A 115,343-nucleotide genomic window follows, 5' to 3' on the forward strand; every position below is an offset into this window, starting at 1 on the left:
GTCGTTATCGGTATCGAGGACAATAAGCCACAGGCTATAAAGCTTATGCGTGAAAAGTCGGCTGATGATGAAAGTATCGAAGTAAAGGTGCTGAAGTCATGCTATCCTCAGGGTGCAGAAAAGGTGATAATATTCAATGCCACGGGACGTGTAGTTGGCGAGGGTCAGCTTCCGTCAGATCAGGGCGTTATCGTAATGAACGTTACCACAGCAGGCTTTATCGGCGAGTATTCCAAAACAGGTATGCCACTCATATCAAAGCGTATAACTGTTGACGGTGACGTGGTATCTACTCCATGCAATGTGAAAGTACCTATAGGAACTTCTGCGGAGGATATACTGAAATTCGGTGACTGCGATAAAGAAAAGGTTAGAAAAGCCCTTTTTGGCGGTCCTATGATGGGAATGTGCCTTTATGAGCTTGACACCCCTGTGACAAAGACCACAAACGCCATTCTTGCATTTGGTGAAAAGGCTGATAAGAAAAAGGGCATCGAGGACAGGTGCGCACAGACAAACTGCATAAAGTGCGGAAGATGTATCTCTGCTTGTCCTCTCAATCTTATGCCTACAGAGCTTGAAAAGGCTTATGACAGGCGTGATAAGGAAGCTCTTATGAAGCTCAAGGTGGGTCTTTGCATGAACTGCGGTTCGTGTTCATACGTCTGTCCTGCAAAGAGAGATCTTGCAGAGAAAAATCAGCTTGCAAAAGCTTTCATAAGAACATAAGGAGGTAAGAAAATATGGAAAAAATGCTTGTCAGCCCTTCGCCTCAGATAAGGGATAATATTTCTACCTCTAAGGTGATGACCCATGTGCTTGTGGCGCTTTGCCCTGCACTTGCAATGTCTGCCTATGTTTTCGGCGGACGTGCACTTATGCTCACAGGCTTCTGCATGATAACGGCACTCATATGGGAAAGGCTTTGCAATCTTATAATGAAAAGGCCTGATTCCACAAAGGACGTTTCGGCACTTGTGACCGGTATGCTTTTGGCGTTCAATCTCCCTGTGACAATGCCTTATTGGCAGGCTGCTATCGGCACATTCGTTGCTATCGTTATAGTAAAGCAGCTTTTCGGCGGTCTGGGACAGAATTTTGCCAACCCTGCTATCGTGGGAAGAATAGTTCTTATGCTTGCTTTCACAGGCAACATGACCCATTGGGTAGTGCCTTTCTATGACCCTGACAATATCGTAACAGGTGCAACACCTCTTGCGGCGGCACATTCCGCCCCTGCCGATTATCTCGATCTTTTCCTTGGAAAAGTAGGCGGCTGTCTTGGCGAGGTGTCTGCGGCGGCTTTGCTCATTGGCGGCATATACCTTATAATGATGAAGATAATCTCAGTACATACACCTCTTGCATTTATCGGCACAGTTTTCGTGTTCTCATATCTTTGCGGCGAGGACGGCATCTATCAGATACTTGCAGGCGGCGTAATGCTCGGTGCATTCTTCATGGCAACTGACTATGTTACAACTCCTGTTACAAAAACAGGCAAGGTGATATTCGGTATCGGCTGTGGTATCATCACTTGTGTGATTCGTTTCTTCGGCTCTTATCCTGAGGGCGTTTCATTCTCCATACTGCTTATGAATATACTTACACCATATATCCACATGATAACAAAAACAAAGCCTTTAGGGGCTATATCAAAGAAGAAGGAGGCGAAGTCTGAATGAAAGATAAAATAATGCCTCCATTGGTGCTGACTATAATATGTATAGTTGTCAGCGGACTTTTGGTGCTTGCCTATAATGCCACATATGTTGACAATACAGGTGTTCTTACAGACGATATGAAAAAGGGCTGTGAGGAGATATTCGGCAAGGGCGATTATGAGATAATGCTTGACGGCGAGGGTGACAGCAAGACGCCTGTTACGTTCGACACAGAGGGCGTGAACTCCATTATCACAGACAAGGATAACGGCAGATGCGTTATCGAGATAACTGAGGACGGCTATTCAAAGGGTGGACTTCATCTGCTTATTGGTATAAACAGCGAGGGAACTGTCGAGGGGATAGAATTTCTCTCTATAGGCGAAACTCCGGGTCTTGGCACAAAGGTGCAGGACGATAGTTTTCTTTTAAAGCTAAAGGGCTTTGGTGTTGACACTGATGAAAATTCTATCGACAATGTTACCGCTGCCACCTATTCTTCAAAGGGAATGAAATCTGCGTGCAAAAAGGCTGTGAAGCTTTTTGACGAGCATAAGGAGGAGATACTCAATGGCTGAGAAAAATTCTAATCTGTATGAATTTACAAAGGGTATCATAAAGCAAAACCCGACTCTTGTTACGCTTCTTGGTATGTGTCCGACGCTTGCGGTCACAACAATGGCGAAAAACGGTATCGGCATGGGACTTGCCACAACGTTCGTGCTTGTCTGCTCAAACTTTGTTATATCCCTTTTGAAAAACGTTATCCCAAAGGCTGTAAGACTGCCTTGTTTTATCGTAATAATCGCAGGCTTCGTTACTCTTATCGAGTTTCTTATGAAAGGCTATATACCTGAGCTTTACAGTGCATTAGGCGTATTCCTGTCCCTTATCACGGTAAACTGTATTATCCTTGGCAGAGCGGAGGCTTTTGCCAGCAAGAACAAGATATTCCCGTCCATACTTGACGGACTTGGAATGGGTCTTGGCTTTACTCTCTCACTTTTCACAATGGGATCTATAAGAGAGATACTTGGAACAGGCTCATGGTTCGGCTTCAAGATACCTTTCCTGTGCGACGATCCTATGACAGTGTTCATCATGCCGGCAGGCGGATTTTTCGTGCTTGGCTGTCTTATCGCACTTGTGAACAAGATAGCGAACAAGAAGCCGCCAAAGGAGATTTCCTGCTCAGGCTGCCCAAATGCGGCTTTGTGCAAGGGTCAGTGCAGAACAGAGAGTGAGGAGGCATAAAAATGAGCTACATACTTATACTTATCGGCTGTGTGTTCGTAAATAACGTTGTGCTTTCTCAGTTCATGGGAATATGTCCTTTCCTTGGCGTATCAAAGCAGATGAAATCATCTGTGGGAATGGGTGCAGCGGTAATATTCGTTATGATTTGTGCAACAGCTATCACGTATCCTGTATACAGACTGCTTGAGCATTTCGGTATAGAGTATCTAAAAACAGTGGCATTCATACTTGTTATAGCAATGTTCGTTCAGCTTGTTGAGATAGTCATGAAAAAGATGATGCCGCCTCTCTATAAGGCACTGGGCGTTTATCTGCCTCTTATCACAACCAACTGTGCGGTGCTGGGTGTTACTATCGGAAACATAGACAACGGCTATAATTTTCTTCAGTCCCTTACAAACGCACTTGGAACAGGACTTGCGTTTACTCTTGCCCTCTTGCTTTTCAGCGGAGTAAGAGCAAGGATAGAAAACTGCGATTTTCCTGAAACTTTCAAGGGCGTGCCTGCAACGCTCATTGCGGCGTCTATCGTTTCGCTAAGCTTTATGGGCTTTTCGGGAATAATCTGATAATAATTTATCGATATGAAACGATCAAGGGTTGAATTTACAAAGCCGATGAAAAAGACCCACACTATATTGATACCATCAATGCTTGACTTCCACTTTCCGCTGCTTAAATATGCATTTCTTAGCGGCGGATATAAGTGCGACGTTATCGGGGTGAACGAATACAGTCGGTCACAAATGATAAACGCAGGCTGGGAATATTCAAATAATGATGTCTGCTTTCCCTGCAACCTCATAATAGGACAGTTCATATGTGCATTGAAAAGCGGCAAATATGACACCGCAAAAACAGCCTTGCTGCTGCCTCAAACAGGAGGAGGGTGCAGAGCGTGCAATTACATTATGCTGCTGCGAAAAGCTCTTTTGAAAGCCGGTCTGCAAAATGTTCCTGTGGTGTCACTTAATGTCAGCGGTGTTGAGAAACACAGCGGATTTTCCATAACGCCTAAAATGGTGCTGACGGCTTGTGCAGCGATCTATTACAGTGACTTGCTTTTGTATCTTTATAATGAGCTTTCACCATATGAACTAAAAAAGGGTGAAACGCTTGATAAAGTCCGCCTATGGAACAGCAGGCTGTCACGGCTCTTTGAACATGGCAAAGCAGCCGATCCGATCTCAATGTGCGTCATATTCCGCAAGATATGCGAAAGCTTTGCTACAATAAATTGTGATAAAAGCAGATTGGTCAAAAAGGTCGCCGTAACAGGGGAGCTTTACATAAAATTCTGTGCTCTCGGCAACGGCGAAACGGAGAAATACCTCCGTGATCTCGGTTGTCAGATATATATGAGCGGTTTTGTTCCATACATAATGTACCTTGCCGATTCCTGTACAAATGATGATAACATTTACGGAAGAAAAACCTTGGCAGGTGTGGGAGCAAAAGTCCTTATTGCCTATATGAAAACGCTTTGGTGCAAAATGAATTCTGCACTTGTACAAAACGGTTTCGAGCCTATGGAAGACTATAGATCCTTGAAAAGCTACGGTGAAAACTTTGGCTGCCTTGGCGAAACAATGGGGGACGGCTGGCTTATCGGTGCAGAAATGTGTTCAGCGTTGAAGAACGGCTGCAAAGGTGTTGTGATGCTGTTGCCGTTTGGCTGCCTTGTGAGCCACACCTGTGCAAGAGGCATAATAAAGCGTATAAAAAAGCTCTACCCAGACAGCATCATAACGGCGGTCGATCACGATTCGGGAACAGCGGACGTTAATATCAAAAACCGCATTAAGATGACCCTTGATTTTATGGATAATAATATAATGAAACACAACAAAAACTGAAATTCTGAAAGAGGAGAATGATATGGAATATTTGATCCCTTTGGCTATATTTGCCGCTTTGGGCATATTGGCAGGCGTCCTGCTGACGGTGGCTTCAAAAGTTTTTGCCGTTGAGGTGGATGAGCGTGTTGATGCTATCGCAGAAGCTCTTCCGCAGGCAAACTGTGGTGCTTGTGGCTTTTCAGGCTGTGCAGACTATGCCGACGCTATCGTGAACAAGGGTGCGGAATGTAACCTTTGCCGTCCTGGAGGCGAGGCTGCTGCAAAGAAGATAGCCGAGATAATGGGCGTTGAAGTGACTGCAGCGGAGCCACAGGTGGCTTTCGTGCGCTGTTCGGGAGATTGCTCTCATACACCGCATAAATACGATTTTGACGGCATTCAGAGCTGTGCGGCGTGCAACAGATTTTATGACGGAAGCAAGCTTTGCACAAGCGGCTGTTTAGGCTACGGCGATTGTATCAAGGTCTGCTCTCAGGGGGCAATATCTATCGTTGACGGCATTGCCGTTATCGACAAAGCAAAGTGCATGGGCTGTGGGCTTTGCGCAAAAGCCTGTCCAAATGGTCTTATCGCAGTGAGAAGGATCTCTCAGGCTGTGGATATCTGCTGCTCATCAAGAGATGTGGGCAGAGTGACAAGGTCTGTTTGTCCTAACGGCTGTATAGGCTGTAAGCTGTGCGAGAAAAACTGTCCGTCAGGTGCCGTTACAGTGCAGAACAACCACGCTGTTATCGACTATGACAAGTGTACAAACTGCGGAAAGTGTGCAGAGGTGTGCCGTGTTCACGCTATCAGGTCTATCATGGGCGAAAAAGTGGAAGTGCAGTAAAATATTTTGCTTTAAAGGCTCTCTTGACGTTTATACGTCAGGGGAGCTTTTTTTGTGCCAAAAATACACAGCCAAATTTGTGCAGTGTTCACGAAAAGTTTAGCATTTGTTGACATATACTTATAAATGATTTATAATACTATTTGTACGAATAATTGTCAGCGGCAAGAAAAATATAGCCGAACTTTAAGGAGAACACAGCAGAATGAACATTAAAGGCAACAGAATTATCAGTGAAAAAAACGTTTTCAGACGGATAGCGGCACTTTTGACAACGCTCTTGCTCGTTATCACAGCGATTCCCGAGGGCTTCTCTACGGCTATAACATCGGTGGCAGAAGCGGCAGATACGGCTGTGACAGGTGCGTATTTTGATACAGACGGCATGGAAATCGTCACTTATAACGTGGTTAATGACTTCGGTGCAGACAACACAGGAAACGCTATGACCGAAAAGCAGATACAGCAGGCACTTGACGCTGCACAGGAAAATTCAGGACAGGGCATTTTCACAAAGGTCGTGATACCAAAGGGAACGTATCTTATTTCTTCTGCACTTGTGGTATACAGCGGTACTTGGATATACTGTGAAGAGGGCGTTGAGATAAAAAGGTGCATTTCCTATGGACCTATGCTCAGGTGCGATAATAATGGTGTCGGCGGCTATGACGGCGTTAAAAATGTTATCGTTGAGGGCGGGCTTTGGAACGGAAACACAGACCAGTGGCCAAATACCGCAGATTTTTCAAATATCAGATTTGCACATTGCAGAAATATTCTTCTGAAAGATATGCACGTCAAAAATAACGAGAATGGTCATCATATGGAGATAGGCGGTGCGGCTGACGTCACCATAGAGGGCTGTACTTTTACAGGATATACAGGCTACAGGAAAAAAGAAGCCATTCAGCTTGATTGCATGAACAACAGCAGAGTTTTTGCAGGCTATGCGCCTTTTGATGATACATCATGCGAAAATGTGGTCATAAAGAATAATCTTTTCTCAGGCGTTTGCAGAGGTCTTGGTTCTCATTCCGCCACTCTGGGTATCTATTATACAGATATCCTTATTGAGGGCAACGTTTTTGAGAACCTCGACGATGTGGCAATGATAATGTACAATTATAAGAATTGTACCATAACGAATAACACTATCACAAACTGCGCAAGCGGTATAGAGTTCAAGGCAATGTCCAGCCTGCCTAACAACAATTTCAATCCCCCTGTGGTAAAGTCTATGGAGGAAGCAGTTGACGGCTTTGAGGACGACGCAAACTCTGTTATTTCATCTAACACTATCTCTGTAAGCGGTGATGACAAATATGGCATTACAAGCGGCATACGCCTGACAGGGTATGAGGTCAAGGACAATGGTGTTATCCCTGACTATAATTTCAGAGTGGCAGGAGTAAAGATCCTTGAAAATCGAATCGAGAGCAACGGAACCACTATCGCACTTAATGACGCTGAGAATTGCAGTATCGAATCAAATATTCTCGTTACAAAGCAGGACGGTGTTAATTACAAGGATAAAAATGGTCTTACTCTCAACGAGTGCGACAATATAAAGATAACAGATAACTATATTTCAGGCTCAGCCAGAAACGGTGCTTCCGTTACTGACAGCTCAGGGAATACCCTTGAGAACAATACCATAGAGAACGTTGGAATGAACGGAATAAATATCTACAACGGCTCTGAGAACAATATTGCAAGCTCAAACAGCGTAAATTCAGCGAAAAAGCATGGTATAGCAGTGGCTGCAAATTCTTCCGCTGTGATAAAGTCCAACAGCATTTCAAAGGCGGGGGACACGGGCATTCTTATTTATAACGGATCAAAGGGCGAGTGCTCAGGCAACAAAGTTAAAAATGCCGTGGGGCATGGTATCGTGTTCAGCAAGAACGCTTCTGGCAAGGCGGCTTCAAACACTGTTTCTGGCGCAGGCAAGCATGGCGTGCTTGTTACAGATCACTGCGGCAGTGTGGCTCTAAGCTCAAATAAGATATCAAACAGCAAGCAGAACGGCATTTGCGTGTCAAATTACAGCAGTTCTGTGAGTGTAAATTCAAACAGCATAAGTGGCTCAGGAAAAAGCGGCATAAGCGTAAGCTCTCACAGCAAGGCTTCGCTGAAAGACAACGCTGTGAACGGCTCAAAGTCTGCGGCAGTGTCAAAGAGCGCTGATTCTTCTATCATCCTGCCGAAAGTATCAGGATTGTCTGTTAATTCTGTGAATAATACGGATATACAGATCAGCTTTTCTGGCAGATCAACTAACAAATGCGGTTATGAGATATACAGGAAAACAGGCGCAAAGGGAAAATATTCTGCCGTGGGGACGACTGCAAAAGGAAAGTTTGCAGATGGATTTTTCAAGGCGAACACAGATTATTATTACAAAGTACGCTGTTATGAAACTGTGTCAGGCAAGAGGGTATACGGTGGATATTCCGCCGAGATAAAGGTAAGATCAGCAACGAAAAGATCTGTCGGGAAGGCGTCTGTCAAGGTGTCAGATCAGGTGTGGACAGGTAAGGCGCTGAAGCCTGCTGTCACTGTAAAGGACGGAAATGTCACCCTCAAAAAGGACATGGACTATACTGTAAGTTACTCCGCAAACAAGGGCATAGGCACTGCTAAGGTGACTGTCACAGGGAAGGGAAGCTACACAGGTAAGATAACAAAGACTTTCAAGATAAACCCACAGGGACAGAGCATTTCTGCCAAGGGCGACAAGAGCGGAAAGAAGATAGCGGTAACTCTTGCAAAGCACAGCTCAAATTCAGGCTATCAAGTGTCATATGCCGACAACAGCGGCTTTAAGAACAGCAAGTCCTTGTGGCTCAGCGGAAACTCAAAGAACAAAGGCACAATAAAAGGTCTTAAAAGCAAAAAGACATATTACGTCAAGGCAAGAGATTATAAGACAATTGGCAAGACCAAAGTGTACGGCAAGTGGTCGGCTGTGAAGAAGGTAAGTATTTAGGGCAAAAAATTTTCCAAGCCGATTGACAAGGCTCTTATAATGTGGTATAATTCAAGATATGACAAGGAAGGTGAATATAATGACCAATGTTGTAAAGGGCGATCAGGTAAAGGATTCATACGGCAAGATCTATGATGTTATCGAAGTTCATGAGCATAATGTTATGGTGCTTGAGCCGGGTAAACCATACTGGGAGCGTATCTGCATGGGACGTTTTGATTTCGACTCATATTTCAGAAGAGCAGATGAGCCTATGACAGATGATATGCCTCGTCCAATGGGCATCGATGAAGAAGATTTCGATGAGGACGAAGAGGAAGAAGAATAAGATTTATTGCGGTTGGCTTTTGTCAGCCGCATTTTTATTGCACAAAAACGCCACGGAGATATTCTCTCCGTGGCGTTTTTCTTTGGGCGGAATAGCCCCTTTTATGCTGTTTCTTCTGCGAAGTTTCCTGTGTAGAGCTGATAATACTTGCCCTTTTTGGCAATAAGCTCGTCATGTGTGCCACGCTCGATTATCCTGCCCTGCTCAAGTACCATTATGCAGTCTGAGTTTCTGACAGTTGAAAGTCTGTGGGCGATAACGAATGTTGTTCTGCCCTGCATGAGAGCGTCCATGCCTGCCTGAACAAGACTCTCTGTTCTTGTGTCGATAGAGGAGGTAGCCTCGTCAAGGATAAGAACAGGAGGATCGCCGACTGCCGCTCTTGCAATGGCTATGAGCTGACGCTGACCCTGTGAAAGGTTAGAGCCGTCACCTGTGAGAACAGTGTTGTAGCCGTCAGGAAGTCTTTCTATAAAGCCGTTTGCGTTTGCAAGCCTTGCGGCTGCCATACATTCCTCGTCGGTGGCGTCAAGGTTGCCGTAGCGGATATTTTCCATTACTGTGCCTGTGAAAAGGTGTGTGTCCTGCAAAACTATGCCGAGAGTTTTTCTCAGAGCAGGCTTCTTTATCTTTGTAATGTTTATTCCGTCATAGCGTATCTTGCCGTCCTGAATGTCATAAAAGCGGTTGATAAGATTTGTGATAGTTGTCTTTCCTGCGCCTGTTGAGCCAACAAAAGCTATCTTCTGACCAGGCTTTGCAAAAAGCTTTACGTCATGAAGAACGATCTTGCTGTCGTCATATCCGAAGTCAACACCGTCAAATACGACCTCGCCCTCCATTTTCTTGTAGTCAACAGTGCCGTCAGCCTGATGACGATGCTTCCAAGCCCATATGCCTGTACGCTCTTTGCATTCTTCAAGCTCACCATTCTGGTTGTATTTTGCATTAACGAACTCAACATAGCCCTCGTCTGTTTCAGGCTTCTGGTCGAGGAGGTCAAACACTCTGCCTGCGCCTGCGGTAGCCTGAACAACGAATGCCATTTGCTGGCTTATCTGTGTGATAGGCTGTGTGAAGTTCTTGTTAAGGGATACAAATGTTACGATAGTGCCGAGGGTAAGACCTGCATAGCCGTTTATGGCAAGGATAGCTCCCACAATGGCACAAAGCACATAGCTGAGGTTTCCGATATTTGCGTTTATCGGCATCATGATATTAGCGTACTTGTTAGCTTCGTTTGCACTGACTCTCAGCTTGTCATTTATCTTTACAAAGTCTTCTATTGCCTTATCCTCGTGACAGAACACCTTTACTACTTTCTGTCCGTCAAGCATTTCTTCGATAAAGCCGTCAACTGCGCCAAGGTCACGCTGCTGAGCCGCAAAGTGCGCTCCTGACTTTGAAGCGAGATCGTTGGTCACCTTTACCATTACAAATGCCATTGCGATAGAGAGTATGGTAAGAGGAATGTTGAGGATTATCATGGAAACGAGGGTGGATATAAGTGTTGCAAGAGAGTTTATAAGCTGAGGTATGCTCTGGCTGATAAACTGTCTGAGAGTATCAACGTCATTTGTGTATACTGACATGATGTCGCCATGCGGGTGTGTGTCAAAATACTTGATAGGAAGTGTTTCCATGTTGAGAAACAGATCATCTCTTATGTTTCTCAGCGTACCCTGACCGATGTTTACCATTATCCTGTTGTATGCGTATGAAGCCGCAATGCCCACAACGTATACTACTGCAAGACCGCCGAGAGCCTTTGCAAGAGGTGAAAAATCATGGCTGGAGGTCTTTAGCATCGGTGTGATGTAGTCATCAACAAGTGACTGCATGAACATCATTCCCGCAAGTGTGGTGACAGCCTGAATAAGTATGCACGCCACAACTATTATAAATGAGAATTTATAGTTTTTGAGCATATATTTCATTACTCTGCCGAGGACTTTCATCTGGTCGCCTGACATTTTAGGCTTGCCGCCCATTTCTTTATTCATTGGCTTAGGCATTTAAGCTTCCTCCTTTCCTGCTGACTGAACGTCGAAATCTCCGCCGCCCTTTACCTGAGATTCATATATCTCACGGTATATCTCGTTTGTTTCAACAAGCTTTTCGTGTGTGTCAAAGCCGTTTACTCTGCCACCGTCAAGAACTATTATCCTGTCGGCGTCCTGGACGCTTGAGATCCTCTGTGCGATAATGAACTTTGTTGTGCCTGGGATAGACTTTGCGAATGCCGCTCTTATCTTTGCGTCTGTTGCAGTGTCTACTGCGCTTGTGGAGTCGTCAAGGATAAGAACCTTTGGCTTTTTCAGAAGCGCTCTTGCAATACAAAGTCGCTGCTTCTGTCCGCCTGATACGTTTGTGCCGCCCTGTTCGATATAAGTTTCATACTTTTCAGGAAAGCGTTCAATGAACTCGTCAGCGCAGGCAGCCTCACAGGCTTCGATACACTCGGCGTCTGTGGCGTTTTCGCTGCCCCAGCGTAGGTTGTCAAGGATAGTGCCTGAGAAAAGCACGTTTTTCTGCAATACTACAGAAACCTGATTTCTCAGATATTCCATATCGTAATCTCTTACGTCCTTGCCGCCAACGCACACAGAACCGTCGTCAACGTCATAAAGACGGCTGATAAGATTTACAAGGCTTGTTTTTCCGCAGCCTGTTGAGCCTATGATGCCGATAGTTTCGCCGGACTTGATGTGCAGGTCGATATTGTTAAGCACCATTTTTCCGCTTCCATGCTTGTATGAGAAGCTTACATTGTTGAAGTCAACAGAGCCGTCTTTCATATCCTTTGCTGGGTTCTCACCGTTGTGAAGATCAGGTGTTTCCTTGAGTATCTCTGAGATACGTCTGATACTTGCTGTACTCATTGATATCATAACGAATATCGTAGAGAGCATCATAAGTGACATCATGGCGGAGATAACATATGTAAAAACAGATGAAAGCTCGCCTGTTTTCATAGTGCCTGCAACAACATTCTTTGCGCCAAGCCAGCTTATGAGCATTATGCAGGAGTAGATAACGAACATCATAACAGGGCTGTTCAGTGCGATAAGGCTCTCAGCCTTTACGAACATCTTATAGAGATTGCCTGAGGCTTTCTTGAATTTCTTCTGCTCGAAGTCCTCTCTTACATATGCCTTTACAACTCTGATAGCCGATACGTTTTCCTGTATGCTTGCGTTAAGGTCGTCATACTTTTTGAAAGCCTCTGTGAAAACTTTCATCGTCTTTTTAACGATGATTCCAAGAACTATGCCAAGAAGAACGATAGCTGCAAGGAATATGGTGCTCATTGAGCCGCTTACTGCAAAGCACATTGCCATTGAGCAGATGAGCATCAGCGGCGCTCTCACTGCGATACGGATTATCATTTGGTATGCGTTCTGAACGTTTGTAACGTCAGTTGTCATTCTTGTTACAAGACCTGCGGTGCTGAATTTGTCGATGTTTGAGAACGAATAGGTCTGCACCTTGCGGTAGATAGCTTCACGAAGATTGCAGGCAAAGCCTGATGAAGCCGAAGCCGCATATTTTCCTGCAAGAAAGCCCGAAAGCAGGCTGACCATTGCCGCCACTACCATTACGCCACCGAAAATATAAACGTTTGTCATGTTGCCTTTTTCAATGCCGTCGTCGATTATCTTCGCCATTATAAAAGGCAGAAGCATTTCCATAAAGACCTCAAGTGCGGTAAAGACAGGGGTCAGAATGGAGTCCTTCTTGTACTGTTTGATCTGTGCTAGTATTTCTTTCAAGCCAGATCCCTCCTCTCGCTTATTTTTATATTGTATTGTCTATCATTTTTTTCTGGAGCCGTTCCATTTCGTCAAGCTCCTGATCTGTAAAATTACGGAAAGCCATTGTTTCTATCTTTTTAAGACAGTCGCAAATGTCCTGCTGGAGGGTATAGGCTTTCTCGGTTGCTATTATCTTCTTGTGACGCTCGTCATCATCACTGCCCTCATAGGAGAGATATCCTCCTGCACGGAGCTTTTTTATAAGCCCTGATACCGTCGCACGGGAAATATTCAGATCGTGGTGTATCGCCGTTGAGAAAACAGGCTCGCCATTATGTTCCATTATGTACATAAGCACATGGCTCTGAGCGGCGGTTATACCCTTGCCTGCGAGCATGGTGTTTATCTCGCATTCTATTTTCAGATGAATGTATTTGGAATACCGCAGAATGTTCTTTTTTCTGTTATCCGCCAAATTGTTCGCCTCCTTACATTTTTGCGCCTAACATTTTGCTTTAATTAATAATATCACACTTTTACTTGAAAGTGAAATACAAATATGTTATAATTAATAAAAGAATTTTATAGATTGCTATCAAATTTAATTTTTATTAAGAATTGTTTACCAAACGAAACAATTTGCGGAAATAAACAAACATAAAGGGGCGGTTTTTGTGAATACTGTACAATTGGAGTGCTTTTTGGCTGTGGCGCAGTATCTTAACTTTTCCAAGGCGGCGGAATCTGTGAGCATCACTCAGCCTGCGGTGAGCCACCAGATAGGTTCTTTGGAGGACGAGCTAGGGGTGAAGCTTTTCGTGCGAACGAGCAAGAGCGTTTCGCTCACAAGAGAGGGTATAATGTTTATTTCAGACGCAGAGCAGATACTTAAAATAGCAGGCTCAGCAAAATTCAGGCTGTCAGAAAAGCTTGAGGACGAACCTGTAAGGATAAGCATAGGCTGTCACAATCAGGCGGAGCTGAACGTTTTGACTCCTGCCCTAAGAGAAATGTCCAGGCTTTATGATGATCTTTTGCCGTATATAGATCTTACTCCGTTCAAGTCTATAGACAATCAGCTCAAAGATCAGAAAATACAGCTTTTGCTGTCTTTTAAAAGTCCTCATAAACAGCCTTTTGACTATGTGGAGCTTTGCCGCTGTCAGTTTATGTGCCTTTGCCAGAAAGATCACCCTCTTGCAAAGGCGGATAGCCTTGATGTGGACGATATCTCAGGCAGACCTATTTTTATAGAGCGCCACACCTGTCCTGACGAGATATTTGCCTTGCAGCACAGGATACTTGCGAACGGCAAGGTGGATAAGATAATATTCTGTGGAGATTATGAAAGCGCAGTTGCAATGGCGGAAGCGGGGCTGGGGTTTATGATTTTCCCCGCCATAGGGGACGCTTACAAAGGTCCGCTAAAAGCGATACCAATAAAAGGTGTGAAAGATATATCTTTCGGTGTTTATTATCTCAGGTCGCAGCTTGAACAGCAGGCAAAGGATATGCTTAGGATACTCAAAAATCAGTTTGCAAAATAAAAGCACTGTATCGGTGGGTGATACAGTGCTGTGAATGTTGCAAAGAAAATAATTAGTGGGCGACCTCAGGTCGCCCATACATAAAATCGCATATCAATAAGTGGTAGGGGCGAACAGCGTTCGCCCGCAGTATTACATATCAAACAATGGGTACATAATTTCATTTTTATGACACATTCTGTAAATATTCTTCAAGGCAGAGGTCATTTTCATACATTTCCTTTGCCGCCTTTTCGCCAACATATCTGTAGTGCCATTCTTCTGGAATAATGCCGGTAATATCCTGCTTTTCGGCTGTGTAACGCTCTATAAAGCCATATTTGTAGCTGTTTTTGGCGAGCCAATCCCATACTTCCTGATTTGTAACTCTACTGTCACCGCTTGCGATATCGACACACAGACCAAGCTCGTGTTCGCTTGTGCCGGGCATCGCCACCCATTCTTCCGCATAGGCTTTCGCCTTTTTGTCGCTGTAGCCTATTTTCTGATAGTGTTCATATTTGCTCTTAAGTATGTCCTGCTGATCCTCTGCGGTGCGGAACGATGATGTGATAGTTGGATATATCCCCTGCGAGCGTGCGTCATCAAACATTTTCTGAAGCTGTGGGTAAATGCGGCAGTCCACTGCCTGACCATTGTCAAGGGCGGTGAGTATCACTGAGCAATTCTCGCATATAGGCGTGTCATTGTTCACCAATGTGAGCTGCCAGTCCTGCCGGGCATTATACTCCGCAAGCTGAGATGAGGTCACGCTGTCGTCATAGGTGTATTCCACTGCGGCAGGGGTGAACTGCTTCTTGGACTTCATATCAGGAATGTAATATCTGTATATAAGTAATGCCACAACCAAAATAATAATTGTGGTGGCAATTACGATATGCTTTTTGTTTTTATTTGTCATAATGACCGCTCCTTTGCTTTTGCTGTATCAATGATACCATATTAAAGAAGCTTTCGCACGAGTATTATCTTAACTGTTTCATAAGATTTTCTTAATGTGTCGGACTAGCGTTAAGCTATTGTCGGTGATAACAAATTTTGCATGACGATTTGTGCATATCGACGATTTTATAGAAAAGGTCTTGACTTGGAGCTAACTCCAGGTGGTAAAATGTAATCAATAAATAAAACTCCAGGAGGTAATTACCATGGCAGTAAAACAGACAGCAGGCAGAAATAGTCTTGGCGACCTTGCACCTAAATTCGCAGAGCTTAATGATGACGTTCTTTTCGGCGAGGTATGGTCAAGAGAGGACAAGCTCTCACTGAGAGACCGTTGTATCGTTACGGTAACAGCTCTTATGGCAAAGGGCATTACAGACAATTCTATCAAATATCATATAGAGAACGCTAAAAATCACGGAGTAACAAAGACAGAAATGGTGGAGATCATCACTCACGCCGCATTTTATGTTGGCTGGCCTAACGCTTGGGCTGTCTTTCCAATGGTAAGGGAAGCGTATGCTGAGGAAAAGGACGGCTGTTCAGACTCGCTTTTTGGTCTTGGCGAGCCAAATGTGAACTTTGCTCAGTATTTTATAGGTAACAGCTATCTTAAACCGCTGAATGTCAAGGGCGTAGGCGTTTTTAACGTTACCTTTGAGCCAAAGTGCAGAAATAACTGGCATATCCACCACAAGGGCGGACAGATAATTCTTTGTACAGATGGCGAGGGCTGGTATCAGGAATGGGGTCAGCCTGCAAGAAAGCTACACCCTGGTGATGTTGTTTACATTGCTCCGGAGATAAAGCATTGGCACGGTGCAACAAAGGACGAGTGGTTCACGCACGTTGCTCTTGAGATACCTGCCGAGGGTGCATCGAACGAGTGGTGCGAGCCTGTTTCAGACGAGCAGTATAATGCACTTTAATAGAGAGGTAAAGCTATGACTATTTCTGAAGTTAGTGAGAAATACGGGCTTACACCCGATACACTGAGATACTATGAGCGTATAGGACTTATTCCGCCTGTGCCAAGAACGAAAAGCGGTCTTAGGGACTATGATGAAAGCTCATGCAATTGGATAGAGTTCATAAAGTGCATGAGAGGCGCAGGTCTGCAAATAGAAGCCCTTATCGAGTATGTTGCTTTGTATCAGCAGGGCGACAGCACTATCGAGGCAAGAAAAAATCTGCTTATCGAGCAGAGAAAAGATCTCCTTGAAAAGCAGACTGAGATAGCTGCGACTATCGACAGACTCAACTATAAGATAGACAATTACGAAAAGATATGCGCTAAGGTCATAAAGTGACGGATAAGGTCTTGTTACAAAGGACGGCAGTAAAATGCCGTCCTTTTTTTGCAAAACTTGCTCTTTTCTGCTTTGATTTTTAACAATTTTATGCTATAATAAAACATAAATAATATGATTCTCTAGGAATCGTGGAAACATTCACTTAACATTATAATAGAATAAAAACGAAGGATATGGAAAATGCTGATGTGGAAAATAATAGCAGTGACAAAGAAACAGAGAAACAGGAGGAATGTATATGACTTATAAAAAGAATGTTTCAAAAATGGTGATTGCCATCGTTTGTGTCATTTTGTTTGCTATGACTGCGTTTTATTGTGTGCCGAGATTCTCTTTGCTTTCGTCGAATGCAGTGTCAGCAACGGTTGTGGATGCGGACAAGCATGGGACTGGCGGTTATGCAGTATTAAAGGTAGATGGAGCCAGAGAGGATGGAGGAACGATATTTTTCCATTATTATTATCCAGGAAACAAGTCTCATCTAAAACCAGATGAAAGTGTGTTGGTAAGTGGTAACATCATGTTTATGGATGAATCGACAAAACAGGGTGTGAACGCAGACTTGGTTATCGGAACAAGGATGCCAGTACTTATATGTTTGATTTTATCCTTGCTGGGGGTGGTTGGTGCAATTTGCCTGTTACCATCTGCAATTCGCAATTTCCATAATAAACCGTGGAGTAGTGATGAGGAGATAGCCACTAGGAACAAATTGGTGAATGCACTTTATACGGCTGAGATCTTAGCACTTGTAGTTGCTTTGATTTTCTTTGTGGCTGGTATGACGCAAGTGGTTGGATATGCCTGTGAGAAAAATCATACAACAGGAAATGTAACATATCAAAATTCTCGACAGAGCTCCCAGCATGTCAAGGTACATAGCGGAAACGGTGTCAGAAATTACAAATCACATTATGGGAAAGGCATTCGGTCAACCTATACGGTGTTGCAGATCAAGGCGAATTCGCCGGTAAATGGCACCGATGTGTTCTGGTACGAGGGAAATTGCATTATTCTGGGTAGCAAGAACGTTTATATAGGTTATAATGATAATTCTATGTCAGTCTTATCACAGTTTGAATTAGTAATGACGATCATAAGCGGTATGTTTTTATTAGTTCATGCAGTTTCTGCAATGTTGATCAGCAAGAAAAATCCATATGGAGGAAAAATCTTCTGGTTCTTTAAATTTTGATAAGCTCTTTCAGGAGTTGTTTTATATAATTTCACTTAAAATATTTGAGAGAAATGTATAAAGCTATATTGACAATAGCATTTCTCGTTATGACCTATGAAATATCCATAGTATTTATTGCGATCGTTAAGGCTCCAACTTATTTTTGATAAAATGCCTCTTTTCAAATTACTATTAAGTGTGCTATAATCGATCTTAGTGCAATACGCTCCTTCTTTCATTTTTTATTTGCCTTTTGTTGCTTAAATGCGCTATTTTTTCAACATTTTATTGTTGATTTTGGGGAAAGTTAAGCCCCGCCTGCGTTGACAAACAGCGGTTTTAATGGTATAATGGAATAGCTTACAGATTTGTGGGGATAATTTTGACAGAATGAAAAAAGGACGGTGCGCTATGGTAGTGAAAAATGTGGAGTTGCCTGAATACAGCGTGCTTATGTCTGTTTATGCAGGAGAGAAGCCTGAACATCTCAGGACAAGTATCGAGAGTATGCTGTCACAGACCTATGTGACGAACGATTTTGTGCTTGTGTGCGATGGAAAGCTCACAAAGGAGCTTGACGAGGTAGTAGACTACTATGAGGAGAATTACGAGTGCTTTCACCCCATAAGGCTCAAGGAGAATGTTGGCACAGGAAGATGCGCTAACAGGGGTATAGACGCCTGCAAAAATGAGTATATAGTCAAAATGGACTCTGACGATATCGCTAAGCCTGACCGCTGTGAAAGGTCGCTTTATGCTATGGCGAAGCACCCTGAGATAGATATGCTTGGGGCTTATATAGACGAGTTCGACAGTCAGACGGGCGAAGTGATAGCCACAAAGAAAACACCACTGACCAATAAAGAGATACACAAATATGCAAGGCGGAGAAATCCGTTCAATAATCAGACCCTTGTTTATAAGAAATCCCGTGCTTTGAGCGTGGGAGGTTACAGCAATATAAAACGCTGTGAGGACTATGAGTTCGTGGTGAAAATGCTTGCGGACGGCGCAAGGGGAATAAATCTTGACAAAACGCTTGTGATGTACAGAGTTACGGCGAACAATTATGAGAGAAGAAGAAACTGGGCGAACACAAAGTCCTTTGTGAATGTCAGGTGGAAGATATTCCGTATGGGATATTCAAACCTGTGGGACTTTATTGTTCCATGCACTTTTCAGTTTTTCATTTTCATAATGCCGAAATCGCTGACAGGCAAGATATATAAGAGGTTTCTTAGGGGATAATGGAGAGCCGCAAACGTATAATAAGACAGCACATAAAATCAGCACTGCAAAAAACGCTTTTGCCGCTGTGCTACAAGCTGTCAAAGAAAAAGGATATAGACAAAAAGCTCGTTATCCTTGCAGACCTTAACAGCGTTTCTACTCCTGAGAGCATGGAACTTATAAAAGCGGAGCTTCAAAGCCGTGGCTATAAGGTCAGGGAGATGTACTGTGACCTTTCAAGCTGTGGAATGGTCTCGGGGCTTAAATATATGATGAGCTTTATGAAAGCTTACGCAAATGCAAGGGCTGTGTTCATATGCAACTATTTTGTGCCTGTGACTTCTTGCAAAAAGCGTGAGGAAACCACAGTGGTTCAGCTTTGGCATTCCTGCGGAGCATTGAAAAAGTTCGGCTATGACAGCGAGGAGGATATATCTTCCCATTTCAAAGGCTCTGTTACAAGAAATTTTGACCTTATCACTGTGAGCAGTAAAGAGTGCGTAAAGGCTTTTGTGTCTGCGTTCAGGCTGAAAGAAGATATCGTAAAGCCCCTTGGCGTCAGTCGTACGGACGTGTTCTTTGATGAAAGCTACAACGAGCAGTGCAGACGTGAGTTCTTTGAGAGATATCCCGACTATAAGGGCAAGAAGATAGTGCTTTATGCGCCGACGTTCAGGGGGAATGCTTTGGATTGTCATTGCGTGGGCGAGGAGTATGCCGCAGAGCTTGAAAAAAAGCTTGGGGAGGCTTGGAAAGTCATTATAAAAATGCACCCCAGACTTCACAGCGGGCTGACTAACTGCGATATTGCTACAAACAGGCTCATGCCTGTGGCAGACGTGCTTGTGACGGACTATTCGTCGCTTGTGTTCGAGTATGCACTGTATAAAAAGCCGTGGGTGATATTTGCCCCTGATATTGAGAGCTACAGCAAGGGCAGGAGCTTTTATCTTGATTATAAAGCAGATATGCCTGCACCTTTGGTGACGGAGGGAGAGAAGCTTGCACAGGCTGTGCTTGACAGTGAAAAGAGCTTTGACCATGAGGGCGTGGAGCGTTTCACGGAAAAATATATGTCTGCCTGCGACGGCAGGTCAACGGAAAGAATAATCGACAGCGCTTTGGAAAAAGAGCGTTTTTGACGGAGATGATAAAAATAGAAGGAAAAAAGTTTGATTGGTTCGGGCTTACCCAGATATTGAAGGAGCATAAGGGAAAGCTCAGACAGATAAGAATGTTGTCGGTGAACGAGCTGAAAAAGAAGTATAAGGGCGCAGCGCTTGGCCCATTGTGGGCGCTTATAAAGCCGACCTTTACGCTTTTTATACTGTGGTTTGCCTTTGAGATAGGTCTAAAAAGAAACGGTGGAGTGCATTTCATTAACGGAAAGTATACTCAGTTCGTTTTCATGCTCACTGGCTATGTGCCGTGGTTTTATATTTCAGAATGTATCGTTGGAGGATCGAGGTCAATAAGAAGCAACAAGCAGTTTGTAACAAAGCTGTCCTTCCCTGTTTCAAATATCATGACCTTTACCTCACTTTCGGGACTTTATATCCACATTTTGCTGTGTGCTATAATGTATGTGGTGTTGCTGTGTCTGGGCTTTGGACCGAGTATTTACAATCTTCAGTTTATCTATTATGCGCTGATGATGTATTTTTTCTTCCTTGTGCTTTCGTGGATGACTGCTCCTCTCAGTGCGTTCAGCAAGGATTTTGAAAATCTTATAAACTCTGTTATAACAGGACTTTTTTGGCTTTCAGGTATATTCTGGAACACATATGATATCTCACCTTTGTGGCTGAGAAAACTCATGTATTTCAACCCTATAAACTATTTTGTAAACGGCTATAGAAAGAGCTTCCTTACAGACACGTTTATTTTTGATTCTAACTATACCACCGAAACGATAGTGTTCTATGCGGAGTTTATCTTTATGATATTCCTCGGAGCGCACACCTATAAGAAGTTCAGGAAGATACTTCCTGACGTTCTGTAACAAAGGCTGAAAGGAACTGACTTTTAAATGGAAAATCAAGCGACTGAGCCAATTATTGAATTTTTGGACGTAAAAAAAGAATACTTTTTATATAAAAACGAAAAGGCACGCTTTAAGGCTATTTTCACAAAAAACAGGGGAGTAAAGAAGCACCCTGCCCTTAAAGGTGTGAGCTTCAAGATATACCCAGGCGAGTCTGTGGGAATTATCGGAAAGAACGGTGCAGGAAAATCGACCATTCTGAAAATGATAACAGGCGTAAGCTTTCCAAACAGCGGCACTATCACTGTAAGAGGAAAGGTTGCCGCATTGCTTGAGCTTACAGCAGGCTTTTCACTGGATATGACGGGTATGGAAAATATCTATCTAAAGGGCTATCTACTCGGTCTTAATGACGATCAGATAAAGGAGATAGAGCAGGATATAATTGATTTTGCAGATCTTGGAGAGTATATCGACCAACCTGTAAGAACATATTCAAGCGGAATGAAAATGCGTCTTGGCTTTGCTATCAATATAAATATCAAGCCTGATATCCTCGTTGTTGACGAGGCACTGAGCGTTGGCGATGCAGACTTTCAGAAGAAGTGCCGTGACAAGATAAATGATGTTATCGCCACTGGTGTAACGGTACTGTTCGTTTCCCACTCACGCAAGGCTATCGAGGAAACTTGCACAAGGGCGATATTCCTAAAAGACGGCAAGGTGCAGGTGGACGGCACTGTTGAGGAAGCCTTTGACGCTTACGATAAGAAAAAATGATCATGAAAGCTTTTCGTTTTTTGACGGGAAGCTTTTTGTTTACACTTGTTATAGTTGATGTTTGATAAGTATATACAATTATCAATATTTAATTTTGTATAATAAATCATAGTCAAAAAGCTTTACAAAATCGCAAAAATGTGTTATAATAAGATATTATCGAAAGGAATTGATATTATGAACTGGGTTGAAATGGATATATATACCACAACAGAAGGCATCGAAGCCGTAACGGGAAGTCTGCTTGGAATGGGTATAAACGGCTTTGTTATCAAGGACGCAAAGGATTTTCAGGACTTTCTTGATGATAAGGACGGCAACTGGGATTATATAGATGATGACCTTATGGGTCTAAAAAACTGTGAAACTACGGTGACAGTTTATCTCCCTGAGAACGCTCAGGGTCTTGAAAATCTTGAAGCTATGAAGCTGGAGCTTAAAGCACTCAAAATGCGTGACGTGAACAATGAGTTCGGCAGACTTGAATATGAGCTTAAAAACGTCAAGGAAGAGGACTGGGCAAACAACTGGAAGCAGTATTTCAAGCCCCTTTGCGTTGGCGAAAAGCTTCTTATAAAGCCGTCATGGGAAAAGGTCGCTGAGGGTGAAAAGAGAAAGATACTGGAAATAGACCCTGCCTCATCTTTCGGCACAGGTCAGCATAACACAACCCAGCTTTGTCTGGAGCTTGTGGAGAAAAATCTCCATGAGGGCGACAGGATACTTGACCTTGGGTGCGGAAGCGGAATACTTTCTATCGGCGCATTGCTCCTTGGTGCTGAAAGTGCAACAGCGGTGGACGTTGACGAAAATTCTGTTAAGATAGCAAAGGAAAATGCAGAGAAAAACCATATAAGCGCAGAAAAGTATACAGCTTACTGCGGAAATATCATAGACGATAAGGCTCTGGTGGAGCAGATAGGCACAGGCTATGACCTGCTTTGTGCAAATATCGTGGCAGATGTTCTTATAGGCATGAGCGGGATTTTCGGCGGATTTATCAAAGACGGCGGAACGCTCATAGTTTCAGGTATAATCGACCAGAGAAAAGATGAGGTGCTTGACAGGCTTAAAGCAGAGGGCTTTGAGCTTATTGAGATAAGAGAAAAAGAAGACTGGGTGGCTGCGTCATTCAGGAAATAAGAGATGAAAGGACGGATCAAAATGCAGTTATTGTTTTTGGTTATCAAGAGAATCGAGTTAGTAGACGAAATCATGCGTTCGCTAGCACAGGCAGGCATAAGAGGAGGAACGGTCATTGACAGCGTGGGAATGGCGAAATCTATTTCTACAATGGATAATCTGCCTATGATCGGCGTTCTGAGATCTATTCTCAGCGGCGAGGACGCTGCACAAAAGGGCAAGACAATTTTCGTTGCCGTTGCAGACGATCAGGTAGATGTTGCAAGAAAGGCGATAACTGATGTTACAGGCGACCTTTCACAGCCTAACGCAGGCGTGCTTTTCGGTGTGCCGATCAGCTTTGCAGAGGGTGTAAATTAACACTTTATACAAGATAAAAAGCGTTGCACTTTTCACAGTGTAACGCTTTTTTGGTGGATCAGTTTATTTTCATTTATGAAACTCTTAGAGAATAAAACAGATAAGTCCCGAACAGCCCTCGTTTATCATGCGCTCGATAGTTTCCTTTATCTTCATGCGTGCGTCCTCTGGAAGCTTTGAAAGCTTTGTGTGCAGACCCTCGCTCACAAGCTCGTGGAGTGACTTGCCGAAAATGTTTGACTCCCATATCTTTTCAGGTGATTCCTCAAAGTCGTTGAGCATATAAAGCACAAGCTCCTCAGATTGCCTTTCTGAGCCGACGATAGGTGCGACCTCAGTGTTGATAGTGGTTTTCAGCAGGTGAATAGCTGGTGCGGCGGCTTTGAGCCTTACGCCGTATTTTCCACCCTGCTTTATTATCTCAGGCTCATCAAGGGTCAGCTCGTTCATTTCAGGCATAACTATTCCGTAGCCTGTTTTTTCCATTTCATCAAGGGCAGAGCTGAATTTCGAGAAACGCTCTTTTATCTTCACAAGCTCCAAAATTCTCGGCATAAGGTCGTTTTCGTCCTTTATCTCAAGCCCTGTGGCTTCGCCTATTATCCTGAAAAACAGCGCAGGGTCAAGCTCCACCTTTATGACAGCCGAGCCTTTTCCAAGGTCTATCTCAGCCACCGAACCAGATGATACCTGCTCACAGCAGCATATCTTTTCGGCACAGTCTGAAATGTCACGAAGATTTGTCACAGCCGAAGCCGCTTCCTTGATATGTCCGAAAACCGCTTCTTTCAGCCAGTGACCCTTGTCAAGAGAGTTTATCCATGAGGGCATTGAAATGTTTATCTCTTTCACAGGGAAAGAGTATAGCAGAAGCGTAAGTATCTCTTTTATCTCTTTTTCCGAAAGCTCTAAACAGTTTATAGGCATAACTGTAGTGCCGTATTTGTCGGAAAGCTGTTCGCAAAGGTCTTTTGTCTGCTGAGAGTAAGGCTCGGTGGTGTTCATAAGCACCACAAACGGCTTGCCTATCTGCTTCAGCTCGTCGATTATACGCTCCTCACATTCCTCGTATTCTTCACGGGGCAGGTCGGTGATACTGCCGTCTGTTGTCACCACAAGACCTATGGTAGAATGTTCTGTTATGACCTTTTGCGTTCCCACCTCAGCCGCCATGTTGAAAGGTACTTCCGTGTCAAACCACGGTGTGACCACCATTCTCGGGGCTTCATTCTCTATGTAGCCTATGGCGCTTGGGATTATGTAGCCCACACAGTCTATCATTCGCACGTTGAAGCTTGCTCCACCCTCCAGGGTGATGTTCACAGCTTCCTCAGGAATGAACTTAGGCTCGGTGGTCATGATAGTCTTGCCTGCGGAGGACTGGGGCAGCTCGTCAATGGCACGTTCCTTGCGGTAGTCGCTTTCAATGTTCGGTATAACGAACTGCTCCATGAATTGCTTTATAAAGGTGGATTTTCCAGTGCGGACAGGGCCTACCACGCCTATATAGATATCGCCCCCCGTCCGTGTGGCAATGTCGGTGTAAATATCGTTTTTCATGTGTCTGTCCTCCTAGTTCATTAATGGGATAAGCAACATTCCCTGTTTTGATATTTTATCGTCGGTAAGCTCGTTTTCTTCAAGTATGGCTGTTATGGAAGTTGAATACTTTTTCGCTATCTCCCAGATATCGTCGCTCTCATTGCAGTAGCATATTTTCAGAGCGTATTTGTCATTTTTCTCTTTCGGCTTATCTGTGAGTACCCTAAGCTCTGATATCATAGTCCCTGTCTGTTGAATAGTCATTTCGCCGTCTATCTTGATATCGGCTTTAAGCTCCGCTGTTGTTTCGTCTGCAAGATAGTATGTGCAGTTTTCTATGCACAGGTCAGGGGATATGGATATCTCACCATTGACATTCTCCGGAATGGGTATCTCATGCTCAAAAGGCGAATCGTTTTCAAGATAAAGGGGAGTGCCGTCCTCGTTTCTGCCGATAATACAGAACGTCACGCTTCCTGAAATGATAAAGGCTTTCTTTTCCTCGTCAAGCCTTGATGTCACATTGGAAAGGGTCGCCCAACTGTCGTGAACACAGCGTATCTCACCCTCCTGGCAGGAAAGCTTTGCAGTAACACTGTGGCTGTCAGATAACTTTATGCTTTCGCTGTCAAGCTTGCTTTCACACCTTTCAGCCTCGCACTCAAAGCAGGTGGAGTATGCGTCTGTGACGATCTCACAGGTGGAAAGCTTTTTGGCAACGCAGTTCACAAGAAGCACAAGCTCACATTCAAGTGTGCCAGAATCGTCAGACTTTGGTATGATATCACACCCCGCAGGGGTTATCCTCACGTCAGCGGTGAAAGTATCGTCAATGCCGTCTATGTCGATTATCTGTGAGAACGGCAGAGTAAACCGCATTGTTTCAGCGGTTTCTTCTCCATCGGTAGTTACGCAGGAGTAAAGCATCATTATCTCAGCGTCGCCCTTTGTCACAAGCTTGCCTGCTATCATTTTGTGTTCCTGTGGGATAATGCGGCAATCTGTCCGCAGGATAGTGCCAACAGGGGCTTTTGCCGCAGAAAGCTGCAATTCCTCTATTAGTGTGATACGCTTTGCAGCGGTAAGACGTTTTGCAGGGTATGTAACAGCAACTTTTTTAAGCTGAATGCCGCAGCCGAATGCGTCTGTGACTATAGGCACAGTTACTTCGCCCGTCACATTTGCGTGGATAGTCACAGCACCCCTGATATCAAGTCTGCGCTGATTTACCACACGGCAGTTGACATAATCGCATTTTGGCGTGAGCCATATCATAGGATCGCCGCAATCCCCTTGCAGGTCGAAAGACTTTGTGTAGTTCATTTTCTGCTCGATGCAGTTTATCCGCTTGTCGTTCTGGCTGATGTAAAGCACTCTTATGAGCACTGCCATGTCAAAGCTGAGCTTTCCGCCGTTTATGGAATGGCTCTGTACTGTTGGTGTGATAACGCATTTTAGTACCCTGAAAATATCAGGATAATAGTCGGGCAGCAGAAAATCCTTTTCCACAGCCTGCTCGCAGGAGGCGTCAAGGATAGTCCGTGTCATTGACAGCATCTCTCTGTTAAGCTTAAGATCCATAGTGTTCATCTTGTCTGTTTCCTCCTAAAAATAAACTGATCATACGATCGTAAAGGGCTTGTAATGCCCTGCTGAGAACATTATATTCACTTGGGACGGGTCATATTCTGAAAATCTCAGACAAATTTAATGTATTTTGTCGTCAGAGGCTTTTTCACACAGCGTAAAGGCTTTTCATAGACTAAGATATGTCATTGTATCTGACATAATACTGTCTGAAAGGAAACATAATAGTATGAATGGTCTACTTTGGGCTGCGGCAGGCACGGGCTTTACATTCTCTATGACGACATTAGGTGCGGCTGTGGTCTTTTTCATGAGAAAAGAGGGGCAGAGCGAAAAGGTGCAGAAAGCCTTTTTAGGCTTTGCCGCAGGCGTTATGATAGCCGCAAGCGTGTGGAGCTTGCTTATCCCTGCCATAAACGAGGCGGAAGCTCTCGGCAGGATAGGCTGGATACCTGCCGCAGGCGGCTTTGCGCTAGGCGTGCTGTTTCTTATGGGGCTTGACAAGGCAATGCCTTATTTTTTACCTGAGCCTGAAAGGGAAGAGGGCGTCCGCAGGGGGCTAAAGCGTTCGGGAATGCTTATTTTCGCTATCACACTGCACAATATCCCGGAGGGCATGGCAGTGGGTCTTGCCTTTGCACTGGCGGCACATAATGACAGCTCGGTACTGCTGGCTTCTGCTATCGCACTTGCCATAGGCATGGGAATACAGAACTTTCCGGAGGGTGCGGCTATCGCACTGCCACTGAGGCAATCGGGCATGAGCAGGGCGAAAGCATTCGGCCTTGGCACTCTTTCAGGAATTGTTGAGCCTGTTTTCGGACTTCTCACCGTTCTTGCCGCAGGTGCTATCCAACCACTTCTTCCGTGGCTTCTTGCCTTTGCCGCAGGAGCAATGCTCTATGTGGTGGTGGAGGAGCTTATCCCCGAAGCACATCTTGGGGAAGGTCACATGGGAACAGTTGGCGTAATGCTAGGCTTCTTGCTTATGATGATACTTGATGTGGCATTAGGATAAAAAGGCATATTTGTTAAAAACTGTGGTGGAATTTTTCACCGCAGTTTTTTTTGTTGTGATAACGCACAAGTATCATGTGTTGACTTTGTGAGTTATTGCTTTGGTCTTTTTGACGTTTTTCGGTTGACAAACGGGGCATGATTTGGTATAATTGAATATGTGTAAAATATGTTCTGCTAAAAAGATAAAAAGAACAAAAAGAGAGCAGCGATAACCCTAAGACAACGAAAGGACAGATGAGAATTGACAAAGATCACTCGCACCTTTATTGCCTTTGCAACGGCGTGTTTACTCGCCATTATGCTTATGACAGTAAGGTGCTTTGCTTATGATTATTCCACTATCACCGGCACAAAAGCCAGTGGAGCGGAAATAAGCGGATATTCGGGAGCGCTTGAAGTGAATGTTGTTGACTTCGGCGCAGACAAAAAGGGAAAGAAAGACTCCTCAAAGGCGATACAGAAAGCCCTTGACTATGCCATTGACAACGGCTCCAACTCTGTGCAGATAAAGGTCGTTGTGCCGAAAGGAAAATACAGGATAGACAAGCTTTTGGAGATATATTCAAACACTTGGCTGTATCTTGAGGACGGAGCGACTATCGTTAGAAATTTTGACAAGGGCTGTATGATAAAGAACGCTCAGGCAAATGGTGCGGGCGGATATGGCAGCGAGAGAAATATCGTTATCGAAGGAGGCTGTTGGGACGGCAACCCTTCGCCTACTTCAAGACCATTTTCTAATATGAGATTTGGTCACATGAAAAACCTTTGGATAAAGAACGTTGAGATAAAAAACAATTACAATGGTCATCATGTTGAGATAGGCGGTGTAAAGGGCATCACTATCGAGGATTGCGATTTTCATGGTTATACGGGAACATTTCAGAAAGAGGCTATACAGCTGGATACCATAAGTAACAGTGATGTTTTCCCGGCGTATGAGCCTTTTGATGATACCCCTTGCGACAATGCTGTAATAAAGAACAACAAATTCCATGACCTTATAAGAGGTCTTGGCTCACATTCAGCTTGTCTTGGTGTATATTATACTAATACACTTATATCAGGCAACTCATTTTATAATATGAGCGGAACAGCTATCGTACTTATTAATCATAAAAAATGTATAATCGAAAACAATACTATGAAAAACGTTGGCTGTGCCATAGATTTCAAGTACATGACCGATTATGAAAATGCAAATTTCCATGTGCCTAATTCAGGATATGCAGGCATAAAGGATCGTCTTGACGATAATGCCAACACCATAATAAGAAACAACGACATAACTGTAGTGGGTACATATTATTATCCCCAGCCGTATGCTATCCAGATATTCGGCAAGGAGCTTGAAAAGTCAAATTCACACCCAGATTACAATTACACTGTAAAGGGCGTGAAGATAGTAGACAACACTATAAAAACAGTTGGTTCGGCAGTAAGGCTCACGGACGTTTCGGGAATTTTCATAGGTTCTAACGATATAAGCTATGACTATGACAGATATAATTATTCCATGGATCTTATATGGCTCAGTGAATCGTCACAGGTGACTGTGACCAAAAATAAGCTTACAGGCACAAAGCAGAACAGCGTTTATATAAGCGGTGGTTCAGGCAATGAGGTAAGCTCAAATACCATTAAAAAGCCAGGCGTGTCGGGAGTTTATATTTCAGGCGGTTCTGATAAAAATACCATATCAGGCAATACTATAACCTCCGCAGGCTCCAACGGCATAAAGATAACCAAAGAAGCTAAGGCAGATGTGAGAAAAAACACGGTTAAGAAGTCTAAAAATCACGGACTTATATTCACTGGCGGAAGCGGTAAGGCTTCTGACAATATCCTTGAAGAAAACGGTCTTAGCGGTTTTATGGCTGATAACAGCGCTTCTGTGGAGTTTTTCAACAACACCTGCAATAAAAATAAAGGCTACGGAATAAAAGCTAATAAGAAATCTCAGGTTAAAATAAGCGGAAACAGCTTTGCTGACAACAGCAAGGGCGATGTTTACGTCACAGGCGGTGCGGCAGTGCTTCTGAACGCACCTGATAACGTAAAGTCGCAGGATATCTGCTCTGATAAGCTAACTTTAACATGGGACGAGGTGTCGCAGGCTGACGGCTATTATGTTTACAGAAAGACCGACGCTGAGGACGCAGAGTTTGAGCAGATAGCAACTGTAACCGACGGCACTTCATTTACAGACTATGGACTTGTTCCAAAAACAAGATATGTTTATAAAGTGAAAGCTTTTCTTGACACTGTTGACAGTGTCCAAGAGGGAAGCGACAGTGCGGATATGAGCATAAAAACAAAGCTCACTGTTGTGGGCTGTACCACAAATATGCGTGGCTCTATGTCATACACTGGCAAGGAGAGAACACAGATATTTGACGTTTTTGTAGGCGGAGAAACGCTTATTCCTGACGTTGATTACAGAACAGTTTACTCTGACAACGTGAACATTGGAACTGCAAAGGTGACGGTTATAGGCATTGGTCAGTATTGCGACTCGGCTGATTTTCAGTTTGACATAACACTAAAGTCTGACAATGTGATGGTCATAAAGCCGCAGGAGCTTAACAGCAAGTCTATCGTTACGGGCAAGCCTACAATGAAAGCACAGGGCTATGAGGTAGCAGAAGCTGTCAAGGATAAGCTTGACCACACATCACACAGCGAGCCTGCCATAGTGGTGAACTACAATTCACCTTCACAGGTCATTGCAAAGGCGAGAGCAGATATGTTGGATCTTAGAGTGCGCTCATATCGTGAGCTTACAGGGGAAACTATTTACGGCGCTTGGCTGTAAAATATAAAAATTGGCATAATAAAACACGGCTGATACTTTTTTCAGCCGTGTTTTTTTGTATGTCTTTATTCTTTCCTTACTGTGGTGTCTGCTGAACGTCCTGCATTTGCGGAGCAAAATTTGCAAGGGAATAGAGCCTGTTCATGAAATCACCGTCAACAAAGAGGTTTTTCACAAGCACCTTTGTGTCAGGATTTTTGTTCTTAGGGTTGATCGTCTGCTGATAAACTGTTAGATAATTCTCATTGCCTGACTTGCTCACATAGCAATCTATCACCATATATGTAGGCAGGAATTGAGTAACAGCCGTCTGATAATCAAAAAGCGTGTAAGGGCTTTGCTCCATTGAAACCTTAAATGACTTTATGTCCTCAGGCACCATGAATTTGTATGCATCCTTGAGGTTTTTGTATTCTGCCCAATCGTCCTCAGACTCGATAAAAGGCTCTTTTGACTTGATTCTCACACCGCCCACAAGGAAAGCCAGCAGAAGGATAAATTCACTGCCCCATACTATCCACAGGATCGTGCCGTTCACAAGCGAGCCGTTATCTCTTGATGAATGTGATGACTTGTAAGACCAGCGACCCTCCTTGTTGATAGACTTTATATCATTCCAAAGGTCGGAAGGGTGTGCGATTATGTCAAAAAGTCCTGTTTTATCATAATCTCTGTAATCATAAGTGTAGTCGTATGCGTTCATGGTGTATGACTTTTCAAGGCTTTTCTGTGCGGATTTTTTATCCTTGCCAAGGAGTTTGTCAAGCTCGAAAAACTGCCATACAGACTTTTTCTGCATCGTGGCAATGTCCTCGTCTGAGAAATCGCCTGTTGAATCGTTGCTGAAAAGATCATATGCCTTGGTCTGGTGATAAAAGTCATAATAATCACCGAAGCCGTCTGTGTTTTCATCGAAAAGCATATTCAGCTCGTCATAATAATCATAGGCTGTGTATTCTTCCATAAGCTCATAGCCATATTTTTTCAGATCGTTGTAATCATACAGCGCCCATTTAAAATATGAGGCAAATAAAAAGCCTACTACTGCACAGGCAACTGCCACAACTGTGTTTCGCATTTTGAATGCTCTGACTATCTTTCCTCCCACAAAGCCAAGTGCGCATGACACCGCTATCGCAGCGATAACATTGAGATAGATGATAGTGCACCAGCCCTCAAAAAGCAGATAGAGCCAGAAAAGCAATCCGCCGCATACTGCCGTTGCAAGCACCATGAGCACTGCTCCAACTGGGCTGAATTTGCCCGACTCTTTGTAATGTTTGTGTTCTCCCATTTAAAATACCCCCTTATATACTTCAGGCATAAGCCATGAAGAAATTATATCACAAATTTAAAGATTTTTCAATAGTTTTGCTGAATTTATGCAGGCATAAAGAGAAATTTTTGTGGAAAACTATTTGCAATTATGAAAGGAGCGAACTTAGATGATAGAAAAGGATACAATAAAGCTTCTCAGGGAGTGCGATGCAGGAATAAAAATGGGCGTGCAGTCTATTGAGGATTCGCTGAAATACACTTCAAACGGAGAGCTAAAGCGAACGTTAGAGAAAAATCTTGCAGGGCATGTGGAGATACAGGAGAAGCTTCAGGGACTTTTAAATTCATATCATGACAGCGGAAAAGAACCGCCTGCTATGGCAAAGGGCATGGCATGGCTTAAAACCAACTTCAAGCTTGCGGCAGAGAGCAGTGACGACGCTGTGGCAGATTTTATAACAGACGGCTGTAATATGGGCGTGAAGTCCCTGTCTGGATATCTCAACAATTATAAGGCGGCAGACGAGAAGTCCAAGAACATTGCCAAGGAGCTTATATGTCTTGAGGAACGCCTTTCTGTAGACATGAGAGGATATCTCTCTGCAAAATAGGCATGAAAATGGCAGCCGTGGAGTTTTTCCTACACGGCTGCCTTGATTTTATTTAGATACAACGCAGTTTTTGCCCTGATTTTTGCCCTTGTATAGCAACTTATCCACTTTTGAGATACCCTCGTCATAGTTTTCGTTCGGAGTCACTGAGTAAACTCCAAAAGTCATGGATATATTGAAACTTCGAGAATTTTCCTTAAATGTACACTCATGTATTTTCTGGCAAATGCTCTTTGCTATCTTCTCACAGCTTTCTGTGTCTGTATTTGGCACAACGAATAGTATTTCCTCACCGCCCCAACGGCACACATAGCCCTCGCTAGGCACGTTTCCAGCTATAACATCTGATACCGCTCTAAGTACCTTGTCACCGACTTCGTGACCATATGTATCATTAACGTGCTTGAAATCATCGATATCGCCCAAACACATAGAATATACGCTGTTTGTCCTGCGGCTGTTGCTTTCTATCTTTTTGATAAAATCCATCATGGCACGGCGGTTGAAAAGCTGAGTGAGTGGGTCGATAGTAGCGAGCTTTTGAAGCTTTTCGTTCTGTGCTTTTGCTTCACGCTTGTTATGCTCATTTGTGAAAATGTATATGGAAGATACATAGATAATTATAATAAAGCTGCATAGAGTATTGTAAATGTATAAGATATTCTCTCTGTTGGTATCAAAGCTGTAAGGTGCGACCCTGTTTGTGACTATGATACGCATGACTATGAACACAACAACATCAAAGGACGAAAGTATATATGGTATCGCTTTCCTGTTTTGTACAATGAAAAATGGAATAGGTATTATACACAGCATTATCTGCGTAAATCCTGCTGACCAGCCTATGTAATAAGCACCCATGCAGGCGTGTACTATTATCTCGCCAAGCACAAGGTAAGTAAATGACATTTTGCCTATCTTCTTAAAATGAAGCAGGAAATACATCGCTGCATAGAATGCTACGCTGAAATAGTTGTAATATACCATTTGGTATACTCCGAACCGATAAAACAGCACAAGATATATTATATGACCTAACAGCAGTATGATATCACCATAGCGATATATTTCCTCTGCGGTGAACATTCCTGCAAAGAGGTTTATTTCTTTTTTTATTTTCATACATTTGTTTCTTTCTTTGATATTTGGTTTAATGTTATAAACAAAAACACTTTACTTTAACAGATATATTATATACTATTTTAAACGTTTTTGCAAGACTAAATTTGTACAAATTATCATGATGAATTTTGTAGGTGCTAGCCTAAAAAGTGCGAAAAATGGCGCTTTTTTGTTGCTTTTCATAGAGCACATAAATCATATTATATTGATATGAACAATATGAAAAAATATAGTGAAAAAAATATTGCCGGCAAGCCATGGTGTAGGTTTGTCAATCATATTGGACACTATTATTAAGAAATTCGATAGGCGAAAACCATTTGAGGGGACGCATAGGACGGTTGTTTGTTCGACTTAAACGTGCAGCTAGCTGCACGTTTAAGTCGTCGCAGGAATAAAACCTATGGCACGAATAGAATTTGTTGTGATCTTCTCGGTGACTGCGCTCTACTTTGCCATTGTGCCTAGGCGTATATGGACGAATGAGTTTGTGTTCAATGCCAAGTTGTGAGAGCGTATTCTCAAACAGCGTTTTCTTGTCTCTTTTGCTTGGCGAAAAGCGGTTAGTAAATTCAAATCCATTGTCGGTCTGAATACATTTCACCGTTATTCCTCTGCGTTTGTACCATTTCACCAGCCTTTTTACAAAGTCTGCTGAAGAATAGGTGCTTTGCTCCTCATATCCGTATAAAAATCTTATCCTGGTATACTCATCGATCGCCGTGTATTGGTACAGCTTCATCTCTGGGTCAGCTATACACTTTCTCGGAACTACCTTTACGTCCACTTGAACACGTTCTCCGGGGTATGTCATCTGCTCGTATGGCTTTGGTTTATACGTCGCTTTCTTCGGCTTTTTCGGAAGCATTCCTAATTTTTTCATAACCCTGTAAAGACTTTCAAGACAGCGTGTATACCCTTGTTTCCTGAGACGATGCCATAGTTCGGGAAGCTCAAGCGTTGGGTTTCGTTTGTGATACCTTTTGATAAGATCTATTTCTTCCTTGGTATGCTCGTTGGGATGATGATGCGGTCGGCGTGATTTAACTGCAAGGGACTCCACACTTCCGTCCCAGCGTTTCAGCCAGAAATATATATATGAACGTGATTTATTGTATTTTCTGCTCGCTCGGCTCACTCCATATTTCTTTGCGTAATTCATTAAGGATTGACGAAACTTCATATCTTGTGTTATACTATTCATGAGAGATAGGCTTCCTTTCTGATTTGTATTTGGTGTGGTAACTTTATTTTATCAGATTTTTGCCTATCTCTCTTTTCTTTTTTCTTAATTTTGTCCAATATCTATTGTAGCACTACATTAAACTCCGCTCCTATTAAAAAACTTCCCCTTGATTATTCCCCCAAAAAGTGCTATACTATTGATAAGTAAAATTGCATGAAATCCTAACCCTAAGGAGGTAAATTTCTATGAATTGTACCCATTTCAAAAGCTACTATCCGTCCTCTGACGGACTTCATAAGATCGCGTATTACGTTCGTTTCCCTATCGGCACAGTAAGAGGTGTCGTTCAGATATCCCATGGTATGTGCGAATATTTCAGACGCTATGACGACCTCGCTGAGTTCCTCACAGGATTGGGCTTTGCTGTCTGCGGAAACGACCACCTCGGTCATGGCGACAGTGTGAACGATAGCTCCGAGCTTGGCTACTTCTCCCCTGAACATGGCTGGGAAAACGCTGTCGAGGATATGTATACTCTCACAAAAATGATGAAACACAACTACCCTGACAAGCCGTATTTTCTTCTCGGTCACAGCATGGGAAGCTTCCTTGCAAGAGCTTTTGTCACCAAGCATGGCAGAAACCTCACAGCGGCTATCTTCTGTGGAACAAGCGGCGGCATGGCGGGTATCCCTGCTTTGCTCACCCTTGTTGACAGCCTCAAAATACTCCATGGTGATAAATATAGGAGCAACGCTGTAAATAAGCTTGCTTTCGGTGCTTATACAAGAAAAATAACCGATAAGGTCAGCGAATATGATTGGATATCCCGTGACCCTGAAATAGTTTCCACCTACGAAAAAGACCCTAAATGCAACTTTATTTTCACCCTAAACGGCTTTGAAAATCTTGCAAAGCTTTTGTGGTATGTTTCAAATGAAAAGTGGTTCTCCACCTATCCGAAAACTTTGCCTACCTATCTTATAGCAGGCAGTGCCGACCCTGTGGGAAACTACGGAAAAGGCGTACTAAACGTGTTCAACAGGCTGTCCCTCAACGGCTGTGACGTTGAGATGAAGATATACGAAAATGCACGTCACGAGCTTGTGAACGAAACCAACCGCCGCGAAGTGTATAATGATATTGCAGATTTTCTGCTCGATATCATAAGCTCTGAAATGTGTTCAGATTAAGCTGTAAGGGAGAGAAGTCAACGTGTTTGCTGTAATAAACAGTGTAGGTCTGCTGGGGCTTAATGCCTTTGCGGTCAAGGTGGAGATAGAAGCTTCAAAGGGTCTGCCCTCTTTCGATATCGTGGGGCTTGCAGACGCATCTGTAAAAGAAAGCCGTGAACGTGTGCGTTCTGCACTGCGTTCAAGCGAGATAACATTGCCTCTGAGAAAAATAATCATAAATCTTGCACCTGCCGATGTGAGAAAAACAGGCTCGGTCTATGACTTAGCCGTGGCAGTTGCACTCTTGCGAATGGCTGACCTTGTTGATGACAGTATGCTTTCCACCTCCGCTTTTATCGGTGAGCTTTCTCTCAGCGGAGAAGTAAGACCTGTTCAGGGCGTTTTGCCTATGACCATAATGGCGCAGAAAATGGGACTTTCTGAGATATATGTTCCTACCGACAATGTTCGTGAAGCTTCCGTTGTGGAGGGTATAAAAGCCTATGGCGTAAGGTCTTTACGTGAGCTTGTTTTTCACTTTGAGAAAAAGGCGGCAATAGTTCCTGCGGCACATTATAAGCCCACCGCTGAAAGCTATTTCGGAAGTCTTGATTTTGCCGACGTAAAAGGACAATCAGCGGCAAAAAAAGCATTAGAGGTCGCAGCGGCAGGCGGTCACAACGTTCTTATGATAGGTTCGCCTGGCTCAGGAAAATCAATGCTTGCAAAACGTATGCCGTCGATACTTCCTGCCATGACCTTTGAGGAGTCCATAGAAACCACAAATATCCATTCTGTGGCAGGACTTTTGGACAGCAACAGTCCTCTTATCACCGCCAGACCTTTCCGTTCACCGCATCATACAGTTTCACCAGCAGGACTTTCAGGCGGAGGCTCTGTGCCAAAGCCCGGCGAGATATCCCTTGCACATAACGGCTTGCTTTTTCTTGACGAGCTTGCAGAGTTTTCACGCCCTGCCCTTGAGATCTTACGTCAGCCTTTGGAGGACAGGCAGGTGACCATATCCAGAGTGTCAGGGTCGATAACATACCCATGTTCGTTCATGCTTATTGCTGCAATGAATCCATGTCCATGCGGATATTTTGGTCACCCCACAAGAAAGTGCATATGCTCTCCGAAACAAGTTTCAAGCTATCTTTCCAAAGTCAGCGGACCACTTCTCGACCGTTTCGACATTCATTTGGAGGTCGCACCTGTTGAGTTTGCAGATCTTTCTTCCACTGCCAAAGAGGAGTCATCAGCGTCCATAAGAGAGCGTGTTCAAAAAGCCCGTGACATACAAAACGAGCGTTTCAAAGGCACTAGCATAACCTGCAACGCACGAATAACTTCTGATATTCTTCACGAGGTCTGCCCTGTGACAGATGAGGCTTCGAAGCTTTTGGAGAACGTTTTTGACAGGCTGGGTCTTTCAGCAAGAGCCTATGACCGCATACTTAAAGTCGCACGAACTGTTGCGGATATGGACGGTGCAGAGGTCATAGACAAAAAGCATATCGCAATGGCTGTTCAGTATCGAAGCCTTGACAGAAAATACTGGAATGGGTGATATGTGCGTCACATAAAAGCTGACAGGAAACGGGCGAACACTGTTCGCCCCTACTATGGCGTATTCAATACATATGATAATTGCAGACGGTTTTTATTCCGTCTGTTTTTTTGTGCAAAAAAGTACGGGAACGCCCGAAACATTCCCGTACTGTCCTTATCACAATTCTATAATTATCCCTTAAAAATTCTATTCCAAAAAAATCAATCTGCCACTGCGTTCTTTGCGATAACGTCTGCAACAAGATTTGCAGGAAGCGGCTCGTAACGTGCTTTTTCAAATGTGAACACGCCCTGACCCTGTGTCATTTGTCTCAGAAGCAACGTGAAGTCTGCCATTTCAGCCATTGGAACTTCCGCAACTATTTCTGTCATGCCCTTCTTTTCCGCAGGATTCATGCCCAGAACTCTGCCTCTTCTCTTATTAAGCTCGCCCATCATGTCGCCAGTGTTATCGTCAGGTACGAAAACGCTCAAGGAGCCGATCGGTTCGAGGAGAACAGGCTCTGCCTGACGCATACCCTCTTTGTATGCGATAGAAGCTGCCATTTTAAATGCCATTTCTGAGCTGTCAACGGGGTGATATGAGCCGTCCACAAGGATAGCTTTCAGACCTACTACAGGGAAACCTGCGAGAACGCCTTTCTTTACGCTTTCCTGCAAGCCCTTTTCTACGGCTGGGAAGAAGTTCTTTGGAACTGCTCCGCCAAACACCTTTTCTTCAAATACAAGGTCGTCAGATACGCATGGCTCAAATTCTATCCAAACGTCGCCATACTGACCGTGACCGCCTGACTGCTTCTTATGTCTGCCCTGCACCTTGACTTTCTTTCTGATTGTTTCACGATAGGAGATCTTAGGCACAGAAGTTTCTACTTCAACGCCGAATGTTCCCGCAAGTCTGCCCACAACAGAATCAAGGTGAAGTCCGCCCAAGGTGCTGAGTATCATTTCGTTTGTTGACGGGTCGAGCTTGTAATCTATAGTAAGGTCTTCTTCCATAAGTCTTGTCATTGCGGCGGATATCTTGCTTTCATCGCCCTGCTTTTTAGCTCTTACTGCCATTTTGTAGCACGGCTTAGGGAAGGTCATAGGTGCAAACTTAACAACTCTCGTGGAGTCACAGATAGTATCGTTGGTGTTCACGTTCATCTTCATTGCAACAACGATATCTCCACAGCCTGCTTCGGCAACGTCTATCTGCTTTTTGCCCTGAAGCGTAACAAGCTTTCCGACCTTTTCGGTGCTTCCTGTGGTAGCGTTCACAACCTCCTTGTTAGGTGTAAGCTTTCCTGAAAATACCTTTATATATGACATCTTGCCAACAAATGGGTCAGCAACTGTCTTGAATACAAATGCGCTCATAGGGTCGCTTTCAACGCAAGCGACCTCAACAGCTTCGCCGTCTGCTGTTTCGCCTATCATAGCGTCCTTTTCTGACGGAGGAGGGAGCAGTAGGTCTATCTCCTTAAGGAGCATATCAACACCTGAGAGATCTGTGGAAGAAACGCAGGTAACAGGAGTTATAATGCCTGAGTTCATGCCGCTATGTATTCCGTCGGTAAGCTCTTTCTGTGTGAATGCTTCGCCTGAGAAGAACTTTTCAAAAAGCGCCTCGTCAGTTTCTGCAACGGCTTCGGACACGGCTTCGATAAGTCCGTCGATACGATAGCCCATTTTCTCTGATACCTCAGCTGTAGGCATATCAGTTTCAACTGCCTTGCCGTCTTCATACTTATATGCTTTCATCTCAATGAGATTTACATAAGAAACTATCTTTCTGTCTGCGATAACAGGCACAACAACAGGGCAAACTGTAGGTCCGAACTCTGCTTTGAGCTGAGTAAGAACGTTATTGAAGTTTGCGTTATCGTCATCAAGCTTTGTTACAACGAACATTGTAGGCTTGCCCATTTTCTTTGCAAGGTCATAAGCCTTGTGAGTACCTACACGAACGCCTGATTTACCTGATACAGTGATGAGTACGCAACCGCTTGCGGCAATGCCCTCAACAGCTTCGCCCTCATAATCGAACATACCGGGAGTATCAAGAAGATTTACCTTGAACTCGCCAGTTTCCAAAGAAGAAAGAGATGTGTAAACAGAACATTTTCTCTTTATCTCATCAGGGGTATAATCAGAAACAGTGTTTCCGTCAGTTATCTTGCCGAGCCTGTCAGTAGCTCCGCTTTTATATAGCAGTGCCTCAGTCAGAGAGGTCTTTCCAGAACCTGCCTGACCTGCAATAGCAATATTTTTTATTTTTGTGCTGTCGTATTTTTTCAAGTTGATCGCTCCAATCTATGCCGTTGGACGGCTTAATGTGATATGCAGTATAATTATATGTATCATTTACACAAAATATATCAACCGCATAAGATAATTATATACTATTTTCACATAAATAGCAAGAGCGGAAAGAAAAATTTCTTTCGTGAATGTGAACAAAGTTTAGACTTGTTATAAAGCAGATTGCACAAGGGCGAAAGAAGTGAGGAGTGAGGAATGAGGAATTAGGAATTAGAAATTAGGAATGAGCAAAGCTGCCCTCAAGCGCCGAGCGAAGCGATTTTGCGGCGGCAGGACTTGCCCGAATATCTGTAGGGGTGCGGTTATCAGAGATGTGTGAATGCAAAAAAAGCCCTCCGAGCGTATCGGAGAGCTTTTGATTATTTTACCCTTATGATAGGCTGAAGCTGTATCCCATCAAGAGCCGACTGAATAGTTTCGGGTATGAGTTCAAACTCAGCCACTATGGAGTTTGGCTTCTTTTCGCAGTTGTCTTGCGCATATGGTACGAAATAGTAGTTTCTCAGATTTTGCAGATAACCTATGTTTTTAGCACACCCTGCCAGTGCGTCATTTGTCGATATGGCGATGACCACGGGACGAGCATTTCTCAGGTGACTTTTTACCGCCATGGTGGCTGGAGTGTCCGTCAAGCCAAGAGCAAGCTTTGCTGCCGTGTTTGAGGTGCAGGGTGCTACTACCATGATATCACACATCTTTTTCGGTCCGATCGGCTCGGCTTCTTCTATGGTGCATATGACCTTGCGGCCTGCTATGGTTTCAAGGCGTTTGATGTTTTCTTCCGCTGTGCCAAAACGTGTAGATATAGATGCGGCGTTGAAAGACATTATTGGCACAAGCTTTGCGCCCTGCTGCACAAGCCGTTCTGCGGCGGCAAATGCCTTTTCAAAGGTGCAGAAGGAGCCGGTCATGCAAAAGCCTATTCGTATGCCGTCAAGTGACATTCTTTGTTCCCCTTTCATTCAAAATGTCCGTGACTGTTCGGGCGATTATCTCTCCTGCAGTCATAGGTGCGGCTTTGGCTGGAAGTCCCAATGCCCATACCACACGCCTGTTCAGCTTTGCGGCAGTTTCATGATCTACTCCGCCAGGTCGGGAGGCAAGGTCTATGATAAGAGAGTTTTTATCCATTACGCCCAAAAGCTTTTCATCAAGTATCATGGCAGGGACGGTGTTTATTATTATAGTATACCCCGAAATGTTTTCCGCAAGAGCTGTGATAAGTTCTGCTTTATAGCCTGCGCCCTCAGCTTCTGCAAGCGCAGAAAGCTTTCTTGCGGATATAGTCACATCTGCGCCGACAGCCCGAAAAAGCTTAGCGCAGGCTTTTGCTACTCTGCCATAGCCAATAACCAGGACGGTCGAACCGTTCACGGTAACAGCAAGCTCCTGCATGGCTATTTGCAAAGCGCCCTCCGCCGTGGGGATACAATTTCTTATAACAAGCTCCTCTCGCTTATAGTAATCCTTAACATCGAAGCCGAGAGAGGAGAAATATTCTATTTGATCACGGCGGAGCAGACCGCCTGCCACGAGTGCATTTTTCTTTAAATGCGTTGAAACGTCACTGCATGATACCTTTACATTACGGCTAGAAGAGATATCCAGCCCGTCAGCTTTCATGAGAGGAAGTACGAGAACGTCCGCCTTTTCGGTGAGCTGATCGAGATGAGCGAGGGGGATAGTGTCCTCGCCTTTATCGTCCATGCCGTAAGTATAGACCCTGCCGATTTTAGTGAGAGTCTGAGCTGTATATGTTTGTCTTGCGTCACCGCCGACGCAGAGGAAAACTGTTTTTTTCATATGGATACCTCCTATGGGACTATGCCTGATAGAGTTATATATAATTATATGTATCGGTGGGCTAAATGTTACCGGCAAAACAAAACGCCCTATCCCTGCAAAGCAAGAATTGCGGCGCTTTGATATGATATCATATTTCTATCTTGATAAACTTCGGCTCGTGCTTTTTGAAATAGGTCAGATACTTAAAGCCTGCCGCCTGCGCCATTTCTACGCCTGCGGAAATATCCCTGCCGATATCTGCGGTGCAGTGGGCGTCTGAGCCTATGGTCAATATCTCGCCACCGAGGGCTTTGTAGAGCTTCACATAGCCAAGGTCCGGGAGGGGCTTGCCGTATTTTTGCCTTAATCCCGACACATTTATCTCTATGCCCTTGCCTTTTTGAATAAGTGTACAAAAAATTTCTCTTATTATCTCATCATAAGGGGCGAGGTCTATTTGAATACCGCAATCTCCTTGGATATATCGCAGAGGATATGTGAGGTGTCCTAAAACGTCTAACTTGCCCCATTTGCACATTTCAAGCATTTCTTTGAAATAGTCGTCAAGGAGAGCATAGATTTGCGACAAGTCCATATTTTTGTACTCTATCCAATAGAAATCGTCCTTGCCTTTATTCTGATGATGTGAGCCGATGATAAAATCAAGTCGTTTGTCGGAGGCTATCTCTTCGGCAAATTCTATATCCTGCAAAGGCTGGCCAAGCTCTATTCCGCAGAGAAAATTTAAACCCTCCAGATGCTGTGAAGCTTCATACTGGGCGACTATGCTTGCGGGGGCATACTCCCCCGAGCCGTACATCATGCCGTCTTTCAGGGCTTCAGGATCACCGTAATGGTCGGCTTTATAGCGGAAATTGCAATCGCAATGGTCAGTTATGGCAAATGCCGCCAAGCCAAGCTCTTTGGCTTTTGCTAAAGACTGTTCTACAGTTCCCTCACCATCTGGGGAAAAGCCTGTGTGGGTGTGCATATCTATAAGAGTTTTCATAGGTTCTCCTATCTGTACAGAAATTTGTACTTATATAGAATTGTAAAGCTTTTCAAGCTGTTTTGCCGCTTCTGCCGCACGTCTTACAAAGCTGTCAGGTGCAGCATTTCGGTACATGGTGGACTTTGACATATAAAGCTCTAATGACAATGGTGGCTGGTGGTCGAGGTTTTTGAGCTTTCTGAGAAATTTCTCAAAGTTCAGGTTGCCGTCAAACGGTATCATGTGGCCGTCGGTGTTGCCGTCGTTATCGTGGATATGCAGGCAGGCAAGCTTGCTTCCAAACTTCGTCAGGCAATCGGTATTCTTTGAGAAGCAATTCTCATGACCTGTGTCATAGCAAAATTTCACGTTATCGAGGCTGCCGAACTGATCAAACAGCACGTCAAGAAACTGCGGGAGCTGGATATTCTCAAAGACGATATCGACGCCGTTTTCTTCTCCGCACTGTATTATCTTGGCGAAATTCTCTATACCGAAACGAGATACTTCGGGCGGAACAAGCCCGTCAGTGGGGTGGCATATCATGGTTTTTATGCCGTTTTCACCGCACACTCTGACACATTCAAGTGTTCGTTGGAGGATATATTCGCTCTCTGGGCATATTGTCCAAAGGGCGTTCATGCGATCGAACTGTGAATGGACGTTTTCTATTTCCAGTCCAAAATTTCGTACAATATCATACTGTGTGTATTTTAGTCCGTCAGAAAAGCCAAGCATTACACCGTCAAAGCCGTTCTCTTTTATAAGTCTTATACGCTCCTCAAAGGGTATTTTAAAGGTGAAGTCTGCAAACATACAGCGTTTCAATCTGTTTTCCTCCTTACCAAAAACAGCGGCAGAATTGCTCTGCCGCCGTGAAAATTTAGTTTTTGAGAGAATGGAGTGGTGCAGGGATCTGTCCGCCACGATTGATGAACTTGGAAGGTGACTCTTTTTTGAGCGGCATAACAGGTCCGCAGCCAAAAAGTCCGCCCCAATCAAGTTCTTCGCCAACGCCCTTGCCAATAGCAGGGATAACTCTTACGGCGGTGGTCTTGTTGTTTACCATACCGATAGCAGCTTCGTCTGCAATGATAGCAGAAATAGTATCGGCTGGGGTATCGCCAGGAATACATATCATATCAAGACCAACTGAGCATACAGCAGTCATAGCTTCAAGTTTTTCAATGCAGAGCGCACCGCTCTTTGCGGCATCGATCATGCCTGCGTCCTCAGAAACAGGGATAAATGCACCTGAAAGTCCGCCTATTCTTGAGCAAGCCATTACGCCGCCCTTTTTAACTGCGTCATTGAGCAGGGCGAGGGCTGCTGTTGTGCCATGTGTACCGCACTTTTCAAGACCTATTTCCTCGAGAATATGGGCAACAGAGTCGCCTACGGCCGGAGTTGGTGCGAGTGAAAGGTCAACGATACCGAATGGAACGCCAAGACGCTTGGAAGCGATAGTTCCAACGAGCTGACCTACTCTTGTTATCTTATATGAAATCTCCTTGATAACGTCGGATATCTTTGTGATATCAGCGTCAGGATATTTTCTCAAAGCGGCTCTTACAACGCCAGGACCTGATACGCCCACGTTTATCATGCAATCAGGTTCGCCAACGCCATGGAAAGCACCTGCCATGAACGGGTTATCTTCAACTGCGTTACAGAAAACAACGAGTTTTGCTGCGCCAAAGCAGGCAGAGTCAACTGTTCTTTCTGCACACTCTCTTACAACGCCACCCATCATTTTGCAGGCGTCCAGATTGATACCTGTTTTTGTTGAACCGATATTTACAGAGGAACATACTCTCTCAGTAGTAGCGAGTGCCTCTGGGATAGACTTGATAAGCTCGATATCGCCTGCGGAGAAGCCCTTTGGAACGAGGGCTGTATATCCACCGATAAGGTTTACGCCAACGTCCTTTGCGGCTCTGTCCATAGCGTGTGCGAATGGAACAGGTGAACACTTGCAGGCAGCAGACACGATAGCGATAGGGGTAACGGAAATTCTCTTATTTATGATCGGGATTCCAAGCTCCTTTTCTATCTGCTCGCCCACCTCAACAAGCCTTGCGGCTTTTGCGGTTATCTTCTTATAGACATTCTCGCAGGCAACGTTTATATCGCTGTCGATACAATCAAGCAGAGAAATGCCCATTGTGATAGTACGAATATCAAGACAATCGTCCTGTATCATTCGTATCGTTTCCAACACGTCATATGTATTAATCATTTTACAGAAATCTCCTCTTTAGATATGGTGCATACAGTTAAAAATATCCTCGTGCATGGTATGGATCTTTACACCCATTGTCTGACCAAGCTCTGTAAGTCCGTCTGCCATGGTAGCAAAATCGGAGTTGAGCTTTGTGATGTCAACAAGCATTATCATAGCAAAGAGGTCCTGCAAAACTGACTGAGTGACCTCGATAACATTCGCATTATATTCTGCACACTTTGTGCTTACCTTTGCAAGGATACCTACAGCGTCCTTACCTATAACCGTAACAACAGCTCTCATTAATAAGACCAGCCTTTCCAAATTCATTTATATATCTTCTATTATACCACACAGCGGAGATTTTGCCAAGAGTTTTAATTATAAATATTTTATTAACGTTGGGAATGCGTTTTATGGGGCGACAATCAAGGTAGTCGGGCGAATGATGCTCGCCCCTACCCATATTTGTACGAATTACAAAAAAATTCGTAAAAAAAATCAAAAACGTTGAAGTGCAAAAAAAGTGGTGTGTCAGATTTCTGCAAAAAAAGTTTGATGAGCAGGACGTCGAGGGCGCCGTCCCCTACAAAAAACGCCCCCATTTAGGGGACGTTCTTGTATTATTTTTCTGTTCTGAATGGTGCGAGTGGTATGCCTGTTTCGTTGAAGATAGTTACCTCGCAATAGTTGAACCAGTTATATCTTGCATAGAGAGGTTTTTCAACGGCGTCTGATTTTATGAATATTTTACTGCCATTTATGGTGATATCGGCTTTTACGAACTCTTCGTCCTTGCCTGCTATCTCAAAGCCCTGTGCTTCGCCTTTTACTACAAAGCCATTTTCGGCATGGTCAAAGCTAAGCTCTATACCACCGTTTTTATACTCCAGCGACTTATAGATAGGTCCGAATGCTTTTACGTCCATGCCGTAGAAAAGCTTTTCTGCCTGCAAACAAAGTCTTTCGCCAACGGGTACTTTATTCTTTGGGTGGATCTCGTTGAACTCGCCGCAATCTGAGATAACAGCTATTCCTGTATTTTTCACTGTCTTATATGCTCTCATTTGTGCTTCTCTTATTTTACACCAATGCTTATAATCAGGGTCGGCGGCATATTTGAACATTGGGAGCTGGACGATTATGAACGGAAGCTCATCGTCGCCCCACTTCTCTCTCCAAAGCCTGATAAGAGATGTGAGGAGGGTGTAATAGCTGTCCGGCTTATGGTCGTCAGACTCGCCCTGATAATAGAGGAAGCCTTTTATTGTATAAGGACAAACTCTTGACACCATGGTCTCAAAAAGTCCTGTTGGGCGGAATGGGTTTACGCAGTTTATTGGACCCGGCCAATTCTTATCGCCAAGGATCTCGTTGGCTTTCTCCCAGCTCATTGTTGGGTCTTTTTGCAGAAGCTCGCCGTATTTTTTATCCCACACACGCTCAAATTTCTGATAATCTCTGTATTCTTTTATCTGCTCCTCGACAGTTTTGCCCTCAATACGTTTTTCATACTCGTCTATGTAGCTTCTTATTTCAGCGTTGTTTTCAAGGGTCGGTCTGTCTACCCATGCGGAGGCTGATGTTCCGCCCCAGTTACAGCCGATAAGTCCTACTGTTACGCCAAGGTCTTTGGCAAGCTTTCTTCCAAAGAAGAAGCCGACTGCACTCCATGCCCTTGAATTATCCTTTGAAGCCTGCGACCATGCGGTATTGTTTTCGTCCTCATAGAACATTTCGTCAAGAGTGCCACGCTTTTGAGTGTAATAAAATCTTACGTTGCAATCAGGGGTGAGGTTTTCGAGGACTTCTTTGCCGCCCTTTGCGTTTTGAAGTTCAAGCTCCATATTTGACTGGCCACCGCAGAACCACACTTCGCCTATCATGATACGGCAGAATTTTTTTTCTGTACAGCCGTCTGAAACTGTCATTTCATACTCTCCGCCTGCACTCATTGGAGGGAGAACGGCTGTCCACCTGCCGTCGCAGACCTGCGTCTGGACTGACACGCCGTTAAGAGTAACTGTGACAGTTCTTTCCTCGTCTCCAAGTCCCCAGACTGTTATGTTCTTACCACGCTGGAGAACCATATCGTTTGAAAATATATTTGCTACTTTTAACATACTTCTTTCTCCTTTCAATATCTATAAAAATTCAAAAAATATCATCGCCGCAGGCGATACCTTAATTCCTCACTCCTAACTAATCAAAGAGTGTGGTAGAACAGAATGATATCCTCAAAGACGCCCTCTTTGTTTTCAAAGCCCTTCGGTACAGTGCCGAGGCGGACAAAGCCCAATGCCTCGTAAAGCTTTATTGCCTTGACATTTGACGCAACAACGGCATTGAACTGGAGCACCTTAAAGCCTTTCTGCTTTGCTATGAAAAGACAATGCTCGACTATGACCTTTCCTGCTCCTTTTCCACGGCAGGTGCTTTTTACGGCATAGCTTGCGTTTGCGATATGTCCGCATCTGCCAACGTTATTAGGGTGGAGGATATACATTCCTACAGTTTCGCCCTCATACTCTGCAACGCCGCAGAATGTTTGTGATGCAAAAAACTTTTTCGCACCCTCATAGTCGAGGGTCTCTTTCTGTGGGAAGGCATTGCCCTCTTTTACAACTTCGTTCCATATCTCTGCCATTTCAGGAACGTCATCAATATTGTAACCTCTTACGGTCACGTTTTTCATTTTTGCCATTTTGGATACTTCTCCATAATAAAATTACTCTATAAATGACTTCATGCCACGCTCACGTCGCCAATCAAGGAACTCCTCATAAGTTCCCTGTCTGTCGATACAGCCGTCGGGGGTTATCTCAATTATTCTGTTTGCAACTGTCTGAACTATTTCATGGTCATGAGATGCGAAAATTACGACGCCTTTGAAATCTCTAAGTCCGTTATTTACGGCTGTGATAGACTCAAGATCGAGGTGGTTGGTAGGTCTGTCGAGCATTATAACGTTTGAGCCGAAGAGCATCATACGGCTGAACATACATCTTACCTTTTCACCGCCTGAGAGAACTTTTACAGGCTTATATATCTCGTCCCCTGAGAAGAGCATTTTGCCAAGGAAACCTCTGAGGTAGGTGTCTGTTACCTCAGAAGTGGAATATTTTCTTATCCAATCCACGATGCTTTCGTCATTGTCGTTAAAGTAGGCTGAGTTGTCGATAGGGAAATAGGAGCGTGATGTGGAAACGCCCCATTTTATCGTACCCTCGTCAGGCTCTTCTTCCTCTGCAAGTATCTTGAAAAGCATTGTGATAGCCTGCTCGGACTCGCCGATGAAAGCGACCTTATCGGTACGACTGAGGGTAAAGGAAACATTATTGAGGAGCTTTACTCCGTCAACTGTTTTGGATATGCCGTTGACTTTGAGGACGTCTTTTCCAAGCTCTCTATCCATATTAAAGCCTATGAAAGGATATTTTCTTGATGAGGCAGGCATTTCTTCGACTGTGAGCTTATCAAGAAGCTTTCTTCTTGCGGTAGCCTGCTTGGACTTTGATTTGTTTGCTGAGAAGCGGTTGATGAACTCCTGGAGTTCCTTGATCTTTTCCTCGGCTTTCTTGTTCTGGTTCTTTATCATTCTCTGCATAAGCTGTGAGGACTCATACCAGAACTCGTAGTTACCAACATACATTTTTATCTTTGTATAGTCGATATCCACGATATGGGTACAAACATTATTAAGGAAGTGTCTGTCATGGGATACGACGAGGACTGTTCCGAAATAGTCTGCGAGGAAGTCCTCAAGCCAGCTTATAGCGTCGATATCAAGGTGGTTTGTAGGCTCGTCCAGCATGATAATATCAGGATTGCCGAAAAGTGCCTGTGCAAGAAGCACCTTGACTTTTTCGTTACCTGAGAGGGTGGACATCTGTGAATAGAGGATATCCTCGGAAAGACCAAGACCCTGAATGAGCTTTGAAGCGTCAGACTCGGCTTCCCAGCCGTTTAATTCTGCGAACTCGCTTTCAAGCTGACCTGCTCTGTCGCCGTCCTCCTCGGTGAAGTCCTCCTTGGCATAAAGCTCGTCCTTTTCTTTCATTATCTCATAAAGTCGCTTATTGCCCATTATTACAGTTTCGAGAACTGTATACTCGTCAAATGCAAAGTGATCCTGACGAAGCACTGAAAGTCTGTCCTCTTTTGAGATCACTACCTCGCCTGTGGTAGGCTCTATCTCACCGCAGAGGATCTTCAGAAATGTTGACTTTCCTGCACCGTTTGCACCGATTATGCCATAGCAGTTGCCGTTTGTAAATTTAAGGTCAACGTCCTTGAAAAGAAGCTGACCACCGAATGAAAGGCTTACGTTTGATACTGTTATCATTTTAACTCTCCTATATCTGATAATTATACTTTGACACTTTATTATACCACACAAAGCGGCTTATGTCTACTTTTAATTATTAATTTTTCATCACTGCGCTTTTATGGTGCAAACGAGGTTTTGCTCTTGACGTTTTCAACAAAAAGTGTTATAATTGTTATGTTCACATTGGCAATAGCGATAATTATTGCCCTGAAAATTCAAGAAATTAAGTTGGAAAGGATAACTTGAATATGAAAAAAGTTTTGTTTGCTTCTTCGGAGTGTGTTCCGTTTATCAAGACAGGCGGTCTGGCTGACGTTGTTGGCTCTCTGCCTAAGTGCTTTGACAAGAGGTATTATGATGTCAGAGTAATTCTTCCTAAATATTCCTGCATGAAACAGCAGTGGAAAGACATGATGCAGTACAAAACGCATTTCTACATGGACTTTGCAGGTCAGAGCCAATATGTGGGCGTGCTTGAATGCGTTTATGATGGCGTTACGTTCTATTTTATCGACAACGAACATTATTTCACCGGTGACAAGCCTTACACTGAGCATCACTGGGATATAGAAAAGTTCATGTACTTTGACAGAGCTGTGCTTTCTGCTCTGCCGCTTCTTGATTTCCGTCCTGACGTTATACACTGTCACGACTGGCAGACGGGTCTTATACCTGTATATCTTCATGACAGCTTTGCAGGTGGCGATTTCTTCCGCGGCATAAAGACCGTTATGACTATACACAATCTGAAATTCCAGGGAAATGACGGCGTTGAGCAGTTCAAGAGGATATCCGGTCTGTCTGACTACTACTTCACTATCGACAAGCTGAGAACGGGCGTTGACGGAAATATGCTCAAGGGCGGTCTTGTTTATGCTGACGCTATCACAACTGTCAGCAACACATACGCAGAGGAGATAAAGACGCAGTTCTACGGCGAGGGTCTTGACGGACTTATGAGGGCAAGGGCTAACGATCTTCGTGGTATCATAAATGGTATCGACTACGTTGATTACAACCCTGACACTGACAAGAACATTGTTGTAAGATACAATTATGACAACGTGCTTGAGAAGAAGATACACAACAAGAGAGCAATTCAGGCTGAGCTTGGTCTTGCGCAGGACGACAATCGCTTTATGATAGGCATTGTTAGCCGTTTGACAGATCAGAAGGGCTTTGACCTTATTGCATACATGATGGAGAGAATGTGCGAACAGGGCATACAGTTCGTTGTGCTTGGCACGGGCGAGCAGAAATATGAGGATATGTTCCGCTGGTTTGCAGGCAAGTATCCTGACAGGGTTTCCGCTAACATTTACTACAGTGAGGAAATGAGCCACCGCATTTACGCATCAGCTGACGCATTTCTTATGCCGTCACTTTTCGAGCCATGCGGACTTTCACAGCTTATGTCACTGCGTTACGGCACGCTGCCTATCGTTCGTGAAACTGGCGGTTTGAGAGATACTGTTCAGCCATTCAATCAGTTTGAGAGGACCGGCACTGGTTTCAGCTTTGCAAACTACAATGCACACGAGATGTACAACACTGTTATGTTTGCAAAGTACATATTTGATGACAGACGTGACGAATGGAACGGACTTATCAAATCTGCAATGGCACAGGATTTCTCATGGCAGGCTTCTGCTAACAAGTATCAGGAAATGTATGACTGGCTTATAGGCTAAGATAGATACAAGAAAAGCTCCGCAGGAAGGCGGAGCTTTTTTTTATGTTATAGGTTTTGTGGCAAGCATATAATTTGTTGGAGATCAGGTGGGCGACCTCAGATCGCCGCTACGGAAACAAACATAAAAAGCGGCACAGTTTAGGCTGCACCGCTTTTGTTTTGCATTTATCAGTCACCGAAAGCGACGCCCAGAGCCTTTGCGGTCTTGACGAGCTGGTGGTCGGCAGGGACGAATTTTGTTTTGCCTGCGACTTCTGAAAGTGGGTTTTCTGACACAACTTCATTTATCATTGCCACTGCATAGCCATATTTATCGGCTGCGATAAGCTCTGCGGCATGAACGCCGAACTTTGTGGCAAGCACTCTGTCATAGGCTGACGGACTGCCGCCTCTGAGCATATGACCAGGAACGCAAACTCTTGTTTCTCTGCCTGTAAGCTCTTCTATCTGCTTTGCAATTCTAGGGGTAGCAGTTGTAAGACCCTGCTCTGCACGGAGTCTTGCTCTTTCCTTCTTTTTAAGCTTTGCCTCTTCTTTATCAAAAGCACCCTCAGCTACGGCGAGGATAGAAAATCCCTTTGATTCTCTCTTTTCGCAGGCAGCGGCAAGCTTTTCGATATCATATGGTATTTCAGGAATGACTATCATATCTGCACCGCCTGCGATACCTGAATAGAGGGTGAGCCAGCCGGCTTTATTGCCCATTATTTCTGCAACAAGTATTCTTCCGTGGGAATTGGCTGTGGAATGAAGTCTGTCGATAACGTCTGTGGCTGTGTCAACAGCGGTATGGAAGCCGAACGTTACGCTTGTGCCCCAGATATCGTTGTCGATAGTTTTAGGCAGGCCGATAACGTTAAGTCCCTCGGTTGAAAGGAGGTTAGCGGTCTTATGAGTGCCGTTGCCGCCCAAGGTGAGCAGGCAATCGAGCTTCTGCTTTTTATAGGTTTCTTTCATAGCCTTTACTTTATCCACGTTATCTTCTTCGATGACCTGCATTTTCTTGAAAGGCGTTCTCTTTGTGCCGAAAATAGTTCCGCCTGTGGTAAGGATACCAGAAAAGTCAGACTGCTTCATTTCTTTGCACATATTATTGATAAGTCCGTAATAGCCGTCCTCGATACCTACTATCTGAACGTCTTCGCCGAACTTTTCATAGCAAGCCTTTGCAACGCCTCTGATTGTTGCGTTAAGTCCCGGACAATCTCCTCCGCTTGTGAGTATGCCTATTCTTTTCTTCATTTTACCAAGTCCTTTCAATGAAATTCTATCATTATCAACGATATCAATACTTATCGCTTGTGCTGAAATCTTCTATATCGGCTTCGTCGGAAGGAGTGATATCCTGCTGAGTTTCCTCAGGGGTGGCCTCGCTTTCCGGCTCATCGTCAATATATGTGAACCTTGAAGTCTGATGCTCTTTCTTATCCTTTTCACTGTTCTCGCTAAGTTTGAAACGTGCTATCATATTCTTTAGTATAAGCGACTGGCTTGAAAGCTCTTCGCTTGCGGAAGCTGAACCGACTGCAGTCGAGGTATTGGCTGATACAACGGCTGATATTTGGTCTACTCCCGTATTTACCTGAACGATAGCTTCTGCCTGCGCCTCAGAAGCGTCTGAGATATTCTTTACGAGATCCTTTATAGTATTTGAATTGCTTACGATATTGTTCAGCGAATCAGCAGTTTCTTCGGCTATCTTAGAACCCTTTGAAACAGCGGCAGACTGGTTTTCGATAAGTGAAGCGGTCTGCTTTGCGGCTTCGGCTGATCTTGATGCCAGACGTCTTACCTCGTCTGCTACCACGCCAAAGCCCTTTGAACCCTCTCTTGCGGCCTCTACGGCGGCGTTAAGGGCAAGGATATTTGTTTGGAATGCGATCTCGTCAATGACCTTGATTATCTTTGAGATCTCATCGGAAGCAGTATGGATAGCATTCATGGCATTTACCATGTTGCCCATATCGCTGTTGCAGTTGTCAACGGCTTCGGTATTCTTAAGTACGATATTATAAGCGTTCTTAGAGTCCTCAGAGTTCTGAGTTATCTGCTTTGAAACATCACTGAGGGTAGCGGAAAGCTCCTCGATCGCGGAAGCCTGCTGTGTAGAACCCTGTGATACAGACTGTGCGATATTTGACACCTGAACCGCTCCTGAGTTCACCTGCTCGGCTGACATATTGATAGAAGCAAAGGTATCAGACAGAGAGTCGAGTATCTCGTTAAACGTACTCTTTATCTTATAGAAGTCGCCCTTGAAAGTACCTTCCATTCTATGGCAAAGGTTGCCCTCGGATATCTGGGTAAGAGCCACTGTGATAAGGTTGATATACTGTCTGAGGCAGACGATAGTTTCTTCCAGAGAGTTTGAAAGGACGCCAAGCTCGTCCTTTGAATACCAAACGTCAACAGGGTCGGTAAGGTTGCCCTGTGCGAGAGAACGAAGTCTGTTTGTGGTAGAAATGATAGGCTTTGTTATCCTCTTTGCAAAAAGCAGAGAGAACAGCACCGTCAGGCACATAAGCACAACGCCCATTACAATGATATTAGTAAGTGCGCTGGAGCTTGCAGTGGTGAAGTCGGCAACATTTGTAACCATGACGACAGTACCGTCAAAATATGACGAACCATAATAGCCCACGATATAATTGTTATCCTTAAATTTATACTCTGTTGTACCGCTATTATTTGCAAGTATTTTCTCAACGGCATTTGTCACTTCCGTATATTCTTCATCTTTCTTACCGATCTCAAGGGCATTTTTACCTATCTGATCTGTATCCTTATGAAGAAGGATCTCTCCGTCTTTACCAACAAGATAAACATAGCCGGATTTTCCGAAGGTATATTCATTAAGAGCATTGACAAGCATATCGCTCTGAATGGTAATACAAGCGACTTTTTGTTCTGTGTTGCCAGACTTTGTTGAAGCAAGTATAGAAAAATAATTCTTACCGCCAAAGGTATATATATCGGTTATATAAGCCGAGCTTCTTTCGCAAGCGCTTATGATGTGCTCCTTTTCAACTGATGACGATACCATTTCATTATCTGTTGCAAGCACAATGCCATTGCCGTCATAAACTGTAAAATTCAGATAAAAGCCTGTGTTGTCTGCAAAGCCACTTTTTACCGCCTTCAGTCTGTCAGCGTCAGTTTTTGCCCCTAAAAAAGAATCAGACTTTACGGTCGAAACTATATTATTCGTATAAGAGCTGATCGTCGAGTCAAAATTCTTAGCCGCCTGAACAGCCAGTGGTTCAGCGGTGCTTTTGAGCGTATCCTTTGCAGAAACGTTTATAAAATACACGGAAACCAAGCTAAGCAGCACCGTGATTATAAGTGCGATTGAAAGCATTGCCAAAAGCAGCTTTGAACGCAACGTTTTCATATACAGTTCCCCCTTATGAACTTGTTTTTAACGCAGCACACAACACTGCGATATTACGTGTTTATTATATCATAATTGCACAATTATTTCAAGTACCACAAGCATATTTTTTGTGAACTTATGATGCAATTAATGATATGGAGGTGAATAAAAATAGGTAAAAAGGGGGTAAATAAAATATGTACATAAGTCTAAGGATAAGAAAAAGGGTGATGCTTTGTGTTATAGCTGTGCTTTCTATGATGGCGGCGGTGGCTGTTATGCCAACCTTTGCAAAAGAAGAAAAAACAGATGGGATAAAGCTTCCGATCATAATGTATCACAGCATTGTAAAAAACGAAGATCGCAGCGGTGAGTATGTCATAACGCCTATCGAGCTTGAAAAGGATCTGCTTTATCTGAAGCAGAACGGCTACACTACTGTTTTTGTAAATGACGTTATAAGATATGTGAAGCGTGGGGGCGAGCTGCCTGAGAAGCCTATTATACTGTCCTTTGATGACGGCACTTACAACTACAGAGAATATCTTCTGCCGCTTCTTGAAAAATACGATATGAAAGCCACTGTATCTATTGTGGGGGCTTACACTGACGCTGCCTGCGAGGAGGCTGAGCCTGATCCTGCTTACTCTTATCTTGACTGGCAGGACGTTTCGGTGCTTCGTGACAGCGGTCATGTGGAGATATGCAATCACTCTTACGATATGCACAATCTTGAGGGCAGGCGTGGAGTCGGTCAGCTAGAGGGGGAAAGCTACGAGGATTACCGAAAGATATTTCTTAACGACACCACGAAGCTTCAAACGCTTTGCGATGAACACTGTGGTTTTCAGCCAAATGTTTACACCTATCCTTTCGGCATAACCTGCGAAAGTGCAAGTCGGCTCGTAAAGAACATGGGGTTTGAGGCTAGTCTTGGAGTAGAGGAAAAAATCAATATAATAAAAAAAGAAGATGAGCGCTGCCTTTTTGGTCTTTACAGATACAATCGCAGCGGGATCATCTCCACAGAAGAATTTATGGAAAAAGTTTTTGGAGCATAAAAAAAAGCAGCCCCTATTGGAGCCACTCTCTAAACTGAATCACCATCAGCATACTCACATTATACTCTGGCAGGTGTCGAAATTATACTTGTTTTTGTGTGATTTTTGTAAAAAAAATGTGTATTCGTGTAAACAGGGTGACAAATGCTGTCACAAACAGCCAAAAGCACGTTGATACGTCACTTTTGGCTGTTTATCATCTCTTTACACAGAACTTATTTATCCTTTTTGCCGCCTTTGATCTTTCCTCTTATCCAGATAATTATTACGACAAGTGCGATAACAAGGACAATAAGGACGATAGCAAGGGCTGTATTGAGCATCTTTTTATACTGGTCCATAACATTTGCGTTTTTGGACACGGCAGATGAAGTATCGGAGCTGTCTTTCTTTTGGACGGTCTGGGTCTGCTGTTCATCTCCGCCTGCGGCTCTTATTATGGTGACAGTATAGGTGGCGGCATTGCCGTCAACGTCTGTGACAGTTATGGTTCGTACATTTTCGCCCACCTGACACTCGCTTGTGCCTGTATACCATATGTAATCAGAGGGGCTTGCTGTTGTTCCCTCTATCTCAACATTGGTAACGGAATTGTCAACGTTCACTGTATAGTTATAGACATTATAGGCAAAGGCAGGAGAAAGCTCGCCGTTATCCACTGTCAGGGCTGTAAGAACGCCTTTATCGGGTATGCCGTTTGAAGGTGCGGTCTTAGTGGTAGTGGTGGTGGTAGTGGTCTTTTCGGTGGTGGTCGTGGTTTCTGTTTCGGTCTTGGTTTCCACCTTATCGCCTCCAACTGTTATGACACAATAGGCGGTAGGCGAGCCAATAAGCTCTGAATCAGGGGAATATATCTGACAGCTTTGCAGGCTTATATTTGCATTTCCTGCTGACAGACCTTTGAACGCAAAGCTGAGATCCACTTCTGAAGAGGGGGTATCAGGAAATCCGTTTACTGTAAGAACTCCTCCGCCGCCTGAGGCGTTGTCGCTTGACACAAATTCTATAACGGAATCGTCATAGGCGATATTTGCCTGAACGCTTCCTATCTCTGAATCTGCAGAAAATGTCACGGACACTTCAAACTGCTGATCGGTCATGACGGGGTTTTTAGGCGGATAGAAGAAAGCCTCCCCTGTTGCATGGGCAGTGAGAGCCGTCATTGGAACTGCAAGTGCGGCTGTCAAGAGCGATGAGAATATTCTTTTTACAAGCTTTGTTTTTGTGATCATTGCTATCCCTCCCGATAACATGGATAATTATTTGGTATAAACTTTGGCTATATCAGACCACTGTCCGAAATAGGTCTTGGCCCCTGTGGCTGTATAGCTTCTCACACGGACGAAATATGTCTTTTGGCTTTTAAGATTTGTTACGGTCTTTTTGTCGGTCTTATTTGAGGTCACCTTAACTGTCTTTGCATCGCTGAAAGATATATATTCAGCGTAGGATATCACATAGCCTGTAGCAGAGCCTTTCTGTGCATAGTCTATATAAAAGCCTTTTTTCACTGGCATGAGCTTTTGTATGGTCTGCTTTGCAGGGGTGATGACAAAAGACTTCGTTATCACTCCGCCATACGAACCTTTTCCTGTTACTGTTACCTTAGCTGTGCCTATATTCTTATTGCAGGAATATTTCACTGTATAGTCTGTGCCGTTTTTAAGGGTCTTGCCCGAATATGTGACCGTTATGCTTTGGGTGATGTTCTTGCCTGTGAAGGACTTGTTTTTTATGCCTGCGACCTTAGCTTTGGCAATATCATATTTTGCGGTGGTCACGCTCTTTGTATCAGACCATGCGCCGTTATAACGCTTGCCGCCGACTATTGTATACGAACGCACTCTTACATAATATTTCTTTCCTGCCGTTAGGTTTGAAACTGTCTTTTTATCCGTTTTGTTTGAGGATATGATCAAGGTTTTTGCACCTGTAAAGTCAGAGCGTGTACTGTACTGCAGTTCATATCCTGTGGCTGAGCCTTTCTGAGCAAAGTCGATAAAAAAGCCTTTATATCTTGTTTGCAGAGATTGTATCTCCTGTTTTGCAGGATAAATTGTAAAAGTTTTTGTTATCGTACCATGATAGTTGCCCATGAAGCTTATGGTTATTTTTCCAACGCCTATTTTTGTATTTGAGCTATAGGAAACAGTATAATCATGTTCAGGAAGAAGAAATTTTCCTCCGTCTGTTACCATAACGTCAGGTCTTATAGGCTTGCCTGTGTAGGAGAGCGCATCAACATAATAGACGCTTGTCAATTGGGCGGACTTTGGAAGAATGTCGAATGCTTTGGCTATAGCGCCGCTGTATCCGCCAATGCCTGTTATTATCATTTTGCCCTTGCCTGCGGCTATATTATCAGCATAGTCAATGGTATAGTCTTTATTATTTGTCAAAGTGGTATCGCCATAGGAAAGCGTTATACTGCTTTGAGCAAGCTCATAGCCTGTGAATGTCATATATGTTTTAAAGCCTGATATCTCGCAGTCTTTTATAAGCTTTCTGTCGGTATAGACCGCCTGCACTGTCATATGGGCTGTGACTTTTGAAAAGTCTTTATCCCAGCCTGTAAAGCGTTTGCCTTTTATGGTCGGTGCTTTGGGCGGATCGGCACTTTTGCCGTATTCTACGGTCTGAGATGACAAAACTGTGCCGTTTATATCGGTGAAATCGACCTTGCAGGTATTGGCTTTCCAGCCTGCATAAAGCGTCTTTGAGCCGTCTGAAAAGCTCACGGACGTTATAGGCTCGCTCTCAAGCTGTGAATCGGCATACCAGCCTGTGAACTGTGCGCCCTCTTTTGTGGGGGCGGAAAGCTGTGCGGTTTCGCCCTCACCAAGCTCATCATGGTTGAGGGGGCTGTTTTCGCCACCGTTCAAGATATAATCTATCTTTGCTTTGTCACTTGGGGTGACTTTTGCGGAAACTGTGGTGTTTTCTGTGAAAACTGTGTTGCTGTTCACAGGTTCACCTTTACGATACCAGCCGAGAGTGTAGCCCTGCTGAACGTTCACATTCGGGAACACGGCTTTGCCTGCATAGTCGGTGCAGACTTCTATGGTCTGTGCCACAGCGGAGAATGTTATCTTATGGGAAGCCTGCTCGCTATACGAGGTCTGGCGCACAAGAGTGCCGTCCATTGTCCACTTTGCGCTGTCTTTGAACTTTTCACCGTAGGTGTTCATTGCATATGCCCCTTGAGAAAGTGCATTTTTTGCAGAAAGGCTTGAAACCAGGCTGTCGCTGTCATTGCTGTAACAGCCGTATGCGTTCACAACGGAAACGGCAATATCCCTGCCTCCTATAAAGGCATTTGTAATGGCGGAGCTGTTTTCCCTTAGGTTTGAAGAACACTCTGTTATGATACCGCAGGATTGTCTTCCTATGACGCCGCCTGAATAGACTTCTCCTGACACTGTGCCGTCAAAGGTGCAGGCTTTTATGGCTGTTCCTTGATAAAAGCCCACTATTCCACCTGCGTAATCGCCTTTCACTATACAGTTTTTCAGGGAAATGTTATTTATCTCCGCACCATTTTTTATGTATGCGAAAAGCCCTGAATACTCCCCTGAGGAGATAACTGCGTTTTTTATAAGATGTCCGTTGCCGTCAAAATAGCCCATGAATGGGTTTTCAGAATCACCTACGGGTGAGATAGTTTTTCCGTCAAAGTCAAGGTCAGCTTCAAGGGTGACTAGCTTGCCCTCGAAGCTTTCGCCACTGCTGACACGCTTTGCAAAGCTTTCCCACTGGGCTTCTGTGGTTATAACAAGGGCTTCGTCCTGTTCTTCTGCGGCGGAGATAAGGAGCTTTTGTGCGTTTGAGATATCATTTTTAGAAGCATTCTCGTCTGCAAGCACCGTTCGGGCGTTGTTTGCTTCCCTTTCACAGCCTGCAAGGGTGCCGTACTTCGCAAGGGTGGTTTCAAGTGAACTTTTATCGGGCTTTGCAGTATCGTCAGTATAAGCATAGATAAAAAGACTTCCTATGGAGTCGGTCTTATCTGCTCCAACGTCAGACCAATATTTGCCGTTAAGAGAAACATAGCTTTGCCCTGACTGCGCCTTTGATGTTCGGTCGCTTTCTGCAAGGAGATATCCCCTGCCGCTGTCACCGCTGAATTTTACTGAAATGGAATATTTCTCGCCCTCTTCAAGGAGGATATCCTCGGGAAAGTCAACTGTATAAAAGCCGTTTGCGGACACTGAGTCGCTTATCTGCGTTTCAAGGACGCCTATAGGGTCGCTGTCGGAAACGTTGGTATAGACGCTCAGGGTGTAATCCGCACTGCCCGTTTTGCCCACATACATAAAGCCTGCTTTATCAAGCTTTTCATCGGCTTTAGCGGTGAAAACATTTGCACCGTAAACAGAGCCGTCGTTGCTGGCGTTCACAACATAGCCTGTCATTTTGCTGTAGTGATATGTATTATCACAGCTTTCTTCAAAGTCATAGCAGCAAAACTGTCCGAACTCTGCTTCATCATAGGACACCCAATAGAAGCCGTCATTGTCCTGATCTGCGCCCCACGAGCCTTTCACAAGCCATGCACCGTTATTGGCAGGCTTATATCTGAAATTATCCTTACTGTAGTTATCGTCCCAGCCCACCACTGTGACGGAATGATTTATGATAGTGTTTTTTGAGGCGTCGGGATCATAGTAGGCAGTATTGTTATGATTCATATAGCCATTTCCTGCAAAATAGCTTGCGGAAACTGCTCCAAGCTCCATTATTTTACGCTTCACCTGCGTGGTGCTTGAAAGCTCCATGACATAATTCAGCCTGTATTCGCTGACGCTTTTCTTATTTTCGGAAACTATCATATTCTCTGTGCCGGATTCTAAAAACGGCTCGTAATCCTCATAGCATAGTCCCTGACCATTTGCAAGGGCGGAGGCCGCAAAGAGCCAGTTTCCTCCTGATGAGAAATCGTCTTTACCTGTGGCTGTGCCTGAATTTGAGGACAGGACCAAGGCAGGCACGGAAAATTCTGCGGAGGGGTTTTCAAGCCCCTTTTTGATAAGATCCTGTTCTGCACAGGCAAGGGCTGAAAATGCCCAGCAAGCACCTGTTGAAGCCTGATCTTTTACTGTTGTGATCTCTCCTGAGCTTCTTGGGTCATAGGTGGATGGGAGCTTTCGGGCGGCTAGTCTTGCAGGGGACTTTATCTGATAGTCGCCGTCTGTGCTTTTGGCCACGCCCTCTATCTCATAGCTATAGCCGTTATGGGTAAAGTTTACGGGAACGACTTTTATGCCGTTATCCTCGTTGGCAAGTGCAAAAGTCTGCGCCGAAAGCTGAAAAGCCAAGAGCAAAGCTGTCAAAAGCCCCGCCGCACCTTTCATTCTTCTCATGTTCCGCCCTCCTGTTTATCTCAGGTTATGGTTATCTTTCTTGTATACTCGTTTGAAATACATCTTCCGTATGCCGCTGTTTCTCTAAGTCTTACTGCGTTCTTTTCAAGGAAAGCAACACGCTTTGCATAGTCGGAGATATCCTCAAGCTTTTTCAGCGAGGTATCATACTCAAGAGTTCTGTTCTCAGCCTGCGCAAGTATGCGTGTGCCTGTGCGGTTAAAGGCAAGTATCCTGCCGTATGGCACTTGTCTGATATCGTCCTTTCTGATGCCGAGAACAAGGTGCAGGACCATTCTTCTTACTCTTGCCATGGTGATATTCTTTGACTTTATACGCTGTTCAAAGATATCCATAGTTTCAGGGCAGGAGCTTACGACAGACATAAATCTGTTGGCAAGGTGTTCGTCGCAGTCAGGTAGGGCTAGAAAATCTTCTCTTGAAGCTGTGCAGAGCTTGAAAAGCATTTCTCTGCCTGCCTGCCGGGTAAAGGACGGCTTACAGCCCTCAAAATCATATGGAACAAATTTCTGCCACTCACCGCCCTCTTTTATAAGCTCTCTTATATGAGAAGCCGAAGCAAAATCACCAGACTCTGCCTGAGAATCATGTGCAACAGCTTCACGCTTTACGGCATAAGGCACTAGCCATGGGGCTATACGCTTTGCCGCCTTTATATACTCCACTGCAAGAACGTTATTTGGTGTGGAGAATATCTCTTCGGCGGTTCTGCCATAAAGACCTATGGAGGCTTCATACATAGCCTGCGGGTAGGTCTTTCCCTGAGATAAAAGTTCTCTTACCTGCTGTGAATTTTCAAGCATTGCGGATATTTCAGCCGCCTGTTCAAGGGCGTTCCTATCACCGCTTTCACAGCCGAAAGACAAGGTCGTTACCACGTCCTCCCCAAGACCTGCAAGAAGCCTTACTGCACTTCTTGCAAAGACCTCACTGTTTGAACACGAGAACGGGCATGGCAGTTCTATAACAAGGTCTGCACCGTTTCTTATAGCAGCCTGCGCTCTGTCATATTTTGAGAAAACAGCCGCTGAGCCACGCTGCACGCAATCACCGCTCATTACTGCGACGATACCCTCTGCGCCAGCCTGTCTTGTGGCTTGTATCTGATATTTGTGTCCGTTATGAAACGGATTATATTCCGCAACTATTCCCGCAATTTTCATTTTTTACTCCTCTTTCTACCCTATGCTTATTTTATTCCGTCTTTCAAAAGCTTACTGCGAATTATGATACTAATATGTTAAGCCCTAGTAAAAAAATTGTGCAATATGTATATTTATGAAAAAAGCTCTTGAAATTTATCATTAATATTGATATACTATAAGTATATGATATTATGGGCTTAAAGTCAAGCCCGTTATCTGACATATTATAATTGGGAGGAGATTTTTTCCAATGAAAATCTTAGTTGTAAACGCAGGTTCATCATCACTTAAATATCAGCTTCTGGATATGAAGGACGAGTCTGTTATCGCAAAGGGCAACTGCGACCGTATCGGTATCGACGGCCATGTGAGCGCAAAGACAGGCGACGGCAGACACATCGAGGAGGATTGCAATTTCCCTACTCACACTGAGGCTTTTGAAAAGCTCGTTGAGGTACTCACATCAGGCGAAACAAAGGTCATCGACTCTATGTCTGAGATATCAGCCGTTGGTCACAGAATAGTTCAGGGTGCTGAGATATTCAAGGAGACCTGCCTTGTAACAGACGAAGTTATCGACCAGATCGACTCACTGGCTGAGCTTGCACCTGTACATAACCACCCACACGCTCTTGCACTGAGAGCCTGCAAGGCAGTTATCCCAGCAGGCACACCACAGGTAGTCGTATTCGACACTGCTTTCCACTCAACAATGCCAAGAAAGGCTTATCTCTACGGTCTGCCATACGAGTGCTACACTGATCTTCATGTAAGAAAATACGGCTTCCACGGAACATCACACAGATTTGTTTCAGGCGAGCTTGCAAGAGTAATGGGCAAGCCTATTGAGGAGCTTAAGATAGTTTCATGCCACCTTGGCAACGGCTCATCTATCACAGCTATCAACGGCGGCAAGTCTGTTGACACATCAATGGGCTTCACTCCTCTTGACGGTCTTGTAATGGGCACACGCTGCGGTTCTGTTGACCCTTCTGCTGTTGACTATGTTGAGAAGAAAATGGGCTTCACACCTGACCAGATGACAGAATACATGAACAAGAAGTCAGGCTTCCTTGGTCTTTCTGGTATCGGCTCTGACAACAGAGATATTCAGGCTGCTGCAAGCGAGGGCAACGAGAGAGCGCTTATCGTAAGCGAGATATTTGCTTATCAGATCAAGAAGTTCATAGGTTCATACGCTGCTGCAATGAACGGCCTTGACGCTGTTATCTTCACAGGCGGTATCGGTGAGAACGCACCTGAGGTAAGAGCGGCTGCTTGCTCAAATCTCGATATTCTCGGTATCCACATTGACGCTGAGAAGAATCTCTGCCGTGGAATACTCAAGGAGATATCCACAGACGATTCTAAGACAAAGGTTTACGTTATCCCAACAAACGAAGAGCTTCTCATTGCAAGAGATACTCTGGCACTTGTTACAAAGTAATATTTCAGATAACATTAAGGACGGCTTTCTTATGAGAGCCGTCCTTTTTTTGCGCATAAAAAAGGCACAGGAGAGGTTTTCCTGTGCCTTGATTTGTTTGATAAGACCGCCAATTTTCATGTAGGGGCTAGCGCCCTCGACAGCCCGATTTTGAGAGTGTAAAAGTTTGAATTATCACGAAGTTTTATGGGTTGACGAAATATCAAGAAGTGGGACGTCGTATTTATGCAAAGCAGAAATTGCGTCGCTCCACTACATATTTGTTTGAATGTACGATATTGGCTATATACGTTTTCCAAACACCATTGTATCAGGTCTTAACGCCTGAGAACTGCGTCTGATAAAGTCTGTAGTAACAGCCCTTGGCGGCGATAAGCTCCTCATGACTACCCTGCTCTGCAACACGTCCACCGTCGATAACGACTATCTTATCGGCGTCACGGATAGTGGAAAGTCGGTGAGCGATGATAAGGGACGTTCTGTTTTTCATAAGAGCCACCATTGCGGACTGAATGTGCATCTCAGTTCTGGTATCAACTGAGGAAGTGGCTTCGTCAAGAATAAGTATCTTCGGGTCGGCAAGCACTGCTCTTGCTATGGAGAGAAGCTGACGCTGACCTTGTGAAAGGTTTGAGCCGCCCTCGGCAAGCACTGTGTCGTAACCCTCGGAAAGTCTTTCTATGAACTCGTCTGCGTTCGCAAACTTTGCCGCCGCCTTTATTTCATCAAGGGTGGCGTTTTCTCTGCCGTAGCGGATATTCTCCTCTATGGTGTCCTTAAAAAGCACTGTATCCTGCAAAACTATGGCTATGGAACGTCTGAGCTTGTCTTTCGGGATATCGTAAATGCTCTGACCGTCTATAGTTATCTCACCGCTGTCAACGGGATAAAATCTTGTGAGGAGGTTCACTATGGTGGTCTTGCCTGAGCCTGTTGCACCGACTATGGCTATTTTCTGACCTGCTTTTACTTCAAGATCGAGGTCTTTTAGCACCTGCTTTTCAGGAACATACGAGAAATCTATATGCTTGAAGTCGATATCGCCTTTGACGTTTTCCACCTCAAAGTCAGCCTTGCCCTCGTCAGTTTCCTTATCGGCGTCCATGACTTCAAAGATACGCTCTGCGCCTGCTATTGCGGTCTGGATATTCGCAAACTGATTTGCAATCTCATTGATAGGACGTGAGAACTGTTTTGAATAGAGTATGAAAGCCTGAATAGTTCCCACTGTTATAAAGCCTTTTATTGCGAACCAGCCGCCAAATGCAGCGATAAGGATAAAGCCGAAATTGGATATTAAGTTCATGCAAGGACCCATTACACCACCGAATATCTGATCTTTTATGCCACATTTTTTCAGATTGTTGCTCATTTTCTCGAACTTGTCAACAGCGTCCTGCTCTTTGCCATAGGAAACGACCGTTCTATAGCCAACGACCATTTCTTCCACTTCGCCGTTTATCTCGCCAAGAAGCACCTGCTGTTTGATGAAGTATTTCTTCATATACTTTGTGAGTACGCCTGAAACGAATATGGTAAGGAACACCGTAGACAGTGAGATAAGGGTAAGAAGCGGTGAATACAGAAGCATTATGACAACTGTTCCCACTATGGTCAGCACGCCTGAGATGAGCGAGCCTATAGACTGAGAGATAGTTGTGGAGATATTCTCGACGTCGTTTGTCATACGGCTCATTATATCGCCATGGCTATGGGTATCGAGATATTTTATAGGAAGTCTTACAAGGCTTGAGAACAAGTCTTTACGCATGGTCTTTACTGTGTACTGTGAAAGCTTTGCGGAGAATATTCCCTGCATATAGGTGAAAACAGAGGACAGGAGATAAACTGTCCCAAGACCTATGAGCGTTTTGCCAAGCGCACCGAAGTCAACGCTTGTTTTCTTTTTGGTGAGAGTAATGCAGTCGATAGCTATCTGCTGTATTGACGGTGCGGCAAGATTGAGCAGAGTTATGATGAGCATTACACCGATAAGAGCGAAAAACAGATATCTGTTTCTGCCTATGTAGCCTATGAGCTTTTTAAGGGTGTTCTTGGCGTCCTTAGGCTTTTCCATTGTGAGCCTTGCACCGTGAGGTCCGCCCGGTTTTCTTCCGCCGGGTCCCATTGGAGGCATTGGAGGCATTACACTTCACCTCCTGACGTTTTTACCTGTGAGGCGTAGATATCCTGATATACTTCGCAGGTCTTTAGCAGATTTTCATGAGTATCGCAGGCACAAAGCTTGCCGTGGTCAAGGACGGCTATCCTATCGCATGATTTTACGCTCTGGATACGCTGTGCAATTATGATAAGGGTAGTGCCGTTCATTTTGCGGTCTATCTCCGCACGGAGCTTCGCTTCTGTGCCAAGGTCGAGGGCGGAGGTGGAATCATCAAGAATGAGGATCTCAGGTTTTTTAAGTACCGCTCTTGAGATAGAAAGTCTTTGCTTCTGACCGCCTGACAGTGAAGCACCCTTTTCGGCTATAATACCCTCATAGCCTGCAGGTATCTTCTGAATGAACTCGTCAGCCTGAGCTGCCTGTGCGGCGGAGATGACCTCCTCATGGGTAGCGTTTTTGTCGCCCCACTTTATGTTGTCCTCAACTGTGCCTGAGAAAAGCTCGCTCTTTTGCAGGACTATTCCAACTTTCTTTCTAAGCTCGTCAAGCTTGCAGTCCTTGACGTTTACGCCGTCAACAAGGACTTCCCCTGCTGTGCAATCGTAAAATCTTGGGATAAGGTTCACAAGGGAGGATTTTCCCGAACCAGTTGCACCTAGTATGGCGACACTCTCGCCTGACTTTATATCAAGGGTAAGGTCTGAGATAACAGGTCTGCCCTTGGTTTCAGGATAGGAAAATGAAACGTTTTTAAAGCTCACTGTGCCCCCTGTTTTATCTGAAAGGGAAACGCTGCCGCTTTTTATAACAGGGTCAGTTTCAAGGACTTCTCTCAATCTGTTTGCAGATGCGGAAGCCTTTGCGAGGGTCTGGAACATCATAGACATCATCATTACGCCATGCAAGACCTGAGTAAGATATGTGATAGCCGCCATGACCTCGCCGACCTTCATAGCTTGTGCCTGCACCTGCCAGCCGCCTATAACTATAACGGCAATAACAGACAGATTGAGTATTATCATAAGAAGCGGCTGAAGGATAGCCATAAGGGTCTGAACACGGAGGTTTGATTCCATAAGGCTTATATTTGCATCGTCAAAACGCTTTTCTTCTGTATCCTCTCTCACATAGGCTTTTACTACTCTTGCGCCTGTGACGTTCTCCTGAACCACAGAGTTTACGCTGTCAAGACGTTTTGCAACAATAAAATAGTATGGGTTTGCCTTTTTGAGAATTACTATCATCATGATTATCTCGACAGGCAAGGCACATAGGATTATTATTCCAAAGCGAACGTTCAGAGTGAGCATCATGATTATTCCGCCAAAGAACAGCAGGCTGTCACGCACCAACATTCTCAGCATGAAGTCTACCATTTGCTGGATAGCGGTTATATCCGCTGTAAGACGTGTTACCAATGAGCCTGTTGTGAACTTGTCGGTCTGTTCAAAAGAAAGACCCATGACACGCTTGAAAACGTCCACACGCAGATCTCTTGAAAAGCTTTGGGAAGCTATCCCACCGAATGCAGAAGCCGCAATTCCACAAGCTCCGCCACCTATAAGAACAAGGAGCATGAGAAGTCCCGTTCTTATGATAAGATCCATATCCTGACCCAGCACGCCATCGTCAACTATTTTTGACATAAGCTTTGGCTGAAGCAGGTCGCCCAGCACTTCTCCCACCATGGATAGAGGTGTCAGCACCGCAAACAGTGCATAGGGCTTCAAGTATTTGCTTAGTTTTACTTTCAAAGCAGTTCCTCCTAAAATTTTATTTCAGGCTACTTATACGCAGGGGAACATTGACGGAAGATAGCAAATGCAGAGCCGTGGGCTGTCAAGGACGCCAGCCCATACAAAATGTGTGATATAACTTTTTTATGTAGTGGCGAACAGCGTTCGCCCGCATTGCTTTTGTTTTGCTAATGATCGCATCGACTTTTCACTGCTGGTGACAAGGCAGAGCCTTTGAAATCACAGCCCTAATTGTGCATTATCTCAAGCTCCCCGGACAGCTCCTGCGCTGTCATTTTTCTGCTGAGGGAGGCTTTGTCTATCATTATGGTAACAGGCTCTTTTCCGTGGATATCGAACCAGTTGTCAGAGAAAACGCAATCTGCGGTCTTTAGGCTGAGGCAAACGCTTTTGGCGTAATTCTCGGCACAGAATGTCAGGGCGAATTTATCCTCGCTTTCTGATATGCCGTAGGTTATGGCAGGCTCTAAGAATGTAAATTCTTTCGGGCGCACAAAGAGGGTTGTGCCAAAGCTCAACACCTTGCCGTTTTCCATAATGGAATATTCAAGATATTTTTCACGAGGGTCGGTGCGGTTTTTAAGCTCGTCTGAAAGGTCGATAGTAAGGACGTTTTGTGCGGTAAGAGCCGGAACGTTCACGGACTTTTCTCCGCTTTGCAAAATTTCTGCTTTGTTGTTTCTCAGCTTCCATTTTACTATGCCCTCAAAGGCTGTCATGCGCTCGTTGGATATATTGAGCACAGGCTTTTTTCTATGGGTATCGTCGCAGGAGATAAGGCATGGAGCGTAAAAACGCTTTGCATAATAATGCAGACCTTTCCACCTGCCGAAATAGTCGATACTTGACCATGAGATAACAGGGTTTGAATCATTCACCTGCCAATATGCAGAGCCCATACATCTGCCTCTTGCTCTTCTCATATGCTCAACATTTGAGCGTATGCAATCCGCCTGAACGAGCTGTGAGGAATAGATGAGCTTTTTGAAATCATATGGATATCTTACCATTTGAGCGAGATAGTACATTATCTTCTCGTTGCCCTGAACGCACTTCTGATGCGCCGCCATAACTGGTGAGCAAAGGTCAAAGTCGCCCTTTGTTTCATCAGCAAAGGCACGGCAGGTCTTTATATCAGGCAGGCTTTCAAAGCCGTATTCCGAACAGAAGCGGTAATAAAATTCTCTGAACGCTTCGATAGGCTTGAAGTTATGCCAAACGTCCCAATAGTGCATATCCCCTGCATGGTTTGAGGAAGCGTCCTTAAAGCCTCCACCTGATGAAGGTGATGACGGCCAATAGAAGGTGTTTTCGCAGGGGTCATAGGCTTTAAGCACCTGTGGGATAATATCCTCAAAAATGATAAGATAGTCACGCTTTGCTTCCTCGTCCTCGGGAAGACCCCAATATTCCCATGCGGATTCTATCTCGTTGTTGCCGCACCACAGACCAAGAGAGGGGTGGTTTCTCAGGCGGATAACGTTGTCACGAACTTCCCCACGGACAGTTTCTTCAAACTCCTCCGTGAGCAGATATGCAGAGCAGGCGAACATAAAGTCCTGCCATACTATGATACCATTCTCGTCGCAGTAGTCATAGAAATACTCGTCAGGATAATAACCGCCTCCCCACACTCTTATAAAGTTATAGTTTGCGGCCTTGCAATCTGCAAGGAGCTTTCTTGTTTTCTCCTCGTTACAGCGTGTGACTATCTGGTCTTCAGGGATATAGTTTGCACCCATGGCAAATATCTTCACGCCATTGTTTATGAAACAAAATTCCTCGCCCCACTGATCTTTTTCACGGCTGACAGTTAAAGTTCTAAGACCTATGCGCTGTGTATTTTTATCAGCACACGAGCCGTTTTCATCATACAAAGTCACGGCACAGCTATAGAGTGGCTGTTCGCCATAGCCGTTCACCCACCAAAGCTGAGGGTCGTTTATCACAAGCTCTGTTTCATAATATTCTGCACTTTTCTCTAGGCTTATGTCGGCTTTTGCGGCGATATTGCCCTGCGGGTCGGATATTTCCACCATAGCTTTTTTACAGCCGTGGTTTTCTATATGCAAAAGGGCTTTCAAAGTCACTTTGTTATCGGTATGTTTCTGGCTGTAATAGACGTCAAGTATACGTCCTGCATCTGGGACGATAAGGGATACACTGCGCCATATTCCCATGTCAGGGAGCATTGGACCCCAATCCCAGCCGAACATACAATGGGCTTTTCTTATATGTGTATAGCCTGTCATGGTGGAGTCAACGCCCCAAAGGTGACGTTTTTCGTCCATTTCTTTTATGTATCTGTTTGGCGAGGTTATTTTCACTGTGAGAGTGTTGTCCCCCTCTTTGATAATACCATGGACAGGAAACTCCCACACTCTGTGCATATTGTTCACTCTGCCGAGGTGAATGCCGTTGAGATAGACGTTTGCTATGGTATCAATGCCGTCAAAGTGCAGGACAGTATGTTTGCACTCCACTGCGGACTTGTCTGCGATGAATGTAGTTTCAAAATCGTAATCATCATCACATATCTGTGTTGAGATATACTCGTTCTCACGATAATATGGGTCGGGTATCTTTTTATAGTCAAGTAGGGTCTTATATACAGAGCATGGAACTTTGCAGTCAAAACTCTCCTGCGAGCCTGCTTTTTTCATTTTCCAGTTATCGTTAAGGCTTACTGTTATACTCATTATTTTTCTCCTTATTTATCATGAATGCAGAAAAGGTTTGTTTCCCATGCGGGGTAGTATCTTTCCTGACGTATATAGAATTTGTATCCTTTGCAAAGGCTGTTTATATACAGAGGCAGGGTGATGTAATCATATGGTCTGTGATACAACGCACTGCATATTTTGGGAGCATAGCGTGAAATGGTATATTCACTGCCTTTGATAGCTTCTAGGTCTGCTCCCTCAACGTCATATTTTATATAGGTGCATTTTTTGCCTGCAAGAACGCTGTCCAGACTTCTTGCACGAACCTTTTTTCCTGCGGCATCTACTCTGCCCTGTCTGCCTGCGCCACCTGCGAAATAAAGCTCGGTATCAATACTCCATGCGGCGGCATTGTAAAGGCTTATATTGTCATTGGCTTTTAGATTTTTCAGGCATTTCTGAAAGTTTTTTCTCTCAGGTTCGAGGGCATATATTCTCTCATACTTTCCCCCTGTGCGTGAGATAAGCTCTGCGGCAGTGTCGCCTGTGTATGCTCCCAAGTCGCAATATACCTCGTTTTCTCCAAGGGGAAGTATCTCGGTTATCTTGTCCTTATCCGTAAATATCTCACGGAGATAAGAAAGCTTGCCTGTTATCTTGAACGCTGTCAGCTTTTCAAAGGTAAGCTTTGAAATATCGTCATCAAAAAGGCGGTAAGCTTTTTCAGCCTGAGAATACATTGAGAGAAGCTTTTCCTTGCTGAAATTTTCATCGCCTGCAACGCACATTTCCGGCACTATGACCTCGCAGCTTTTTTCAATATTGTCGATACGCTCCATTATCTCAGGCAGGCTCGTGCCAAAGCCAAGCACAACTGTGATATTCCCAAACTGCGCTTGCACCTGAGAGAAAGTCTGCACCTTAAACCCTCTGAAGCTTTGTCCACGGACAAAATCGTCGCTTGCAAAAACACCTGTGCATTTTATGCCAAGTCTATCAAATTCATCAAGAAGCTTTTCCGCTCCATCGCCCATGCCGTATATGAATATCGGCTTTTCGCAGGTCTTGAGCCTGTCCCACGAGCTTTCAAGGGACTGAAAATATTCTTTTGAAAACATTCACACTTTCCTCTCCAAAAAAGGCTCTCACAGAAAGATCTGCGAAAGCCCCTTATTCTTATAGAACTTTATATGATATCGTCATTGATATCAAAATCATCATGATCATGGCAATGACCGCCGTCACCGCCGACCATATCTCTGCCCCTTACACGGTATCTATCACGATTTATATTGATATACTTATCAAGCTGTGCAAGCACATCTCTTGGTGCTTTTATGGACTTGACTTCCTTAATAGGCGTATCAACGTCTTTGACATTCATTACTATTGTGCCACAGCCGAACATTCTTTGTCCGAACGGCAGGACAAGCTTTTTGTCGATGACCCTATAAAGGTCAAGCTCGTCTTCCTCTATGCTGAGAAAACCCTTGCGTGTTATAAACTTATCTTCTGTGAGAAAATATCTTGTAAATGATATAGGCAGACCAAAAATCGTTCTTTTCTTATCTGTCCAAATGTAATTGATAACGTCTTTTTTCATAAAACGACGTCGCCTCCCTCAAGATGATCTATAATTTTTTACAAAGACATCATTGCAAACTGGTGGCACAAAAAAGTTGCTGACCATGTTTTTGCAACGATCCTCCCGTATATTTTACCACGCAATAAAGCTTTTGTCAAGAAATTATCTTTTGTAAAAGCTATGTAAAAATGCCATTCATTTATATATTTCTATATCATTTCGTAAATATTAATAAATGTAAAATCACACATTTATCTTAATATTTTTTTAATTATTTAGCAATCTTTGCTGGCGTTTTCGACTTTTTTCTACATAAAATAAGCTTTCATAACAATGTAAAGTTGATGTAAAATATAGCGAATCGTCAATTTATTCATATAATGTATTGATTTAAACGACACAAAAGCATATTTTCTCTGTGTAAATTACAATATTTGCACAATTATCTCATTTAAAATTTGGTCATAACCGACATTTGTTTATTTACTATGTATAGATTGTTGCGTGTTTCTTAAAACATAGTACAAAAAGCAAGAAAATTAAGTAAAAAACTTGAAATTATATCGTAAAAATGTTATACTGCAAGTGTAGTATAAAGTTAAAAAAATAAAAAAACCGGAGGAAGATTTAAAATGTGTAAAAAAGACGTGATCAAAATCCTTGTCGGAAGCCTCAATCAGGCCGGCATGAAGGTGGCAGACTATCTGAAAAAACAGGGGTACAATGTTGCGCAGTCAGACTACAATCCACTGGAGATACAGCTTGAGGTGCTTAAAAGCAAACCTGATTTTCTGATAATTTCAGAAATAACTGAGTTTCCCTACGAGCTGTGCAAAAATCTCAAAGGGGCTTGTCCTAAGCTGAAAATAATCATGCTTTCAGACAGAAAAACCAACAATGGACTTGCAAAATACGCAGACATGATAATAAAAAGTCCTCTAAGCTGTGCGGATATCAAAAACGCACTCAGAGCGCTTCAGTGTCCTGACGATTATGCAGATCTGAACATCACAATAACACGAAGCTCTGATGAGGGGTACACCAATGGCGACATACAATCTGCTATATCCACCGTGATGAAGCGGTTGTGCATAACTCCGAATTATAACGGCTATGGCTACATTAAAGAGGCAATAAAAATGGCTCTTACGACAGACAAAGCCAACAGACGTGTTACAAAGGTCATTTATCCAGAGATAGCGGCGGCACATGGAGTAACCACAGTAAGCGTTGAAAGAAACATGCGCACCGCCATAAGGATCGGTTGGGAAAAGGCTCATGACAAAGACAAAGCCGAGATATTCGGTAATTTCGCCATAAGACCTGACCACTACCCCACGAACAGCGAATTTATTTTCGTTGCCGCCGAATACATAAACAGCAAATATCCAGCGGAAAAGGCATTATCAGCCACCGCTGAACATACTAGCGAAAATAATTTATTTATCTGACAAGAAGAAAGCCGTTATGCCCACAGGCACAGCGGCTTTTTTCTATATAAACGAAACGTCCTGCAGTAAATGACAACGGGCTGCCCTGCGGACGCAGATCTTCGGCTGCGTCACCCACTGTCATACGATCACTGCAGACGCTCCGTTATCTCATTTTATGCCGACATGGTTTTTATGACACAAAAAAGGCGCTGTAAAAAAACGCGCAATAAAAAAAGACTGCAACCACCCTTAAAAGGGTAGGAAAGCAGTCTTTTTTTGTGGTATAATAAATTTGATGAAAAAATACCAACAAGAATATAATACACCATATCAATTAAAATTTCCTATAGAAATTGAAAAAATTATTGAAACAACAGATCCGGTATATACATTTTGTGAAGTTTTTGATCATATTGACCTAAATAAATACCTGACGACTGAGGAACGCAGGACAGGCAGACCAAGATATGATGAAAAAACTTTGCTAAAAGTAATACTGTTCGCATTCATGGAAAATGGCTATGAATCATTAAGAAAAATAGAAAAGCTGTGCAAAACAGATATCCGCTTTATGTGGTTATTACAGGACGAACCGCCGCCAAGCCATATGACGATAGACAATTTTATGAACAATGTGCTTAACGGAAAAATAGAAGAGATATTCGCTGACATCAATGCTTACATATTTGAACAAGAAAACGTAGATATGGATCATGTGTACATAGACGGAACAAAGATCACAGCCAACGCCAACAAATACAGCTGGGTATGGAAAAAGAGCTGCGAGAAAAATCGAGTGAAGGTATTTGCAAAGATAACAGAACTGCTGAGTGAGATGAACACAAGAATAGCCGCATTTGGTGTGAAATTCGGAGTTCGTGAAGAATATGCCATCGAATATCTCGAACAGATATTAAAGCAATATATACAGCTTTGCGGTTTTGATCCTGCTTCTGCTGTCAGGGGACGTGGACATCATAAAACTCCGGAACAGCGATATTATGATAAGCTTACAAGTTACATTGCGAGACTAAAAAAGTATGCAGAGCACATAAAAATATGCGGCAATGAACGAAACAGTTATTCCAAAACAGACCATGATGCAACATTTATGCGCATGAAAAAGGACTATATGGGAAACGATCAACTGCTTCCTGGTTACAACATACAATTTGGCGTTTGCGATGAGTATATCGCCGTATATGACGTAAAGCAGTATGCCTCGGATATGGATTGCTTCAAGCCGCTTATGGAAAAATTCCACAGAATATATGGAAAATATCCTGACTATCCAGTTGCCGACGCAGGCTATGGAAGCTTCAACAACTATCTGTACTGTGAAGAACACGGAATGGGAAAATACATGAAATTCACCATGTATGAAAAAGAAAGCAAGAATATTAAATACCATAATGATCCATACAGAGCAGTGAATTTCCGCATAGATGAAAATGGTGATCTGGTGTGTCCTAACAACAAAAAATTCCATTACGTTTACAGCAGACCCATAAAGGGAAACAAATATGGGAGAACAGAAGAATTCTATCAGTGTGAAGAATGTGCAAACTGTTCTCATAAAGAAAAGTGCTGCAAATGCAAGGGAAATCGCATAGTTCGCATAAATGAAGAATTGACAGCATTTCACAAAGAGGTTTTAAACAATCTTAATTGTATTCATGGAGCGCTTCTCAGAATGAACAGAAGCATTCAATCTGAAGGTGCAAATGGTATCATCAAGTGGAATCGGTCATACACAAGAGCCAGAAGACGTGGCTTAAATGCCATGAATTTAGAAATTGCGATGATTTGCTGTGGTTTTAATCTGCATAAATTTCACTTGAAGAAGATCGCAATCAGAAAAGCAGCCTGAAAAAGATATTTTTCAACATTTTAATAATCGGCAAAAACGCAGTTTTTGTGCCGCTGTGTTTGCTGTACCCTTTTTTCAAGATTAGATAGTTCTTTTTTGCTGTGTGATATATTAAAGCCCGTGGGCTTCCATATCGAGGAAATCCACGGGCTTTGTTGCGCTTTTTTTTACAGCGCCTCAGTGTTTAAGTAAAAGCCGCCTTGCCGTCGCACAGCCGATAAACCCGCTATAAAAGCAGGGTGGGTAAAACAGCCTGAAAGCTTCACGCTCCCTTCGTCCGTTTACGAAACGGCAAATGCGGTTTCGTTCGGGAGGTCTGCAATCCCTTTCCAGAGTCTGAATCCCTTTTTAGAAGTGTTGGATTTATAATAACTGTGCTTGTTCGCACAAGGCAGGAAACTTTTTCTGTTATTTAGTATATCACAACATATCCATAATATCAATAGGTAATTTCAGCAAATCAAAGTACATAAAATTGTACATTTTACATATTGACAAGCCTATATGCTGAGATAAAATTCTTATGACAGGTGGTCGTGATCGTGACAACCGCAGCCACAGCCGCAATCATCGTCTTCGTCCTCATCGTCAAACTCGAACATTTCATCGATACGCTCCATGAACATCTGACCGATCTTCTCATACTCGTCATCATCTTCGATAGAAGCAAGTATCTCGTCATTGTTCTCGTCATACTCAGCCTTGAGTATCACAACGTCGCCTGAATCTTCAAGGGCTTCGTCACCGTTCTCATAATAAGGAGTGAGAGCATAATACTTCTCGTCACCATATTCCATTGCGTCCAGCAGCTCAAAAGTCTGCTTATTACCATTTTCGTCCTCCAGCTCGTAGAGGTCCGGCAGAAACTCGTTATCCATAATTATCCTCCTAACATGATCTTGTGCGGTATATCGGCACTTTCTGAGTGGGATATATCGAAAAAATCAGAACAGAAAGACTGTTTCTGACCACCGCAACACTTTAATTATACTACACTGCAAAATCAAAGTCAAGCGCATTTTGTAAAAGTAATATTAAATATAAAAATCACAAAAAAGTTGAGAAAAACTATTGACAAGTAACAAAAGATGTGGTATAGTATAGTCAAGGAAAAACAAAGAGCCAAACAAAAGCAGACAACAGGGTTCGCTGAAACGGTCAACGGTCTGACGATACAGTAACGATTTCAGAGGGCACGGCAAAGCGAAGTTAGGCGAGAGGTTTTCCTTATATATCACAGGCAGATCGGTGGACACAGCATATACCCGACACTAGGTACACTACAGTTCAGCAGGCGGGCAGGCTCATCGGATACCTAATAAGATATGAAAGGAGCGAGTCCAATGGACGCATCAGAGATCCAGGAGAGTATCCATAGGCTCGGCAATTTCTTAAAGTAAAAAAGGATCAAGACTCAGACGAATGAGCTGACAGGAATCCAGACATATATGATTTACACAGGAAGAAATTGCAGAGCCTCATGGATTAATCACAGCACAGAGTTACTGCAATTTAAGGATACTCTCAAATTTACAATTGAATATTTTGCAACTTTTATATAAGGAGTGATCGACATGATCGGTTACAGGAGGTTTGCAAATAAAATTTAGACAGGAGTGTTTCCAATGCACAATTTCAGCTTTTCAGAGGTAAAGAAATAAACTGAAAGAGTGATTCCAATGTAAAATTTAGCTTCTGAACATAAAAAGCTCACAGAGCTATAAAAATCAAATAAATTTCGAGGAGTGGTGCATATGAAAATGCACAAAAGGAACTTGAACATGAAATAGAATGGAGTGAGTCCGCCAAGAAATTTACGAGCTTAACGCTCTTACTGATTTGATTTACTGACTAAGATTTTTCTAAAGATCATATAAAATACTGAAGGAGTGGTGCGTTATGAAAATGCACTCAAGGCTTTTGAACATCTGATATTTGGAGGTGAATCCGCCAGTTACTTCAGCAAGGCTTATCTGATATGATGAGCATAAGATCTTGAAATTATGCGAAAGGCGATAATTCCAATGGAAATGTAATAAGTTTCATTGACAATAAATTTTCACGAAAGGTGTTAAGTCCGATGGCACGTTAAGTTTTATCCACTGAGGCATAACTTAATATTTTGAAAGGAAATAAATCCAATGGAAAGGTAATTTGCACTTAGAGATTATTTTTACCGAAAGGAAATAGATCCAATGGAATAGCTTATATTATGCGGACAGAATTTTACTGAAAGGCGTGAGTCCAAAGTACAATTTAGCATGAGTTTACGACTAGAATTTTCAGAAGGGCGTAATACCAATGGCATAATCAATATGAACGTACATACTTAACTATGTGGTGTATTCAGATATCACATAGTTAAGTTTTTTTGTAAGTGGTGGGACGACGAGGACGCCGTCCCCTACAATATTCAAGAAAACAAGAAAGCACCCTGCGGTCAATGCAGAGTGCTTTTATTTTATATCATATTTTCAAGGAAAGCCACTGTCTTTGGATCGTATGTAAGATCCTGCGCTTCCATATCCTCGTCAAGCTGCCACAGTTTTGTTACTGCGAAAACTGACGATACAAAAAACGGCTGGCTGTTCAGGTAACCGAGGGTTATCTTTGCCGGAGTGTCCCCCGTCTGCTCGCTGAGCTGTTTTACCTTTGCAAGTCTTGCAAGATTAGCAGGGCCTGCATACTGTCCCTCAGGGAGATTGTTTGCAGCGTCGCCCTTTGCAAGCTTTGCAAAAAAGCCCTTTGCCTGTGGGGAGAACGCCATAACAGGAAAATCATGCTTCTTGTACCAGCGGAACTCCTTTGTATCCATACAAACAAGAGTATTGTCACCGAAAGTTTCAACGCTCGAATGTGCAAGGCTGTAGTTTATCTGACTGATCCTGATAGGCTCCATACCGTTTTCCTCTGCAAACTTATTTGCTTCCTCTATCCTCTGAGTTGTCCAGTTTGAAACGCCTATAAAATGTATCTTTCCGCTCTCATAAAAATCATTGAGAACTGGCATTATCTCTTCCACAGGTATCTTCGGGTCGTCACGATGAAGAAAATAAATATCCACATAGTCAACGCCCAGCACTCTCAGGCTTGCTTCAAGATCCTTTGTAAGCTCTTCCCTGCTAAGACGGCTTTCGTCCATATGACCCATTTCAGGGTGACCGCCCTTTGTGGCAATACAAATTTTATCACGATTGTTTCTGGCTTTGAGCCATCTGCCTATTACTCCCTCGCTGGAATCGTGACCATTCTCCAGCCAGTCGCAGTAAACTCTTGCGGTATCGATACACCAGCCGCCAAGCTCTACATATTTGTCGAGAAACTCAAAATACACATCGTCACAATCGTTTCTCTCAAAACCTGCCGCACCAAAAGTCAGGGCAGGGACTTTCATTTCATATCTGTCGTTTTTCAACACATAGCTTATCATATACTCTTCCCCCTTGGCATACAATTTCCTATACTATTTATCATCACTATGTCTATCAATATATTATTATACCATATAAAAAGGACTTTTTCCACAGAATTTTGTTAAATTTTATTTTTTCATAAAAACCCCTTGACAAGTCGGTAAACTTGATATATAATTGTAAAGGTTTATGACTTTACAGAAATCCATTAGGAGGTAAGCAGTATGAGTAAAAATTTGCAAAACAGCGTTTTGCTCGACTTGTATGGCTGCCTGCTCACTGATAAACAAAACGAGATCATGGATCTTTATTACAATGACGATCTGTCGTTGGGAGAGATCGCCGCTCAGCTAGATATCTCAAGACAGGGCGTTCATGACGCTATAAAAAAATGTGAAACTGCAATGGCTGATTATGAAGAAAAGCTAGGTCTGCTAAAACAGCAGGAGGCTTATCTGGCAGAGCTTAAAGAGTTCAAGGCTCAGGCTATGGACGTTTTTAACGAGTGTAAAAAAAAGAATTATGCGAGAGATATCGCTGAAAAGGTGATAGTGCTTCTTGAAAATCTCGATTCTAAGCTTGATGAATTTGACAACGCAGAATATACCGAAGAAGAATAGATATAGATAAAAAAATTATACGGAGGACAGCTTATGGCGTTTGAAGGACTTTCAGAAAAACTAAACGGCGTGTTCAAGCGTCTTAAATCAAGAGGTAAACTTAGCGAAGCCGATGTAAAAGAGGCAATGCGTGAAGTTAAAATGGCTCTGCTTGAGGCTGACGTTAGCTACAAGGTAGTAAAAGATTTTATTGCCAAGGTAACAGAGAGAAGCGTTGGCGAGGAAGTGCTGAAGAGCCTTACTCCTGGTCAGCAGGTCATAAAGATAGTTAATGACGAGCTTATAAAGCTCATGGGCGAGGCTAACTCGAAGATAAACTTCCCTAACAAGCCGCCTTGCATAATAATGATGTGCGGTCTTCAGGGTTCAGGTAAAACAACACACGCTGCAAAGCTTGCGAAGATGTTCAAGAAAGAGGGCAAGCGTCCTCTGCTTATAGCAGCCGACGTTTACAGACCTGCGGCTATCGAACAGCTAAAGGTTGTGGGAGAGAGAGCCGAAGTCGCAGTATTTGAAATGGGTCAGATAGACCCACGAAAGATAGTAAAAGAGGGTATCAAGCACGCCAAGGATTATGGCAATGACCTTGTTATCATAGATACAGCAGGACGTCTTCACATTGATGAGGAGCTTATGAACGAGCTTAAAGACATCAAGAAGATCGCTGAGCCGAACGAGATAATGCTCGTTGTTGACGCTATGATCGGTCAGGACGCTGTAAAGGTAGCTTCAAGCTTTGACGAGGCTCTTGGTATCGACAGCGTTATCCTTACAAAGCTCGACTCTGACACAAGAGGCGGTGCGGCGCTTTCAGTGCTTGCTGTAACAGGTAAGCCTATCAAGTTCGTTGGTATGGGCGAAAAGCTTGACGAGTTTGAGGCTTTCCACCCTGAGAGAATGGCTTCAAGAATACTTGGCATGGGCGATATGCTCACACTTATCGAAAAGGCTACTCAGACAGTTGACGAAAAGGACGCCAAAAAGCTTGCAGAAAAAATGCAGGAAAAGGGCTTTGATCTTAACGACTTGCTGGAGCAGATGAAGCAGATACAGAAAATGGGTTCTATGAAGTCTATTATCAGAATGCTTCCAGGCGCAAACAAGGTAACAGACGAGCAGGTGGAGCAGGGCGAGGTTCAGCTGAAAAAGACTGAGGCTATGATAAATTCAATGACAAGGGCTGAAAGAGAAAAGCCTGCGATCATTGACCCTAAGAGAAAAAGACGTATCGCTGCCGGAAGCGGCACACAGGTATCTGACGTAAATCAGCTTCTTAAGCAGTTTGAACAGATGCAGAAAATGATGAAGCAGTTCGGTATCGGCGGAAATCTTCACGGAAAGAAATCCAGAAGAAACAGAGCGGCACTTCTCAAAGGTCTTGGCGGCGGAATGCCACAATAGTTGATAAGCTATCAGCAATCAAGTGATTGATTTGATATATGAAGTTTTTTATGGAGGTGAAAATACAATGGCAGTAAAGATCAGACTCAGAAGAATGGGTGCTAAGAAGGCTCCTTTCTACAGAATCGTAGTTGCTGATTCAAGATATCCAAGAGACGGACGTTTCATCGAAGAGCTGGGCTACTATGACCCAACTAAGGAACCTTCTGTACTCAAGGTTGACGACGAAAAGGCAAAGTCTTGGATCGCTAACGGTGCACAGCCAACTGATACAGTTAAGGCTCTTCTCAAGAAGAACGGCACTATCTAATAGCTGACAAGACAATTCAGACGGTGAGCCACCTATCCCACCACTTCGCTTGCCGTTTTCGGCGGGGAAAACGCTTCCCTGCCGCATTTTCGTGGGAGAATGGAGATATTTTTATGAAAGAATTACTCGAAACTATAGTTTCTGAGCTTGTTGAAAACAAGGACGCTGTTGAGGTCGTTGTTGACGAGCCTAACGCAGAGGGTATCGTGGTTTATCATCTTCACGTTGCTCCGGACGATATGGGCAGAGTTATCGGCAAGCAGGGCAGGATCGCAAAGGCTATAAGAGTCGTAATGTGCGCCGGTGCTTCCCGTGTGGATCAGAAAATAATGGTAGAGATAGACTGATAGTTCAGTGAATAAATCATCACCCTGTACAGATAATAGTATGGGGTGATTTTTTTGCGTATAAATAAAAAATGCTTCAATGCGCTCACAGGTATAGCCGTGGGGATATGCAACGGTTTTTTCGGTTCAGGCGGTGGAATGATAGCAGTGCCTATGCTTGAAAAAGGCGGCAGCGAGGCAAAAAAAGCTCATGCCACGTCCATTGCTATAACGCTTCCATTGTCTATTATAAGCGGACTTGTATACTTCAAGGGTGGAAGTCTTGACTTTTCGCAGGCAGTGAAATTCATACCACTTGGGATAGTTGGTGCGGCAGTGGGTGCGGTAATAATGAAAAAGCTTTCAAACAGCCTGCTAAAACGCATTTTCGGCGCACTTATGATAATTGCTGGAGTGCGGATATTTATGAAATAGGGTGATATTACGGCTTGGTATACCATATGTGCGGTGGCTTTTCTCACCGGTATCTTTGCCTCCATGGGTCTTGGGGGCGGAATGGTGCTTATCGTTTATCTGACGGTCTTTGCAGGATTTTCTCAGATAGCGGCGCAGGGGATAAACCTTGTGTTTTTTATCCCTATCGCAATAATAAGCCTTGTGCTTCACACGAAAAACAAGCTTGTGGAATGGAAAAAAGCCGTTCCCGCAGTTTTGTGGGGAACGGCTGCTGTTATTATATCAGCATGGCTTGCAAACAGGATAGAGCAAAGCCTGCTTTCAAAAGCTTTCGGTATTTTCCTTATCCTAATGGGACTGAAAGAGTTATTTTTCAAGAGTGAAAAGCACAAGTTCAAAAGGGTCTGAGAAACGCTGTGTCCAGCCGCTGTTGCCCACTCCCCTTGACACCACAAGCGTTGTATCGTTCACGCTGTAAGTGCCGTCGGTGTATTTCGGGAACAGACCCTGACCCGGTGCATAAAGACCATTCACAAGGGGTAGCCTTATAAGTCCGCCATGTGCGTGACCTGTGAAGTCGATATCGATATGCGTTCCATACTGCACTGCGGTCTTGCTGAAATAGTTGCAATCCTCAGGATAGTGATTTAGCAGTATGACAAAATCCTCTGTGACATGAGAAAAAGCCTCTCTGTCATTTTCCATATTGTCAAAGCCCAACAGGCTTATAGTATCACCATTTCGTGTGAGTGTGGTATGCTCGTTATAGAGGACGTTTACACCATAGCTTTCACAGCCTGAAACGAACTGCTCTCTTTCCTCCTGAGAAAGATTATATTCATGGTTGCCCATAACAAGATAGACAGGACATATGTCAGGAAGCTTTTTCATAAACTCAAGGGAACGGTCAACATCGGGGAAGATCTGGTCAACACTGTCCCCTGTAACAAAGATATAGTCAGGCTCACAGTCTTTGACCTTTTCAGTCAGTCTATCTATGTAGCCCTTGCCCCACTCGTTGTGGAAGTCAGATATCTGAACTATCTTACAGCCCTCGAAGCCCTCAGGCAGATTGTCAAAATGCGCTGACAGCTTTTTGACCTCGATATAGGTATTAGACCACACAAAATCGGCTAATACCATTACCGCAAGCACTATTATCACTATGATGATATTTCTTTTCTGCTTTTTAGTCAGCCTGCTTTGCTTTTTTTCTTCTGTATTCAAGATAGCCCTCCAAAATTATCGTTGCGGCAACTGTATCTACAACAGCCTTTCTTGCCTTTCCCCTGACGTTTGTTTCGTTGAGGATATTGTGTGCTGTGACGGTAGTGGAACGCTCGTCCCACATTCTCACCGGCAGGTCGGTACGCTCTTTCAAAAGCTCGGCAAATGCCCTGCACTTCTCTGCTCTTGGTCCCTCTGTGCCGTTCATGTTTATAGGCAGACCTACTATTATCTCACCTGCACCGTATTCAGCCGCTGTCTGAGCCGCCTTATCTGCAAGCCTTTCGGCGTTTCTCTCAGGAACAGTGCCGATAGGAGAAGCAAGAAACTCAGAGCGGTCGCTTATTGCGAAGCCTGTTCTTGCGTCACCATAATCTATTGCCATTATTTTCATTTTGTGCACCTCTTTATCAAGACTTTTCTTATCATTATATCATAACACTGTCTGTAAAACAAGTCCTAAAGCAGGATTTTGGGAATTAAACTGCAAAAAGCGCAATGTAGAAGAGCTCTCTGCATACCATTTGCTTAAAAAAGTAAAATAGTTCCTTAAATACTGTGATTATTTGTGCATTATGGTTATTGATTTTTACTTTTAATTATGTTATAATGCTTTATTATCAGAGGGTATGCACAAATGTCAGGGTTAAGTTTTGTGCAAAATTATATTATATAAGAATTGGAAAGGAAAAAGAAAAATGAAGAAATTTTTATCAGTAGCAATGTCTGCTATCATCGCCTGCGCTTCAATATTCTCATGCACACTGACAGCTTTTGCCGAAAACGCAGAAACAGAAGACGTTACTATCGACTGCTCTTCCGCAGCGACTTGCAGCAATTGGGAACAGTCTATCACTGTCGATCAGGCAACTTTCAACGCAACAAGACTTACAAAGGATTCAGAGATAATCGTCACATTCAAGAGCGAGGAAATAAACGAAAAGGCAGGAAACAAATACAATGCTGAGCTTATTTTCCAGAGCTGGGACAACACCACTACATCAGTTGCTCAGGACGGTGCGGTATGGGCAAAGATAGCACCTGTGAAGTTTGACGATTCATCAGCTACATATGATTTTGAATCTATCGCAACTGCATACGGCACGGACGATTTCAGTCAGGTATACAACATCATAATCGGTGCGACTGACAGAGCGAAGATAACAGTAACAGGCATAACGGTAACGAACTGCAAGACAAAGACTTATGCAGAAAAGGAAGAAAAAGACTCAAAGGGAACAAACCCTATTATCATAGTTATTGCGGTCATCGCAGGAATTGCTATCGCGGTTGTGGTAATTGTGATAATCATGAACAAGAAGTCAAGCGAAGCCTTTGACGTAAGCACCGGCAAGTTTGTAGACAAGAAAAACCTTTTTGACGAGCCTAAGAATGGTGAGGACGAGAAGAAATAAAAATAACGCTATCAGCAGGAGGACGAGCAGTTCGTTCTCCTGCTTTTTTCGTCAAAACACGTCGCAAAATTGCTTGACAACATGGTTTGATGTGGTATAATAAAAGCAAGAACGAAACAATTAGTCAGATATTTAAGGAGGCAGAGCTATGAGTACAAAAGAACTTGCATACAGTATGATAGACAATCTCACAGAAGAACAGCTCAATGCTCTTATTGTTATCTTGCAAGGACTTCAGAAAGAAGAGCCTAACGAAGAAACAAAGAAAGTCCTTGACGAAGCCAAAGAGGGTAAAAATCTCGTTGGTCCGTTTGATTCGGTAGACGAGCTTTGGGAGAGTCTGAATGCTTAGGATAACTTATCACAACAAATTCAAAAAAGACTTCAAAAAAGCAAAAAGCCGTGGCCTAAATATGTCGCACCTTAACGAAGTCATCACAATGCTAGCTGAGGGGCAACCGCTTCCGGCAAAATACAGAGAACATTCTCTGACCGGCAATTACAAGGGTTTCCTTGAATGTCATGTTGAGCCTGATTGGCTTTTGATCTATGAAAGACGTAGCGACGAGCTTATACTGCTTTTATACAGAACAGGAACTCACAGCGATCTGTTCTGATAGGTCATAGGATATTTTTTAACATCACAGCAGGAGGACGAGCAGTTCGTTCTCCTGCTTTTTTTATACCAGAAATATTGACTTATAGACGGAGTTATGGTATTATATTAAAAGGTATATTTAATAATTGGAGGCTATATAAAATGTCAATATTTAAACTTGATCCAGCATTTAAGGACTACATCTGGGGCGGTACCAGACTTAGAGATGAGTACGGCAAAAAGTGCGATTATGATAAGGTCGCAGAGAGCTGGGAGCTTTCTTGTCATAAGGACGGTCCAAGCGTTGTGGCTGACGGCGAATACAAGGGTCTGACACTCAATGAGTATATCGAAAAGGCAGGCAAGGGCGTTCTTGGCAAGAACTGCGAAAGATTTGAGAACTTCCCTATCCTTATTAAACTCATTGACGCCAAGGACAATCTTTCTGTACAGGTACACCCTGACAACGATTATGCAATGAGAGTTGAAGGCGAATATGGCAAGACAGAAATGTGGTATGTTGTTGACTGTGACGAGGGTGCAACTCTTCTCTACGGTTTCAAGCACGAGATAACAAAGGAAGAATTTGCAAGAAGAATCGCTGACAACACGCTTCTTGAAGTAACAAACGCTGTACCTGTTAAGAAGGGCGACGTTTTCTTCATCAAGTCAGGCACGCTCCATGCTATCGGCAAGGGTATCCTTATTGCTGAGATACAGCAGAATTCAAACACTACATACAGAATTTATGACTATGGCAGAGTTGGCAAGGACGGCAAGCCTAGAGAGCTTCACGTTGACAAGGCTCTTGACGTAACAAAGCTTGCTCCTGCTGAGCAGTATCCTGAGACACCTGTTGAGAAGAAGGACGGCTATGACATAAAGCTTCTTTCAAAATGCGAATACTTCACAACATACAGGGTGAACGTTGAAACAAAGGCTGAGCTTGACGCTGACGAAAACAGCTTCAACAGTATTCTCGTTCTCGAGGGTGAGCCTGTTATCAGCGGTGGCGAAACTGTTTCTGCAAAGAAGGGCGAAAGCGTATTCATTTCAGCAGGCACAGGCAAGTATACTGTTGAAGGCAAATGCACATTCGTGCTTACAAAGATAGACTAAGGTGAAATAAATGCTTAAACTTGACCTGAAAAAGGAGATAGGTGAGCTTGGCGCACTTGTGATCGCTTTTATTATCGGATTTGTGGCAAGCTCATTTTGGATAGGTCTTATCAGCTTTGTGGTGCTGGAGCTTGTGTATCTTCTGGTATATGACGCCATAGCAAAAAAGGCTGAAGCCCAAAAGCCAAAAGAGGAAAAGGAAGAGATAAACTTTCACGAATATGACGATGACACTGAGAGCGATAACGCTCAGTAAGCTCAGAAAATAAAAGGGAGAAATTATTATGAAGTATTACATTGGTATTGATCTTGGCGGCACTAATATCAAAGCAGGTGTTGTAAATGAAGAATTTGAGATAATCGCAAAGGCTACCTGCAAGACCAATCTGCCAAGACCTGCGGAGGAGATCTGCGAGGATATGGCTAAGGTCGCTTTGGAAGCTGTAAAGAACGCAGGGCTGGAGATAGAGCAGATAGAGTCTGTAGGTATCGGCACACCTGGCACTGCAAATTCTGACACTGGCGTTATTGAGTATTCAAACAACCTTGGTTTCCTTAACTTCCACGTTGTTGACCTTATGAAGAAGTTTATCGACAAGCCTTGCTATGTTGAGAACGACGCTAACGCTGCGGCATACGGCGAGTATGTTGCAGGTGCAGCAAAGGGTGCGAACGACGCTGTTTGCATCACTCTCGGCACAGGCGTTGGCGGAGGAATAATCATTAACGGAAAGATATATTCAGGCTTCAACTTCGCAGGTGCTGAGATAGGTCACACTGTTATCGACCCTAACGGTCCGCAGTGTACTTGCGGCAGACACGGCTGCTTTGAGGTATTCTCTTCTGCAACAGGTCTTGTAAGAATGACAAAAGAGGCTATGTTTGAGGACAAGGACTCTATCATGTGGAAAATGAACGAAGAGGACGGCAAGGTATCTGCAAGAACTGCGTTCAACGCCATGAGAGCAGGCGATAAGGCAGGCAAGGAAGTTGTTGACAAATACATAAAGTATCTTGCTTGCGGAATCACAAACACAATAAACATCTTCCAGCCTGATATTCTCTGTATCGGCGGCGGTGTATGCAACGAGGGCGACCCTCTGCTTTTGCCGCTGAAAGAGCTTGTGGCTAAGGAAATTTACACAAAGAATTCAGCAAAGAACACTGAGATAGTTATTGCAAAGCTCGGAAATGACGCAGGCATTATAGGTGCGGCATTCCTTGGACTTTCACACAAAAAGTAATAAAGATATAAAGGGGAATTCAAAATGGGACTTTTCGACAAGATATTAAAAGGTGCTGTAGATGCTATCGACAACGCTGCGGCAAAGAACGGCAATGGTCCGACAGGACTTAAAGACCTGTTTAATCAGGCTATGGACAAAAAGGACGAAGCTATAAACGGCTCTTCAAGCACTACAGCTTCAAGCAAACCAAGCACTGCAACCACTTCAAGTTCAAGCAAGAGAAGCAATTGTGCTTATACAAGACCGAAATATACCACACCGCAGGAAGTTCTTGACACAGCGAGCATTCCTGCAAAGCCGTCAAGGAAAATAGAATTTGAGGTTTTTGACGGTGAAAACGCTGAGATAAGAGTGAAGGTAACATTCAACCTGAGCGGAGATTTTCTTGAAACGGCCGGAGATGTACACTATCTGGCGTCATATCTTCCGACCATTGATGATGATTATGATTCAGATTACTCTGACTCAAATACTCCGCTTTTTGGAGTTTTAGATGTAGATGACGAAATAATCTATAACATGGCAGAGAAATTTGATAAGGGCGGCGTACCTGAAAATGCAATGATGTTCCTGCCTGTCAATGACATGGGTCCAAGAGCACGCTTCAAGGCAAAAGTCGAAAACAGAGGTAAGATTGAATATTTCTATTATTGTCCGCTTTACGACTATATGCCTGACTTCAAGACCTGTTTCACCGTAAGCTACACTCATAATGTTGTGGGCACTCCACTTGAGAAAAAGCTTATGGCGGCTGTTGATGAGGCTGTCCGCACAATGCAGCGAGAAGTAGTTTCAACAGAAGACAGACCATTCCGCTAAGGAGGACAAAACAAAATGAAGTTCAATATAGGATTTATACCTACTTTGCTTTTGCTGATACCTGTGATATTCGCCTGCTTCAAGACACCTGCCGACAAGCCTGAGCTTGAGGACGAGAACATTATCGTCTTTATCGCAAAGTGTGTGGGCAGATTTGGCTGCATAGGCTATATGTGCCTTGCTATCGGAGATTACGAGGTAGGCTTTTCAAGCAAGCTGCTTTTCCTAATATGGGCTGTTGTTGCACTGCTCGTTATCGCACTTTATTGGGTGCTTTGGATAAGGCATTATAAAAAAGGCAATCATTTTGAAGATATTTACGGCACTGGGATCCCGCTTTTCATTATCCCTGCGGCATTCGTGCTTGTAACAGGTATCTTCTCAATGAATTTTATGCTTATCATATTCTCAGTGCTGGATATCGTTTGCGAATACTGCTCTGCATACGGTGTAAGAAAGCGTCTGCACCCTGCAAAGGCAGAGGAAAGCTCAGACGAGACTGAAACAAAAGAAAATGAGGACGGAGAATAATACCGCTCTCAGTAATATATTTTTCAAAAGAGGTAATAAAAAAATGGCGTGTAATTATTTTTGTGACGGAGTAGACAAAGCTCCACAGAGATCACTTTTCAATGCTCTTGGCATGACAAAGGAAGAAATGGACAGACCTCTCGTTGGTATCGTATCTTCATATAATGAGATAGTTCCTGGTCACATGAACATTGACAAGATAGTTGAAGCTGTTAAAATGGGCGTTGCAATGGCAGGCGGAACACCTGTTGTATTCCCTGCTATCGCTGTTTGCGACGGTATCGCTATGGGTCACATGGGAATGAAGTATTCTCTCGTTACCCGTGACCTTATCGCAGACTCAACAGAGTGCATGGCTTTGGCTCATCACTTTGACGCTCTTGTTATGATACCAAACTGCGACAAGAACGTTCCTGGTCTGCTCATGGCAGCCGCAAGAGTAAACGTTCCTACTATTTTCGTATCAGGCGGTCCAATGCTGGCTGGTCACGTTAAGGGCAAAAAGACTTCCCTTTCAAGTATGTTCGAGGCTGTTGGTACTTACAACGCAGGCAAGTTCACTCTTGATGACGTTGAGGAATTTGAGAACAAAGCCTGTCCGACTTGCGGAAGCTGTTCAGGTATGTACACTGCAAACTCTATGAACTGCCTTACAGAAGTTCTTGGCATGGGTCTTAGAGGAAACGGCACTATCCCTGCTGTATATTCTGAAAGACTCAAGCTTGCAAAGCACGCAGGTATGCAGGTAATGGAGCTTTACAAGAAGAACATCAGACCAAGAGATATCATGACAAAGGACGCTTTCATCAACGCTATCACAGCTGATATGGCGCTTGGCTGTTCAACAAACTCAATGCTTCACCTCCCTGCTATCGCTCACGAGTGCGGAGTAGAGCTTGACCTTGACTTTGTAAACGAGATATCAAAGAGAACGCCAAACCTCTGTCACCTTGCTCCTGCCGGTCACACGTACATGGAAGACCTCAACGAAGCAGGCGGAGTTTATGCAGTTCTCAGTGAGCTTAACAAGAAAAACCTTATCAACACAGACTGCATGACTTGCACAGGCAAGACAGTAGGCGAGAACATCAGCGGCGTTGTAAACAAGAACCCTGAGCTTATCAGACCAATAGACAACCCATATTCTCAGACAGGCGGAATCGCAGTTCTGAGAGGCAACCTTGCTCCTGACACCTGCGTTGTAAAGCGTTCAGCTGTTGCACCTGAAATGCTTGCCCACGAGGGCCCTGCAAGAGTATTCGACTGCGAGGAGGACGCTATCGCTGCTATCAGAGGCGGCAAGATAGTTGAGGGCGACGTTGTGGTTATCCGTTACGAGGGACCAAAGGGCGGTCCTGGAATGAGAGAGATGCTAAATCCTACATCTGCTATCGCAGGCATGGGTCTTGGCTCAACTGTTGCACTTATCACTGACGGACGTTTCAGCGGTGCTTCAAGAGGTGCTTCTATCGGTCACGTTTCACCTGAGGCAGCCGTAGGCGGTCCTATCGCACTTGTTGAAGAAGGAGATATGATAGCAATAGATATCGACAACTGCTCTATCACACTTAAAGTATCTGACGAGGAGCTTGCTGAAAGAAGAAAGAACTGGAAGCCAAGACAGCCAAAGGTAACAACAGGCTATCTTGCAAGATACGCTTCACTTGTAACTTCTGCAAACAGAGGTGCTATACTTCAGATAAAGGACTAATATCCGATACAAAATAATAAGGGAGAAAGGCGGAATAATATGAAAAAATTCATTTCAGGCTTGCTTGGAATACTCTTTGTAGTTCTTGTAGTAGTAGGTGTTTTCATCTGCACATATGTATTCAATCAGCCGTCAAGATCAGGCGATTCAAGAGAGCTTATCTCTGGAACATGGACAGATAAGGACGCAAACATCACTTTTGAGTTCTCTGACGAGGGCGATTTCACTATCACTCACACTGATAACAAATCAGTTATCGCAAAGGGCTGGTTTAAAATTCAGGAGGACGGGGGAAGCGGAAAGATACAGCTTCTTGTAAATCCGTCTGACAGAGATACAACTGTTGACATCGGTCTGAGAATGAAGTTCTTCTCGACTATTTCCTACAAAAACCTTTCTGTACCGTCTGAGGACGAGGGCGACAAGGTCGCTACCTGCAAGTTCATTTTCCAGAACTCTGACGGAGTTTACTCATGCGAGAGAAAAGACTCTGACGGCTCGTTCTACGACGGCAAATAACGAATTTTCAAGGGCTACGGCTGAACGATATGTTTAGCCGCAGCTTTTGTGCAGTAAAGACTTGATTAAGATAAAAAGGAGTAAAAATGGAGCTACTGATCAAAAATATCCGTGCCTGCGACCCGCAGACAGGGCTTGACGGTATAACGGACATAGGCATTGACGGAGGAAAGATAGTCAGCCTTGGAAAAACTGACGAGCATGCTCAGAGAGTTATCGACGCAAAGGGCAAGCTTTGTGCATTGCCCGGGCTTTTCGATATGCACGTTCACTTTCGTGACCCAGGTCTTACCTACAAGGAGGACATCATCACAGGTGCGAACGCCGCAAAGGCAGGCGGTTTCACGGGCGTCGCTTGTATGCCGAACACAAAGCCGCCTATCGACTCCCCTGAGGGCGTGAAATACGTTTTTGAAAAGGCAAAGAAAACAGGTATCGACGTTTTCCCTATTGCCTGCGTTACAAAGGGCATGAAAGGTCAGGAGCTTTGCGACTATGACGCACTCAAAGCCGCAGGAGTTACCGCCATTTCAGATGACGGCAGACCTGTTGAGAACGCTGAGCTTATGCGTCAGGCTATCGAAAAGACTAACGAGAACGGTCTTATCGTGACTTCTCACTGCGAGGACTTGAAGATAATAAACGGTGGTATCATCAACAAAGGCGAGATATCCGAAAAGCTTGGAGTAAAGGGAATGGATAGAGCCTCTGAGGACTATATCACAGCCCGTGAGATATGCCTTGCAATGAGTTGTAATGCGAGAGTTCACATATGCCACGTTTCCACCAAAGACTCTGTGAACATCATAAGAGCGGCGAAAAAGGACGGCGTTAAGGTCACCTGCGAAACTGCGCCGCACTATTTCACATTCACAGACGAAAAGCTTTTAGACCGTGACGCAGATTTCAGAATGTCGCCTCCACTTAGAACTGAGGAGGACAGGGCGGCTGTTGAGGAAGCTGTTCTTGACGGCACTATCGACTGCATCATCACCGACCACGCTCCACACTCCGCAGAGGAAAAGGCTGACTTTGAGAAAGCTCCAAACGGTGTTGTGGGACTTGAAACTTCCCTTGCAGCTACGCTTACAAAGCTTTATCACAGTGGCAAGTGCGGTCTTGACAAGATAGCAGAGATAATGTCGGTAAATCCGAGAAAGATAATGGGGCTTGAGCCTATCAAGATAGCAGTGGGCGAAAGATGCGACCTTTGTATCTTTGACCCTGACTATGAATGGGAAGTTATCCCTGCGGAGCTTAATTCAAAGAGCAAAAACAGCGTGTTCAAAGGCACAAGGCTCAAAGGCAAGGTAATGTACACAATATGCAGAGGAAAGCTCGTTTTTGAGCTTTAATATAAAAATATCCGAAAGGAAGATAAAAATGGCATTTGACAGACTTATTGAAAATATCGTAAAGACACAGAACCCGTCAGTAGTGGGACTTGACCCAAAGCTTGACTATGTTCCTGAATACATCAAGGAAAAGAAGTTCAAGAAATACGGCAAGACGCTCAAGGGTGCGGCAAAGGCTATATGGGAGTTCAACAAGACTATAATCGACGAGATACACGATATCTGCCCTGCTATCAAGCCACAGGCTGCATACTATGAAATGTATGGCTACGAGGGTGTAAAGACCCTTTACAAGACTATACAGTATGCAAAGGAAAAAGGTATGTTCGTCATGACAGACGGAAAGAGAAACGATATCGGCGCAACTATGGAAGCTTACGCAACCGCACATCTTGGTCTTACTGACGTTGGCGGTGAGCTTGTGGAAGCTTTCGGTGCAGACGCTCTCACTGTAAACGGCTATCTCGGTTCAGACGGTATAAACCCGCTTCTTGAGCAGTGCAGAAAATATGACAAGGGCATTTTCGTTCTTGTAAAGACATCAAACAAGTCAAGCGGTGAGCTTCAGGATCTTATGATAGGCAACAAGACAGTTTATGCCACAATGGGCTCAATGTGCGAACTGTGGGGCAAGGACGTTATGGGCAAGTATGGCTACAGCGGTGTGGGTGCTGTTGTGGGTGCAACTTATCCTGAGCAGCTTGCTGAGATGAGAAAGGCTCTGCCGCACACATTCTTCCTTGTACCGGGCTACGGCGCACAGGGCGGCGGTGCTGAGGGCGTATCAAAGGCATTTGACGATCACGGTCTTGGTGCTATAGTAAACTCCTCCCGTGGCGTAATGTGTGCATACAAGAAAGAGGATAACTGTGACGAGCATGATTTTGCAAAGGCTGCAAGACGTGAAGTTATCAGAATGAAAGAGGATATAATCTCATATCTGCCAAAGATCACACTTGAATAAACACTAAAGGAGTGACTGAGTATGACAGCAAAGGGCGTTATATTGTTTACAGCGGCGGTGGGAGCATTGCTTTTATGCTCCTGCGCAAAGAACGAGGATACAAGCTCTTTGACGGAAAGTCAGCAGGAGCAAAGCGATTTTCCAAGATGTATCGTAGGCGAGTGGAAATGCCGTGAAACGCCCCTTGACAACAGCGAGCTTTATTCGGGCTATCTCAGCCTTATTATCCGTTCAGACGGCAATTATCTCATGTATGACGCAGAAGCAGGCAATCCCTGCTTAAAAGGCACTATCGAAATGGACAGCGACGATCTTGATCTTATCTTTGTTGATGACAGCGGAGTGGATTTTGCACCGCCTGCCGGTTGGGAGAATATGTCCAAAAGGCAGGAGATAGGCTATTTTGCTGACTCTTACACGCTAAAGCTTACTTATACTGATAATGATAACTCGGTCACTCTCGTTTTTGATGCGGTGAACGCTCCGAATGAGGTAAAGAACTAAGTACAGGGAGGATTTTTAATGTACAAGCAGGGTAAATACCCAATAGTTTCAAAAAAGACCCTTGCAAAAGGAATTTTTGACATTGAGATATACTGTCCGCACATTGCAAAGGCGGCAAAGGCAGGACAGTTTGCACAGGTGCAGGCAGAGGGCTTTTTCCTCCGCAGACCTATCTCTATTTGCGATATCAACAAGGACAAGGGTACTATCCGCCTTGTTTTTGAGGTAAGAGGTCACGGCACTGACAAGATAAGCGAGCTTAACAAGGGCGACCTTGTTGACATTATCGCACCGCTGGGTAACGGCTTCAAGGTGCTTGATAAGGGCAAGAAAGCTGTCTGTATCGGCGGCGGCATAGGCACGCCTCCAATGGTGGGCATTGCAAAGGAATACGGCGAGAACGCCACTGTTATAAGCGGTTTCAGAAACGCTGCGGCTGTTATTTTGCAGGAGGACTTCAAGGCTATGGGCTGTGACGTTCAGCTTTGCACTGACGACGGCTCGGCAGGAAGAAAGGGCTTTGTTACTGACGCGCTTCTTGACGTGCTTAAAAGCGAAAAGCCTGATATCGTTTATGCCTGCGGTCCAATGATAATGCTGAAAAATATCACAAAAATATGTGAGGAAAACGGCATTTACTGTCAGGTATCTCTTGAGCAGAGAATGGCTTGCGGCGTGGGTGCGTGTCTTGTATGCGTATGCCGCACTGTCAAGGACGGTCAGGAGTTCAATTCTCACGTCTGCAAGGACGGCCCTGTATTCGACAGCGAGGAGGTAGTGTTTGATGAATAGGATAAATGTGAATTTCTGCGGAGTTGAGTTCAAAAACCCTGTTATCCCTGCAAGCGGAACATTTGGCTACGGCAGAGAGTACGAGCAGTTCTATCCCCTTTCAAAGCTGGGCGGAATATCCGTAAAAGGCACTACTTTGCACCGCCGTGAGGGCAACCCCGGTCCGAGAGTTGCGGAAACTCCAAGCGGTATGCTCAATTCTGTTGGACTTCAAAACGGCGGCGTTGACAAGTTCATAAACTACGAGCTTCCAAACCTTGTAACAAAGGACACAAGGATAATAGCCAACATAGCAGGCTCAACTATTGAGGAATGTGCAGAGCTTGCAGAAAAGCTCAACGGCACGGCTGTTGACATGATAGAGCTTAACATATCCTGCCCTAACGTAAAACAGGGCGGAGCGGCTTTCGGCACTGACTGCAACGTTGCAGGTGCGGTAACAAAGGCTGTAAAGGACGTTACGGAAAAGCCTCTTATGGTAAAGCTTTCACCAAATGTAACGAGCATTGTGGACATTGCAAAGTCAGTTGAGGCAAACGGCGCTGACGCTGTTTCCCTTATAAACACGCTTCTCGGTATGCGTATCGACATAAGAACACGCCGTCCGATACTGAAAAACAACGTGGGCGGACTTTCTGGTCCTGCGGTGTTCCCTGTTGCCGTAAGAATGGTATGGCAGGTGGCAAACGCTGTTAAAATACCTGTTATGGGCATGGGCGGTATCGCCACATGGGAAGACGCCATTGAAATGATGATGGCAGGCGCAGGAGCTGTTCAGGTAGGTGCGGCAATATTTGCTGACCCTTATGCACCTGTGAAGATAGCCGAGGGTATGCAGAAATTCTGCGAAGACAACGGTATAAACAACATCTCTGAGATAGTCGGCACTGTTAAGCCTTGGTAATAACATAGTAAAATATCCGTCTTTTTACAGGGCGGATATTTTTATGGTATTTTTTCTTATGAATTTCTTAAATTCATTGAAAACAGCTTGCAAAAGTGCTATAATTTAAGTCGTCAGAAAAGGCTGACAGAGAAAGGGGAAAGATATGTTTCTTAGAGTACTTTGCGTGATAACATCTGCACTTACAGTTCTTACCACGCTTTCAATGACATCATGCGGAGCAGACAACGCCATTTCGTCTGAGGCTTCCGAAAGTGCTGTTACATCTACGGCAGACAGCGGTAAAACTGCAAAGGATATACTTTCGGCAATAGAGGGCGACCACATGGACGCTTCGACTTTTTACGGTGAGGACAGCTTCACAAAGAATGTCGAAAAGCTTTATGGTATAGAAGCTGACAAGCTCAGCGATGGAGGAATACTTTACTCCTCTGACGGCAATTATGCTGACGAGATATCAATGCTCAAAATGGCTGACGGAAGCAGTGCAAAAAGCCAGCTTGCAGACAGGCTGAACTACAGACTTAATCAGTATGAAAACTACAAGCCTGAAGAAACAAAGAAAATACAGGCGGCAAAGATATTTCAGGCTGGAGATTACTGGGTGCTTGTTATCTCTGACAATGCTGACGAGATATCTGACGAGATAACAGACATGATAAATTAAAAAACGGAGGAAAGAAAATGACAACTGCGAAAAAAATACTTACCCTTGCACTTTGTCTGACCTGCCTTACAGCGGGTATAACAGGCTGTGCAAAAGATAAAAGCAGTTCTGATACTAAAATTGCTAAAAGCACATCATCACAATCAGAAAGCAGCGACAGCAAGAAGATAAAAGAGCTTAACGACAAGCTTGAAAAGCTGGAAAACACGCTTTCTAACATTCTGGGGGAGGATATATTTGATCCCGCAGACGGTGACGGCAACGTAAACGGTGAGATACACCCTATCTATGATGATACGGCAGTGGTTGAAGCTTACAAGTCGGGTGACGATTCAAAGCTCACTGACGATAAGGACAAATACATATTCAAAGAGCTAAAAAAGGCTGTGGGCGAGATAATCAAAGACGGCATGAGCGAATATGACAAGGAAAAGGCCGTTTATGATTATGTGTTCTCTCAGACGCACTTTAATGACGATTCTCTTGTGGCAATATCTGATGACAGTGAAGATGACGAGTCATACAATCCTTACGGATTTTTCCATGACCACTCTACTATCTGTGTGGGAAACGCAACAACAATAAAGCTGTTTTTTGATGTTCTAGGTATCGACAGTAAAATAATACACTCAACAGAAAACGGCGAACACGCTTGGAACGTTGTGAAGATAGATGGCAAATGGTATCACCTTGATGTGACATTTGACGGTGGCGCCGAAGCTCCTGACTACGCATATTTCAACGTACCTGACACTGCAAAGGACGACGGCTCTTATCCTTGGAACAAAGAGGACTTCCCTGAATGCAATTCAACTGACGATTGCTACATATGCAAGAATGCCAAGAAGCTTGACAGCGTTTATGATATACCTGAGCGCATAAAGGAAGCAATGTCAGATAAAGGAAAAACTATATATATGTCACTGGACGTGCCGGATGGTGCAGGCAGCACTGCTGTTGCGGAGCAGGTCACAAACATAATATCAAACTTTTACATTGACGATTACAACGTCTCTTCCACACCTGTTATTGACGCAGGGGACAAGGTTTGCTTTGGAATTTCTTTAAACTCGGCAGATGATGACGATTCGGATAATTCTTATGACACAGACAATGCACTCGGCATTGATTACGACAAGCTTTCAAAGGCTTTCTCAGATGCTCTCGGAATAGATTATGAGTATGAGCCTGATTATTCTGATAATAACATAATGGGTTAAAGCTTATAAGGGGATTCTTTAATAAAAGCCGCAGGGCATACAGTTTTTACGCTGTATACCCTGCGGCTTTTTATATCGGATTTGATCGAAGAAAGCTTGTTCATTGGGTCACACGTCAGCTTGCCTGACTGTCTGCCCTTTTCCGATTTTGTATGTTTGAGAAATTAGCTCTCGAAAAGTGCTGTTGAAAGATATCTCTCACCTGTATCAGGGAGAAGTGCAACGATAGTCTTGCCCTTGTTCTCAGGTCTCTTTGAAAGTATCTCAGCGGCTTTAAGTGCTGCGCCTGATGAAATACCAACAAGGATACCCTCTGTTTTAGCGAACTTGTTGCCTGTCTTGAAAGCGTCCTCATTCTCGATAGGGAGGATCTCGTCATAAACCTTTGTATCGAGGACATCAGGAACGAAGCCTGCGCCGATACCCTGAATTTTGTGTGGACCTGATTTGCCCTGTGAAAGAACAGGTGAAGTTGCAGGCTCTACTGCTACTATCTTAACGTCAGGGTTCTTTGATTTGAGATACTGACCAACACCTGTTACTGTTCCGCCTGTGCCAACGCCTGCGATAAAGATATCTACCTTACCGTCTGTATCTTCCCAGATCTCAGGACCTGTTGTTGCAAAGTGAGCGGCTGGGTTTGCTGGGTTTACGAACTGACCGAGGATAACTGAGTTCTCGATCTCGCCCTTAAGCTCGTCAGCCTTCTTGATAGCACCCGTCATGCCCTTTGCGCCTTCTGTGAGAACTATCTGTGCGCCATATGCTTTAAGAAGATTTCTTCTTTCGATACTCATTGTTTCAGGCATTGTAAGAATTACCTTGTAGCCCTTTGATACGCCCACAGCCGCAAGACCGATACCTGTGTTTCCTGATGTAGGCTCTATAATAGTTGCGCCTTTCTTGAGAACGCCCTTCTTTTCAGCCTCCTCGATCATTGCAAGTGCAACTCTGTCCTTAACGCTTCCGGCAGGGTTGAAATATTCAAGCTTTGCAAGGATAGTTGCGTCAGCCTCTACTGCCTTTTCAAAATTAACTGCTTCGATTATTGGAGTTTTTCCGATAAGCTCCGAAACGCCCTTATAGATCTTTGACATTTTAATCTACCTCCGATATGAAAATTATTTTATGCGGTTTTCTGTACCGCTTATGTTTGCTATGGTTATACTATATCACTTTATTCCTACTATGTCAATAGGATTAATATGCTTTCTATGTTTTATACAATTAAATTAGCTGTAGCAAGGCTTATTTTGTATATTATGACCTATAATCATACTCAGTAATGCAATATGGCTTATTATTTTCATCACAAAGCTCCACAAATTTTCTGCCCTCATCGGTATAAACAAGAGTCTTTATGGCTTTACCACGCTTCAAGGGATTTTTATATTCCACACGGATACGCTTCACAGCAGACTCATTTTCCACAAACTCGTCTGTTATATCAAGATATCTCGCATTGTTGACGTGTTCGTTCATGTCGATATAGCATTTCAGCACCGGGATATCCTCATACACCTGTGGCTCAGTATCAGGTAGGGCTATCTTTCTTGGAAGATACTCCATATCAAGCTTTGGATAGAGCTTCACCCTATCAACAAGCTCCTGTGGAACTTTTATAGGCCGCTGAGAGGTCTTGTCCATGAAAGCGCCAGAAGCTATAGACTTCACGCAGATATCACCGTTTTCGTCATATATAACTGTGTTTCTGTAGCCATACATTCTTTTAAGCTCATAGGTCCATGTTTTGACGGTGAGCTTTTCGTTCTGCTCAGGTCTGCGAACGATATCGAGCTGTCTTGACACAAGAAACATCACGCAGTTTTCTTTTTCAAAAAAAGGCGACATAACAGGGTGAGTGTCAAGGTGGATAACAGAGCAATCCTGCAAAAGGTCAACAAGGCAGCTATTTCTTATTATGCCATGCGAACCTATCTGGCTGCAATTTACAGTGCGTTTCATTTCATACATATTGCTTTCCTCCATTCTGCTATATGATAATTATACAACTTATTGTCGCTTTTTTCAACAGCACATAGGTACAAATGTTAACAGAGGTAAAGAAATGTTAAAAAAAGCTTGTTGAAATTAGTCCGCTTGGGGACTTATAATGATATTACAGCAATTTTACAGGAGGCAAAATATGTTTTTATGGTTAATGATAGCTATTCTTGTGGCGGTCTGCTCTGTGGCTGGCTTTATTTATCTCACAAGAAGAATATCAGCTTTTGGCTTTATAAAAAAGCTTTCAAAGGATAAAAAGGTACTTAAATACGCCATAAGTGCAGGTCTTATAGTACTCACAGGCGGCATAATATGGCTTATATGGGACTGGATAAATGCGATAATCTGTTTGTTGCATCTTGTTATATTCTGGCTTTTGTGCGACTTGTTTGTGTTCATTGGAAAGAAGATATCAAAGAAACAGGCAAGCAAATGCCTTTCAGGCTTTATCGCCGTGCCGCTGACGGTGGTGTATCTTGCAGTGGGCTGGTATCTTTGCAATAATGTATGGGAAACTGACTACACACTGAAAACTGATAAGAAGTCAGGTGACATAAGGATAGTTCAATTTGCAGACTCTCACGTTGGCACAACGTTCCATGGGGACGGCTTCGCAAAGTACATGGAAGAGATACAGAAGCTTGACCCCGATGTGGTGCTTATAACAGGCGACTTTGTTGATGATGACACATCAAAAGAGGACATGATACAGTGCTGTGAAGCTCTTGGCAAGCTGAAAACAAACTACGGCGTTTATTTCTCATTTGGCAACCATGACAAGGGATACTATGACCCTTCGTATCGTGGCTACAGCGGTGACGATCTTATTGCGGAGCTTGAAAAGAACAATGTCAACGTATTACAGGACGACACCGTGCTTATCGACGATCGTTTCTACATAATAGGCAGACAGGACAGGTCTGAGGAAATGGAAAAGGGCGGTCACAGAGCATCTATGGAAGAGCTCACAAAGGATCTTGACAGCTCGAAGTTCACAGTTGTAATGGATCACCAGCCTTGTGATTATGACGCTCAGGCGGCGTCAAAGGTAGACCTTGTTTTATCAGGTCACACACACGGCGGTCAGCTCATACCAATAAACTTCCTTGGCACTCTCATCGGCGGCAATGACCGCACATACGGCTATGAAAAGCGTGAGGACACCAACTTTATCGTGACATCAGGCATTTCAGACTGGGCGATAAAATTCAAAACAGGCTGCAAGTCTGAATACGTTGTTATTGATGTTTCAGAGAATTAAATAGCAGGACAAAGCAAAAGGGTCAGCGAAAATGCTGACCCTTCAGTCTGTATCAGGGCTTTGAATGCTTTTCTATCGTGATTTTTTTCCAAAATGTTCATCTGCCTTTCGGACGTTCGCTGTGTCGAAAAACGCTGTGTATAAAAGTTTAGCCCAATGTTTACCCGTAGTCAAGCACCGAACTATTGACAAACTGCCCTTGTGGATATATAATTTACCAAGAAACTACACTTTGAAAAGGAGGTGTGGCAGTGACAAAGGTCATATATCCTGTTATCGGTAGGCAGACTTCCCTGCCCTTTTATCTCACCGGAATAGGCATTTCCGACCCTGAATATCACGTCACAAGGGACAAAGGGCTTGTTTCACATCAGCTCCTTTTTACCTCAGGGGGCGAGGGCAGACTAATTGTCGAAGGAGAAGAATTTGTGCAGACAAAAGGCTCGGCATTTTATCTGCCCCCTAGCGTTCCACATGAATATTATCCTGTAAATGGAAATTGGATAACAAACTGGATAGTTTTCCGTGGTAAATTTGCGGGGCAAATGCTTGCAAACCTTGGCTTTGACAGCTTTAGATTCTACCCTGAGATAAACACCCAAAAACCCGCCCAGCTTTTTGAGCGAATTTTAGTTGCCGCTGCCGACCCTGTGAATTGTGGCGAAAAAACTTCCGCACTTGTGTATGAATATATCCTCGCTATGAGGACTGCAATGCTTTTCCCTGACAGCCGAAACAACGTGGGAAGCATTACAAGGCAGGCGCTTTTGTATATTGACAGCCGATACATGGAGGATATCACCGCAGAAACACTTGCAGGACTTTCGGGAGTGTCAGTACAACATTTCTGCCGTGTTTTTAAAGCAGAAACTTCAATGCGTCCCCTTGAATATATTGCAAAACGACGTATCTCTCAGGCAAAATCTCTGCTTCTTAACACCGATTCTGACATAGGCGACATAGGCAAGCAGGTGGGCTATGAGGACAGAAACTATTTCAGCATCGTTTTTAAAAAGCTGGAGGGCGTTTCGCCAAGAGAATACCGTCGTTCAAGAGGAACAGGTTTGTAATAATATTTTAAGCTTTATTAGAATTTTCTTAGCATATTTCAAAGCAAAATGTTCGTATCTTAATAATATGCAAAATATTTCAGATTGACCATACACTCCTTTAAGCTTATAATTGTCATAAGAAAGCAAGAAGCCATGCTTTATGCAAGGAGGATAACTTATGACGATACTAAAAAGGAGCGCGTCAATGGTGTCAGCATTGGTCATGATGATATCTGGCGCAGGCGCTTACAATTGCAGTGCGGAGGGAACAACGGTGAACGATAGCAATACAAATAATACAAGAGAGATAGTTATTGACGGAACTACGGCTCAGCTCAAAGAAAATATGCGCTACAGAGGGGCAGGCATGGTGAGTGCAAACAACTCATCAAGGCTTCTGTTGGATTACAAGGCTGAACACCCTGATGTATATGAGCAGATAATGAAGTATATGTTTGGCAAAGAGGGTATCGGCATTACTCACCTTAAGTTGGAAATGGGTGCGGATATAAACTCATCATCAGGCACAGAACCGTCTGTAATGAGAACAGAGGACGAAAAGGCTGACGTAACAAGAGGTGCGGCATACCAGCTTGCCGCTGACGCAAAGAAGATAAATCCTGACCTCACTTTGGATATGCTTTGGTGGAGTGAACCAAGGTGGGTATCTGACGCTTCCGACGTTTATGCTGCAAGATACAAATGGTATAAAAACACCCTTGACGCCGCTTATGAAACATATGGACTTGAATTTGACTATGTAAGTGCTGTGCAGAATGAGCGTGGAGCTGACCCTGAATGGGTGAAATATCTTTCCTCACATCTCAAAAGTGAAAAATGCACCCCTTATGACTACTCAAAGATAAAGATAGTCGGTGGAGAAGAGGTCTGCACATGGGGCTTTGCTGACAGAATGTATGAGGACAGCGAACTTATGAACGTTGTTGACGTGGTGGGAAGCCATTACACAAGCGAGTCCACCGAGAACACACAGAAGCTTGCATATGAAGAAAACAAAGAGCTTTGGTTCAGCGAAGCAAGCTCGCCAATGGCATATGCTCAGGGCACATACAGATATGACGGCTCAGGTCTGGCAGGCATAAACGGCACCCTTGATATTGCAAACAGAATAATCGGAATGTATCCAAACGGCAAAATGACACTTTATGAGTATCAGCCTGTTGTATCGGCATACTATGACGGCGCTTGCTACTGTCAGAAACAGCTTATCTCAGCCTGCGACCCTTGGAGCGGTTATTATATGCTTGACAGCGGATTTTATATGTCTCTGCATTTTTCGCAGTTCATTGAAAAAGGCTGGGCGTTCGTTGACAGCGGCTGCTACAGCGACGGCAAAAAAGGCGGTGACGGCCACGCTATCGTCGACGCAGTTTACAGCTATATGACCGCCACAGACACAGAAACAGGCGATTACAGCACTATTATCACAAACACTACCAGCGAGCCTATACAGTATGACCTCAAGGTATCAGGACTTGACAAGGCGTCAAGCAACGTGAGCGTATGGGAAACAAGAGGTCCTGACAGCATTGGCGGCAGCTATGACGAGAATTATTTCAAGAAAACTGAGGATATAACCCCTACAGAGAACGGCGGAGCTTATACATACTCTGTGACAGTGAAGCCAAATTCTATTGTGACAATTTCTACTGTTACACCTAAGCGCACAGAATACAAAAACGCTGACGAGAGCGAACGCACTGTTTTGAAGCTTCCATATTCGGACGATTTTGAGTATGCAGGCTATCCTGAGAATTATCTTTCATCAAGGGGCAATGCGCCAAGATACACAACAGATCAGGGCGGTGCTTTCGAGGTGGAAAAGACCGACAAGGGCAATATGCTAGTTCAGCAGATAACGGCTGACATGAAAGCCAACGAGTGGGGCTACACCCCCGAACCTGTGACTACATTCGGTGACGACAGGTGGTATAACTACTCTGTGAACGTTGACGCTGCTTTTGCGACTTCGCAGGACGCAGGATCAAACTATGTGGGCGTTGGTCTGAGATACACGCTTGGCTGCAATTCATACAGTGGCTATTGGATAAAGCTTTATGAGAACGGAAGCTGGGAGCTTAAAGCAAATGACGGCACTCTTAGCAGTGGAAGCATAGACAGCTTTGACGGCACAGCTTCTCACAAGCTTAAAGTCGAGGCTGTAAACAACGTTATCCGTGGATATATTGACGGAAACATGGTGGCTGAATACACTGTGAACGAGGGGGAATCCCTTATAAGTGCAGGCAGAGCGTCACTTTTCAGCTCATACAACAAAAACAGCTTTGACAACTTCTCTGCTGAACCTGTGGAGGGCAGTGACACATATGTAACTCGCTTTGACGAAACAGACTCTTGCTTCACTTTTGAGGGCAACTGGGAACACAACCTTATGAGCAGCTTCAAAAACTACAAACGAACCATATCAGATGGCACAGAGGGCGACTCTTTCACAGTAAGCTTTGAGGGAACAGGCTTTGCGCTTTCAGGTGAAACAAGAGAAAACGCTATACTCGGGGTATCCATAGACGGAGGTGATGAACAGCTCGTGACAGTTTCAAGGACAGGTCAGCGTGAGATATCATGCCATTTTGAAGGCTTGTCTGAGGGCGCCCACACCGCAAAGGTAACCATAAAATCAGGCAAATATACAATTGACGCTATGCAGGTAACAGGCGGAAAGATACCATTCGAGAAGAAAAAGCCTGCGAAGTCTGAAAGCACTAAGTCAGGCAAAAGCAAGCTTCCTATAGCTGTTGGCGCAGGCGTTTGCGCTGCTGCGGCAGTTGGTGCAGTGATATACGGCATAGCGAGAAAGAAGCGTAAGGGAAATAATGACTAAAATAAGCAGAACAACAGACATGACACAAGGCAGTGAAATGCGACACATAATAATGTTTTCACTGCCCTTGCTTGCAGGAAATCTTTTGCAGCAGACATACAATATAGTGGACACTATGGTGGTTGGGCGTTATCTGGGCGATGACGCCCTTGCCGCTGTTGGTGCTACAGGCTCTATCACTTATCTTTTTTACACCCTTTGCATAGGGCTGTCGGTGGGTGCAGGAATAATTGTCGCACAGTATTTCGGTGCAGGCAAGAAAAAAGCCATGCGGTCGGCAGTATTCAACTCAGCGCTTGTCACGGCTATATTCGGCATTGTAATAAGCCTTTTATCCGTGCCTGCCGCAAAACCTATACTGGAGCTTTTGAAAGTTCCTGACAAGCTCATTGGAGATTCTGCGGCGTATATGCAGATAGCCTGCGGCGGAACGATAGCGGTGGCAGCATACAACTGGATAAACGCCATAATGAGGGCTTTGGGCGACTCAAAAACACCGCTGATATTCTTAGGTGCAGCAAGTTTGCTGAATGCCCTCCTTGACCTGCTTTTTGTGGTGGTATTCAAATTCGGCATAGCAGGTGCGGCATGGGCGACAGTGCTTACGCAGGCACTTTCTGCCATTTCTTGTATTGTGTACTGCTTTGCAGTGAGCGGAGAGATAAAGCTCACCGCCGACGATCTGCACACCGACAAGGACATGATGAGCCGCTGTGTGAAAACAGGCGTGCCTATCGCCATACAAAACGGACTTATCTCGGTATCAATGGTGGCTCTCCAGCGTGTGACTAACGGCTTTGGCGAAACGGTCATGGCGGCATACACAGTTTCAATGCGTATTGAGCAGTTCGTTCAACAGCCGTTTTCTTCACTTAATGCGGCGGTTTCAACATTCACAGGACAGAATATCGGCGCAGGAAAAGAAAAACGCGCGCAGAAAGGTCTTGCTTGTGCAATAAAGATATCGGTGATATTCTCGGCAGTGGTGCTTGTGCTGTTCACACTGTTCGGTGGAGCGATAACATCTTGGTTTGTCAAGGGCAAGACTGTTATAAGCATATCGGCAAAAGCGCTTATCATAACCTCACTTTTCTACTGGTCGCTGGGTATTATCCACACCACAAGGGGCTTTTTAAACGGCGCAGGCGATACAAACTATGCCCTTGTAAACGGCATGGCGGAGGTAATATGCAGGATAGGTCTTTCACTTATCCTCACAAGGATAGCTTTCATAGGCTATTGGGGCATATGGTACACCACCGCTGCAACGTGGTTTGTGACCGCTATGGTGAGCCTTATAAGATACAAGGGTGGAAAATGGAAGCTTCATGCCATAGTGAAATAGATTTTCATAACTGCTGTACCGATTGGGTGCGGCAGTTTTTTTAGTTGAATCAGTTTCACATTATATATGAAATATTCATATGAAACCATATTGAAAATTCATAGTGCAGTGGTATAATATAATAAAAGGAGTGACGAGCAATGAACATTACCGAATTTGCAAAAGCCGCAGGAGTATCAAAATCTGCTGTGAGCAGATATTTCAACGACGGCTATTTGAGCGAAGAAAAGCGCAGGCTTATTGAAGCCGCCATAGAGGCCACAGGCTATGCCCCAAGCGTTCAGGCGCAGAACGTGAGAACAAGGGTGACAAAGCTTGTGGGAGTTATTATACCGAAGCTTTCAAGTGAGAGCTGTGCAAGAGAGGTGGAGGGAATAAGTCAGGTACTCAGTGAGCAGGGCTATCAGCTTTTGCTTGTGAACTCTGCCAACGACCCAAAGAAAGAAGTGGAATATCTGGAGCTTTTCCGAAGCAATCGTGTTGACGGAGTTATCTTTTTGGCTTCTGTTTTCACTCCGCTCCATGACGCTGTGCTGAAAAAAATGCGTGTGCCGGTGGTAATTGTGGGACAGGAATACAAGGGTGCAAACTGCGTTTGTCATGACGATTACAAAGCCGCCTATACCGCAGAGAAGCTTATGCTTGACAAAGGCTGCAAAAAGCCCGCTTTTATCGGTGTTACCGAGCAGGACAAGGCGGCAGGTCAGGCAAGAAAAGACGGGTTTCTCCACGCCCTTTCTGATAACGGCATCAACATTGAAAAGTCTGATATGCAGACGGCTGAATTTAAAATGGACTCAGGCTACAAAAAGGCTTTGACACTACTGAGAAGCGGCAGAAGGTACGACCACATTCTCTGTGCCACCGACAATCTTGCCGCAGGCGCACTCCTTGCCTGCCGTGAGCAGGGATTGAAAGTACCGGAGGATATAATGATAGCAGGTATTGGCGACTCTCAGCTTTGTAATGTCACGTCCACTCCCCTGACCTCTGTGCATTTTCATTATCGCACCGCAGGTATAGAAGCGGCACAAATGCTGCTCAATTCACTTAAACGAGAAAGCTCTATACCAAGGACATTGACGCTCGGTTTTGAGCTGGAAGAGCGTGAGTCTACAGAGAAAAAATGTGAAACTGTGTGAAACCTTGTAATACCGCCTTGTAAGTTTATATTATTTGTCAATGGACAAATGCACTGCCATAGGTTATAATATAGTTAATGAAATCGGTATCACATAAATAATGAAACTGATAAAATAACATAGTTCGGGCAAAATAATAAAAAAGCAAGCAAAGGACGGGATAATATGGATCACAGAAGTTCAGCTCGTGAGATACTTTCTGCTATAGGCGGAAAGGAAAATCTGGTCAGTGCCGCACACTGTGCCACAAGATTAAGACTTATAATCGCAGACAACTCAAAGATACAAAAGGATACCCTGGAGAACATTGATGTTGTAAAGGGCGTTTTTGAAGCTTCAGGACAGCTTCAGATCATCATAGGCACCGGAACGGTAAACAAGGTCTATGATGAATTTATCGCAGAGGCAGGCGTGGAAGCCTCTTCAAAGGACGAAGTCAAGGCTCAGGTGGCTCAGAAGCAGAACTGGTTCAAAAGGCTTATCAAAACTCTTGGTGACGTATTCGTACCTATAATCCCTGCTATCGTTGCAGGCGGTCTTATCATGGGAATAATGGAAGCCTTGAATTTCATGGCTTCAAACGGCTTTATATCTCTTGACACAAATGGATATGTTTTCACAATATTCAAACTGCTTTCAAATGCAGCGTTCACATTCCTGCCGATACTTATTGGCTATTCTGCAACTAAGGTGTTCGGTGGCAACCCTTATCTTGGTGCGGTAATAGGAATGTTCCTTATCCACCCTGACCTGCAAAACGCTTGGACAGTTTCAACAAACGGATATGAGCAGACGTTCTCCATATTTGGTCTGTTCAACGTTCACATGGTAGGTTATCAGGGCCATGTAATTCCTATCATAATCGCTTCATTCATTCTTGCGACTATGGAGAAAAAGCTTCACAAGAAAGTGCCTGACATTGTCGACCTTTTCGTTACACCTCTTGTGAGCCTTACAGTAACAGCTTTTCTCGTTTACACCTTTATCGGTCCTGTATTCGTTGCCCTTGAAAATGGCATTATCACAGGCGTTCAGAAGCTTATCACTATCCCATTCGGCATTGGTTCGTTCATAATGGGCGGTTTCTATTCAACAACAGTTGTTGGCGGTATACACCATATGTACACTGTTATTGACATTGGTCAGCTTGCTAAATATGGTGCGACATATTGGCTGCCTCTGGCATCTGCCGCAAATATGGCTCAGGGAGCTGCCTGCCTTGCAGTGGCAGTAAGAAGCAAGAACAATAAGATCAGATCAATGGCTTATCCTTCTGCTCTGTCTTGTATGCTTGGCATAACAGAGCCTGCAATATTTGGTGTAAACCTTAGATTTGTAAAGCCTTTCATATTCGGCTCTATCGGCGGCGCTTGCGGAGCAATGGTCGCTTCTATCCTCCACCTTGGCGCAACTGCAACAGGTGTAACAGGAATATTTGCAATACTTCTTACACTCAACCACCCAGTGAAGTATATAATATCAATGGCTGTAGCAATGGGCGTTGCATTCACTCTTACTTGGCTTTTCGGCACGAACAACGAGCAGATAAGAAACGAGCACAAGCCTTGCGAAAACAAGACAGAAAAGGCTGAACAGCCTGCACAGGCTATGGAAACAAAGGCTGAAAATGCAGACGTAGCAGATGACGGCATTATCACAGCTCCGCTTAGCGGCAAGGCTGTAAAGCTTGAAAACGTTCCTGACCAGACCTTTGCGCAAGGCATACTTGGTCTTGGTGCGGCAATAGAACCTACCGAGGGCAAGGTCGTTGCACCTGGCGACGGCAAGGTCGAAACGCTTTTTGACACTTTCCATGCAGTTGGTTTGACACTTGACAACGGCAAGGAACTTCTTATCCACGTTGGAATAAACACTGTTGAGCTTAAAGGCGAGGGCTTCAAGGCTTACGTTTCTGAGGGCGACAGAGTAACAAAGGGACAGACGCTTATCACTTTCGATATGGACTTTATAAAGAGTAAGGGCTATCAGACTATCACACCTGTTCTTGTGGGCAATTCAGACGAATTTGCCTCCGTTGAGGAGCTTGCAGAAGAAGGCACAGAAGTGACTATAGGAGATAAGCTAATAAAGGTAAACGCATAAAGTACAGACAAACCGTCAATAATCATAGTCAACGCATTAAAAGGAGAGGATATAAATGGATAACAAAGAGAAACTGGAAAACAGGGAAAGAATAAAGAACGCAAAATGGCGTCAGAGATTTCATATCGAACCGCCTGACGGCTGGCTCAATGATCCGAACGGTCTGAGCTTTTACAAGGGCGAATATCATGTTTATTTTCAGTACAGCCCAATTGCCGCTGACGGTCACACGCCAAGAGGCTGGGGACATTATCACGGCAGCGACCTTATGCACATGACTTATGACAGAGCAGTTATGATGCCTGACATTCCCGAGGACAGCCATGGTGTTTACTCAGGAAGCGCCATTGAAAATGACGGTGTTCTGCATATTTTCTACACAGGTAATGTGAAGATGATAGGCGATTATGATTATGTCAAAGCCGGCAGAGGTGCGAACGTTATCCACGTCACCACCACAGACGGAAGCAAAATGAGTGAAAAGCAGGTACTTCTCAGAAACAGCAACTACCCTGATTTCTGCTCATGCCATGTGAGAGATCCAAAGGTGTGGAAAGAGGGCGACGTATGGAAAATGGTGCTCGGTGCAAGAACTCTTGACGACGAGGGCTGTGTGCTTGTATACGAATCTGACGATCTTATAAACTGGAAATACACCGGCAAGGTATACAAAGAGGGCTACGGCTATATGTGGGAATGCCCTGACTATTTCGAGATAGACGGCAAGGGCTTTTTAAGCACCTGCCCGCAGGGTATGCCTCACTATGAAACAAAGTGGCAGAACCTCAACGAATCAGGCTACTTCCCTGTTCAGGGCAAGCTTGAGGACAGCGTTCTCGGTGACTTCACCGAGTGGGACATGGGCTTTGACTTCTATGCACCGCAGACATTTCTTGACCCACAGGGCAGGAGAATACTCATAGGCTGGCTTGGCATGGACAACAAGGCATACGGCAATGCCACAACTGAGTTTGGCTGGCAGCACTGCCTTACCATACCGAGGGTCGTAACTATAGCACCCAACGGCAAGCTCAGACAGCAGCCTATAGCTGAATTTGACGAGCTTAAAAGCAACGCACGCCGTCAGAGCAGCGATCAAACTGCAGAATATCCTCTGCCATTTGAGCTTGACGGTGAGCCTGCGGACAGCTTCAGCATATCATTTGACGGCAAGCTGGAACTTGGCTTCGATAAAGAAAAGCAGCTTTTTTCAATGAGATTTACTGATGAAAAATACGGCTGTGGCAGAACGGTAAGAAACGCAGAGATAGACAGCGTGAGAAACATAAGAGTTATCGCAGATATGTCAAGCATTGAGGTATATATCAATGACGGCGAAACTGTGATGTCAACAAGAATATATCCCGATAATGACAGCGTAAAGCTTAAAGTAAACGGCTTTGAGGCACAGGTCTGGGACATCTGAGAGGAGGAACTGCAATGGGAAACACACTTTTTGCCATTGGCGAGGCACTGATAGACTTTATTCCTGCACAGACAGGTTGTGCCTTTGAAGAAGTAACGGCTTTCAGCCCTAAAAGTGGTGGAGCGCCTGCAAACGTCTGCGGAGCGTTCACTATCCTTGGTGGAAGCTCGAAATTTATCACTCAGCTTGGTGATGACCCATTCGGAAGAAAGATAGCAGGCGACCTTGCAAGGGCTGGAATCGACACTTCCCTTGTGAGCTTCACCGACAAGGCGAACACAGCTTTGGCTTTTGTGAGCCTTGAAAATGACGGCAACAGGACGTTCTCATTCTACAGAAAGCCCTCCGCAGATATGCTTTTTTCAGCGGAGCAGGTAAAAGAGGAATGGTTTGAGGACGCATACGCACTGCATTTTTGCAGTGTTTCCCTTGGAGATTTTCCGATGAAAGACGCACACAAAAAGGCTATCGCCTATGCACGTCAAAAAGGCGCAATGATAAGCTTTGACCCTAATCTGCGTTTTCCTCTTTGGAACGACAAGAAAGCTCTGCATGATACCGTGAATGAGTTTATACCAATGGCTGACATTGTGAAGATATCAGACGAAGAGCTTGGATTTATCACAGGTGAAAACGACATCAAAGCCGCTCTGCCAAAGCTTTTCACAGGCAATGTGAAGCTTGTGATATACACCTGCGGCTCAGAGGGAGCATATGCTTTCACCAATAACGCACAGGCATTTGCAGAGAGCGAAAAGGTGAAAGCCGTTGACACAACAGGTGCAGGGGACGGATTTATAGGCTCGTTCCTATATGCACTAAAAACTCTCAATGTGACCGCCGAAGGTCTTTGTGACCTTGACAAGGCACAGCTAGAACGCTGTATAGCGTTTTCAAATAAATTCTGCGGTGAAAGCGTTAAACATCAGGGCGCTATCGACTCCTACAGAAAAATAGAATTTATATAAATTTGCATAATAATTATCCTTTAATAATACATTTCCTTAAAACAAAGCCTTCCCCTTTCGGGAGGGTTTTTGTTTTCGGCAAAATTTCACAAAACATTTTGCAGTATATGCAGGGGACGGCGCCCTCGACGTCCCGCTTTTGCGTTTTTGAAAGGCTCGTTTTTAACACGTTTTAGCATAGTAATATGATACTTTGTGAAAATTTGACAAAAGCCACGATATACTATATAATAAAGATTGTATGACTATTTTTACAGGAGAATTATTATGAACGAAAATAAAAACAGAGCAACCTTTCAATCCCGATTGGGATTTATACTTGTGTCCGCAGGGTGTGCCATTGGTCTTGGCAACGTGTGGAAATTTCCATACATCTGCGGACAAAACGGCGGCGGAGCTTTTCTGTTCCTATACCTTATCTGCCTTGTGCTGTTGGGTCTTCCAATACTCATATGCGAATTTGCCATAGGCAGAGGAAGCAACCGAAGTCTTTCTCAGGCTTTCAACCGACTTGAAAAGCCAGGTAGCCGATATCACTGCACAAAATACACAAGCATTGCAGGAAACTATCTGCTCATGATGTTTTACACCATGGTCACAGGCTGGATGTTATACTACGCTTTCAAATACGCCACTGGCTCGTTGGACGCTTCAAGCACAGCGGCAACGGCTGAGGCTTTTAAGGATATGCAGGCTTCCCCGTGGCTCATGCTCATATTCTCGGCTATCGTTATCGTACTTTGTATCGGTGTTTGCGCACTAGGATTGCAAAATGGCATTGAAAAGGTAACGAAATTTATGATGATACTGCTTATGGCGCTCATGGTGGTGCTGGCGGTGAACTCTATCAGGCTGAAAGGTGCTTCTGAGGGGCTTAAATTCTTTCTTGTGCCTGACTTTGACGTATTTAAAGAAAAAGGCTTCACACCAGTGCTTTTCGCCGCAATGACTCAGGCGTTTTTCACACTGAGCATAGGCATAGGCACAATGGAGATCTTCGGAAGCTATCTGAAAAAGGACCGCACTCTTGTAGGCGAGTCTGTGAACGTTATCGTTCTTGACACTGCCGTGGCTATCGTTGCGGGACTTATCATAATCCCTGCCTGCTTTGCATACGGCATTGAGCCTGACTCAGGTCCGTCACTGCTTTTCATCACTCTGCCTAACGTTTTTCACCACATGGCTTCAAGCCGCTTGTGGGGAATATTCTTCTTCATCTTCATGTCATTTGCGGCACTTTCCACTGTTATCGCAGTATTTGAGAACATTATCACAATGTCAGTTGAGCTGTGGGATTGGAGCAGAAAAAAATCACTTATTGTAAACCTTGTGATGATACTTGTGCTTACAATGCCTGCTGTGTTTGGATTTAACCTGCTGAAAAATATCCAGCCTATGGGCGCAGGCTCGACTATCATGGATCTTGAAGACTTCTTGGTATCATCGAATCTTCTGCCACTTGGCTCTCTTGTGGGAGTGCTTTTCTGCGTTCGCAAAAACGGCTGGGGCTGGGAGAACTTCATCAAGGAAGCCAACACTGGCAAGGGCAAGCATATCCCTAACTGGCTTCGCAGTTACATGACATATGTTGTGCCTGCGCTTATATGCTTCATCTATCTTAAAGGCTACTACGACACATTTTCAAACAGAAGCAAGCCTATCCTTATTGGTTGGATGTGCTTTGCGGTGATACTTCTTGCACTGATATTCTGGGCGGCTTTTTCAAAAAGTAAAAAAATATTGAAAAAACCTATTGACAAATAGAAAATTTGGCTATATAATAAATTTTGCGTGATATTTCACGAAAATTCGTATAATGATAAACGCTATGAATATAAACTGAAAGGCGGTGGGTAAAATGAGAAATATTCTTTTTGATCTTCTAAAGACTAACGAGAATACAAGCCTTACAAATAACGTAAGTTCAATATGCCTTTCAGATGTCATTTTGCCTGCCCTTATTACCAAAAGCTAATGAGATTTTTATCAGCTTTCTGGATATTATACTGCAGATCTATTGCGACCTCTGATATCAGGTATCAGAGGTCTTTTTTTGACCTGTTATAGGCAGTTACATTATGCGAATTTACAGAATTATATCGGAAGAATATGAAATTTATCCCGAAAAGGAGGTAATACATGAAGTTTTTTGACGTTTTGCCACAGCTTGCAGAAAACGAACTGCTAAAGCGTGGAGTTATGACCGACGAGCTGCTTTACTGCGTAAAAGCTGACCTTGACGGTGAGGGCGGATATGTGGACGTATACATAACTTTTACAAAAGACACCCTTTGCATACTCCGTGGCTATGAAGAATACGGAAAAATGAAGCGTGGGCAGAAGAGAAAAAATCTCGTAAGCTTCACAGTATCAGGCTATGATGAATACCCCATAGACAGCATTGAAGAAATGTTTGTTGACCGCTATGCAAATTCCGCAAGACTTATGATAAAGGACAAGTCAGGCAAGGAATTCCCTATAGCGAGGTTCTCACTTGGCTTTGCTGACAAATTTGAGAAATTCAGCCAGCGTGTGAACTGCACAGCCAAGAACGAGCCTATTGACGACCGCCTGCTGGAAGGAGTAAAGACCCACTGTCCTACCTGCGGTGAGCCTTATCCTGACCCTAACCGCCCTGTCTGTCCGAGATGTGTAGACAGACGCTCGGTGTTCAAACGCCTGCTTTCTATGTTCGGTGAATTTAAGGGTGCGGTATTTCTCATACTGCTCACCATAGTTTTAAGCAACGTTTTCGCAGTGCTTTCGCCGATATTCGGCTCTCAGATGCTCTATGATGATGTGCTTGCGGAAAACGGAAAATACTATGGCAAGATACTCATGATAGTAATGCTCATCGTGGGCATAAACATTGCAGGAATGATAATGCGTATCATTTCAGGCATTATAACCTCAAAGGTCGTGCCTGTTGTTACGCACCGGCTTAGGGTGAAGATATTCTCCTCAATGCAGCGGCTTTCCCTTGACTTTTTCACAAGCAAACAGACAGGCTCGCTTATGTCAAGAGTTGACCGTGATAGTCAGAACATCTACTGGTTTTTCACGGATATAGTGCCGTATGGTCTTACAAACGTGGTAAAGATAGTGGGCATTGCGGTGATAATGCTCACAATTTCGCCACTTCTGTCACTTGGCATAATCCTCACTATCTCGGTGATAGAGATAGTTCAGCACCAATTTTACAAAAGCCAGCGCAAGCTTTACCGCAAATATGACGTTGCAATGCGTTCTGCAAACTCGGTGCTGTCTGACGTTATGAACGGTCAGCGTGTGGTAAAGGCTTTCGCCCGTGAGGACAGAGAGATAGAACGCTATAGGGTAAAAAACACTGACGCATTTTTGATAAACTCAAGGATAAACTCACGAATAGCAAACACTATCCCTGTTATATGGACGTTCTATAGGATAGTGAACAAGCTTGTTTTCTGCCTTGGCGCAGTGCTTGTCATAAAAGGTCACATACTATTCGGCGCACTTTCTGCACTTATCTCATATACCGAAATGGCGATGGATCCTATCAACTTTTTCACATGGATAGGCGACCGCTGGGCAAAATGTATGGACGCCGCATCAAGAATGTTTGAGATAATGGACGCTCTGCCTACTGTAAAAGAGGACGAACACCCTGTTCATATGGAAAACATGAAGGGGGATATCGAGCTTAAAAATGTATCCTTTGAATATGAAGCAGGACACCCTATCATAAAAAACGTTTCTTTCAAGGTGCAGGCTGGGCATATGTTTGGAATCGTTGGTAAAACAGGCGCAGGAAAATCCACTATCATAAACCTTATGGCAAGGCTTTATGACGTAACAGGTGGTGAGATAACCATTGACGGTGTGCCTATCAGGAAGATAGCTTTTGACGATCTGCGCAGAAATATCGGTATAGTTTCTCAGGAAACTTTCCTTTTCATAGGGTCGATAGCTGACAATATCCGCTATGCAAACCCTGACGCAACCATGGAAGAAGTTATCGAAGCGGCAAAGTCCGCAAACGCACATGAGTTTATAACAAAGCTCCCTGAGGGCTATAACACTAAGGTTGGCGAGGGCGGAATATCCTTGTCAGGCGGTGAAAAGCAGAGAATATCTATCGCGAGGGCTATCATTCAGAAGCCTAACATACTTATCCTTGACGAGGCGACCGCTTCCATGGACACAAGGACAGAGCGAAAGATACAAGCCGCTATCGACAATCTGAAACAGGGCAGGACGATTATTTCTATCGCACACCGCCTTTCCACTCTCCGTGACGCTGATATGCTCTGCGTTATCGAAAACGGAGAACTTAAAGAAATGGGTACACATGACAAGCTCATAAAAGAAAAAGGCAAATATTTCGAGCTTTACAAGCTGCAATCTGAAGCATTGCAGTTCATAAACGAATAGTAAGGAGATGAACATAATGGCTGAAAATATTACCGCTGAGCAGGAGGTCTACGAGGTCGATAAGCTGACCTTGCTTGACTGCAAAAAGATACGCCTTGCAAAGGAAGAAAGCGGCTTTCTTACCCTCGATTATGAGGGCAGGACTTATCACAAGGTAAACCCCACAAGGCTCATACCATTTTACTCAAAGACCACCTACATAAGCCTTTCATACGAAAATTCTGAAAAAGAATTTCGTGAGATAGGCGTTATAAAAGATATGGCGGAGCTTGACGGTGAGCAAAACAAGCTTCTTGATAGCTATCTTGAATACAAATACTATATGCCTGAGATAACAAAGGTCTACAGCATAAAGGACAATATGCGTGGTGCGATCTTTGTAAAGGCTGACACCACTTCGGGGCAGAAAACTATCTGTATCCGTGACTGGTATCAGAATTTCAGAATGATAG

The 115,343-nt window shown here is 44.0% G+C and carries 99 protein-coding genes (2 of these 99 only partly in view); 63 read left to right on the top strand and 36 right to left on the bottom strand.

The genetic code is table 11. The features are described from left to right. The 9 genes from rsxC to OCV57_RS04450 form a co-directional block, all read left to right on the top strand. Positions 1-729 carry the 3' portion of an electron transport complex subunit RsxC gene (rsxC, locus tag OCV57_RS04410; protein WP_117891283.1) on the top strand. It extends 576 nt beyond the left edge of the window, so the window shows 729 of its 1,305 coding nt (coding positions 577-1,305); its start codon lies off the left edge, out of view; its stop codon occupies positions 727-729. Positions 730-743: 14 nt separating this feature from the next. Continuing rightward, positions 744-1,685: an RnfABCDGE type electron transport complex subunit D gene (locus tag OCV57_RS04415; protein ID WP_267300577.1), complete on the top strand. Its 942-nt coding sequence runs from the start codon at positions 744-746 to the stop codon at positions 1,683-1,685. Then, entirely contained in the window at positions 1,682-2,242 is a 561-nt protein-coding gene (locus OCV57_RS04420) for an RnfABCDGE type electron transport complex subunit G (protein ID WP_267300578.1), read from the top strand. Before OCV57_RS04415 ends, OCV57_RS04420 begins: the two co-directional genes overlap by 4 nt. Beyond that, positions 2,235-2,918: an electron transport complex subunit RsxE gene (gene rsxE / locus OCV57_RS04425; protein WP_022288500.1), complete on the top strand. Its 684-nt coding sequence runs from the start codon at positions 2,235-2,237 to the stop codon at positions 2,916-2,918. The genes OCV57_RS04420 and rsxE overlap by 8 nt, the downstream gene beginning before the upstream one ends. 2 nt (positions 2,919-2,920) lie before the next feature. Beyond that, positions 2,921-3,490: an electron transport complex protein RnfA gene (locus OCV57_RS04430; protein ID WP_022288499.1), complete on the top strand. Its 570-nt coding sequence runs from the start codon at positions 2,921-2,923 to the stop codon at positions 3,488-3,490. Positions 3,491-3,505: 15 nt separating this feature from the next. Then, positions 3,506-4,777, top strand: a complete 1,272-nt coding sequence (locus OCV57_RS04435) for a 2-hydroxyacyl-CoA dehydratase (RefSeq protein ID WP_138339326.1) — start codon at positions 3,506-3,508, stop codon at positions 4,775-4,777. A gap of 22 nt (positions 4,778-4,799) precedes the next feature. Further along, positions 4,800-5,609: an RnfABCDGE type electron transport complex subunit B gene (locus tag OCV57_RS04440; RefSeq protein ID WP_022288497.1), complete on the top strand. Its 810-nt coding sequence runs from the start codon at positions 4,800-4,802 to the stop codon at positions 5,607-5,609. 205 nt (positions 5,610-5,814) lie between these two features. After that, on the top strand, positions 5,815-8,598 hold the full coding sequence (locus tag OCV57_RS04445) for a right-handed parallel beta-helix repeat-containing protein (protein WP_267300580.1): 2,784 nt from the start codon (positions 5,815-5,817) through the stop codon (positions 8,596-8,598). Between the two features lie 79 nt (positions 8,599-8,677). Beyond that, positions 8,678-8,926 (top strand): hypothetical protein, encoded by a 249-nt coding sequence (locus tag OCV57_RS04450; protein ID WP_022288495.1) that lies wholly within the window; start codon positions 8,678-8,680, stop codon positions 8,924-8,926. A gap of 101 nt (positions 8,927-9,027) precedes the next feature. Here the strand turns inward: OCV57_RS04450 and OCV57_RS04455 are convergent, their stop codons facing one another. From OCV57_RS04455 to OCV57_RS04465, 3 genes are read right to left on the bottom strand one after another with little or no spacing between them, the layout of a single operon-like run. Continuing rightward, a complete protein-coding gene (locus OCV57_RS04455; RefSeq protein WP_394804268.1) occupies positions 9,028-10,941 on the bottom strand; it encodes an ABC transporter ATP-binding protein in 1,914 nt (637 codons plus the stop codon). Further along, positions 10,942-12,699, bottom strand: coding sequence for an ABC transporter ATP-binding protein (locus tag OCV57_RS04460; RefSeq protein WP_267300581.1), 1,758 nt, complete (start codon positions 12,697-12,699; stop codon positions 10,942-10,944). 25 nt (positions 12,700-12,724) lie between these two features. Continuing rightward, positions 12,725-13,156 carry a MarR family winged helix-turn-helix transcriptional regulator gene (locus OCV57_RS04465; RefSeq protein WP_022288492.1) on the bottom strand — a complete coding sequence of 144 codons (432 nt, stop codon included), beginning with the start codon at positions 13,154-13,156 and terminating at the stop codon, positions 12,725-12,727. 199 nt (positions 13,157-13,355) lie between these two features. Between OCV57_RS04465 and OCV57_RS04470 the strand changes: the two genes are divergently transcribed. Beyond that, positions 13,356-14,228: a LysR family transcriptional regulator gene (locus OCV57_RS04470; RefSeq protein ID WP_267300583.1), complete on the top strand. Its 873-nt coding sequence runs from the start codon at positions 13,356-13,358 to the stop codon at positions 14,226-14,228. A 166-nt stretch (positions 14,229-14,394) separates the two neighbouring features. On the opposite strand, the gene OCV57_RS04475 is transcribed toward OCV57_RS04470, so the two are convergent. Continuing rightward, positions 14,395-15,129, bottom strand: coding sequence for a M15 family metallopeptidase (locus tag OCV57_RS04475; RefSeq protein WP_267300584.1), 735 nt, complete (start codon positions 15,127-15,129; stop codon positions 14,395-14,397). 247 nt (positions 15,130-15,376) lie between these two features. Between OCV57_RS04475 and OCV57_RS04480 the strand changes: the two genes are divergently transcribed. From OCV57_RS04480 to OCV57_RS04520, 9 genes are all read left to right on the top strand, one after another. Next, positions 15,377-16,099, top strand: a complete 723-nt coding sequence (locus tag OCV57_RS04480) for a carboxymuconolactone decarboxylase family protein (protein ID WP_256322004.1) — start codon at positions 15,377-15,379, stop codon at positions 16,097-16,099. 15 nt (positions 16,100-16,114) lie between these two features. Continuing rightward, complete coding sequence (locus tag OCV57_RS04485; RefSeq protein WP_038670807.1) at positions 16,115-16,480, top strand: MerR family transcriptional regulator; 366 nt, start codon at positions 16,115-16,117, stop codon at positions 16,478-16,480. A gap of 241 nt (positions 16,481-16,721) precedes the next feature. Continuing rightward, a complete protein-coding gene (locus OCV57_RS04490) occupies positions 16,722-17,678 on the top strand; it encodes a hypothetical protein (RefSeq protein WP_267300585.1) in 957 nt (318 codons plus the stop codon). Positions 17,679-18,071: 393 nt separating this feature from the next. Further along, positions 18,072-18,908, top strand: a complete 837-nt coding sequence (locus tag OCV57_RS04495) for a glycosyltransferase (RefSeq protein ID WP_267300587.1) — start codon at positions 18,072-18,074, stop codon at positions 18,906-18,908. Then, entirely contained in the window at positions 18,908-20,032 is a 1,125-nt protein-coding gene (locus tag OCV57_RS04500) for a CDP-glycerol glycerophosphotransferase family protein (protein WP_267300588.1), read from the top strand. Before OCV57_RS04495 ends, OCV57_RS04500 begins: the two co-directional genes overlap by 1 nt. Positions 20,033-20,037: 5 nt before the next feature. Then, positions 20,038-20,892: an ABC transporter permease gene (locus OCV57_RS04505; RefSeq protein WP_147337897.1), complete on the top strand. Its 855-nt coding sequence runs from the start codon at positions 20,038-20,040 to the stop codon at positions 20,890-20,892. Positions 20,893-20,919: 27 nt separating this feature from the next. Next, positions 20,920-21,654: an ABC transporter ATP-binding protein gene (locus OCV57_RS04510; protein ID WP_038670818.1), complete on the top strand. Its 735-nt coding sequence runs from the start codon at positions 20,920-20,922 to the stop codon at positions 21,652-21,654. 177 nt (positions 21,655-21,831) lie between these two features. Further along, positions 21,832-22,797: a 50S ribosomal protein L11 methyltransferase gene (gene prmA / locus OCV57_RS04515; RefSeq protein WP_267300590.1), complete on the top strand. Its 966-nt coding sequence runs from the start codon at positions 21,832-21,834 to the stop codon at positions 22,795-22,797. A 21-nt stretch (positions 22,798-22,818) separates the two neighbouring features. After that, on the top strand, positions 22,819-23,157 hold the full coding sequence (locus OCV57_RS04520) for a hypothetical protein (RefSeq protein ID WP_022288482.1): 339 nt from the start codon (positions 22,819-22,821) through the stop codon (positions 23,155-23,157). An 84-nt stretch (positions 23,158-23,241) separates the two neighbouring features. Here the strand turns inward: OCV57_RS04520 and spoIVA are convergent, their stop codons facing one another. Beyond that, positions 23,242-24,717, bottom strand: coding sequence for a stage IV sporulation protein A (gene spoIVA, locus OCV57_RS04525; protein ID WP_267300591.1), 1,476 nt, complete (start codon positions 24,715-24,717; stop codon positions 23,242-23,244). 12 nt (positions 24,718-24,729) lie between these two features. Beyond that, positions 24,730-26,289, bottom strand: a complete 1,560-nt coding sequence (locus OCV57_RS04530) for a DUF3794 and LysM peptidoglycan-binding domain-containing protein (RefSeq protein ID WP_267300593.1) — start codon at positions 26,287-26,289, stop codon at positions 24,730-24,732. Between the two features lie 226 nt (positions 26,290-26,515). Between OCV57_RS04530 and OCV57_RS04535 the strand changes: the two genes are divergently transcribed. Together OCV57_RS04535 and OCV57_RS04540 are read left to right on the top strand one after the other, a co-directional pair. After that, positions 26,516-27,304 carry a ZIP family metal transporter gene (locus tag OCV57_RS04535; RefSeq protein ID WP_038670822.1) on the top strand — a complete coding sequence of 263 codons (789 nt, stop codon included), beginning with the start codon at positions 26,516-26,518 and terminating at the stop codon, positions 27,302-27,304. 243 nt (positions 27,305-27,547) lie between these two features. Further along, positions 27,548-30,121 carry a right-handed parallel beta-helix repeat-containing protein gene (locus tag OCV57_RS04540; RefSeq protein ID WP_267300594.1) on the top strand — a complete coding sequence of 858 codons (2,574 nt, stop codon included), beginning with the start codon at positions 27,548-27,550 and terminating at the stop codon, positions 30,119-30,121. A 76-nt stretch (positions 30,122-30,197) separates the two neighbouring features. On the opposite strand, the gene OCV57_RS04545 is transcribed toward OCV57_RS04540, so the two are convergent. Continuing rightward, the gene (locus OCV57_RS04545; RefSeq protein ID WP_267300595.1) at positions 30,198-31,415 is read right to left on the bottom strand and encodes a hypothetical protein; all 1,218 of its coding nucleotides are present in this window, start codon (positions 31,413-31,415) and stop codon (positions 30,198-30,200) included. 151 nt (positions 31,416-31,566) lie between these two features. Between OCV57_RS04545 and OCV57_RS04550 the strand changes: the two genes are divergently transcribed. After that, positions 31,567-32,010 (top strand): hypothetical protein, encoded by a 444-nt coding sequence (locus OCV57_RS04550; RefSeq protein ID WP_022288477.1) that lies wholly within the window; start codon positions 31,567-31,569, stop codon positions 32,008-32,010. Between the two features lie 48 nt (positions 32,011-32,058). Here the strand turns inward: OCV57_RS04550 and OCV57_RS04555 are convergent, their stop codons facing one another. Next, complete coding sequence (locus OCV57_RS04555; RefSeq protein ID WP_267300596.1) at positions 32,059-33,132, bottom strand: GGDEF domain-containing protein; 1,074 nt, start codon at positions 33,130-33,132, stop codon at positions 32,059-32,061. Positions 33,133-33,403: 271 nt separating this feature from the next. Continuing rightward, positions 33,404-34,336 carry an IS481 family transposase gene (locus OCV57_RS04560; RefSeq protein WP_038671504.1) on the bottom strand — a complete coding sequence of 311 codons (933 nt, stop codon included), beginning with the start codon at positions 34,334-34,336 and terminating at the stop codon, positions 33,404-33,406. Positions 34,337-34,563: 227 nt separating this feature from the next. Here OCV57_RS04560 and OCV57_RS04565 point away from each other — a divergent pair, with 227 nt between their 5' ends. Then, entirely contained in the window at positions 34,564-35,511 is a 948-nt protein-coding gene (locus OCV57_RS04565; protein ID WP_195387876.1) for an alpha/beta fold hydrolase, read from the top strand. A gap of 22 nt (positions 35,512-35,533) precedes the next feature. Further along, positions 35,534-37,063, top strand: a complete 1,530-nt coding sequence (locus OCV57_RS04570; protein ID WP_117958032.1) for a YifB family Mg chelatase-like AAA ATPase — start codon at positions 35,534-35,536, stop codon at positions 37,061-37,063. A gap of 203 nt (positions 37,064-37,266) precedes the next feature. Here the strand turns inward: OCV57_RS04570 and OCV57_RS04575 are convergent, their stop codons facing one another. From OCV57_RS04575 to OCV57_RS04620, 10 genes are all read right to left on the bottom strand, one after another. Further along, positions 37,267-39,348, bottom strand: coding sequence for an elongation factor G (locus OCV57_RS04575; RefSeq protein WP_118053775.1), 2,082 nt, complete (start codon positions 39,346-39,348; stop codon positions 37,267-37,269). A gap of 383 nt (positions 39,349-39,731) precedes the next feature. Next, on the bottom strand, positions 39,732-40,334 hold the full coding sequence (locus OCV57_RS04580) for a dipicolinate synthase subunit B (RefSeq protein WP_267300601.1): 603 nt from the start codon (positions 40,332-40,334) through the stop codon (positions 39,732-39,734). Continuing rightward, positions 40,306-41,175, bottom strand: a complete 870-nt coding sequence (locus OCV57_RS04585; protein ID WP_038671122.1) for a dipicolinate synthase subunit DpsA — start codon at positions 41,173-41,175, stop codon at positions 40,306-40,308. The genes OCV57_RS04580 and OCV57_RS04585 overlap by 29 nt, the downstream gene beginning before the upstream one ends. 130 nt (positions 41,176-41,305) lie before the next feature. Beyond that, the gene (locus OCV57_RS04590) at positions 41,306-42,166 is read right to left on the bottom strand and encodes a histidinol-phosphatase HisJ family protein (RefSeq protein WP_022286598.1); all 861 of its coding nucleotides are present in this window, start codon (positions 42,164-42,166) and stop codon (positions 41,306-41,308) included. Between the two features lie 30 nt (positions 42,167-42,196). Then, positions 42,197-42,976 carry a sugar phosphate isomerase/epimerase family protein gene (locus tag OCV57_RS04595; RefSeq protein ID WP_267300603.1) on the bottom strand — a complete coding sequence of 260 codons (780 nt, stop codon included), beginning with the start codon at positions 42,974-42,976 and terminating at the stop codon, positions 42,197-42,199. 55 nt (positions 42,977-43,031) lie between these two features. Next, positions 43,032-44,387 carry a PFL family protein gene (locus tag OCV57_RS04600; RefSeq protein ID WP_022286600.1) on the bottom strand — a complete coding sequence of 452 codons (1,356 nt, stop codon included), beginning with the start codon at positions 44,385-44,387 and terminating at the stop codon, positions 43,032-43,034. An 18-nt stretch (positions 44,388-44,405) separates the two neighbouring features. Next, positions 44,406-44,675, bottom strand: coding sequence for an ACT domain-containing protein (locus OCV57_RS04605; RefSeq protein WP_022286601.1), 270 nt, complete (start codon positions 44,673-44,675; stop codon positions 44,406-44,408). Between the two features lie 320 nt (positions 44,676-44,995). Then, complete coding sequence (locus tag OCV57_RS04610) at positions 44,996-46,495, bottom strand: sialate O-acetylesterase (RefSeq protein ID WP_267300604.1); 1,500 nt, start codon at positions 46,493-46,495, stop codon at positions 44,996-44,998. 83 nt (positions 46,496-46,578) lie between these two features. Beyond that, positions 46,579-47,076, bottom strand: coding sequence for a GNAT family N-acetyltransferase (locus tag OCV57_RS04615; protein ID WP_267300606.1), 498 nt, complete (start codon positions 47,074-47,076; stop codon positions 46,579-46,581). Positions 47,077-47,100: 24 nt separating this feature from the next. Then, positions 47,101-48,717 carry an ABC-F family ATP-binding cassette domain-containing protein gene (locus OCV57_RS04620; RefSeq protein WP_117891840.1) on the bottom strand — a complete coding sequence of 539 codons (1,617 nt, stop codon included), beginning with the start codon at positions 48,715-48,717 and terminating at the stop codon, positions 47,101-47,103. A gap of 233 nt (positions 48,718-48,950) precedes the next feature. On the opposite strand from OCV57_RS04620, the gene glgA reads away from it, so the two are divergent. Next, positions 48,951-50,393, top strand: coding sequence for a glycogen synthase GlgA (glgA, locus tag OCV57_RS04625; protein ID WP_267300607.1), 1,443 nt, complete (start codon positions 48,951-48,953; stop codon positions 50,391-50,393). Positions 50,394-50,563: 170 nt separating this feature from the next. On the opposite strand, the gene OCV57_RS04630 is transcribed toward glgA, so the two are convergent. Together OCV57_RS04630 and OCV57_RS04635 are read right to left on the bottom strand one after the other, a co-directional pair. Further along, positions 50,564-51,637, bottom strand: coding sequence for a 6-phosphofructokinase (locus tag OCV57_RS04630; RefSeq protein WP_038671106.1), 1,074 nt, complete (start codon positions 51,635-51,637; stop codon positions 50,564-50,566). Positions 51,638-51,680: 43 nt separating this feature from the next. Next, positions 51,681-53,786: a methyl-accepting chemotaxis protein gene (locus tag OCV57_RS04635; RefSeq protein ID WP_267300608.1), complete on the bottom strand. Its 2,106-nt coding sequence runs from the start codon at positions 53,784-53,786 to the stop codon at positions 51,681-51,683. Between the two features lie 179 nt (positions 53,787-53,965). Here OCV57_RS04635 and OCV57_RS04640 point away from each other — a divergent pair, with 179 nt between their 5' ends. Further along, positions 53,966-54,829, top strand: coding sequence for a polysaccharide deacetylase family protein (locus OCV57_RS04640; RefSeq protein WP_267300609.1), 864 nt, complete (start codon positions 53,966-53,968; stop codon positions 54,827-54,829). Positions 54,830-55,044: 215 nt separating this feature from the next. Here the strand turns inward: OCV57_RS04640 and OCV57_RS04645 are convergent, their stop codons facing one another. The 3 genes from OCV57_RS04645 to OCV57_RS04655 are packed head-to-tail and all read right to left on the bottom strand — an operon-like array spanning position 55,045 to position 61,373. After that, positions 55,045-56,061, bottom strand: coding sequence for a cadherin-like beta sandwich domain-containing protein (locus tag OCV57_RS04645; RefSeq protein ID WP_267300610.1), 1,017 nt, complete (start codon positions 56,059-56,061; stop codon positions 55,045-55,047). A gap of 27 nt (positions 56,062-56,088) precedes the next feature. Beyond that, on the bottom strand, positions 56,089-60,189 hold the full coding sequence (locus tag OCV57_RS04650; protein WP_267300611.1) for a C1 family peptidase: 4,101 nt from the start codon (positions 60,187-60,189) through the stop codon (positions 56,089-56,091). Between the two features lie 20 nt (positions 60,190-60,209). Beyond that, complete coding sequence (locus tag OCV57_RS04655) at positions 60,210-61,373, bottom strand: tRNA(Met) cytidine acetate ligase (RefSeq protein ID WP_117858460.1); 1,164 nt, start codon at positions 61,371-61,373, stop codon at positions 60,210-60,212. Between the two features lie 232 nt (positions 61,374-61,605). On the opposite strand from OCV57_RS04655, the gene OCV57_RS04660 reads away from it, so the two are divergent. Further along, entirely contained in the window at positions 61,606-62,802 is a 1,197-nt protein-coding gene (locus tag OCV57_RS04660) for an acetate/propionate family kinase (protein WP_117958021.1), read from the top strand. 310 nt (positions 62,803-63,112) lie between these two features. Here the strand turns inward: OCV57_RS04660 and OCV57_RS04665 are convergent, their stop codons facing one another. The 5 genes from OCV57_RS04665 to OCV57_RS04685 form a co-directional block, all read right to left on the bottom strand. Beyond that, positions 63,113-64,948: an ABC transporter ATP-binding protein gene (locus OCV57_RS04665; RefSeq protein ID WP_267300612.1), complete on the bottom strand. Its 1,836-nt coding sequence runs from the start codon at positions 64,946-64,948 to the stop codon at positions 63,113-63,115. Next, positions 64,948-66,681 (bottom strand): ABC transporter ATP-binding protein, encoded by a 1,734-nt coding sequence (locus OCV57_RS04670; protein ID WP_317245011.1) that lies wholly within the window; start codon positions 66,679-66,681, stop codon positions 64,948-64,950. The genes OCV57_RS04665 and OCV57_RS04670 overlap by 1 nt, the downstream gene beginning before the upstream one ends. Positions 66,682-66,911: 230 nt before the next feature. Then, entirely contained in the window at positions 66,912-69,383 is a 2,472-nt protein-coding gene (locus OCV57_RS04675; protein WP_267300613.1) for a beta-mannosidase, read from the bottom strand. 11 nt (positions 69,384-69,394) lie between these two features. Then, positions 69,395-70,465, bottom strand: coding sequence for an FkbM family methyltransferase (locus OCV57_RS04680; RefSeq protein WP_267300614.1), 1,071 nt, complete (start codon positions 70,463-70,465; stop codon positions 69,395-69,397). A gap of 68 nt (positions 70,466-70,533) precedes the next feature. Beyond that, positions 70,534-70,950 carry a PH domain-containing protein gene (locus OCV57_RS04685; protein ID WP_117858448.1) on the bottom strand — a complete coding sequence of 139 codons (417 nt, stop codon included), beginning with the start codon at positions 70,948-70,950 and terminating at the stop codon, positions 70,534-70,536. A gap of 614 nt (positions 70,951-71,564) precedes the next feature. On the opposite strand from OCV57_RS04685, the gene OCV57_RS04690 reads away from it, so the two are divergent. Further along, on the top strand, positions 71,565-72,383 hold the full coding sequence (locus OCV57_RS04690; RefSeq protein ID WP_256321067.1) for a sporulation initiation factor Spo0A C-terminal domain-containing protein: 819 nt from the start codon (positions 71,565-71,567) through the stop codon (positions 72,381-72,383). Here OCV57_RS04690 and OCV57_RS04695 read toward each other — a convergent pair. Then, the gene (locus tag OCV57_RS04695; protein ID WP_256321068.1) at positions 72,376-72,507 is read right to left on the bottom strand and encodes a hypothetical protein; all 132 of its coding nucleotides are present in this window, start codon (positions 72,505-72,507) and stop codon (positions 72,376-72,378) included. The genes OCV57_RS04690 and OCV57_RS04695 overlap by 8 nt on opposite strands. A gap of 153 nt (positions 72,508-72,660) precedes the next feature. Here OCV57_RS04695 and OCV57_RS04700 point away from each other — a divergent pair, with 153 nt between their 5' ends. Continuing rightward, positions 72,661-74,235, top strand: a complete 1,575-nt coding sequence (locus OCV57_RS04700) for an IS1182 family transposase (protein WP_267300616.1) — start codon at positions 72,661-72,663, stop codon at positions 74,233-74,235. A 521-nt stretch (positions 74,236-74,756) separates the two neighbouring features. Here OCV57_RS04700 and OCV57_RS04705 read toward each other — a convergent pair. Both OCV57_RS04705 and OCV57_RS04710 read right to left on the bottom strand, forming a co-directional pair. Then, complete coding sequence (locus OCV57_RS04705) at positions 74,757-75,113, bottom strand: DUF1292 domain-containing protein (RefSeq protein WP_022286619.1); 357 nt, start codon at positions 75,111-75,113, stop codon at positions 74,757-74,759. A 1,583-nt stretch (positions 75,114-76,696) separates the two neighbouring features. After that, a complete protein-coding gene (locus OCV57_RS04710; protein WP_038671085.1) occupies positions 76,697-77,665 on the bottom strand; it encodes an aldo/keto reductase in 969 nt (322 codons plus the stop codon). Between the two features lie 207 nt (positions 77,666-77,872). Between OCV57_RS04710 and ylxM the strand changes: the two genes are divergently transcribed. From ylxM to OCV57_RS14345, 6 genes are all read left to right on the top strand, one after another. Then, complete coding sequence (ylxM, locus tag OCV57_RS04715; protein WP_022286621.1) at positions 77,873-78,268, top strand: YlxM family DNA-binding protein; 396 nt, start codon at positions 77,873-77,875, stop codon at positions 78,266-78,268. A 33-nt stretch (positions 78,269-78,301) separates the two neighbouring features. Next, positions 78,302-79,669 carry a signal recognition particle protein gene (gene ffh, locus OCV57_RS04720; RefSeq protein ID WP_022286622.1) on the top strand — a complete coding sequence of 456 codons (1,368 nt, stop codon included), beginning with the start codon at positions 78,302-78,304 and terminating at the stop codon, positions 79,667-79,669. 67 nt (positions 79,670-79,736) lie between these two features. Then, entirely contained in the window at positions 79,737-79,979 is a 243-nt protein-coding gene (gene rpsP / locus OCV57_RS04725) for a 30S ribosomal protein S16 (protein WP_022286623.1), read from the top strand. A 113-nt stretch (positions 79,980-80,092) separates the two neighbouring features. Continuing rightward, positions 80,093-80,326 carry a KH domain-containing protein gene (locus tag OCV57_RS04730; RefSeq protein ID WP_256320518.1) on the top strand — a complete coding sequence of 78 codons (234 nt, stop codon included), beginning with the start codon at positions 80,093-80,095 and terminating at the stop codon, positions 80,324-80,326. A 54-nt stretch (positions 80,327-80,380) separates the two neighbouring features. Then, a complete protein-coding gene (locus tag OCV57_RS14340) occupies positions 80,381-80,740 on the top strand; it encodes a sulfite exporter TauE/SafE family protein (RefSeq protein ID WP_256320519.1) in 360 nt (119 codons plus the stop codon). A 33-nt stretch (positions 80,741-80,773) separates the two neighbouring features. Continuing rightward, positions 80,774-81,130: a sulfite exporter TauE/SafE family protein gene (locus OCV57_RS14345; RefSeq protein ID WP_147342881.1), complete on the top strand. Its 357-nt coding sequence runs from the start codon at positions 80,774-80,776 to the stop codon at positions 81,128-81,130. On the opposite strand, the gene OCV57_RS04745 is transcribed toward OCV57_RS14345, so the two are convergent. Then, a complete protein-coding gene (locus OCV57_RS04745) occupies positions 81,089-81,949 on the bottom strand; it encodes a metallophosphoesterase (protein ID WP_267300619.1) in 861 nt (286 codons plus the stop codon). The two genes, OCV57_RS14345 and OCV57_RS04745, sit on opposite strands and share 42 nt — an antisense overlap. Further along, positions 81,912-82,343: a Holliday junction resolvase RuvX gene (gene ruvX, locus OCV57_RS04750; protein ID WP_022286628.1), complete on the bottom strand. Its 432-nt coding sequence runs from the start codon at positions 82,341-82,343 to the stop codon at positions 81,912-81,914. The genes OCV57_RS04745 and ruvX overlap by 38 nt, the downstream gene beginning before the upstream one ends. A gap of 304 nt (positions 82,344-82,647) precedes the next feature. Between ruvX and OCV57_RS04755 the strand changes: the two genes are divergently transcribed. The 17 genes from OCV57_RS04755 (at position 82,648) to OCV57_RS04835 (ending at position 96,314) form a co-directional block, all read left to right on the top strand. Beyond that, entirely contained in the window at positions 82,648-83,364 is a 717-nt protein-coding gene (locus OCV57_RS04755) for a hypothetical protein (protein ID WP_022286629.1), read from the top strand. A 148-nt stretch (positions 83,365-83,512) separates the two neighbouring features. Next, a complete protein-coding gene (locus OCV57_RS04760) occupies positions 83,513-83,716 on the top strand; it encodes a hypothetical protein (protein ID WP_117858436.1) in 204 nt (67 codons plus the stop codon). After that, positions 83,709-83,981 carry a type II toxin-antitoxin system YafQ family toxin gene (locus tag OCV57_RS04765; RefSeq protein WP_117863540.1) on the top strand — a complete coding sequence of 91 codons (273 nt, stop codon included), beginning with the start codon at positions 83,709-83,711 and terminating at the stop codon, positions 83,979-83,981. Before OCV57_RS04760 ends, OCV57_RS04765 begins: the two co-directional genes overlap by 8 nt. A gap of 143 nt (positions 83,982-84,124) precedes the next feature. After that, entirely contained in the window at positions 84,125-85,081 is a 957-nt protein-coding gene (locus tag OCV57_RS04770) for a type I phosphomannose isomerase catalytic subunit (RefSeq protein ID WP_117858431.1), read from the top strand. A gap of 10 nt (positions 85,082-85,091) precedes the next feature. Beyond that, positions 85,092-85,337 carry a hypothetical protein gene (locus tag OCV57_RS04775; RefSeq protein ID WP_117858428.1) on the top strand — a complete coding sequence of 82 codons (246 nt, stop codon included), beginning with the start codon at positions 85,092-85,094 and terminating at the stop codon, positions 85,335-85,337. Positions 85,338-85,365: 28 nt separating this feature from the next. Then, entirely contained in the window at positions 85,366-86,325 is a 960-nt protein-coding gene (locus tag OCV57_RS04780) for an ROK family protein (RefSeq protein WP_022286632.1), read from the top strand. Between the two features lie 24 nt (positions 86,326-86,349). After that, complete coding sequence (locus OCV57_RS04785) at positions 86,350-87,147, top strand: hypothetical protein (protein ID WP_267300622.1); 798 nt, start codon at positions 86,350-86,352, stop codon at positions 87,145-87,147. Positions 87,148-87,162: 15 nt separating this feature from the next. After that, positions 87,163-87,678, top strand: a complete 516-nt coding sequence (locus OCV57_RS04790; RefSeq protein WP_267300623.1) for a hypothetical protein — start codon at positions 87,163-87,165, stop codon at positions 87,676-87,678. A gap of 43 nt (positions 87,679-87,721) precedes the next feature. Beyond that, positions 87,722-89,389 carry a dihydroxy-acid dehydratase gene (gene ilvD / locus OCV57_RS04795; RefSeq protein ID WP_022286635.1) on the top strand — a complete coding sequence of 556 codons (1,668 nt, stop codon included), beginning with the start codon at positions 87,722-87,724 and terminating at the stop codon, positions 89,387-89,389. A gap of 39 nt (positions 89,390-89,428) precedes the next feature. Further along, entirely contained in the window at positions 89,429-89,908 is a 480-nt protein-coding gene (locus OCV57_RS04800) for a hypothetical protein (RefSeq protein ID WP_046440455.1), read from the top strand. An 86-nt stretch (positions 89,909-89,994) separates the two neighbouring features. After that, complete coding sequence (locus OCV57_RS04805; protein ID WP_267300624.1) at positions 89,995-91,263, top strand: dihydroorotase; 1,269 nt, start codon at positions 89,995-89,997, stop codon at positions 91,261-91,263. Between the two features lie 28 nt (positions 91,264-91,291). After that, entirely contained in the window at positions 91,292-92,227 is a 936-nt protein-coding gene (pyrF, locus tag OCV57_RS04810; RefSeq protein WP_117891882.1) for an orotidine-5'-phosphate decarboxylase, read from the top strand. Between the two features lie 21 nt (positions 92,228-92,248). After that, positions 92,249-92,731 (top strand): hypothetical protein, encoded by a 483-nt coding sequence (locus tag OCV57_RS04815; RefSeq protein ID WP_117891860.1) that lies wholly within the window; start codon positions 92,249-92,251, stop codon positions 92,729-92,731. 18 nt (positions 92,732-92,749) lie between these two features. Next, a complete protein-coding gene (locus OCV57_RS04820; protein WP_267300625.1) occupies positions 92,750-93,523 on the top strand; it encodes a dihydroorotate dehydrogenase electron transfer subunit in 774 nt (257 codons plus the stop codon). Then, positions 93,516-94,427 carry a dihydroorotate dehydrogenase gene (locus OCV57_RS04825; RefSeq protein ID WP_267300626.1) on the top strand — a complete coding sequence of 304 codons (912 nt, stop codon included), beginning with the start codon at positions 93,516-93,518 and terminating at the stop codon, positions 94,425-94,427. Before OCV57_RS04820 ends, OCV57_RS04825 begins: the two co-directional genes overlap by 8 nt. Positions 94,428-94,572: 145 nt before the next feature. After that, positions 94,573-95,094, top strand: coding sequence for a DUF4358 domain-containing protein (locus tag OCV57_RS04830; protein WP_267300627.1), 522 nt, complete (start codon positions 94,573-94,575; stop codon positions 95,092-95,094). Positions 95,095-95,111: 17 nt separating this feature from the next. Beyond that, positions 95,112-96,314 carry a transglutaminase domain-containing protein gene (locus OCV57_RS04835; RefSeq protein WP_267300628.1) on the top strand — a complete coding sequence of 401 codons (1,203 nt, stop codon included), beginning with the start codon at positions 95,112-95,114 and terminating at the stop codon, positions 96,312-96,314. 164 nt (positions 96,315-96,478) lie between these two features. Here the strand turns inward: OCV57_RS04835 and cysK are convergent, their stop codons facing one another. Continuing rightward, a complete protein-coding gene (gene cysK, locus OCV57_RS04840) occupies positions 96,479-97,411 on the bottom strand; it encodes a cysteine synthase A (RefSeq protein WP_038671060.1) in 933 nt (310 codons plus the stop codon). Positions 97,412-97,574: 163 nt separating this feature from the next. Next, complete coding sequence (locus OCV57_RS04845) at positions 97,575-98,288, bottom strand: acyl-[acyl-carrier-protein] thioesterase (RefSeq protein WP_267300630.1); 714 nt, start codon at positions 98,286-98,288, stop codon at positions 97,575-97,577. A 172-nt stretch (positions 98,289-98,460) separates the two neighbouring features. Here OCV57_RS04845 and OCV57_RS04850 point away from each other — a divergent pair, with 172 nt between their 5' ends. From OCV57_RS04850 to OCV57_RS04900, 11 genes are all read left to right on the top strand, one after another. Further along, positions 98,461-99,582 (top strand): metallophosphoesterase, encoded by a 1,122-nt coding sequence (locus tag OCV57_RS04850; protein ID WP_267300631.1) that lies wholly within the window; start codon positions 98,461-98,463, stop codon positions 99,580-99,582. Positions 99,583-99,833: 251 nt separating this feature from the next. Beyond that, a complete protein-coding gene (locus OCV57_RS04855) occupies positions 99,834-100,652 on the top strand; it encodes an AraC family transcriptional regulator (RefSeq protein WP_267300632.1) in 819 nt (272 codons plus the stop codon). A 160-nt stretch (positions 100,653-100,812) separates the two neighbouring features. Next, a complete protein-coding gene (locus tag OCV57_RS04860) occupies positions 100,813-103,497 on the top strand; it encodes a glycosyl hydrolase family 59 (protein ID WP_267300633.1) in 2,685 nt (894 codons plus the stop codon). Next, complete coding sequence (locus OCV57_RS04865; protein ID WP_267300634.1) at positions 103,490-104,842, top strand: MATE family efflux transporter; 1,353 nt, start codon at positions 103,490-103,492, stop codon at positions 104,840-104,842. Before OCV57_RS04860 ends, OCV57_RS04865 begins: the two co-directional genes overlap by 8 nt. A gap of 140 nt (positions 104,843-104,982) precedes the next feature. Then, positions 104,983-105,984, top strand: coding sequence for a LacI family DNA-binding transcriptional regulator (locus OCV57_RS04870; RefSeq protein ID WP_267300635.1), 1,002 nt, complete (start codon positions 104,983-104,985; stop codon positions 105,982-105,984). A 165-nt stretch (positions 105,985-106,149) separates the two neighbouring features. Beyond that, positions 106,150-108,087 (top strand): PTS sucrose transporter subunit IIABC, encoded by a 1,938-nt coding sequence (locus OCV57_RS04875; RefSeq protein WP_267300636.1) that lies wholly within the window; start codon positions 106,150-106,152, stop codon positions 108,085-108,087. Positions 108,088-108,142: 55 nt separating this feature from the next. Beyond that, positions 108,143-109,513: a glycoside hydrolase family 32 protein gene (locus OCV57_RS04880; RefSeq protein ID WP_267300637.1), complete on the top strand. Its 1,371-nt coding sequence runs from the start codon at positions 108,143-108,145 to the stop codon at positions 109,511-109,513. A 14-nt stretch (positions 109,514-109,527) separates the two neighbouring features. Then, positions 109,528-110,481 carry a carbohydrate kinase family protein gene (locus OCV57_RS04885; protein WP_117891872.1) on the top strand — a complete coding sequence of 318 codons (954 nt, stop codon included), beginning with the start codon at positions 109,528-109,530 and terminating at the stop codon, positions 110,479-110,481. A gap of 267 nt (positions 110,482-110,748) precedes the next feature. After that, positions 110,749-112,245 carry a sodium-dependent transporter gene (locus tag OCV57_RS04890; protein WP_267300638.1) on the top strand — a complete coding sequence of 499 codons (1,497 nt, stop codon included), beginning with the start codon at positions 110,749-110,751 and terminating at the stop codon, positions 112,243-112,245. Between the two features lie 375 nt (positions 112,246-112,620). Then, positions 112,621-114,891, top strand: coding sequence for an ABC transporter ATP-binding protein (locus tag OCV57_RS04895; RefSeq protein ID WP_256321338.1), 2,271 nt, complete (start codon positions 112,621-112,623; stop codon positions 114,889-114,891). Between the two features lie 16 nt (positions 114,892-114,907). Then, positions 114,908-115,343, top strand: the 5' portion of a protein-coding gene (locus OCV57_RS04900; protein WP_195249065.1) for a DUF1854 domain-containing protein. It continues 107 nt past the right edge of the window; 436 of the gene's 543 nt are visible here — the first part of the coding sequence; the start codon lies at positions 114,908-114,910; its stop codon lies beyond the right edge, outside the window.

Origin of the sequence: Hominimerdicola aceti, from assembly GCF_025567495.1 — a bacterium.
Classification (GTDB): Bacteria; Bacillota; Clostridia; order Oscillospirales; family Ruminococcaceae; genus Hominimerdicola; species Hominimerdicola aceti.

What these genes read in the sequence shown, in the direction of transcription:
- OCV57_RS04500 (WP_267300588.1), top strand. Translation starts at nt 18,908, where the DNA reads ATGGAGAGCCGCAAACGTATAATAAGACAGCACATAAAATCAGCACTG.
- OCV57_RS04880 (WP_267300637.1), top strand. Translation starts at nt 108,143, where the DNA reads ATGGATAACAAAGAGAAACTGGAAAACAGGGAAAGAATAAAGAACGCA.
- OCV57_RS04640 (WP_267300609.1), top strand. Translation starts at nt 53,966, where the DNA reads ATGTACATAAGTCTAAGGATAAGAAAAAGGGTGATGCTTTGTGTTATA.
- OCV57_RS04605 (WP_022286601.1), bottom strand. Translation starts at nt 44,675, where the DNA reads ATGAGAGCTGTTGTTACGGTTATAGGTAAGGACGCTGTAGGTATCCTT.
- OCV57_RS04550 (WP_022288477.1), top strand. Translation starts at nt 31,567, where the DNA reads ATGATAGAAAAGGATACAATAAAGCTTCTCAGGGAGTGCGATGCAGGA.
- OCV57_RS04655 (WP_117858460.1), bottom strand. Translation starts at nt 61,373, where the DNA reads ATGAAAATTGCGGGAATAGTTGCGGAATATAATCCGTTTCATAACGGA.
- OCV57_RS04710 (WP_038671085.1), bottom strand. Translation starts at nt 77,665, where the DNA reads ATGATAAGCTATGTGTTGAAAAACGACAGATATGAAATGAAAGTCCCT.
- OCV57_RS04885 (WP_117891872.1), top strand. Translation starts at nt 109,528, where the DNA reads ATGGGAAACACACTTTTTGCCATTGGCGAGGCACTGATAGACTTTATT.
- OCV57_RS04730 (WP_256320518.1), top strand. Translation starts at nt 80,093, where the DNA reads ATGAAAGAATTACTCGAAACTATAGTTTCTGAGCTTGTTGAAAACAAG.
- OCV57_RS04800 (WP_046440455.1), top strand. Translation starts at nt 89,429, where the DNA reads ATGAAAAAATTCATTTCAGGCTTGCTTGGAATACTCTTTGTAGTTCTT.
- OCV57_RS04585 (WP_038671122.1), bottom strand. Translation starts at nt 41,175, where the DNA reads ATGAAAAAAACAGTTTTCCTCTGCGTCGGCGGTGACGCAAGACAAACA.
- OCV57_RS04495 (WP_267300587.1), top strand. Translation starts at nt 18,072, where the DNA reads ATGGTAGTGAAAAATGTGGAGTTGCCTGAATACAGCGTGCTTATGTCT.
- OCV57_RS04530 (WP_267300593.1), bottom strand. Translation starts at nt 26,289, where the DNA reads ATGAACACTATGGATCTTAAGCTTAACAGAGAGATGCTGTCAATGACA.
- OCV57_RS04890 (WP_267300638.1), top strand. Translation starts at nt 110,749, where the DNA reads ATGAACGAAAATAAAAACAGAGCAACCTTTCAATCCCGATTGGGATTT.
- ylxM (WP_022286621.1), top strand. Translation starts at nt 77,873, where the DNA reads ATGAGTAAAAATTTGCAAAACAGCGTTTTGCTCGACTTGTATGGCTGC.
- OCV57_RS04835 (WP_267300628.1), top strand. Translation starts at nt 95,112, where the DNA reads ATGACAACTGCGAAAAAAATACTTACCCTTGCACTTTGTCTGACCTGC.
- OCV57_RS04820 (WP_267300625.1), top strand. Translation starts at nt 92,750, where the DNA reads ATGTACAAGCAGGGTAAATACCCAATAGTTTCAAAAAAGACCCTTGCA.
- OCV57_RS04440 (WP_022288497.1), top strand. Translation starts at nt 4,800, where the DNA reads ATGGAATATTTGATCCCTTTGGCTATATTTGCCGCTTTGGGCATATTG.
- OCV57_RS04780 (WP_022286632.1), top strand. Translation starts at nt 85,366, where the DNA reads ATGAAGTATTACATTGGTATTGATCTTGGCGGCACTAATATCAAAGCA.
- rsxE (WP_022288500.1), top strand. Translation starts at nt 2,235, where the DNA reads ATGGCTGAGAAAAATTCTAATCTGTATGAATTTACAAAGGGTATCATA.
- OCV57_RS04600 (WP_022286600.1), bottom strand. Translation starts at nt 44,387, where the DNA reads ATGATTAATACATATGACGTGTTGGAAACGATACGAATGATACAGGAC.
- OCV57_RS04825 (WP_267300626.1), top strand. Translation starts at nt 93,516, where the DNA reads ATGAATAGGATAAATGTGAATTTCTGCGGAGTTGAGTTCAAAAACCCT.
- OCV57_RS04565 (WP_195387876.1), top strand. Translation starts at nt 34,564, where the DNA reads ATGAATTGTACCCATTTCAAAAGCTACTATCCGTCCTCTGACGGACTT.
- OCV57_RS04580 (WP_267300601.1), bottom strand. Translation starts at nt 40,334, where the DNA reads ATGAAAGGGGAACAAAGAATGTCACTTGACGGCATACGAATAGGCTTT.
- OCV57_RS04685 (WP_117858448.1), bottom strand. Translation starts at nt 70,950, where the DNA reads ATGAAAAAAGACGTTATCAATTACATTTGGACAGATAAGAAAAGAACG.
- OCV57_RS04560 (WP_038671504.1), bottom strand. Translation starts at nt 34,336, where the DNA reads ATGAATAGTATAACACAAGATATGAAGTTTCGTCAATCCTTAATGAAT.
- OCV57_RS04650 (WP_267300611.1), bottom strand. Translation starts at nt 60,189, where the DNA reads ATGAGAAGAATGAAAGGTGCGGCGGGGCTTTTGACAGCTTTGCTCTTG.
- OCV57_RS04830 (WP_267300627.1), top strand. Translation starts at nt 94,573, where the DNA reads ATGTTTCTTAGAGTACTTTGCGTGATAACATCTGCACTTACAGTTCTT.
- OCV57_RS04775 (WP_117858428.1), top strand. Translation starts at nt 85,092, where the DNA reads ATGCTTAAACTTGACCTGAAAAAGGAGATAGGTGAGCTTGGCGCACTT.
- OCV57_RS04690 (WP_256321067.1), top strand. Translation starts at nt 71,565, where the DNA reads ATGTGTAAAAAAGACGTGATCAAAATCCTTGTCGGAAGCCTCAATCAG.
- OCV57_RS04430 (WP_022288499.1), top strand. Translation starts at nt 2,921, where the DNA reads ATGAGCTACATACTTATACTTATCGGCTGTGTGTTCGTAAATAACGTT.
- OCV57_RS04695 (WP_256321068.1), bottom strand. Translation starts at nt 72,507, where the DNA reads ATGACAGTGGGTGACGCAGCCGAAGATCTGCGTCCGCAGGGCAGCCCG.
- OCV57_RS04765 (WP_117863540.1), top strand. Translation starts at nt 83,709, where the DNA reads ATGCTTAGGATAACTTATCACAACAAATTCAAAAAAGACTTCAAAAAA.
- OCV57_RS04870 (WP_267300635.1), top strand. Translation starts at nt 104,983, where the DNA reads ATGAACATTACCGAATTTGCAAAAGCCGCAGGAGTATCAAAATCTGCT.
- ffh (WP_022286622.1), top strand. Translation starts at nt 78,302, where the DNA reads ATGGCGTTTGAAGGACTTTCAGAAAAACTAAACGGCGTGTTCAAGCGT.
- OCV57_RS04755 (WP_022286629.1), top strand. Translation starts at nt 82,648, where the DNA reads ATGAAGAAATTTTTATCAGTAGCAATGTCTGCTATCATCGCCTGCGCT.
- OCV57_RS04790 (WP_267300623.1), top strand. Translation starts at nt 87,163, where the DNA reads ATGAAGTTCAATATAGGATTTATACCTACTTTGCTTTTGCTGATACCT.
- OCV57_RS04770 (WP_117858431.1), top strand. Translation starts at nt 84,125, where the DNA reads ATGTCAATATTTAAACTTGATCCAGCATTTAAGGACTACATCTGGGGC.
- OCV57_RS04520 (WP_022288482.1), top strand. Translation starts at nt 22,819, where the DNA reads ATGCAGTTATTGTTTTTGGTTATCAAGAGAATCGAGTTAGTAGACGAA.
- OCV57_RS04555 (WP_267300596.1), bottom strand. Translation starts at nt 33,132, where the DNA reads ATGAAAATAAAAAAAGAAATAAACCTCTTTGCAGGAATGTTCACCGCA.
- OCV57_RS04700 (WP_267300616.1), top strand. Translation starts at nt 72,661, where the DNA reads ATGAAAAAATACCAACAAGAATATAATACACCATATCAATTAAAATTT.
- OCV57_RS04705 (WP_022286619.1), bottom strand. Translation starts at nt 75,113, where the DNA reads ATGGATAACGAGTTTCTGCCGGACCTCTACGAGCTGGAGGACGAAAAT.
- OCV57_RS04895 (WP_256321338.1), top strand. Translation starts at nt 112,621, where the DNA reads ATGAAGTTTTTTGACGTTTTGCCACAGCTTGCAGAAAACGAACTGCTA.
- ruvX (WP_022286628.1), bottom strand. Translation starts at nt 82,343, where the DNA reads ATGAAAATAATGGCAATAGATTATGGTGACGCAAGAACAGGCTTCGCA.
- OCV57_RS04610 (WP_267300604.1), bottom strand. Translation starts at nt 46,495, where the DNA reads ATGTTAAAAGTAGCAAATATATTTTCAAACGATATGGTTCTCCAGCGT.
- OCV57_RS04805 (WP_267300624.1), top strand. Translation starts at nt 89,995, where the DNA reads ATGGAGCTACTGATCAAAAATATCCGTGCCTGCGACCCGCAGACAGGG.
- OCV57_RS04680 (WP_267300614.1), bottom strand. Translation starts at nt 70,465, where the DNA reads ATGTTTTCAAAAGAATATTTTCAGTCCCTTGAAAGCTCGTGGGACAGG.
- OCV57_RS04445 (WP_267300580.1), top strand. Translation starts at nt 5,815, where the DNA reads ATGAACATTAAAGGCAACAGAATTATCAGTGAAAAAAACGTTTTCAGA.
- spoIVA (WP_267300591.1), bottom strand. Translation starts at nt 24,717, where the DNA reads ATGAAAAACGATATTTACACCGACATTGCCACACGGACGGGGGGCGAT.
- OCV57_RS04505 (WP_147337897.1), top strand. Translation starts at nt 20,038, where the DNA reads ATGATAAAAATAGAAGGAAAAAAGTTTGATTGGTTCGGGCTTACCCAG.
- OCV57_RS04535 (WP_038670822.1), top strand. Translation starts at nt 26,516, where the DNA reads ATGAATGGTCTACTTTGGGCTGCGGCAGGCACGGGCTTTACATTCTCT.
- OCV57_RS04660 (WP_117958021.1), top strand. Translation starts at nt 61,606, where the DNA reads ATGAAAATCTTAGTTGTAAACGCAGGTTCATCATCACTTAAATATCAG.
- OCV57_RS04485 (WP_038670807.1), top strand. Translation starts at nt 16,115, where the DNA reads ATGACTATTTCTGAAGTTAGTGAGAAATACGGGCTTACACCCGATACA.
- OCV57_RS04490 (WP_267300585.1), top strand. Translation starts at nt 16,722, where the DNA reads ATGACTTATAAAAAGAATGTTTCAAAAATGGTGATTGCCATCGTTTGT.
- OCV57_RS04510 (WP_038670818.1), top strand. Translation starts at nt 20,920, where the DNA reads ATGGAAAATCAAGCGACTGAGCCAATTATTGAATTTTTGGACGTAAAA.
- OCV57_RS04675 (WP_267300613.1), bottom strand. Translation starts at nt 69,383, where the DNA reads ATGAGTATAACAGTAAGCCTTAACGATAACTGGAAAATGAAAAAAGCA.
- OCV57_RS04630 (WP_038671106.1), bottom strand. Translation starts at nt 51,637, where the DNA reads ATGAAGAAAAGAATAGGCATACTCACAAGCGGAGGAGATTGTCCGGGA.
- OCV57_RS04545 (WP_267300595.1), bottom strand. Translation starts at nt 31,415, where the DNA reads ATGGGAGAACACAAACATTACAAAGAGTCGGGCAAATTCAGCCCAGTT.
- OCV57_RS04620 (WP_117891840.1), bottom strand. Translation starts at nt 48,717, where the DNA reads ATGATAACAGTATCAAACGTAAGCCTTTCATTCGGTGGTCAGCTTCTT.
- cysK (WP_038671060.1), bottom strand. Translation starts at nt 97,411, where the DNA reads ATGTCAAAGATCTATAAGGGCGTTTCGGAGCTTATCGGAAAAACTCCA.
- OCV57_RS04665 (WP_267300612.1), bottom strand. Translation starts at nt 64,948, where the DNA reads ATGCCTCCAATGCCTCCAATGGGACCCGGCGGAAGAAAACCGGGCGGA.
- ilvD (WP_022286635.1), top strand. Translation starts at nt 87,722, where the DNA reads ATGGCGTGTAATTATTTTTGTGACGGAGTAGACAAAGCTCCACAGAGA.
- glgA (WP_267300607.1), top strand. Translation starts at nt 48,951, where the DNA reads ATGAAAAAAGTTTTGTTTGCTTCTTCGGAGTGTGTTCCGTTTATCAAG.
- OCV57_RS04475 (WP_267300584.1), bottom strand. Translation starts at nt 15,129, where the DNA reads ATGACAAATAAAAACAAAAAGCATATCGTAATTGCCACCACAATTATT.
- OCV57_RS04590 (WP_022286598.1), bottom strand. Translation starts at nt 42,166, where the DNA reads ATGAAAACTCTTATAGATATGCACACCCACACAGGCTTTTCCCCAGAT.
- OCV57_RS04455 (WP_394804268.1), bottom strand. Translation starts at nt 10,941, where the DNA reads ATGCCTAAGCCAATGAATAAAGAAATGGGCGGCAAGCCTAAAATGTCA.
- OCV57_RS04815 (WP_117891860.1), top strand. Translation starts at nt 92,249, where the DNA reads ATGACAGCAAAGGGCGTTATATTGTTTACAGCGGCGGTGGGAGCATTG.
- OCV57_RS04480 (WP_256322004.1), top strand. Translation starts at nt 15,377, where the DNA reads ATGGCAGTAAAACAGACAGCAGGCAGAAATAGTCTTGGCGACCTTGCA.
- OCV57_RS04420 (WP_267300578.1), top strand. Translation starts at nt 1,682, where the DNA reads ATGAAAGATAAAATAATGCCTCCATTGGTGCTGACTATAATATGTATA.
- OCV57_RS04760 (WP_117858436.1), top strand. Translation starts at nt 83,513, where the DNA reads ATGAGTACAAAAGAACTTGCATACAGTATGATAGACAATCTCACAGAA.
- OCV57_RS04785 (WP_267300622.1), top strand. Translation starts at nt 86,350, where the DNA reads ATGGGACTTTTCGACAAGATATTAAAAGGTGCTGTAGATGCTATCGAC.
- OCV57_RS04450 (WP_022288495.1), top strand. Translation starts at nt 8,678, where the DNA reads ATGACCAATGTTGTAAAGGGCGATCAGGTAAAGGATTCATACGGCAAG.
- OCV57_RS04850 (WP_267300631.1), top strand. Translation starts at nt 98,461, where the DNA reads ATGTTTTTATGGTTAATGATAGCTATTCTTGTGGCGGTCTGCTCTGTG.
- prmA (WP_267300590.1), top strand. Translation starts at nt 21,832, where the DNA reads ATGAACTGGGTTGAAATGGATATATATACCACAACAGAAGGCATCGAA.
- OCV57_RS04435 (WP_138339326.1), top strand. Translation starts at nt 3,506, where the DNA reads ATGAAACGATCAAGGGTTGAATTTACAAAGCCGATGAAAAAGACCCAC.
- OCV57_RS04615 (WP_267300606.1), bottom strand. Translation starts at nt 47,076, where the DNA reads ATGGCAAAAATGAAAAACGTGACCGTAAGAGGTTACAATATTGATGAC.
- OCV57_RS04865 (WP_267300634.1), top strand. Translation starts at nt 103,490, where the DNA reads ATGACTAAAATAAGCAGAACAACAGACATGACACAAGGCAGTGAAATG.
- rpsP (WP_022286623.1), top strand. Translation starts at nt 79,737, where the DNA reads ATGGCAGTAAAGATCAGACTCAGAAGAATGGGTGCTAAGAAGGCTCCT.
- OCV57_RS04875 (WP_267300636.1), top strand. Translation starts at nt 106,150, where the DNA reads ATGGATCACAGAAGTTCAGCTCGTGAGATACTTTCTGCTATAGGCGGA.
- OCV57_RS04845 (WP_267300630.1), bottom strand. Translation starts at nt 98,288, where the DNA reads ATGTATGAAATGAAACGCACTGTAAATTGCAGCCAGATAGGTTCGCAT.
- OCV57_RS04645 (WP_267300610.1), bottom strand. Translation starts at nt 56,061, where the DNA reads ATGATCACAAAAACAAAGCTTGTAAAAAGAATATTCTCATCGCTCTTG.
- OCV57_RS04860 (WP_267300633.1), top strand. Translation starts at nt 100,813, where the DNA reads ATGACGATACTAAAAAGGAGCGCGTCAATGGTGTCAGCATTGGTCATG.
- OCV57_RS04635 (WP_267300608.1), bottom strand. Translation starts at nt 53,786, where the DNA reads ATGAAAACGTTGCGTTCAAAGCTGCTTTTGGCAATGCTTTCAATCGCA.
- pyrF (WP_117891882.1), top strand. Translation starts at nt 91,292, where the DNA reads ATGGCATTTGACAGACTTATTGAAAATATCGTAAAGACACAGAACCCG.
- OCV57_RS04415 (WP_267300577.1), top strand. Translation starts at nt 744, where the DNA reads ATGGAAAAAATGCTTGTCAGCCCTTCGCCTCAGATAAGGGATAATATT.